Annotated in this window: 101 protein-coding genes and 1 riboswitch (1 of these 102 cut by a window edge); of the genes, 36 read left to right on the forward strand and 65 right to left on the reverse strand. The window is 69.6% G+C overall.

Annotated elements, in window-relative coordinates; all coding sequences use genetic code 11:
• Positions 1–49: 49 nt before the first annotated feature.
• Complete coding sequence (locus AUL33_RS07015; protein WP_062205754.1) at positions 50–802, reverse strand: CbtA family protein; 753 nt, start codon at positions 800–802, stop codon at positions 50–52.
• Positions 803–1,023: 221 nt separating this feature from the next.
• Positions 1,024–1,236: a CbtB domain-containing protein gene (locus AUL33_RS07025; RefSeq protein ID WP_062205761.1), complete on the reverse strand. Its 213-nt coding sequence runs from the start codon at positions 1,234–1,236 to the stop codon at positions 1,024–1,026.
• Between the two features lie 30 nt (positions 1,237–1,266).
• Positions 1,267–1,505, reverse strand: a riboswitch (cobalamin riboswitch).
• A gap of 285 nt (positions 1,506–1,790) precedes the next feature.
• Here AUL33_RS07025 and AUL33_RS07030 point away from each other — a divergent pair.
• Entirely contained in the window at positions 1,791–2,657 is an 867-nt protein-coding gene (locus AUL33_RS07030; protein WP_062205765.1) for an SDR family NAD(P)-dependent oxidoreductase, read from the forward strand.
• Between the two features lie 4 nt (positions 2,658–2,661).
• Here AUL33_RS07030 and AUL33_RS07035 read toward each other — a convergent pair whose 3' ends face one another.
• From AUL33_RS07035 to AUL33_RS07045, 3 genes are all read right to left on the reverse strand, one after another.
• Positions 2,662–3,243, reverse strand: coding sequence for a cytochrome b (locus AUL33_RS07035; protein WP_062205768.1), 582 nt, complete (start codon positions 3,241–3,243; stop codon positions 2,662–2,664).
• 112 nt (positions 3,244–3,355) lie between these two features.
• Positions 3,356–4,837: a cobyric acid synthase gene (locus AUL33_RS07040; RefSeq protein WP_062205771.1), complete on the reverse strand. Its 1,482-nt coding sequence runs from the start codon at positions 4,835–4,837 to the stop codon at positions 3,356–3,358.
• Between the two features lie 17 nt (positions 4,838–4,854).
• On the reverse strand, positions 4,855–5,601 hold the full coding sequence (locus tag AUL33_RS07045; protein WP_062205774.1) for a TSUP family transporter: 747 nt from the start codon (positions 5,599–5,601) through the stop codon (positions 4,855–4,857).
• 224 nt (positions 5,602–5,825) lie between these two features.
• On the opposite strand from AUL33_RS07045, the gene AUL33_RS07050 reads away from it, so the two are divergent.
• A complete protein-coding gene (locus tag AUL33_RS07050) occupies positions 5,826–6,908 on the forward strand; it encodes a catalase family protein (protein WP_062206139.1) in 1,083 nt (360 codons plus the stop codon).
• Between the two features lie 53 nt (positions 6,909–6,961).
• Here the strand turns inward: AUL33_RS07050 and mgtE are convergent, their stop codons facing one another.
• Together mgtE and AUL33_RS07060 are read right to left on the reverse strand one after the other, a co-directional pair.
• On the reverse strand, positions 6,962–8,329 hold the full coding sequence (gene mgtE / locus AUL33_RS07055; protein ID WP_062205777.1) for a magnesium transporter: 1,368 nt from the start codon (positions 8,327–8,329) through the stop codon (positions 6,962–6,964).
• Positions 8,330–8,688: 359 nt separating this feature from the next.
• Positions 8,689–9,117, reverse strand: coding sequence for an SRPBCC domain-containing protein (locus tag AUL33_RS07060; RefSeq protein WP_062205779.1), 429 nt, complete (start codon positions 9,115–9,117; stop codon positions 8,689–8,691).
• A 180-nt stretch (positions 9,118–9,297) separates the two neighbouring features.
• Between AUL33_RS07060 and AUL33_RS07065 the strand changes: the two genes are divergently transcribed.
• From AUL33_RS07065 to cobM, 7 genes are all read left to right on the forward strand, one after another.
• Positions 9,298–9,780: a GNAT family N-acetyltransferase gene (locus AUL33_RS07065; RefSeq protein ID WP_062205785.1), complete on the forward strand. Its 483-nt coding sequence runs from the start codon at positions 9,298–9,300 to the stop codon at positions 9,778–9,780.
• A 350-nt stretch (positions 9,781–10,130) separates the two neighbouring features.
• Positions 10,131–11,489 (forward strand): sirohydrochlorin chelatase, encoded by a 1,359-nt coding sequence (locus AUL33_RS07070; protein WP_062205790.1) that lies wholly within the window; start codon positions 10,131–10,133, stop codon positions 11,487–11,489.
• Positions 11,490–11,499: 10 nt separating this feature from the next.
• A complete protein-coding gene (locus AUL33_RS07075) occupies positions 11,500–12,147 on the forward strand; it encodes a precorrin-8X methylmutase (protein WP_062205793.1) in 648 nt (215 codons plus the stop codon).
• Positions 12,144–13,361, forward strand: coding sequence for a bifunctional cobalt-precorrin-7 (C(5))-methyltransferase/cobalt-precorrin-6B (C(15))-methyltransferase (locus AUL33_RS07080; RefSeq protein WP_062205797.1), 1,218 nt, complete (start codon positions 12,144–12,146; stop codon positions 13,359–13,361). The genes AUL33_RS07075 and AUL33_RS07080 overlap by 4 nt, the downstream gene beginning before the upstream one ends.
• The gene (cobI, locus tag AUL33_RS07085; protein WP_062205800.1) at positions 13,358–14,110 is read left to right on the forward strand and encodes a precorrin-2 C(20)-methyltransferase; all 753 of its coding nucleotides are present in this window, start codon (positions 13,358–13,360) and stop codon (positions 14,108–14,110) included. Before AUL33_RS07080 ends, cobI begins: the two co-directional genes overlap by 4 nt.
• On the forward strand, positions 14,107–15,942 hold the full coding sequence (gene cobJ, locus AUL33_RS07090) for a precorrin-3B C(17)-methyltransferase (protein WP_062205803.1): 1,836 nt from the start codon (positions 14,107–14,109) through the stop codon (positions 15,940–15,942). The genes cobI and cobJ overlap by 4 nt, the downstream gene beginning before the upstream one ends.
• Positions 15,939–16,736: a precorrin-4 C(11)-methyltransferase gene (cobM, locus tag AUL33_RS07095; RefSeq protein ID WP_062205807.1), complete on the forward strand. Its 798-nt coding sequence runs from the start codon at positions 15,939–15,941 to the stop codon at positions 16,734–16,736. Before cobJ ends, cobM begins: the two co-directional genes overlap by 4 nt.
• A gap of 159 nt (positions 16,737–16,895) precedes the next feature.
• Here cobM and AUL33_RS07100 read toward each other — a convergent pair whose 3' ends face one another.
• Entirely contained in the window at positions 16,896–17,633 is a 738-nt protein-coding gene (locus AUL33_RS07100; RefSeq protein ID WP_082652388.1) for a cobalt-precorrin-6A reductase, read from the reverse strand.
• Positions 17,623–18,753: a cobalt-precorrin-5B (C(1))-methyltransferase gene (locus AUL33_RS07105; protein WP_062205810.1), complete on the reverse strand. Its 1,131-nt coding sequence runs from the start codon at positions 18,751–18,753 to the stop codon at positions 17,623–17,625. The genes AUL33_RS07100 and AUL33_RS07105 overlap by 11 nt, the downstream gene beginning before the upstream one ends.
• Before the next feature lie 45 nt (positions 18,754–18,798).
• Between AUL33_RS07105 and AUL33_RS07110 the strand changes: the two genes are divergently transcribed.
• Genes AUL33_RS07110 through cbiB form a run of 3 tightly spaced genes read left to right on the forward strand, consistent with a single transcriptional unit; the run spans position 18,799 to position 22,123 of the window.
• Positions 18,799–20,136 (forward strand): cobyrinate a,c-diamide synthase, encoded by a 1,338-nt coding sequence (locus tag AUL33_RS07110; RefSeq protein WP_062205813.1) that lies wholly within the window; start codon positions 18,799–18,801, stop codon positions 20,134–20,136.
• The gene (gene cobD / locus AUL33_RS07115) at positions 20,133–21,155 is read left to right on the forward strand and encodes a threonine-phosphate decarboxylase CobD (protein WP_062205817.1); all 1,023 of its coding nucleotides are present in this window, start codon (positions 20,133–20,135) and stop codon (positions 21,153–21,155) included. Before AUL33_RS07110 ends, cobD begins: the two co-directional genes overlap by 4 nt.
• Positions 21,152–22,123 carry an adenosylcobinamide-phosphate synthase CbiB gene (cbiB, locus tag AUL33_RS07120; protein ID WP_062205820.1) on the forward strand — a complete coding sequence of 324 codons (972 nt, stop codon included), beginning with the start codon at positions 21,152–21,154 and terminating at the stop codon, positions 22,121–22,123. Before cobD ends, cbiB begins: the two co-directional genes overlap by 4 nt.
• Before the next feature lie 23 nt (positions 22,124–22,146).
• Here cbiB and AUL33_RS07125 read toward each other — a convergent pair whose 3' ends face one another.
• From AUL33_RS07125 to AUL33_RS07140, 4 genes are all read right to left on the reverse strand, one after another.
• Positions 22,147–22,464: a hypothetical protein gene (locus AUL33_RS07125; protein ID WP_062205823.1), complete on the reverse strand. Its 318-nt coding sequence runs from the start codon at positions 22,462–22,464 to the stop codon at positions 22,147–22,149.
• A gap of 193 nt (positions 22,465–22,657) precedes the next feature.
• The gene (locus tag AUL33_RS07130) at positions 22,658–24,241 is read right to left on the reverse strand and encodes a hypothetical protein (RefSeq protein ID WP_062205825.1); all 1,584 of its coding nucleotides are present in this window, start codon (positions 24,239–24,241) and stop codon (positions 22,658–22,660) included.
• Between the two features lies 1 nt (position 24,242).
• Positions 24,243–24,575 (reverse strand): hypothetical protein, encoded by a 333-nt coding sequence (locus AUL33_RS07135; RefSeq protein ID WP_062205830.1) that lies wholly within the window; start codon positions 24,573–24,575, stop codon positions 24,243–24,245.
• Positions 24,576–24,683: 108 nt separating this feature from the next.
• Positions 24,684–25,481 (reverse strand): metallophosphoesterase, encoded by a 798-nt coding sequence (locus tag AUL33_RS07140; protein WP_192843153.1) that lies wholly within the window; start codon positions 25,479–25,481, stop codon positions 24,684–24,686.
• Between the two features lie 318 nt (positions 25,482–25,799).
• On the opposite strand from AUL33_RS07140, the gene AUL33_RS07145 reads away from it, so the two are divergent.
• Positions 25,800–26,996, forward strand: a complete 1,197-nt coding sequence (locus AUL33_RS07145; RefSeq protein WP_062205846.1) for a polysaccharide biosynthesis/export family protein — start codon at positions 25,800–25,802, stop codon at positions 26,994–26,996.
• Positions 26,997–27,297: 301 nt separating this feature from the next.
• Here the strand turns inward: AUL33_RS07145 and AUL33_RS07150 are convergent, their stop codons facing one another.
• Both AUL33_RS07150 and cobT read right to left on the reverse strand, forming a co-directional pair.
• Positions 27,298–29,595 (reverse strand): AAA family ATPase, encoded by a 2,298-nt coding sequence (locus AUL33_RS07150; RefSeq protein WP_062205850.1) that lies wholly within the window; start codon positions 29,593–29,595, stop codon positions 27,298–27,300.
• 558 nt (positions 29,596–30,153) lie between these two features.
• Complete coding sequence (cobT, locus tag AUL33_RS07155) at positions 30,154–31,179, reverse strand: nicotinate-nucleotide--dimethylbenzimidazole phosphoribosyltransferase (RefSeq protein ID WP_062205853.1); 1,026 nt, start codon at positions 31,177–31,179, stop codon at positions 30,154–30,156.
• Positions 31,180–31,442: 263 nt separating this feature from the next.
• On the opposite strand from cobT, the gene AUL33_RS07160 reads away from it, so the two are divergent.
• Entirely contained in the window at positions 31,443–32,231 is a 789-nt protein-coding gene (locus AUL33_RS07160; protein ID WP_062205856.1) for an adenosylcobinamide-GDP ribazoletransferase, read from the forward strand.
• 103 nt (positions 32,232–32,334) lie between these two features.
• Here AUL33_RS07160 and AUL33_RS07165 read toward each other — a convergent pair whose 3' ends face one another.
• Complete coding sequence (locus AUL33_RS07165; protein WP_062205860.1) at positions 32,335–33,684, reverse strand: UDP-glucose/GDP-mannose dehydrogenase family protein; 1,350 nt, start codon at positions 33,682–33,684, stop codon at positions 32,335–32,337.
• Positions 33,685–34,203: 519 nt separating this feature from the next.
• Here AUL33_RS07165 and AUL33_RS07170 point away from each other — a divergent pair.
• Entirely contained in the window at positions 34,204–35,190 is a 987-nt protein-coding gene (locus tag AUL33_RS07170) for an endonuclease/exonuclease/phosphatase family protein (RefSeq protein WP_062205863.1), read from the forward strand.
• A 16-nt stretch (positions 35,191–35,206) separates the two neighbouring features.
• Here AUL33_RS07170 and AUL33_RS07175 read toward each other — a convergent pair whose 3' ends face one another.
• Positions 35,207–36,196 (reverse strand): NAD(P)-dependent oxidoreductase, encoded by a 990-nt coding sequence (locus tag AUL33_RS07175; protein WP_062205866.1) that lies wholly within the window; start codon positions 36,194–36,196, stop codon positions 35,207–35,209.
• Between the two features lie 525 nt (positions 36,197–36,721).
• On the opposite strand from AUL33_RS07175, the gene AUL33_RS22065 reads away from it, so the two are divergent.
• A complete protein-coding gene (locus AUL33_RS22065; RefSeq protein ID WP_156419317.1) occupies positions 36,722–36,889 on the forward strand; it encodes a hypothetical protein in 168 nt (55 codons plus the stop codon).
• 125 nt (positions 36,890–37,014) lie between these two features.
• On the opposite strand, the gene cysC is transcribed toward AUL33_RS22065, so the two are convergent.
• A complete protein-coding gene (gene cysC, locus AUL33_RS07180) occupies positions 37,015–38,229 on the reverse strand; it encodes an adenylyl-sulfate kinase (RefSeq protein ID WP_062205869.1) in 1,215 nt (404 codons plus the stop codon).
• Between the two features lie 160 nt (positions 38,230–38,389).
• The gene (cysQ, locus tag AUL33_RS07185; protein ID WP_062205872.1) at positions 38,390–39,244 is read right to left on the reverse strand and encodes a 3'(2'),5'-bisphosphate nucleotidase CysQ; all 855 of its coding nucleotides are present in this window, start codon (positions 39,242–39,244) and stop codon (positions 38,390–38,392) included.
• 290 nt (positions 39,245–39,534) lie between these two features.
• Between cysQ and AUL33_RS07190 the strand changes: the two genes are divergently transcribed.
• Positions 39,535–39,786 (forward strand): hypothetical protein, encoded by a 252-nt coding sequence (locus AUL33_RS07190; RefSeq protein WP_062205875.1) that lies wholly within the window; start codon positions 39,535–39,537, stop codon positions 39,784–39,786.
• A 20-nt stretch (positions 39,787–39,806) separates the two neighbouring features.
• On the opposite strand, the gene AUL33_RS07195 is transcribed toward AUL33_RS07190, so the two are convergent.
• The 11 genes from AUL33_RS07195 to AUL33_RS07245 form a co-directional block, all read right to left on the reverse strand.
• The gene (locus tag AUL33_RS07195) at positions 39,807–40,478 is read right to left on the reverse strand and encodes a sugar transferase (protein WP_062206145.1); all 672 of its coding nucleotides are present in this window, start codon (positions 40,476–40,478) and stop codon (positions 39,807–39,809) included.
• Between the two features lie 819 nt (positions 40,479–41,297).
• Positions 41,298–41,648: a hypothetical protein gene (locus AUL33_RS07200; RefSeq protein WP_062205879.1), complete on the reverse strand. Its 351-nt coding sequence runs from the start codon at positions 41,646–41,648 to the stop codon at positions 41,298–41,300.
• Positions 41,649–41,692: 44 nt separating this feature from the next.
• Positions 41,693–42,220 carry a chemotaxis protein CheD gene (locus AUL33_RS07205; protein WP_374754412.1) on the reverse strand — a complete coding sequence of 176 codons (528 nt, stop codon included), beginning with the start codon at positions 42,218–42,220 and terminating at the stop codon, positions 41,693–41,695.
• Positions 42,217–42,609, reverse strand: coding sequence for a response regulator (locus tag AUL33_RS07210; protein ID WP_062205885.1), 393 nt, complete (start codon positions 42,607–42,609; stop codon positions 42,217–42,219). Before AUL33_RS07210 ends, AUL33_RS07205 begins: the two co-directional genes overlap by 4 nt.
• Positions 42,610–42,626: 17 nt before the next feature.
• On the reverse strand, positions 42,627–43,682 hold the full coding sequence (locus tag AUL33_RS07215) for a chemotaxis response regulator protein-glutamate methylesterase (protein WP_062205887.1): 1,056 nt from the start codon (positions 43,680–43,682) through the stop codon (positions 42,627–42,629).
• Positions 43,679–44,569: a protein-glutamate O-methyltransferase CheR gene (locus AUL33_RS07220; RefSeq protein WP_082652392.1), complete on the reverse strand. Its 891-nt coding sequence runs from the start codon at positions 44,567–44,569 to the stop codon at positions 43,679–43,681. The genes AUL33_RS07215 and AUL33_RS07220 overlap by 4 nt, the downstream gene beginning before the upstream one ends.
• Positions 44,569–45,033, reverse strand: coding sequence for a chemotaxis protein CheW (locus AUL33_RS07225; protein ID WP_062205889.1), 465 nt, complete (start codon positions 45,031–45,033; stop codon positions 44,569–44,571). Before AUL33_RS07225 ends, AUL33_RS07220 begins: the two co-directional genes overlap by 1 nt.
• 6 nt (positions 45,034–45,039) lie before the next feature.
• Complete coding sequence (locus AUL33_RS07230) at positions 45,040–47,277, reverse strand: chemotaxis protein CheA (RefSeq protein WP_062205890.1); 2,238 nt, start codon at positions 47,275–47,277, stop codon at positions 45,040–45,042.
• A 14-nt stretch (positions 47,278–47,291) separates the two neighbouring features.
• Entirely contained in the window at positions 47,292–47,657 is a 366-nt protein-coding gene (locus tag AUL33_RS07235) for a response regulator (protein WP_062205892.1), read from the reverse strand.
• Positions 47,657–48,232 (reverse strand): STAS domain-containing protein, encoded by a 576-nt coding sequence (locus tag AUL33_RS22740; protein WP_244492042.1) that lies wholly within the window; start codon positions 48,230–48,232, stop codon positions 47,657–47,659. Before AUL33_RS22740 ends, AUL33_RS07235 begins: the two co-directional genes overlap by 1 nt.
• The gene (locus AUL33_RS07245; protein ID WP_062205895.1) at positions 48,232–50,190 is read right to left on the reverse strand and encodes a methyl-accepting chemotaxis protein; all 1,959 of its coding nucleotides are present in this window, start codon (positions 50,188–50,190) and stop codon (positions 48,232–48,234) included. The genes AUL33_RS22740 and AUL33_RS07245 overlap by 1 nt, the downstream gene beginning before the upstream one ends.
• A 504-nt stretch (positions 50,191–50,694) precedes the next feature.
• Here AUL33_RS07245 and AUL33_RS07250 point away from each other — a divergent pair.
• From AUL33_RS07250 to AUL33_RS07285, 8 genes are all read left to right on the forward strand, one after another.
• Positions 50,695–50,979, forward strand: a complete 285-nt coding sequence (locus AUL33_RS07250) for an STAS domain-containing protein (RefSeq protein WP_062205898.1) — start codon at positions 50,695–50,697, stop codon at positions 50,977–50,979.
• Positions 50,980–51,042: 63 nt separating this feature from the next.
• Positions 51,043–51,411, forward strand: coding sequence for a response regulator (locus AUL33_RS07255; RefSeq protein ID WP_062206154.1), 369 nt, complete (start codon positions 51,043–51,045; stop codon positions 51,409–51,411).
• A 2-nt stretch (positions 51,412–51,413) separates the two neighbouring features.
• Entirely contained in the window at positions 51,414–53,462 is a 2,049-nt protein-coding gene (locus tag AUL33_RS07260) for a chemotaxis protein CheA (RefSeq protein ID WP_062205901.1), read from the forward strand.
• Between the two features lie 13 nt (positions 53,463–53,475).
• Positions 53,476–53,943 carry a chemotaxis protein CheW gene (locus AUL33_RS07265; RefSeq protein WP_062205904.1) on the forward strand — a complete coding sequence of 156 codons (468 nt, stop codon included), beginning with the start codon at positions 53,476–53,478 and terminating at the stop codon, positions 53,941–53,943.
• A gap of 82 nt (positions 53,944–54,025) precedes the next feature.
• On the forward strand, positions 54,026–54,541 hold the full coding sequence (locus AUL33_RS07270; RefSeq protein ID WP_062205907.1) for a chemotaxis protein CheW: 516 nt from the start codon (positions 54,026–54,028) through the stop codon (positions 54,539–54,541).
• A gap of 4 nt (positions 54,542–54,545) precedes the next feature.
• Complete coding sequence (locus tag AUL33_RS07275; RefSeq protein WP_062205911.1) at positions 54,546–55,445, forward strand: protein-glutamate O-methyltransferase CheR; 900 nt, start codon at positions 54,546–54,548, stop codon at positions 55,443–55,445.
• A gap of 5 nt (positions 55,446–55,450) precedes the next feature.
• Complete coding sequence (locus AUL33_RS07280; protein ID WP_062205914.1) at positions 55,451–56,572, forward strand: chemotaxis response regulator protein-glutamate methylesterase; 1,122 nt, start codon at positions 55,451–55,453, stop codon at positions 56,570–56,572.
• 6 nt (positions 56,573–56,578) lie between these two features.
• A complete protein-coding gene (locus AUL33_RS07285; RefSeq protein ID WP_156419318.1) occupies positions 56,579–58,378 on the forward strand; it encodes a hypothetical protein in 1,800 nt (599 codons plus the stop codon).
• A 94-nt stretch (positions 58,379–58,472) separates the two neighbouring features.
• Here AUL33_RS07285 and AUL33_RS07290 read toward each other — a convergent pair whose 3' ends face one another.
• Entirely contained in the window at positions 58,473–59,354 is an 882-nt protein-coding gene (locus AUL33_RS07290) for a LysR family transcriptional regulator (RefSeq protein ID WP_062205920.1), read from the reverse strand.
• 108 nt (positions 59,355–59,462) lie between these two features.
• Between AUL33_RS07290 and AUL33_RS07295 the strand changes: the two genes are divergently transcribed.
• Positions 59,463–60,959, forward strand: a complete 1,497-nt coding sequence (locus tag AUL33_RS07295; protein ID WP_062205922.1) for a CoA-acylating methylmalonate-semialdehyde dehydrogenase — start codon at positions 59,463–59,465, stop codon at positions 60,957–60,959.
• Between the two features lie 230 nt (positions 60,960–61,189).
• On the opposite strand, the gene AUL33_RS07300 is transcribed toward AUL33_RS07295, so the two are convergent.
• Positions 61,190–61,714, reverse strand: a complete 525-nt coding sequence (locus AUL33_RS07300; protein WP_062205925.1) for a GNAT family N-acetyltransferase — start codon at positions 61,712–61,714, stop codon at positions 61,190–61,192.
• A gap of 102 nt (positions 61,715–61,816) precedes the next feature.
• On the opposite strand from AUL33_RS07300, the gene AUL33_RS07305 reads away from it, so the two are divergent.
• Positions 61,817–62,323 (forward strand): hypothetical protein, encoded by a 507-nt coding sequence (locus AUL33_RS07305; RefSeq protein WP_156419319.1) that lies wholly within the window; start codon positions 61,817–61,819, stop codon positions 62,321–62,323.
• A 256-nt stretch (positions 62,324–62,579) separates the two neighbouring features.
• On the opposite strand, the gene AUL33_RS07310 is transcribed toward AUL33_RS07305, so the two are convergent.
• From AUL33_RS07310 to AUL33_RS07365, 12 genes are all read right to left on the reverse strand, one after another.
• On the reverse strand, positions 62,580–63,224 hold the full coding sequence (locus AUL33_RS07310) for a nucleoside triphosphate hydrolase (protein WP_062205931.1): 645 nt from the start codon (positions 63,222–63,224) through the stop codon (positions 62,580–62,582).
• A 41-nt stretch (positions 63,225–63,265) separates the two neighbouring features.
• Positions 63,266–64,732, reverse strand: a complete 1,467-nt coding sequence (gene cysG / locus AUL33_RS07315) for a siroheme synthase CysG (RefSeq protein WP_082652394.1) — start codon at positions 64,730–64,732, stop codon at positions 63,266–63,268.
• A 34-nt stretch (positions 64,733–64,766) separates the two neighbouring features.
• The gene (locus AUL33_RS07320) at positions 64,767–67,436 is read right to left on the reverse strand and encodes a nitrate reductase (RefSeq protein WP_062205937.1); all 2,670 of its coding nucleotides are present in this window, start codon (positions 67,434–67,436) and stop codon (positions 64,767–64,769) included.
• Between the two features lie 3 nt (positions 67,437–67,439).
• Entirely contained in the window at positions 67,440–67,790 is a 351-nt protein-coding gene (gene nirD, locus AUL33_RS07325; protein WP_062205940.1) for a nitrite reductase small subunit NirD, read from the reverse strand.
• Positions 67,787–70,243 (reverse strand): nitrite reductase large subunit NirB, encoded by a 2,457-nt coding sequence (nirB, locus tag AUL33_RS07330; protein WP_062205943.1) that lies wholly within the window; start codon positions 70,241–70,243, stop codon positions 67,787–67,789. Before nirB ends, nirD begins: the two co-directional genes overlap by 4 nt.
• A 184-nt stretch (positions 70,244–70,427) precedes the next feature.
• Positions 70,428–71,225 carry an ABC transporter ATP-binding protein gene (locus AUL33_RS07335; protein ID WP_156419322.1) on the reverse strand — a complete coding sequence of 266 codons (798 nt, stop codon included), beginning with the start codon at positions 71,223–71,225 and terminating at the stop codon, positions 70,428–70,430.
• A 60-nt stretch (positions 71,226–71,285) separates the two neighbouring features.
• The gene (gene ntrB / locus AUL33_RS07340) at positions 71,286–72,182 is read right to left on the reverse strand and encodes a nitrate ABC transporter permease (RefSeq protein WP_062205949.1); all 897 of its coding nucleotides are present in this window, start codon (positions 72,180–72,182) and stop codon (positions 71,286–71,288) included.
• Positions 72,183–72,220: 38 nt separating this feature from the next.
• Complete coding sequence (locus tag AUL33_RS07345; protein WP_062205952.1) at positions 72,221–73,519, reverse strand: CmpA/NrtA family ABC transporter substrate-binding protein; 1,299 nt, start codon at positions 73,517–73,519, stop codon at positions 72,221–72,223.
• Between the two features lie 362 nt (positions 73,520–73,881).
• Positions 73,882–75,108, reverse strand: a complete 1,227-nt coding sequence (locus tag AUL33_RS07350; RefSeq protein WP_082652395.1) for a CmpA/NrtA family ABC transporter substrate-binding protein — start codon at positions 75,106–75,108, stop codon at positions 73,882–73,884.
• Positions 75,105–75,710 (reverse strand): ANTAR domain-containing response regulator, encoded by a 606-nt coding sequence (locus AUL33_RS07355; protein WP_062205954.1) that lies wholly within the window; start codon positions 75,708–75,710, stop codon positions 75,105–75,107. Before AUL33_RS07355 ends, AUL33_RS07350 begins: the two co-directional genes overlap by 4 nt.
• 74 nt (positions 75,711–75,784) lie before the next feature.
• The gene (locus tag AUL33_RS07360; protein WP_062205957.1) at positions 75,785–76,213 is read right to left on the reverse strand and encodes a heme-binding protein; all 429 of its coding nucleotides are present in this window, start codon (positions 76,211–76,213) and stop codon (positions 75,785–75,787) included.
• A 191-nt stretch (positions 76,214–76,404) separates the two neighbouring features.
• Complete coding sequence (locus tag AUL33_RS07365) at positions 76,405–77,682, reverse strand: Hsp70 family protein (protein ID WP_062205959.1); 1,278 nt, start codon at positions 77,680–77,682, stop codon at positions 76,405–76,407.
• 1,019 nt (positions 77,683–78,701) lie between these two features.
• Between AUL33_RS07365 and AUL33_RS07370 the strand changes: the two genes are divergently transcribed.
• Both AUL33_RS07370 and AUL33_RS07375 read left to right on the forward strand, forming a co-directional pair.
• Positions 78,702–79,085, forward strand: coding sequence for a pilus assembly protein (locus AUL33_RS07370; protein WP_280137799.1), 384 nt, complete (start codon positions 78,702–78,704; stop codon positions 79,083–79,085).
• The gene (locus tag AUL33_RS07375) at positions 79,082–80,335 is read left to right on the forward strand and encodes a TadE/TadG family type IV pilus assembly protein (RefSeq protein WP_062205966.1); all 1,254 of its coding nucleotides are present in this window, start codon (positions 79,082–79,084) and stop codon (positions 80,333–80,335) included. Before AUL33_RS07370 ends, AUL33_RS07375 begins: the two co-directional genes overlap by 4 nt.
• 138 nt (positions 80,336–80,473) lie before the next feature.
• Here the strand turns inward: AUL33_RS07375 and AUL33_RS07380 are convergent, their stop codons facing one another.
• From AUL33_RS07380 to AUL33_RS07400, 5 genes are all read right to left on the reverse strand, one after another.
• Positions 80,474–80,734, reverse strand: a complete 261-nt coding sequence (locus AUL33_RS07380; RefSeq protein WP_082652398.1) for a DUF2283 domain-containing protein — start codon at positions 80,732–80,734, stop codon at positions 80,474–80,476.
• Between the two features lie 190 nt (positions 80,735–80,924).
• Positions 80,925–82,733 carry a translation elongation factor 4 gene (gene lepA / locus AUL33_RS07385; protein WP_062206156.1) on the reverse strand — a complete coding sequence of 603 codons (1,809 nt, stop codon included), beginning with the start codon at positions 82,731–82,733 and terminating at the stop codon, positions 80,925–80,927.
• Positions 82,734–82,821: 88 nt separating this feature from the next.
• Positions 82,822–83,622: a pseudouridine synthase gene (locus tag AUL33_RS07390; protein ID WP_062205972.1), complete on the reverse strand. Its 801-nt coding sequence runs from the start codon at positions 83,620–83,622 to the stop codon at positions 82,822–82,824.
• Between the two features lie 70 nt (positions 83,623–83,692).
• The gene (locus tag AUL33_RS22930; RefSeq protein WP_062205975.1) at positions 83,693–84,718 is read right to left on the reverse strand and encodes a matrixin family metalloprotease; all 1,026 of its coding nucleotides are present in this window, start codon (positions 84,716–84,718) and stop codon (positions 83,693–83,695) included.
• Positions 84,719–84,901: 183 nt separating this feature from the next.
• Complete coding sequence (locus AUL33_RS07400) at positions 84,902–85,837, reverse strand: CHAD domain-containing protein (RefSeq protein WP_062205978.1); 936 nt, start codon at positions 85,835–85,837, stop codon at positions 84,902–84,904.
• A gap of 249 nt (positions 85,838–86,086) precedes the next feature.
• Between AUL33_RS07400 and AUL33_RS07405 the strand changes: the two genes are divergently transcribed.
• On the forward strand, positions 86,087–87,460 hold the full coding sequence (locus tag AUL33_RS07405) for a pentapeptide repeat-containing protein (protein WP_062205981.1): 1,374 nt from the start codon (positions 86,087–86,089) through the stop codon (positions 87,458–87,460).
• Here AUL33_RS07405 and AUL33_RS07410 read toward each other — a convergent pair.
• Positions 87,457–87,930 (reverse strand): CYTH domain-containing protein, encoded by a 474-nt coding sequence (locus AUL33_RS07410; protein ID WP_062205984.1) that lies wholly within the window; start codon positions 87,928–87,930, stop codon positions 87,457–87,459. The genes AUL33_RS07405 and AUL33_RS07410 overlap by 4 nt on opposite strands.
• Before the next feature lie 175 nt (positions 87,931–88,105).
• Here AUL33_RS07410 and AUL33_RS07415 point away from each other — a divergent pair, with 175 nt between their 5' ends.
• Positions 88,106–89,155, forward strand: a complete 1,050-nt coding sequence (locus tag AUL33_RS07415) for an acyltransferase (RefSeq protein ID WP_062205987.1) — start codon at positions 88,106–88,108, stop codon at positions 89,153–89,155.
• 3 nt (positions 89,156–89,158) lie between these two features.
• Here the strand turns inward: AUL33_RS07415 and AUL33_RS07420 are convergent, their stop codons facing one another.
• From AUL33_RS07420 to maiA, 6 genes are all read right to left on the reverse strand, one after another.
• Positions 89,159–90,664, reverse strand: coding sequence for a tripartite tricarboxylate transporter permease (locus tag AUL33_RS07420; RefSeq protein WP_062205990.1), 1,506 nt, complete (start codon positions 90,662–90,664; stop codon positions 89,159–89,161).
• 12 nt (positions 90,665–90,676) lie between these two features.
• Positions 90,677–91,180: a tripartite tricarboxylate transporter TctB family protein gene (locus AUL33_RS07425; protein WP_062205993.1), complete on the reverse strand. Its 504-nt coding sequence runs from the start codon at positions 91,178–91,180 to the stop codon at positions 90,677–90,679.
• Between the two features lie 136 nt (positions 91,181–91,316).
• Positions 91,317–92,300, reverse strand: coding sequence for a tripartite tricarboxylate transporter substrate-binding protein (locus tag AUL33_RS07430; protein WP_062205996.1), 984 nt, complete (start codon positions 92,298–92,300; stop codon positions 91,317–91,319).
• A gap of 347 nt (positions 92,301–92,647) precedes the next feature.
• On the reverse strand, positions 92,648–93,700 hold the full coding sequence (locus AUL33_RS07435) for a bifunctional transcriptional activator/DNA repair enzyme AdaA (protein ID WP_062205999.1): 1,053 nt from the start codon (positions 93,698–93,700) through the stop codon (positions 92,648–92,650).
• A 1,112-nt stretch (positions 93,701–94,812) separates the two neighbouring features.
• On the reverse strand, positions 94,813–95,022 hold the full coding sequence (locus AUL33_RS07440; RefSeq protein ID WP_062206002.1) for a cold-shock protein: 210 nt from the start codon (positions 95,020–95,022) through the stop codon (positions 94,813–94,815).
• A gap of 255 nt (positions 95,023–95,277) precedes the next feature.
• A complete protein-coding gene (maiA, locus tag AUL33_RS07445; RefSeq protein ID WP_062206005.1) occupies positions 95,278–95,943 on the reverse strand; it encodes a maleylacetoacetate isomerase in 666 nt (221 codons plus the stop codon).
• A 199-nt stretch (positions 95,944–96,142) separates the two neighbouring features.
• Here maiA and AUL33_RS07450 point away from each other — a divergent pair, with 199 nt between their 5' ends.
• On the forward strand, positions 96,143–97,276 hold the full coding sequence (locus AUL33_RS07450; RefSeq protein WP_062206008.1) for an iron-containing alcohol dehydrogenase: 1,134 nt from the start codon (positions 96,143–96,145) through the stop codon (positions 97,274–97,276).
• Between the two features lie 25 nt (positions 97,277–97,301).
• Here AUL33_RS07450 and AUL33_RS07455 read toward each other — a convergent pair whose 3' ends face one another.
• Together AUL33_RS07455 and oiaX are read right to left on the reverse strand one after the other, a co-directional pair.
• The gene (locus AUL33_RS07455) at positions 97,302–98,633 is read right to left on the reverse strand and encodes a four-carbon acid sugar kinase family protein (RefSeq protein WP_062206011.1); all 1,332 of its coding nucleotides are present in this window, start codon (positions 98,631–98,633) and stop codon (positions 97,302–97,304) included.
• Between the two features lie 11 nt (positions 98,634–98,644).
• Entirely contained in the window at positions 98,645–99,934 is a 1,290-nt protein-coding gene (gene oiaX, locus AUL33_RS07460) for a 3-oxo-isoapionate-4-phosphate decarboxylase OiaX (RefSeq protein ID WP_062206014.1), read from the reverse strand.
• A 130-nt stretch (positions 99,935–100,064) separates the two neighbouring features.
• On the opposite strand from oiaX, the gene AUL33_RS07465 reads away from it, so the two are divergent.
• Complete coding sequence (locus AUL33_RS07465; RefSeq protein ID WP_062206017.1) at positions 100,065–100,775, forward strand: transcriptional regulator NanR; 711 nt, start codon at positions 100,065–100,067, stop codon at positions 100,773–100,775.
• 53 nt (positions 100,776–100,828) lie between these two features.
• Here AUL33_RS07465 and AUL33_RS07470 read toward each other — a convergent pair whose 3' ends face one another.
• The 7 genes from AUL33_RS07470 to AUL33_RS07500 form a co-directional block, all read right to left on the reverse strand.
• Entirely contained in the window at positions 100,829–102,823 is a 1,995-nt protein-coding gene (locus AUL33_RS07470; protein ID WP_062206019.1) for a hypothetical protein, read from the reverse strand.
• Positions 102,824–102,828: 5 nt separating this feature from the next.
• On the reverse strand, positions 102,829–103,860 hold the full coding sequence (locus AUL33_RS07475; protein WP_062206020.1) for a Gfo/Idh/MocA family protein: 1,032 nt from the start codon (positions 103,858–103,860) through the stop codon (positions 102,829–102,831).
• Positions 103,861–103,933: 73 nt separating this feature from the next.
• A complete protein-coding gene (locus AUL33_RS07480) occupies positions 103,934–104,761 on the reverse strand; it encodes a phosphogluconate dehydrogenase C-terminal domain-containing protein (RefSeq protein WP_062206021.1) in 828 nt (275 codons plus the stop codon).
• 130 nt (positions 104,762–104,891) lie between these two features.
• Positions 104,892–105,959, reverse strand: coding sequence for an ABC transporter permease (locus AUL33_RS07485; protein WP_062206022.1), 1,068 nt, complete (start codon positions 105,957–105,959; stop codon positions 104,892–104,894).
• Entirely contained in the window at positions 105,956–107,539 is a 1,584-nt protein-coding gene (locus AUL33_RS07490) for a sugar ABC transporter ATP-binding protein (RefSeq protein ID WP_062206023.1), read from the reverse strand. Before AUL33_RS07490 ends, AUL33_RS07485 begins: the two co-directional genes overlap by 4 nt.
• Positions 107,536–108,198 carry a DUF2291 family protein gene (locus AUL33_RS07495; RefSeq protein WP_062206024.1) on the reverse strand — a complete coding sequence of 221 codons (663 nt, stop codon included), beginning with the start codon at positions 108,196–108,198 and terminating at the stop codon, positions 107,536–107,538. The genes AUL33_RS07490 and AUL33_RS07495 overlap by 4 nt, the downstream gene beginning before the upstream one ends.
• A gap of 297 nt (positions 108,199–108,495) precedes the next feature.
• On the reverse strand, positions 108,496–109,434 hold the full coding sequence (locus AUL33_RS07500; RefSeq protein WP_062206026.1) for a D-ribose ABC transporter substrate-binding protein: 939 nt from the start codon (positions 109,432–109,434) through the stop codon (positions 108,496–108,498).
• A 579-nt stretch (positions 109,435–110,013) separates the two neighbouring features.
• On the opposite strand from AUL33_RS07500, the gene AUL33_RS07505 reads away from it, so the two are divergent.
• The 3 genes from AUL33_RS07505 to AUL33_RS07515 all read left to right on the forward strand — a co-directional run.
• The gene (locus AUL33_RS07505; RefSeq protein WP_082652407.1) at positions 110,014–111,801 is read left to right on the forward strand and encodes a DUF3369 domain-containing protein; all 1,788 of its coding nucleotides are present in this window, start codon (positions 110,014–110,016) and stop codon (positions 111,799–111,801) included.
• Complete coding sequence (locus AUL33_RS07510; protein WP_062206028.1) at positions 111,798–112,526, forward strand: response regulator; 729 nt, start codon at positions 111,798–111,800, stop codon at positions 112,524–112,526. Before AUL33_RS07505 ends, AUL33_RS07510 begins: the two co-directional genes overlap by 4 nt.
• 121 nt (positions 112,527–112,647) lie before the next feature.
• Positions 112,648–113,797: the 5' portion of a HAMP domain-containing sensor histidine kinase gene (locus AUL33_RS07515; protein WP_062206031.1), read on the forward strand. The gene runs 1,424 nt beyond the window's last position; 1,150 of the gene's 2,574 nt are visible here — the first part of the coding sequence; it begins with the start codon at positions 112,648–112,650; the stop codon falls past the right edge of the window.

A 113,797-nucleotide genomic window follows, 5' to 3' on the forward strand; every position in this document is an offset into this window, starting at 1 on the left:
CTCTTGCCCGAGCGCGCCCCGCCGAGGACGAAATGCCGGCGGCCCGCCGTCACGCCCGCGCGAGCGCGGCGGGACGGCGCGTCCGGTCGAGCGCGAAGCCGAGCGCCACGCCGATCGCCACCCAGAGAAGGGCGGAGACGGCGAGCGAGGCCACCGCGAACTCGGCCGCCAGCGTCGGCGGAATGGGGCTGGCGAGATCGGCCGGATGCGGCGCGCTGGAGAGAAGCGGCAGCAGCATCAGGACGCCGCCGCCGAGCTTGGCCGCCGGGCGCGCGGCGAAGACCGCGAGGCCGAGGCCGATCGCCGTGGCGCCGACCGTCAGCACCCACCAGAGCTGGCGCGCCGCCAGATCCCCTGCGGGCATCGCCGGCAGCTCCGGCGGCAGGCCGAGCGCGGGCGCCAGCGACACCACCGCGAACCCCGCCAGACCCCACACCGCGCCGTTTCGAACCGTGACCGGCCGGCCGACGGCAAGGCTCGCCGCCGCCAGCACCAGCGCGAAGCCGGCGCCGAGCACGATATTGGCCATCGCGGTGCCGAGAAGTCGGCTCGCCACCAGCGTCGTGCCGGCGTCCTCCTCGTTGGCGCCATGCGTTTGTGAACGGGGCGCCGCCGAATGGGCCGCCGCCGGCGAGACCAGCGCGGGCAGGCCCGCCGCATGGTCGTGTTCGGCGCTGCCGCCGTCCTCGTAGACCTCCGCCGCCACGATCAGCGGCGTCGTTTTCCAATGTTGAAAAGGCGTCACCGCGAGCCCGGCGAGCATGCCGGCCACGAGGGCGGCCAAAAGCGTTCTGACGATCATCGTATCCCTGTCCTGTCGAAAAGCCGGCGCATCGCCTCGACGGGTATCTCGCGCGCGAGATCGCTCCGCCGGGCGGCCCCGGTTCGGTTCATCGATGCCATGTCCATGTCGACCCGCACCCGCGCGATGGCGGCGGGGTCGCACGGGCCGTCGTGCCAGCGGTGTATCAGGTCTCGAGCGCCGAGCGGCCCTCGCATGACGCTACCGCAGGGCGCGCGGCCTCAGTGGCAGGGCAGGCCCATCGCGTGGCGGGCATCGTGCGCGGTGTCGTGCAGCGTCTGCGCCCCGGCAAAGCCGGCGCCCCAGACGAAGAACACGCCAAGCGCCAGCGCCGACGCCGCGCCGAGAAGGCGCGTGGACAGGGTTGTCTCGGACGAGACGGATGGGGACGATCGGACGTCCGGCGAAACGGCCGTGCGGCGCGTCGCATTCATGGGCTCAACCTCCGTGGCGGCGGCCGGGCTGGCCGCCTGTCATGGGATGGCAGGTCTCCTGGCTCGCGGGTCGTCGGTCGTCTCCTGCCTTCCCGGGCGAACCCAGTGGCGTTTCCCGGTGGCTCGTCGCCGCCGGGTGGAGGAACCTCGCCGCTCTACAGTCGCGGGGTCGGCTGCGATCCGGGCCCTCTATTTGAGTCGGCCCTTCGCATTCCCTCTTAGCCCGCGCACGCAACTTGCGACGCGGGACCATCCACCGCGCAGGATAGCCACCGCCCGGGTCAAGTCAATCCGAGGGCGGCGGGTCGGGAAGACAGGGGCTCTGCCCCAGACCCCGCCAAGGGCCTGAGGCCCTTGGATCCCCATCCGTTGTTTCGGTCACAGGGGAGGGCCGCTGGCCCTTCCCTGTGACCGACAAAAGAAGGCGGGGGTCCGGGGGTGTCAGCCCCCCGGGCGGGACCGGGGCGGCAGCCCCGCCATTCCACCCACCGGCCGCCGCTCGAAATGGCGTGGTGGATTGCTATGTGGTGGCGGACGATTGGAGGAGATTTGTCATGCATCATCCCGCACTTGCCCCGCTGCACACGGCCGTCGTGATGGGAGGCGCGTCGGGCATCGGTCTGGCGGCGGCCAAGCGATTCGTGCGGGCGGGACTGAAGGTCGCGATCGTGGATCGTCGGATCGAGGATCTGGAAAGTGCGCTGGCCGAGCTCGAGGCGCTGGCGAACGGGCCGGACGAGGTGCTGGCGGCGGCGTGCGACGTCAGCGACCGGGTGGGGCTGCAGAAGACGGCGGACCACATCGCGGACAAGTTCGGCAAGGTGCATGTGCTGATGAACAATGCCGGCATTCAGCCGGGTTCGTCGATCTTCGGGGATCAGGCGAACTGGGACGCGGTCCTGTCGATCAATCTCGGCGGCATCGTCAACGGGACGCGGATCTTCGGGTCCGCGATGCTGGCGCATGGCGAGCCCGGCCTGATCATCAACACGGGATCGAAGCAGGGGATCACGACGCCGCCGGGCGACCCCGCCTACAACGTCTCCAAGGCTGGCGTGAAGGTGTTCACCGAGGCGCTGCAGCACGAGCTGCGCAACACCGAAGGGTCACAGGTGGAGGCGGCGCTGCTCATTCCCGGCTTCGTCTGGACCGGGCTGACCAAGGGGGGCCACACGGAGAAGCCGGCGGGGGCCTGGACGGCGGAGGAGACGGTGGACTTCATGATGGAGCGGCTGGAGGCAGGCGACTTCTACATTCTGTGCCCCGACAACGACACGCCGCGCCGGCTGGACGAGAAGCGCATGCGTTGGGCGGCGGGCGACATCATCGAGAACCGTCCGCCCCTGTCGCGCTGGCACAAGGATTTCGCCGACCATTTCGCGGCCTATGCGGCGGGCGAGGACGAGGCGGATGCCGGCTGAGGCGTCACGCCGCCGGCAGCGGCCGGGCGTCGGAACCGCGTGTCATGCGGGTGAGCGTCCCGTCGCGGCGCACGAGGCCGTGATGGAGCGCCATCGCGACATGCCCGGCGATCAGCACGAGCAGGGTCCAGCCGAGAAAGCCGTGGGCGAGGTTGGCGGGAGCGGTGAGGGCCGGGTTCGGCTCGCCGCCCGGCGCCACGAGCTGGAGCCCGTAGACCGTGAGGCCGCGCCCGTTGCCGGCAGCGCGTAGGATGGCGAGGGTCGGCACCACGATCATCAGGGCGTAGAGCGCGAGATGGCCGGCGGCCGCGGCGCGCGCCTGCAGCGGCGGCCCCTCATGCGCCGGGCGGCGGCGAAGATTGGCGAGACCCCAGGCGCCGCGCAGCAGCACGAGCACCCAGAGCGTGAAGCCGACCGAATAATGCGTGCCCCAGAAGAAGCCCTCGATCGCCGTGTCCTCGGCGAAGACGCTGAGGATGGCGCTGGTGAACTGCCAGACGAAGAGCAGCGCCATGCCCCAGTGCAGCGCGCGGCTGACGAGACCGTAGCCACGGGGCGTATCGGCGAGGGGGCGGGTCTGGTCCATGCGGCTCTCCGTGTGCTCGGCGGAAAGTCTAGCGGCCGGACGGATGGCGACCAATGAAACTTTCGTAAGCCTCGGGGTCGAGGGCGTGCAGACGCGCCGAACGATAAGGCTCTCAGCGGCCGCGTGCGATCCGCAGCAGCGCCCGCGTGTCGAGCGCGCGGGCGAGGTCCGCCGCGATTGCGTCGAGCGCGGCCTCCACCCCGGCGCCGTATCGACTGCCCGCGTCGGCGACGCCGAGATCGGCGAGGAACTGCGTGCGCCAGCGGTCGGCTGCAAAGAGCCCGTGGAGATAGGTGCCGGCGACGCGCCCATCGGCACTGGTGGCGCCCTCCGGGCGGCCCTCGACGAGGGCGAGCGGCCGGGTGCGGTCGGGGCCGTCGGTCGTGCCCATGTGGATCTCGTAGGCCTCGATCGGCAGGCCAGCGGGCGAGCGGGCCGCGACCGGGCGCACGGTCTTCTCGCGCGCCATCACCGTCTCGACGTCGAGAAGGCCCAGCCCCTCGGCCTCGGTTTCCTCGCCCTCGATCCCCTCGGGGTCGCGGATGCGCCGTCCCAGCATCTGGTAGCCACCGCAAAGGCCGAGCGTGCGCCCGCCGCGGGCATGATGGGCGGCGAGGTCCGCGTCCCAGCCGTTGCGGCGGAAGGCGGCGAGATCGGCGATCGTCGATTTCGAGCCGGGAATGAGCACCAGCCCGGCGCGCTCGGGCAGACGCTCGCCGGGCGCGACGAAGGCGACGGCGACGCCGGGATGATGGAGCAGCGGGTCGAGATCGTCGAAATTGGCGATGCGCTCCAGCCGCGGCACGGCGACGAGGAGATCGCCCGCCGCCGCGCCGGCCGGCTGGCGCGCCATCCGCTCCAGAGCGACGGAATCCTCGGCCGGCAGGCGCGAGGCGCCGGCGAGCCAGGGCACCACGCCGAAGGCGGGCCAGCCGGTGAAGCGGGTGACGGCGGCCAGCCCCTCGTCGAAGAGGCTGACGTCGCCGCGGAACTTGTTGACGAGGAAGCCGGCGATGGCGGCGCGGTCCTCGGCGGGCAGGATCGCATGGGTGCCGACGAGCGAGGCGATGACGCCGCCCCGGTCGATGTCGCCGACGAGAACCACGGGGACGTCGGCTGCAACAGCGAAGCCCATGTTGGCGATGTCGCCGGCGCGCAGGTTGATCTCGGCCGGCGAGCCCGCCCCCTCGACGATCACGAGATCGGCCTCGGCCGAGACGATGGCGAAGCTTTCGAGCACGCGGGCGAGCAGCGCCGGCTTCAGGCGTTGGTAGTCGCGCCCCCGCGCGGCCCCGGCGACCCGCCCTTGCACGACGATCTGCGAGCCCGTTTCCGACTGCGGCTTGAGAAGCACCGGGTTCATGTGGACGGTCGGCGGCGTGCGGCAGGCCAGCGCCTGCAGCCACTGCGCACGGCCGATCTCGCCCCATTCGTCTTCGGCGGGATCGGCGCCGGGAATGGCGGCGACGGCGGCGTTGTTCGACATGTTCTGCGGCTTGAACGGGCGCACCCGCAGGCCTTCGTTGGCGAAGAGCCGGCAGAGCCCGGCGACGAGGACGCTTTTTCCCACGTCCGATCCCGTGCCCTGCAACATGAGGGCGGGCGTGCGCCTCACGACCACAGGAGCTTGACCGCGAGCGCGATGCAGACGGTGACGAGGAGCGGGCGGATCAGCCGCGCCCCGAAGCGCATGGCCGAGGCCGCGCCGAGCCGCGCGCCGAGGAACTGCGCCACCCCCATGGCGAGGCCGAGCTTCCAGTGGATCGAACCGACGGCCGCGAAGACCGCGAAGCCGCCGACATTGGAGGCGAAGTTCAGGAGCTTGGTGTGCGCGGTCGCCTTCAGGACGCCGTAGCCGGCCAGACCCACGAAGGCCAGCATGAAGAAGGAGCCGGTGCCCGGCCCGAACAGTCCGTCATAGGCGCCCACTAGCGGCACCACGAAGAGCGCGAAGCTTCGGGGCGAGATGCGGCGCTCGCGGTCGATGTCGGAGAGGCCGGGCTTCACCGCGAAATAGACGGCGATGGCGATGAGCAGGAAGGGCAGGAGCGTGCGCAGGAGGTCGAGCGGCAGATTGGCCGCCAGCAGCGCACCGGCCGCCGCGCCCGCGAAGGCGAGCGCCGCGGCCGGCAGGAGGCTCGCCAGATCGACGTGCCCGTTGCGGGCGTAGGAGATCGTCGCCGAGCCCGAGCCGAAGAGCGACTGGAGCTTGTTGGTGCCGAGCGCGGTGAGGGGATCGAAGCCGCCGATGAGGAGGGCGGGCACGGTGATCATGCCGCCGCCCCCGGCGATCGCGTCGACGAAGCCGGCGAGGAACGCGGCGGCGACGAGAAGGAGAAAGATCGTTTCGGGCGACATGAGAAATCCCGGCAGGCGGCGTGATCGCCGGGCATAGGCCGCAAGCGCCGCCGCGCGCAAGTTCGGGAGCGCGTGCGAGACCGGAGCTTGTCATGGGCAAGATGGATGGCGCGCCAAACATTCGCCGGGGAACGAAGGATGGCGAGAGCGGTTCGACAGGTATGAACGACATGCAACATGCGACGCCGGATAGGCGAGCGCTTTTTGCCCGGAAGGCGAACGCCATGACCCCGCTCCGCTACACGCCCGAGATCGAGACGCCCGAGCCGGACGAGCAGGCGACGATCCGCGGCATCATTGAGGGCATGACCCAGTCGAGCCGGACGGTCGAGAAGCGCGAGCATCACGCGGTTCGCGCCAGCCATGCCAAGAGCAGCGCCTGCACTGTGGGCCGGTTGTCGGTGGAGCCGAACCTGCCGCCGGAACTGGCGCAGGGCCTGTTCGCGTCGGGCGGCGAGTTCGATGTGGCGGTGCGCTTCGCGCAAGGGCCGGGCGAGACGCTCGGCGACCGCGTCTCCACCCATCGCGGCGTGTCGGTCAAGGTCTTCGGCGTCGCGGGCGAGAAGCTGCCGGGTCACGAGGCGCAGACGCAGGACTTCGTGCTCGCCACCGGCACCACCTTTCCCTCGGGCACCGCCAGCGGCTTCCTGCGCGACGGCAAGATGATCGGCACGGCGACGCCGCTGCCCGAAGGGTTCAAGAGCGCCGTCTCCGCCGCCATGCGCGGCGTCAACACGGTGCTGAATGCCTTCGGCACCGAGAGCGCGAAGGCCGACTTCTTCGGCCATCCCTTCTCGCACCCGCTCGCCGAACCCTATTTCAGCCAGGCGCCGCTGCGCTACGGCGACTATGTCGCCAAGCTCGGCCTGTTTCCGGTGGCGCCGGCGCAACTGGCGCTGAAGGACTGGACGCTCGATCCCCATCGCGACGAGGACGGCTTCCGCCACGCCGCCGTCGACTTTTTCCGGGGATCGGAGGCCGTGTTCGAATTGCGCGTGCAGCTTTGGACGAACGCGGCGACGCAACCGATCGAGGATGCCTCGGTCGACTGGCCGACCGAGGACAGCCCCTATCGCACCGTCGCGACGCTCCGCCTGCCCGCGCAGGAGGCCGACAGCGCGGCGCGCCGGCGCTACTTCGACGACGTGATGACCTTCCGACCCGCTCACGCGCTGGCCCTGCACCGTCCGCTCGGCTCGGTGATGCGGGCACGCCTCCAGGTTTACGAGGCGCTGTCGAACTTCCGCCACGCCGAGAACGGCATTGCGGCCGAGAACACGGCGAGCATCGACCGCATCCCCGCCTGAGGCGGGACGCGATCCCCGGAAGGCCGGCCGTTCGGCCTTCCGGGAATGCCGGTTCAGAGCAGCGTGCCGCTCAGCACCAGCGTCGCCACCGAGAAGTAGATGACGAGGCCGGACACGTCGACGAGCGTCGCCACGAAAGGCGCCGAGGCGCTTGCCGGATCGAAGCCGAGGCGCTTCAGTGCGAAGGGCAGCATCGAGCCCGCCAGCGAGCCGAAGGTGACGATGGCCACCAGCGCCAGCCCCACCGTCGCGGCGACCAGCGGCCAGTGCGGGCCGTAGTCGAAGATCCCCGCCTGCTGCCACACCGCGATGCGCACCACGCCGATGAGGCCGAGAAAGCCGCCGAGCGCCATGCCGGTCGGCGCCTCGCGCAGCGCCACGCGCCACCAGTCCTTCAACTGCAACTCACCGAGCGCCAGCGAGCGGATGATGAGGGAGGTGGCCTGCGACCCCGAATTGCCGCCCGAACTCATGATCAGCGGAATGAACAGCGTCAGCACGACCGCCTTTTCCAGCTCGTCCTGGAAGTGCTGCATGGCGCTCGCCGTCAGCATTTCCGAGAGGAAGAGCACCGCCAGCCAGCCGGCCCGCTTCTTCAGCATCGCCAGGAAGCCGATCTGCGGGTAGGGCTCGTCCAGCGCCTCCATGCCGCCGAACTTGTGGACGTCCTCCGTCGTCTCCTCGCTCATCGCGTCGATGATGTCGTCCACCGTGACGATGCCGAGCACGTGGTTCTTCTCGTCCACCACGGGGATGGCGAGAAGATCGTATTTCGAGATGAGGCGCGCCACCTCCTCGCGGTCGACCTGCGGCAGCACCGTGATCGGCCGCTCGAAGCGCGCCACCGAGCCGACCGGCGCCTCCGGGTCGCCCGAGATCAGCCGGCGCAGCGAGACCGAGCGCTGGAGCCGGTGGCTGACGGGATCGAGCACGTAGATGGCGTAGATCGTCTCGCGCTCGCTTTCGACCTCGCGGATATGGCGCAGCGTCTCGGCCACGGTCCAGGTGGCGGGAACGCTGACGAACTCGGTGGTCATCAGCGATCCCGCGCTGTGCGGCGGGTGGGCGAGCAGCGCGGCGACGACCGCGCGCGTCTCTGCGGTCAGCAGCGCCAGAAGGCGCTCGCGCGGCGGCTCCTCCATGTCGCGGAAGAGGTCGGCGAGACGGTCGGCGGCCATGGCGTCGAGGATTGCGGCGGCGGCGGCCGGATCGATCGCGGCGAGGATGGCGGTGGGCTCGGCCAGCGAGGCGTGGTCGAGCACCGCGGCAGCCTGCTCCAGCGGCAGGTCGGCGAGCGTCGCCACCGCCTCGGAGAGCTCGAGCGCGTTGAGATGGACGGCGATGTCGGCGACGTGAAGCGTGCCGAGATCGAAGGTCTGGACAGGGCTGGAGAGCCGATCGCGATCGATGGTGTCTTGCATGGGTCGTCTCCGTTCGCGCGCCGCGTGCGGCGTCCGACGGAGACAGGCCCTCGGTGCCTCAGGCGAAGCGCGGAAGGGGGCGTCCGGCGAGACACGCGCGCGGCAACGTCAATCGACTGTGACTGTCGCTGGGCATGGGTCCGATAAGGTCCGTTGTGGGATGGCCCGCGCGGCGAAACGCCGACGGGACAAGATGGGAATTGGCACTTTCCACCGTCGTGATCAAGAGGCCCGTGAGCGCGGATTCGCGATGGCGGCGGCTGGATCCCGGCGATGCCGATCGAGGCCGGATCGGCCGGCGTGAAACCGGTGGACGAGGAGCGGCCGGCGCATGAGACGGCGTCCCGGACGGCCGACCTTCATCGTCCGGATTCACCGGCGGCGACGTAGCGCGCGAAGGTGTCGAGAACCCCCTGCCAGTCGCGTCGCTGCTCGTCCGGCGACGGTGTAGGCTCTCCATCGAACGTCTGCGTCATCACGATGCCGGTCGGCTCGGCGCGGAATTCGACGCGCACGTGACGGTTCTCGTCCCCGTCCTCGTCCATGCGCCATTCGATCAACGTCATCGGTTCGATCCGCGTATAGGTGACGCCATAGTCGAACGGTGGCTGACCATCACGAGGCTCGATGCGGAGCCGAAGTTGTCCGCCGACCCGCAGGTCGTTCGATGCCCGAACGGTGCGCCACGCCGGCGAGGCATCCCAGCGCAGGATGTCGTGCGGGTCGTTGAACGCCCGCCAGACGACCTCGATCGGAGCCGGGATCCGCACCCGCACTGTCAGCTTCATGATCTTGAACCTCTTCGCCAGTCCATTGTGCAAACGGAAAACGGCAGCGTCCGGAACCCGGTTGCAAAGCGTCAAGCCGCTGTGACCGGCCGATCTCCTCCATCTCGGGGCGGCGTTTCCTTGCCCGTTGCGAGCCCCCACGCCTTTCGAAACGCGCCGCGAACGGCTATCGCCTCGCGCATGCTGATCCGCCCTGCCGCCGACCGCGACCGCACCGCCATCCTCTCGATCATCGCGCCCGTGATCCGACGCGGCGAGACCTATCCGCTGGATCGCGACATGAGCGAGGCCGACGCGCTCGCCTACTGGTTCGGGCCGGACAAGACCGTTTTCGTTGCCGAAGAGGACGGCGTCGTGCTCGGCACCTACACCATCCGCCCCAACCAGGCCGGCGGTGGGCGCCACGTCTGCAATTGCGGCTATATCACCGCGGGCGAGGCCGCCGGCCGGGGCATCGCCCGTGCCATGTGCCTGCATTCCCTCGATCAGGCGCGGTCGCACGGCTACCGGGCGATGCAGTTCAACTTCGTCGTCAGCACCAACGATCGCGCCGTCGCCCTCTGGCAGGCGATGGGCTTCGAGATCGTCGGCACGCTGCCTCGGGCCTTCGAGCACCCCTCGCATGGGCCCGTCGATGCGTTCGTGATGTTCCAGACGCTCTAGCGTCCCTCCCGCCGGATCGAACGCTCCGATCCGCGACGCGGGTCTGCGATCCCTCGGCCCGAAATCGTCGGCGGGGTCCGAACGTCGCTCGCCTTGCCCGTCCGATGCCTCCAGCGTGTCGGACCGCCGAGGGGAGCGGCCCGAACCTTCCCTTCCCGTCTCCCGTGATTTGACCTTGCCGCGCTTTCCCGTCATGGAGGCGCCTCATCGACGGTGCCCCTTCGCGGGGCTCGAAACGGATTTCGCGATGCGCCGACCCAATCCGGGGGTGGCACGCGAGAACTGTCGGATCGTGACGCCGCGGGTCTTTCGCGCGGCGCCTCCTCCGGCGAACTTGAGGAGACGATCCGATGAAGGCCTTGATGCTCTGCGGCCATGGCAGCCGCGACCAGGGCGCGGTGGACGAGTTCCGCGGGCTCTCGGTCAAGATTGCCGCGCGCTTGCCGGACTGGCGCGTCGAATACGGTTATCTCGAATTCGCCAAGCCGATCATCCGCGAGGGGCTCGACAAGCTGAAGGGCGAGGGCGCGCGCGAGGTGATGGCGCTGCCCGGCATGCTGTTTGCCGCCGGCCATGCCAAGAACGACATTCCCTCCGTCCTCAACACCTATTCCGCCGCCAACGGCCTGCCCATCACCTACGGGCGCGAACTCGGCATCGACCCCAAGATGATCCGCGCTGCCGGCGAGCGCATCCGCGAGTGCCTGCGGGCCGACGGCTGGCGCGACGGCGAGGCGCTGCACGACACGATGCTCGTCGTCGTCGGGCGCGGGGCGTCGGATCCCGACGCCAATTCCAACGTCGCCAAGGTGATGCGCATGCTCTGGGAGGGCCTCGGCTTCGGCTGGGGCGAGACGGCCTATTCCGGCGTCACCTTCCCGCTCGTCGATCCCGGCCTCGAACACGCCTCGCGCCTCGGCTACCGGCGGATCGTGGTATTCCCCTATTTCCTCTTCACCGGCATCCTGGTGCGGCGGATCTACGATGCTACCGACACTGTGGCCGCTCGCCATCCCGACATCCGCTTCCTGAAAGCCGGCTATCTCGGGGCCCACGACCTCGTGGTAGAGACCTTCGTCGAACGCCTTCGCGAGACGATCGAGGGCACGAACAACATGAACTGCCAGATGTGCAAGTACCGCGAGCAGGTGCTGGGCTTCGAGGCGGAGGTCGGCCTGCCGCAGGAGAGCCACCACCATCATGTCGAGGGCATCGGCACCACCGCCGACTGCCGGTTCTGCGAGGGAACGTGCATCGGCGCCTGCAAGGCGGCGGCGATGGAGGGGCACGACCACGCGGCCGATGGTGCGTCTCGTGTGGCATCGCAGGGTCCTTCGCGTGAAGCCGGCCACGGTCACGGGCATCACGAGCATCACGGTCACGCGGCCGGGCATGACCACGCGCACGATCACGACCATGCCGATCATGGTCCCGCGGCACACACGCATGATCATGCCGACCATGCGCACGAGCACGGCCATCACCACCCCCATGCTCACGATCACGATCATCCGCACGCCCCCCTGCCCACGGCGGTGCATGGGCATGGCGAGGCCGCGGGTCATGACCATGCCCCTGGCGCGGGCCATTCGCATGCGCACGAGGCAGGGAACGCTCATGGACACGCGCATGGCGACCACGGCCATACGCACCATCCCTATCCCCATGCCGACCATCCGCTCGGACCGCGTTCGATGAAGCGGCGTTGAGGGGCGCGCCGTGTCGCCCGCCTACCTGCGCGACCCGCAGGCCATCTACGATGCCAGCTTCGAGGCGATCCGCCATGAGGGCGCCGGCCCGCTGGCGCGTCTGAGCGAACCCGAGCAGGCGCTCGCCATCCGCCTCGTCCACGCCTGCGGCATGGTCGACATTCTCGACGATCTCGTGATCTCGCCCGGTGCCGTCGCGGCCGGCACCGCCGCGATCGCGGCGGGTGCGCCGATCCTCGTCGATGCCGAGATGGTGCGCCACGGCATCATCGCCCGGCACCTGCCAGCGGACAACGCCGTGATCTGCCGCCTGAACGATGCCGGCGTCGCCGAGCGCGCCCATGCTGAGGGCACCACGCGATCGGCCGCCCAGGTCGATCTCTGGACCAGCGATCTCGACGGGGCGGTGGTGGCGATCGGCAACGCGCCGACCGCCCTGTTCCGCCTTCTGGAGCGGCTGGGCGAGGGCGCCCCGCGCCCGGCCCTGATCCTCGGCCTGCCCGTCGGGTTCGTCGGGGCCGCCGAATCCAAGGCGGCGCTGGAACTCGATCCACGCGGCGTGCCCTTCGTCACGCTCCACGGCCGGCGCGGTGGCAGCGCCATGGCCTCGGCCGCCGTCAACGCCCTCGCCGCCGGCCTTCGCGGCGGTGTGGCATGAGCGCGCCGTGGCTGCACGTGATCGGCATCGGCGACAACGGGCTGGGGTCGCTGACGCCGGAGCAGGCGGCGGTGCTGGCCCGCGCCGCGATCGTCTTCGGCGGCGCCCGCCATCTCGCCATGCTTTCCGCCGATCATCCGGCCATCCGCACCCCATGGCGTTCGCCCTTCGCCGAGTCCGCCGCCGACATCCTCGCCGCGCGCGGGCAAGCTGCCGTGGTGCTCGCCACCGGCGATCCCTGCTGGTTCGGCCCGGCGCGCTGGTTGCGTGAGGTGCTGGACCCCGGCGAAATGGCGATCCTGCCCGCGCCGTCCGCCTTCGCGCTCGCTGCCGCCCGGCTCGGATGGTCGCTCGAGGACGTGCGCTGCCTCACCGTCCACGGCCGACCCGTCGCCGCGCTCAACCCGGACATCGCGGAGGGCGCGCGCTGGCTCGTCCTTTCGGAAGGCGGCGCGTCGCCGGCGGCGATCGCGAAGCTTCTGGCGGATCGCGGCTACGGACAAAGCCGGCTGACCATTCTGGAGCATCTCGGCGGCCCGGCCGAGCGGGTCCGCAGCACGGACGCCGCGTCCTTCGATCTCGGCGAGATCGCCGAGCTGAACGTCGTCGCCGCCGAATGCCGGGCCGACCCGGAAACGCGTGAGTTCGCCCGCACCGCCGGGCTGCCGGACGATGCCTTCCGCCACGACGGCAAGATGACGAAGCGGGTGCTGCGGGCGCTGGCCATCGCGGCACTGGAGCCCGCGCCCGGTCATCTCCTCTGGGACGTCGGCGCCGGCTCGGGTTCGATCTCCGTCGAATGGCTGCGCGCCGCGCCCGGCACGCGTGCCATTGCGATCGAGCCGGTGGCCGAGCGCCGCGCGGCCATCGCCGAGAACGCCTTCCGGCTCGGCACCCATGGCATCGACCTTCGCGAGGGCCGCGCGCCTGCCGCGTTCGCCGGTCTGGAGGCGCCCGACGCGGTGTTCCTCGGCGGCGGCCTTACCGATGGCATCTTCGTCGCCGCCTTCAATGCATTGAAGCCCGGCGGGCGGCTCGTCGCCCACGCGGTGACGCTGGAATCGGAAGCCATCCTTCTCGCCCTGCACGAGGTGCATGGCGGCGAACTCCTGCGGGTTGGCGTCGACCGCGCCGAGCCGGTCGGCCCCTATCGCGGCTGGCGTCCGGCCATGCCCGTCACGCACTGGCACCTGACAAAGGCGCGCCTGCCGTGAGCGGGCGTCTCTTCGGGCTGGGTCTCGGCCCCGGCGACCCCGAACTTCTCACCCTGAAGGCGCTCCGGCTGCTGCGCGCGGCCGACGTGATCGTCTATCCGTTGGCGAAGGGCGGGCCGCTGGCACGGGGGGCTGTGAGCTTCGCGCGCGCCATCGCCGCGCCGCATCTGCCGGGCGGCCAGCGCGAGATCGCCATCGCCATCGAGATGTCCACCGACCGCGCGCCGGGACAGGGCGCCTACGACGAGGCAGCCATCGAGATCGCGGCCGAACTCGATGCCGGCCGCGACGTCGCGGTGCTCTGCGAGGGCGATCCGTTCTTCTACGGCTCCTTCCTCTATCTCTTCGCGCGTCTCGCCGACCGCTACGAGACGGCGATCGTGCCCGGCATCTCCTCGGTCATGGCGGGCGCCGCCGCGATCCGCCGCCCCTTGAGCGCGCGGCACGACACGGTCGCGATCCTGCCGGCGACCCTGCCGGACGAGGCCCTTCGCGCCCGCATCGAAGCCCATGAGAGCGTCGCGATCCTCAAGCTCGGACGCCATTTCGGCCGGGTGAAGGCGCTGATCGCCGCGATGGGCCTGACGACCCAAGCCGTCTATGCCGAGCGCGTCTCGCTGCCGGGCGAGCGCATTCTGCCGCTGGCCGAGACCGGCGACGCCGCGCCCTATTTCGCCCTCGTCCTTCTCTATCGCGGCACGGAGCCGGCCATTCTCGGGGCCCTCCCAGCCGCGGAGCCCGGCCCATGACCCGCCCCGCCCTCATCCTCCTCGCGCCCGCCGCGCTGCCGCTCGCCCGCCGCGTTGCAGGAGCTCTCGACGCCGAGATCCATGGGGCGCGGGCCCGCGTGCCCGAGGCCAAGATCCTGTTCGACGGCGCCGCCGAGCACATCCGCGCGCTCTTTCTGGCGGGGCGTCCGATCGTCGGGATCATGGCGGCGGGCGCGCTCATCCGCATCCTCGCGCCGGTCCTCGCCGACAAGCAGGCCGAGCCGCCCGTGGTGGCGCTGGCCGAGGACGGCTCCGTCGCCGTGCCGCTGCTCGGCGGCCATCACGGCGCCAACGATCTCGCCCGCCGCTGCGCCGCGCTCACCGGGGGCGTCGCGGCCGTCACCACGGCGGGGGACCTGCGCTTCGGCGTCGCCCTCGACGAGCCGCCCACGGGCTGGCATCTGGAGAACCCCGGCGACGCCAAGGGCGTGATGGCCGAACTGGTGGCCGGCGAGTTCGCCTGGATCGAGGGCGAGGCGGACTGGCTGGCGGGCGCGCGCATTCCCGTCTCCGACGACGGCCGCGTCAGCCTGACGGTGTCGACGCAGGCGCGAGACGCCCGGCCGCTCGAACTCCTCTACCGCCCGAAGACGCTGGTGCTGGGTCTCGGCACCGAACGCGGCACCGATCCGGCGGAGGCGATCGCGCTGGGCGAGGCCGTGCTGCGCGAGGCCGGCGTCAGCTCTTCCAGCCTCGCGGCGGTCGCCTCGATCGATCTCAAGGCCGACGAGGCGGCGGTCCATGCCGTCGCGGCGCATTTCGGCGTGCCCGCCCGCTTCTTCGACGCTCCGACGCTGGAGCGCGAGGCGCCGCGCCTTGCCACCCCTTCGGAGGTCGTCTTCCGCGAAACGGGATGCCACGGCGTTTCGGAGGGCGCGGCGCTCGCCGCCGTCGGCGCGCAGGGCGACCTCCTGATCCCCAAGCGCAAGTCGGCGCGCGCCACCGCGGCGCTGGCCGAGGCGCGCCGCCCGCTCGACGCGGCTGAAATCGGTCGGGCTCGCGGGACTCTCTTCGTCGTCGGCATCGGGCCGGGGAGCGCGGCGTGGCGCTCGCCGGAGGTCTCGGCGATGGTGGCGGAGGCCACCGACCTCGTCGGCTACTCGCTCTATCTCGATCTTCTTGGGCCCCTCGCCAACGGCAAGGCGCGGCATGATTTCGACCTCGGCGCCGAGGAGCGGCGGGTGCGCCATGCGATGGAACTGGCGGGGCAGGGGCGCACCGTCGCGCTGGTCTGCTCCGGCGATGCCGGCATCTACGCCATGGCGACGCTCGTCTTCGAACTTCTCGATCGCGGCGATCTGCCGGACGTCGCGCGGCGCATCGAGATCCGCGTCTCGCCCGGCATCTCCGCCCTACAGGGCGCCGCGGCGCGCGCCGGCGCGCCGCTCGGGCACGACTTCTGCACGATCTCGCTGTCCGATCTCCTCACCCCGTGGGAGGACATCGTGCGCCGCGTCGAGGCGGCCGCAGTGGGCGATTTCGTCATCGCCTTCTACAATCCGGTGTCGATGAAGCGGCGCACGCAGCTGGCGTTTGCCCGCGACGTGCTGCTGCGCCACCGCCCGGCGGAGACGCCCGTCATCCTCGCCACCAATCTCGGCCGCGACGGCGAGCGGGTGCGGATCGTCGAGCTCGCCGCGCTGGACGTCGACGAGGTCGACATGCTCACCACCGTCGTCGTCGGCTCCACCAACACGCGGGTCGTCGTCACCGGCGAGGGCCGCCGCTTCGCCTATACGCCGCGCGGCTACTCGGCCAAGCCGGGCACGCGCCTCGTCGGCGACGCCGCCCTTTCGGAAGACGCATCATGACCGTCCATTTCATCGGCGCCGGCCCCGGCGCGGCCGACCTCATTACGCTGCGCGGCCTGCGCCTGATCGAGCGCTGCCCGGTCTGCCTCTATGCCGGCTCTCTCGTGCCCGAGGAGATCGTCAGGGCCGCGCCGGAGGGCGCCCGCGTCCTCGACACCGCGCCGATGCATCTCGACGAGATCATCGCGGAAATGGCGGCCGCGCACGCGGCGGGTCTCGATGTCGCGCGCGTTCATTCCGGCGACCCCTCGATCTACGGCGCCACCGCCGAGCAGATGCGCCGGCTCGATGCGCTCGCCATTCCCTACGACGTGACGCCTGGTGTGCCGGCCTTCGCCGCCGCCGCCGCCGCGCTGAAGCTGGAACTGACGGTACCCGAGGTCTGCCAGACCGTCGTGGTCACCCGCACCTCGATGAAATCCTCCGGCATGCCGGAGGGCGAGGATCTCGCGACGCTGGGGAAAAGCGGGGCGACGCTGGCGATCCACCTCTCGATCCGCAACCTTGCCCATATCGAGCGGGAGCTCAGCCCGATCCCCGCCTACGGGCCGGACTGCCCGGTGGTGGTCGCCTACCGCGTCGGCTGGCCGGACGAGAGCTTCATCCGCGGCACGCTCTCGACGATCGCCCGCCTGGTGCGCGAAGCCAAGTTGACGCGCACCGCGCTCGTCCTCGTCGGCCGCGGCCTCGCGGCGGAAGGCTTCGTCGATTCCAAGCTCTACGATGCCAGCCATCCGCACATCCTGCGCCCGAACGCCCGCAAGGCGGCTAAGGGTGCGGCGGTGACGGACTGAGGCGGCGGTGGGGTCGAGAGCGAGCCTGCGGCTAGGGTGAGGCCACAGTTGGGTTGAGGCGACGACCGCAGCAGGGCTGATCCAGCCTCACCCTCGATGTGCCGGACCGCTCCGCTCGCCATCCGCCCTGGCCACCCCATCGCCCCCATCCAAGCCGCATCAGCCGCCAAGCCATGCCATCACCTCGTCGATGCCCCGCGCCAGCGGCCCGTCCGGCTCCGGTGGGCGGGCGATCATCACGACGGGGAGCCCGAGCCTCCGGGCGGCCGCGATCTTGGCGTGGGAGCGCGTGCCCCCCGAGTTGCGCGAGACGAGATGGGTGACGGCGTGATCGCGCAGAAGCGCCGCCTCCGCCTCGACGCTCGCGCCGGGTTTGCCGAGAATGAGCGTCGCCGTGAAGGGCAGGGGCTCGGCCGGTGGGTCCACCATGCGCAGCACCGGCGCCAAGTCCGGCCGGTGGCGGAAGGGCGCGATATGCTGGCGCCCCAGCGCCAGGAACGGACGGGCGCCGAGCGGCAGGGCATCGCGTGCCGCTCCAAGGCAGGCAACCTCGATCCAGTGCTCGCCGGCCGCGCGCATCCAGGGCGGGCGCAGGAGCGCGATGCGGGGAATGCCGGCCTCGGTGGCCGCCGCAGCCGCGTTGCGCGAGATGCCGGCGGCGAAAGGGTGCGTGGCATCGACGAGCCGGGTGATGCGCTCTTCCCGCAGGAACGCCGCCAATCCTGCCGCGCCGCCGAAGCCGCCCGTCCGCGTCTCGCCCTCGCCGCGATCGGGCGCAAGCGTGCGGCCGGCGAGCGAGGTCACGAGCCGGTCGCCCGGCCGCTCCCCGGCGATCCGCCGGGCGAGGATCACGGCTTCAGTGGTGCCGCCGAGAAGCAGGATGGCCTCACCCCGCACGGGCGATCACCGTGCCGGCGCGGTCGGTGACGACGATCTCGGCGGCGACCTTCGCACCGCGCAGCGTCTCTTGCACCACACCGAGCGCGCGCGCGGCGACGCGCCCCGGCAGATCCAGCCCTTCATCGGTGCAGAGGTCGAGCACCGCCTTCGCCGTGTTGGCACGCAGGATCGCCGGCCCCAGCCGCCGCGCCGCATCCGCGTCGATCTCGGCGACGAGGGCGAGGAGGAAGGCGAGATCCACCTGGCTGCGGCCGGAATGGAGATCGAGCGAGCCCGCCGCGAGCTTCGTCAACTTGGCGAATCCCCCGGCGATGGTGAGCGCAGGCACCGGGTGGCGGCGCAGGTACTTCAACAGCCCGCCGGCAAAGTCGCCCATGTCGAGATAGGCGACGGTGGGAAGATCCGGGTAGAGCCGGCGCGCGGCATCCTCGCTGGTCGAGCCGGTGGCGCCGACGACGCGGGGCAGTCCGGCCGCCCGCGCCACGTCGATGCCGCGGTGAATCGAATGGATCCAGGCCGCACACGAGAACGGATGGACGATCCCCGTCGTGCCGAGGATCGACAGGCCGCCGACGATGCCGAGCCGGCCGTTCCAGGTCTTTTCCGCCAGCGCCGCGCCCCCGGCGACACTGACCGTGATCTCGATATTGGCGGGCACGCCGTGAAGCCGGCAAAGCTCCGCGACCACCGCCCGCATCATCGCGCGCGGCACCGGGTTGATCGCCGGTTCGCCCGGCGGGATCGGCAGGCCCTCCAGCGTCACGGTGCCGACGCCCTCGCCGGCGCGAAACGCGATGCCGCTTCCCGGTTCGCCCCGGCGCAGCGTCACGCCGATCTCGGCGAGATGGGTCACGTCCGGGTCGTCGCCGGCATCCTTGACGATCGCGGCGAAGGCCTGCGTCGGCGTCAGCATCGTCCGGGCGAGGGCGAAGGCGGGGCGCTCGCCCTTCGGCAGCGTGATCTCGACGGGATCGGGGAATTCGCCGGTGAGGAGCGCCGCGAGCGCCGCCTTCGTCGCGGCGGTGGCGCAGGCGCCCGTGGTCCAGCCGCGGCGAAGGGTCTGCCCCTCGCGCCGCGTCTCGCCGCCCTGCCGCCGCTTGCCGAGATTGAAGCCCATGGGGGCTTATAGGCCGGGACGCTTCGTGCGAAAAGCACCGCGACCATGCCAGACCCCGCCGCCGCCCAGCCCCCGCATCGCCGTCCCGGCCTCCTCCTCGCCGCGCCCCATTCGGGCAGCGGCAAGACGCTGGCGACCCTCGCGCTTCTGGCGCTACTGCGCCGGCGCGGGGTGGCGGTGGCCCCCGCCAAGGCCGGGCCGGACTATATCGATCCCGCCTTCCACACAGCCGCCAGCGGGCGGGCGAGCGTCAATCTCGACGCCTTCGCGATGCGGCCCGCCTTGATCGAGGCGCTCGCCGGCGCGACCGGCCTGCCGCTGGTGGTGGAGGGGGCGATGGGCCTCTTCGACGGCGCCGCCGACGGCACGGGATCGGCCGCCGATCTCGCCGCGCTTCTCGGCCTGCCGGTGGTGCTCGTGATCGATTGCGCCCGCCAGTCGCAGTCGGTGGCGGCGCTCGTGCGCGGCTTTCGCGACCACCGGGTGGACGTCGAGCTCGCCGGCCTTATCCTCAACCGCATCGCCAGCGCACGGCACGAGGGGATGCTGCGTGCGGCGCTGGCCCCGTTCGGCGTGCCGGTGGTCGCCGCGCTGGAAGCCCGCGCCGATCTCGCGCTGCCCGAGCGCCATCTCGGTCTCGTCCAGGCCGGCGAGATGCTCGATCTCGACGCCTTTCTGGCGCGCGCGGCCGACTGGATGGCCGCAGGGCTCGACGAGCCGGCGCTGGCCGCGTTGCTGGCACCGGACCATGGCACGCCCATGCGCTCGAAGGCTACCGACGCCGCCCCGCTCCCGCCGCTCGGCCAGCACATCGCGATAGCGCGCGACGTCGCCTTCGCCTTCGCCTATCCCCATCTCCTCGACGGCTGGCAAAGGGCCGGCGCGACGCTCTCCGTCTTCTCGCCGCTCGCCGATGAAGCCCCGGCACCGGGCGCCGATGCGGTGTTTCTGCCCGGCGGCTATCCCGAGCTGCATGCGGGGCTGCTCGCCGCCGCCGGGGCGTTCCGGGCGGGGATGCAGGCGGCAGAGGCGCGGGGCGCGCGAATCTACGGCGAGTGCGGGGGCTTCATGGCGCTCGGCGAGACGCTGGAGGATGCGAGCGGCACGCAGCACGCGATGCTCGGCTTCCTGCCGCTCGCCACCTCGTTCCGCCATCGCCGCCGCCATCTCGGCTATCGCCGGCTCCAGCCGCTGGCCGGCTCGCCCTGGCCGTTCGCGCTGACCGGCCACGAGTTCCACTATGCGACGATCGCCCATGAGGGACCGGCCGACCGGCTGTTTGCGGCGAGCGACGCCCTCGGTGCCGATCTCGGGGCGGTGGGTCTGGCGCGCGGCCGGGTCGCCGGCTCGTTCCTGCATGTGATCGACGGGGGCGCGGCATGAGGGAGGCGTTCCGGCATGGCGGTGCGCTCGGGGCGGCGATGCGCCGCTTCGGCGGCGCGCGGGCGGACTGGCTGGATCTCTCCACCGGCATCCACCCATCCCCCCCGCCGCTGCCTCCTATTCCGCCCGTGCTCTGGCATCGCCTGCCCGAGGCCGAGGAGGAAGAGGCGTTGATCGACGCGGCCCGGCGCTTCTACGGCGTGCCGGCCGGCGGGGCGATCGTCGCCGCGCCCGGCAGCCAGTCGCTCATCTCGCTCCTGCCGCACCTCGCTCCGTCCGGCCCGGCCGCGGTTCTGTCGCCGACCTATGGCGAGCATGCGCGCGCGCTCCAGGCCGCCGGGCACGCGATCGTGGAAGCGGCGGACCTCGCCGACATCCCCGCCGAAACACGGCTCGTGGTCCTCGCCCATCCGAACAATCCCGATGGGCGGCGTCATGACCGCGCCGATCTGCTCTCGCTTGCCGCCCGTCTCGCCGCCCTCGGCGGCCTCCTCGTGGTGGACGAGGCCTTCATGGACGCCGATCCCCGCCAGTCGCTGGCGGGCGATGCCGGCATGCCGGGTCTCGTGGTGCTGCGCTCCTTCGGCAAGTTCTTCGGCCTCGCGGGCCTTCGCCTCGGCTTTGCCCTGTGCGAACCGACCTTCGCGGTCCGCATCCGCGAGCGGCTCGGCCCCTGGGCGGTGTCCGGCCCGGCGCTTCATCTCGGCGCGGCGCTGATGAGGGACGCGGCCGGCGTCGGGCAGCTGCGCGCCGCCATCGCCCGAAACGCCGGCTGGACGCGTGATGCCATCCGCGCGGCCGGGTTGGAGCCGAAGGGAGACGCCGCGCTGTTTGCGCTGGTCGAGACGCCGCAGGCCCCCGGCCTGTTCGAGGGTCTGGCGCGCCGCCACATTCTCGTGCGGCCCTTCGCCTACCGGGCGGACTGGCTGCGCATCGGCTCGGCGGCGAGCGAGGCGGAGGCCCACCGCCTCGCTCTCGCGTTGCGGGCCGCGCTCGACGACAAGGGGATCGACCCATGAACGCCGTGGTTCTCGCCATCGCCGTGCTGATCGACCGGTTCGTCGGCGATCCGCCCTGGATCTGGCGCCGTGTGCCCCATCCCGTGGTCGGGTTCGGCCACGCGATCTCGCGCGCCGAGTGGTGGCTGAACCGCCCGGCCTGGCCGGAGCGGCAGCGGCGAATGGCGGGCATCGCCGCGATCCTCGTCCTGATGGCGCTCGCGGCCGCGGTCGGTTGGGCGATCACCACGGCGCTCGCCGGCTTCGGCTTTCTCGGCCTCCTCCTCACCGCGCTCGTCGCCTCGGTGTTCCTGGCACAGAAGAGCCTTGCCGATCATGTCGAGCGCGTCGGAACGGCGCTCGATCAGGACGGGCTGGAGGCCGGGCGGCTGGAGGTCTCGATGATCGTCGGGCGCGACCCCGCCGATCTCGACGAACCCGCGGTCCGGCGCGCCGCGATCGAGAGCCTTGCCGAGAACGCTTCGGACGGCGTCGTCGCGCCCTGGCTGGCCCTCGCACTCTTCGGCCTGCCCGGTCTACTTGCCTACAAGATGCTGAACACCGCCGACTCGATGATCGGCCACATGGACGAGCGCCATCGCGCCTTCGGCTACGGCGCGGCACGGCTCGACGATCTCGCCAACTGGCCGGCGGCGCGGCTGACGGCGCTGCTCTTCGCGGTGGCCGCGCTCCTGCGCCGGGGCCGGGCTTCGGCGCAGCGAGCGCTCTCCGTCGCCTCGCGAGATGCGCGAACCCACCGCTCGCCCAATGCCGGCTGGCCGGAAAGCGCGATGGCGGGCGCGCTCGATCTCGCCCTCGGCGGGCCGCGCCGCTACGGCACGGTGGCGGTGGATGCGCCGATGCTGAATGCCGGCGGCCGGCGCGAGGCCGACGGGCAGCATCTGCGCCGTGCCCTGCAGATCTTCGCCACGCTCTGCGACCTCGTGCTCGGCGTGAGCTTCCTCCTGGCGATCGCGGCCGTGCTCTAGATCCCCGTCGTGTCCGCTCGCGTCTAGCCGGCGGCGCGGCGCCCAGCGAAGAGCGTGCGCACGTCCGGTCCGGCGGCCTGCACGCTCGCGCCGAGACCCTCCTCCAGCCGCGCGTGCAGGCGCTGCAGCGGAAGCGAAGCGAGTGCTGCGGCACCGAGGCGTGCGGCCACGAGCTGATCGAGATAGGCCGCGCCGGCCTCCGGCGTCAGCTTGACCCGCGTCTCCCCGTCATGGCTGCGGCGCCGGTCCCAGCCCTCGGTGGTCACATGGGCCCGCGCCGTCTCGCGGCTCGAGCCGAGGAGCGCGCCGACTTCCTCATAGGTCATCCAGATCTGCGGCATCGGTTTTCACGCTCCCGGCTGGTTCTGTGAGCGAGAATGGCACGAAGATCGCGACCAAGAATGGATCCTATCGCGACAATTCGAACGATCCTGCCGGAAGGGCGCGCGCGGCTCGGCGCTTCTGCGGCCGGCGGCGCGATGGGCGACGCGGGGCGGGGGGGGGCCCCATCGCGCATCGCCCATTGCGCGCATCTCACGTGATCGCGACGGGGCTCGACGTCAGCGACAGCGTGCCCATCGCGTTGTCGAAGCGCAGCACGCAGTCGTAGCTCCCGATCGCGCCGCCGCTCTCGAAGAAGCGGTTCGTCGCGCCGGAGATCGGCTGGCCGTCGCGGCGCCATTGATAGGCGATCGCGATCGCGCCGCCCGAGACGTTGCCGGGCGAGACGTTCAGCATCGTGCCGCTACGGGAGGCGGCCGGCGTGGAGTAGATCAGCGCGCTCGCACCGCCCGAGGGCTGGACGTAGGTTTGGCCCTGGTGGAACGGGGCGGCATAGGCCTGCGTCTCGCATTGCCGGAAGACGACGGGCCCGAGGATCTCCAGCGCGGCGTCCTGCTCGACGCCGACCGCCCCGCGCATGGCGAATTCGCCGTTCACGGTGCTCACCGCACTCTGGCCGGACGAGACGGCGATGGGCGGGGAGGCGATGCGCACGGTGCCGCGATGGCGCGGCAGCACGCCCGCCGCCGGCTGCACTGCCTCGCCGAACTGGGTGCCCGTCGCGGCCTTGCCCCCGATGCCCGAAAGGCCGGCGGGGTCACCGGTTCCCGCAGCGTTGGCGAGGTCGTAGTCGAGGATCATCTCCCACGAGGTGCCCGCCGGGGCGCCGCCCGGCGCGGTGAAGGTGCGATAGATCCGGTCGTTGCCGGTTCCCGTCGCCGCGCCCGTGAAGGCGAAGCGCAGCGCCGGCCGTCCGGCCCGCGAGGTCAGCGTGGTGCTCATCGTCGCGCCGCTGGCGCCCTGCACGATGTAGCCGTCGGGGATGCCGTTGGCCGGCGCGACGTCGGCGAGGGTGGCATTGTCGTTGATGTTGGGGCCGAAGCCCGGAGATGCCGGCGTCACCCCGTTGGCGGGCACGGCGGGATCCCCGACGATCCAGTCCGCCAGCACCCCGCCGACGATCTGCGCGGCGGCGAATGCGCCGCGGGCCGTATAGTGCGTGCCGTCGCGCGAGAGGGCGGCATTGGCGAGGTCGAGAACGGTGAGGTCGGCAAGCGCCATGCGCCCGGTGAACGCCGCCTCGCGCGCCATCGCCGCGAGCCCTGCGTTCACCGCCTGCCGGTCGAGATCGGACGCGCTGCCGGCCGTCATGCCGGCGAGGCGCGCCGTCAGCTCGACGAGGAGCCGCCGCCCCCCGGCCTGGAACCAGCGCTCGGCGATGGTGCGATAGTCGGCGAGGATCAGCGCCGGACTGCGGGCGGTCTGCGTGCCCGACGGCCATTTCTTGCCGATGTCGTTGGTGGCGTCGCCGACCCACAGCACGCCGCCGGGCGCCGCCGCGATGCAGGCGGGCAGACGCTGGACGTAGTCCATCACCCAGTCGCCGCCTTTGGCCTGCCGGGCCCAAGGGCCGGTATAGTAGCGCCCGCCGGTGACGCCGACGACGTAGCCCATCATCGAATAGGCGAAGAGATCGGCATTCTTCGAATTGCCGAGCAGAACGAGCGGCGTGTCGAGCGGCAGGCGCGCGGCGGTGCTGGCCACCGGCGGCAGAACGGAGGAGAGCGCCGTGCGGGACGTGAGCCCCAGCCCGGCGGAAAGACGCAGCGCGGCCATCTCAGGCCGCGTCCACGATCGCGATGCGCTCGCCGGCGGCGAGCGCCAGATCGACGGGCACGCCCGCCTTGACGCGAAGGCCCGGCCGCGTCTCGCCGGCGGCGGGGACGACGGCCACCGGCGCCGCGCCGCTCGCCACCCAGACGTCGCCGACCGCAAGAATCCGGGCAAAGCCGGTACCGTCGCTCTCCGATCCCGCCAGGGTGGCGAGGCTCGAGGCGGCCGAACTCGCCAAGACCTCGGTGACCATGCCGGGCAGGCGCGGCACCGGCATCGAGCCGCCCTCGCGCGACCGGTTGCCGGTGGTGAAATAGGTGATCTCGACGCGCGCCATGGGACTGGTCTCCGGAAGTTGATGTCCGGCGAAGTCTAGGAGCGTGCGGCGCGGCCGCGGAGAGATCGGGGATAGATCGGCTCGATGGGCCGGGCGGGATCAACTGCCTCAGCGGGCCTGCAGCACCGCATAGGGCCCGCCGCGCAGGATGCGCAGCGCCGTCAGCGGCCCGCCGCGGGCGGCATTGGTGTCGATGTCGATGCGACCTTCGACCATTTCCACCGACTGCACCGGCGTATGGCCGTGGACGACGGTCCGGTCGGCCGGGTTCGGAACCTTGAGGAAGTCCTCGCGGATCCACATCAGGTCGTGGTCGACCTGGTCGGCCGCGCTGACGCCCGGCCGCACGCCCGCATGGACGAAGAGGTGGAGCGGCGTCTCGATGAGGACCGGCAGATCGCGCAGCCATTCGATGTGCGCGGCCGGCATGCAGGCCTGCAGGATCTCGGCGAGATCGGCGGGCGCCGCGTCCCGGTCCGGCTGCGAGCGCCGGTCCATGCCGTAGGATTGCAGCGTCTCGCGAAGCCCGAAGGACGACCAGTTGCGGATCGGGCTGCGGCCCTGGCTCAACTGCAGCAGCACGTCGTCGTGGTTGCCGGCCAGGCAGATGCGATGGAGCGGGCCGGGCGTCGGCCCGATCAGGTGATCGAGGACGCCGCGGCTGTCGGGGCCGCGATCGACGTAGTCGCCGAGATAGACGGCGACCGCGGGCAGGCGCAGCGCCGCGGCATCGCGCAGGATCTGCGCTTCCAGCGCGCGCAGCGGCTCGAGGCAGCCGTGGATGTCGCCGATCGCATAGAGAAGCGCGGGCTCCTCGTTCATCCGCAGCCGGCGTCGCGGCTGGGACGACGCGGGCCGGGTCCAGGCAGGACGCTGCAGCATGCGCTGGAAACGGGACGGGAGCATCGAGCCTCGGGGTCGGAGCGGGGGAGAACGGTCGGGACGGCCCGTCTCGCTCGCAGACAGCATGGCGCGAAAGTGTGACGGCCCGGTTAGCCTCCGATCACGCTTGCGCGCTCGAAGTCGGGATCGGAGCGCCGCCGGGATGCGACTCGCGGTCTCGGGCCTCGCCCGGCCACCAGCGGGCCGACGCAGGCCGAGCGTTGCAGAAAGGCATCATCAGCTTCGGGTAAGGCAAGCATGCCGATGCGAGCGCTGGCTTTGATGTTTTATAAAAGGCATCGAAGTAAGGTTCGATGACCTGAAACGCGAGTTCCCCGCGCAATGCTGAAATCCGCCCGTACGGTCCTGCTGCTGACGGCTGTCGCACCGGTGTTCTCCGCCTGCCAGACCCTGCCGCGCAGTGGTCCCGACGACCAGGCCATCGTCCAGAAGGCTGCCGTGCGCGTGCAGGCCGATCCCGGCAAGCCGCTGCTCGACTATGCCGTGGTGGATCTCACCCCGCAGATCCTGTCGTACTTCCCGCTCGCCAAGGAAGACAGCCTCAGCGGCTTCGGCGTCTCGCGCGGCGCCGCGCCCACGCTGCCGATCGGCGTCGGCGACGTCGTCACGGTGACGCTCTTCGAATCGGCCTCGGGCGGTCTGTTCATCCCCGCCGAAGCCGGGAGCCGGCCGGGCAACTACATCACGTTGCCGCCGCAGACGGTCGATCGCAACGGCAATATCAGCATTCCCTACGGCGGCAGCATCAAGGCCTCGGGGCGCAGCACCACCGAACTGCAGCGCCGCATCGAGGGCTCGCTCGCCAACCGCGCGATCGAGCCGCAGGCCGTGGTGCAGCTCGTCTCCAGCCGGTCGAACCAGGTGTCGATCCTCGGCGACGTGAATTTGCCCGCGCAGCTCGAGATCAACCCGGCGGGCGAGCGCATCCTCGACGTCGTGGCGCGTGCCAACGGCCTGTCGACGCCCGGCGTCGAGACGCTCGTGACGCTGCAGCGCGGCGGGCGCACGATCACCGTGCCCTTCGACAAGGTGGTGCGCGAGCCCAGCGAGAACATCTTCGTGTATCCCGGCGACACGATCTATGTCAGCCGCGAGCGCCGGACCTATCTGGCTTTCGGCGCCACCGGGCTGAACGGGCGGATCGACTTCCAGGAATCGAACCTGTCGCTCGCCGAGGCGGTGGCGCAGGCCGGCGGCCTTCTCGATTCGCGCGCCGATCCCGGTCAGGTCTTCGTCTATCGGCTGGTCGATGCCGCGACGCTCGCCCGCATGGGTCTGCCTGCCGACGTGAAGGACGGCCGTGCCTTCCCGGTGATCTTCCGCGCCAACCTGCGCGATCCCTCGTCCTTCTTCCTCGCGCAGACCTTCCCGATGCGCGACCGCGACATCCTCTACATCTCGAACGCCGACTCGGTGGAGCTTCTCAAGGTCCTCAACATCGTCAACTCGGCGACGGCCTCGGTGGGCGACGCGGCGGCCGACTACTCGGTGGCCCGCGCGGTCTCGCGCGGCGACTGAGGCGACAGGCGCCGCGCGGGTCTCGCGCGGCGAGCGACGCGAAGCCTTCCGCATTCCGCAATGAGCGGTCTCGACAATAAGCCCCGGACGCAACGTCCGGGGTTTCGTCGTTCCGGCGGTCCGCCAGAGGGGGCAAGGCATCTGCGAGGCGCCGTGCCGTCCAGCGGCCAGCCCGCGTCGGCACCAGTCCGAACACTGCTTGAAACGACGAAGGCCGGCAGCGAGGCGATCGCTGCCGGCCTTCGTCAGGCTCGAAGAGAAAGACGGCGAGCCCGGCCGGCGAACCGCGTCCGGGGAGGCGTCAGGCACGACGGGGCTTCACCACCTCGTCGTGGTAGTAATAGGAGTCGTCGTAGGCCTCGAAGGTCTTGTAGGCCGAGAGTTCCACCTTTGTCAGCACCGCGCCCACCAGCTTGTCCTGGATGTAGTCGGCAGCGGCCACCCGCTCGGCCGATTCGCGCGGGGTCGAGCCCCAGGCCGAGACCAGCACGAAGCTGTCGACGAGATGCGAGAAGGCGCGCACGTCCACCACCGGCAGGACCGGCGAGCAGTCGATGATGATGTAGTCGAAGGCTTTTGCGCCGATGAGTTCGCCGAGAAGCTTGCCCATCGCGGGCGAGGCCAGCAGTTCGGCGCTGCTCTTCAGCGGACGGTTGATCACCGCCGGCATGAAGTAGGCGCCGGTGGTCGCCTCGCGCCAGATCGCCTCGTCGATCGAGGAATGGCCATTGAGGAGATCGATGAGGCCGAGCTTGGCCTGCGGCAGGATCGAGCGCGTGAGCTGCGTCTTGCGCAGATCGCCGTCGATCACGAGCACCCGTCCGCCGTCGCGGGCGATGCCGGTGCCGAGATTGATCGCGGCGGTGGTCTTCCCCTCGCCGGCCGAGGCCGAGACGACGCCAAGCGTGTGGATCGGCGAGGCCGAGCGCGCCACGTCGATCGAGACCTTGATGTTGCGCAGCGCCTCGGAGGTCGGCGAAAACGGATGGCGGATCGCCGTCCACAGCTCCAGCCTGTCGGCCGGCAGGGTGAACACCCGGTTGACGTCCGAGGGTTTCAGTGGCGCGTTCGCGATGAGCTGCTTCAGCGAGGTCGCCGACCCCCGGCGGATGTCGTCGATCGGCAGGATGCCGAGGAACTCGGCTCCGGTCGCACGTTCGAGATCGGCGCCCGAGCGGATCGAGTGATCGAAGAACTCGCGGGCCAGCGCGAAGGCCGCGCCGATGCCGGCGCCGAGCATCAGGCCGCCGGCGAGGACGAGCGCGGTCTTGGGCGAGCTCGCCTGACGTGGTGCGGAAGCCTGCGTGATGACGCTGGTCTTGCCGACCGGCGCCGACTGCTTCTCGATCGACATCAGGTAGCTCTGGCGGAAGCTGTCCTGCAGGGTGCGCAGGGCCGCGGCGCGGCTGTCGAGCTCCTGCAGGCGGACCTGCGCCTGCTGGCTGTTGCCAAGACTCGCCAGGATCGCGTCGACGCGCTGCTGCGCGCCCTGCTGGCGGGCGACCGCGGCGTTGTAGTCGGCCTGGTAGCTCGACTGCAGGCGGCGCAGCTCGCTGTTCAGATTGTCCTGCAGGGCCTGCAGGTTCTGCGCCGAGCGGCGGGTCGCCTGATGGTTGGCGCCGACCGTTCGCACCAGTTCGTCCTGACGGCTGCGCTCGTCGAGATAGCGTTGGCGCAGTTCCACGATGATCTGGCTGTTGAGCGCGTCCGAGAGCGTGGCATCCTGCGCGCCCGACTGGATCGCGGCTTCCGCCTGCTGAAGGCGGGCGCCAGCGGCCTCCGATTCCTGCTTGGCGGAGGCGAGCTGCGTGTTGATCTGCGTCAGCTGCTGCTCGAGCACCAGCCGGCCGTCGGAATCCGTCAGCTGGTTCTCGGTGCGGTAGTTGCGGGCGGCGAGGCCCGCATCGCTCGCCTGCGTGTCGAGCTCGCTCATGCGCGTGCGCATCCAGTCGATCGAGCGCTGCAGGGCGTTGAAGCTGGAGGAGACCTCGTCGTCGATATAGGCGTCGGCCACCGCGTTGGCGAGAAGCGCAGCCTTCTCGGGCGAGAGCGAGGTGACGCTGACGTCGATCGCGTAGGACAGGCCGGAGCGGCGCACGTCGAGAGCGCCGTCGAGGGCCTGGATCGCGCTGAGCCGAAGGTCCGCGGGGGTGGCGGCGGCGTCGTCACCCGAGCTGAAGATCGAGCGGATGCCGGCAATGGCGCGGGCCAGTGCCGACGGCGGATCGCCGACGAATTCGGGATCCTGCGTCAGGTTGAGCTTATCGACCACGGCGCCCACGACCCGCTCCGACTTGATGGTCTCGAGCTGGCTTTCGATCGCGGCCGGGTCGGCGGCCGGCACGGCGATGTCGACGTCCGGGCGCAGCATCTGGGTCTGCGCGGGATTGGTGATGAGGGTCGCCGAGGCGGAATAGCGCTTGGGCGTCGTCGCGATATAGGCGACCGCGAGCGCCAGGCACACGAGCGTCGATCCAAGGATCATCCACTTGCGGCGCAGGATCACGCGAACCATGTCGGCGATGGTGAAACGATAGGGTTCGGCCTGGTCGCCGGCCTCTCGGGCATGGGCGTGGGACGCGCGGTCGACGTTCAGCATCTCGTGACAAATTGCTCCAAAGCGAAACCAGACTGGGCATTGGCGGGTCGGAATCGCCGGGAAACACCCGTCCTGCGACCCGGCACCAAGGCCCGAACGGCATGTCCACCCCGTAGGGCAAGCGACCCGTCGATCAACCCCACCCTCAATCGGTAGGGCATAACGTCCATAGGGTCCAGACATCCTATGATAGAGGAGTAAGGCGGATACGCGGCGTGGACTTGCCGCTTCGGGCCGGCGCCCCGATTTGCCGGACCACGCGCAGGGGCTGCGTCGATTGTCCGGGCGACCGGGTGGCCGGGAAGGCAGGGCGTTGGCATGCCGGGTCTCCTGCACGGCGTCTATCGCGCTGCACACTTCTCCATAGTGCATCGCACAAATTTGATCGAATTGCGACTGCCGCGGGGAACGAAGCGCGCAGACGCTTCGACGGTTGGTCGTCGCCTGCCGCTCATGGCCTGTCCGGGAGGTGCTGGCCTTTGGGCTCTGACCCATCGGACGCGATCGGAATCAGGCTGCCGGCAGCGATCGGATCACCCCTGAATGGGGCGATCGGGATCACTCCGTGCCGGAGCGATCGGGTACGCCAGCCTGCGCAAACGTCGCCATGCCCGTGTGGCAGGCCACCGCCGCCTTGACGATGGCGGCGGCGAGCGCCGCGCCCGTTCCCTCGCCGAGCCGCATTCCGAGCGCGAGCACCGGCACCTTTCCCATCGCCTGGAGCGCCCGCTGGTGGCCGGTCTCGGCCGAGACATGGCTGAAGAGGCAGTGGTCGAGCGTGCTCCGGTCGAGCGCGAAGAGCACGGCGGCCGCGGCGGTGGCGACGAACCCGTCGACGATCACCGGAACGCGCTGCATGCGCGCGGCGAGGATGGCGCCCGCCATCGCCGCGATCTCGCGCCCGCCGAGCCGGCGCAGCACTTCGAGCGGATCGGACAGATGTGCGGCATGGAGATCGAGCGCCTCCTGCACGATGACGGCCTTGCGCGCGATGCCGGCGGCGTCGTGCCCGGTGCCCGCGCCCGTCCAGTCGGTCGCGGTCCCGCCGAAGAGGGCGGCGAAGATGGCCGAGGCCACGGCCGTGTTGCCGATGCCCATCTCGCCGATACACAGGAGATCGGGCTCGCCGGCCAGGCACTCCATGCCGAAGGCCATCGTCGCCGCGCAGTCCTTTTCCGACAGCGCCGCCTCGCGGCTGATGTCGCCGGTGGGATAGTCGAGCGCGAGGTCGAAGACCTTTAGGCCGAGGTCGAAGGTTGCGCAGATCTGGTTGATCGCCGCGCCGCCGGCGGCGAAGTTCTCGACCATCGCCTGCGTCACCGAGGTCGGATAGGCCGAGACGCCGCGTGCCGCGACGCCGTGATTGCCGGCGAAGACCGCCACCACCGGCCGGTTGACGGTGGGCGCGCGGCCCTGCCACGCCGCCATCCACTCGGCGATCTCCTCCAGCCGCCCCAGGCTCCCCGACGGCTTCGTCAGCTCTTCCTGCCGATGGCGCGCATCGTGGCGGGCCGCCGCATCGGGGCCGGGCATCGAGGCGATGAGCGCGCGGATATCGTCGAAGGGCAGGCCGGTGGCGGACATGGGACGGTCTCTCGAAGGCAGCGATCGCGGGCGGCAAGCGCGGGATGACGTGCGTCATAGGAAGAAAGCCGCGCCATCGCAAACCCCGCACGAGGACGCATGGTCCGGCTCCGGCGCCGCGTCCCAAGCCGGGAATCGTCGATGGTCGTCCTCGCCTCGCTTCGCGATGTCAGAGTGGCGGTAAAGGCCGGCGAGCGAACGCCCGCAATGAAGCCCCGGCCACCCTCACGACGAATCGCCGGACTTCGGGCAAGGTCGCCGACATGACCGCCACCCTCTTCGCCTTCTTGCGCGCCTGCGCCTTTCTCACCCGGCTGCCACCGGTCTCGCGCGCCTTCGCCAGCGGGCCGCATCCGCTCGGGCGCGATGCCGCCGTCTTCCCGCTCGTCGGGCTCGCCGCCGCCGCAGGCCCGGCCGCCCTGCTCGCGATCCTGCCGATGCTGGGGCTCGGCGTGCTGCCGGCCGCCGCGATCGCGGTGCTGGCGCTCGTTGCCTTGACCGGGGCCCTGCACGAGGACGGGCTCGGCGACGCCGCCGACGGGCTTTTCGGCCATCGCGACGCGCCAAGCGCGCTGGCGATCATGAAGGACAGCCGCATCGGCACCTATGGCGCACTGGCGCTGACCGGCAGCGTGCTCCTGCGCACGGCGTTCCTCGCCGATCTCGGGGCGGGTTCGCCCCATGCGGCGGCGCTCGCGCTTCTGGCGGCGGCCGCGCTCAGCCGCGGCGCTATGGCCTGGCTCTGGTCGGCGCTGCCCACGGCCGATCGCGGCGGCCTGGCGGACCGCGTCGGCCGCCCCGCCGCCGCGACGGGCCTCAAGGCCGCAGGTGGCGGCGCGTTCCTATCCATCGCGCTGGGGCTCGTTGCCGGCGGTGCCTCCCTGTCCGGGTTCGCCGCGGCCCTCCTGCCGCTCGCCTTCGCGGCGGGCTCGCTCGCGTGGCTGCGCGCGGTGCTCAAGCGCCGTCTCGGCGGCCAGACCGGCGACACGCTCGGCGCCGCCCAGCAGATCACCGAGATCGCCGCGCTGCTGGGCTTTGCCCTCGCCTTGTGATCCCAACGGAAAACGGCACCGCGCGAGATGCGCGGTGCCGTTGATATCGTGTGAGGTCAGCCCTCGCGAACCCGGCCGGGCCGGGTCGCGAGGCGATGCGGCGTCAGTTGGCGGGCGTCTCGGCGGCCGGGGTGCCGAGATCGTCCTCGAGCGGGCGACCGATGCTGAGGTACCGGAAGCCGTACTGGCGCACCTCGTCGCGGCGGTAGACGTTGCGAAGATCGACCAGCAGCGGCGTCTTCATCGTGGCGGCGAGGCGCTTGAAGTCGAGCGCGCGGAAGGCGTTCCACTCCGTCACGATGACGAGCGCATCGGCATTCTCGGAGATGTCGTAGGGGCTGGTGCCGTAGGACACGCCCTCGAGCATCGTCTTGGCGTTCTCGATGCCTTCGGGATCGTAGGCGGTCACGTTGGCACCGGCGTCGCGCAGCGCCTGGATGATCGAAATCGAGGGGGCATCGCGCATGTCGTCGGTGTTCGGCTTGAAGGTCAGGCCGAGGATCGCCACCGTCTTGCCGCGCACGTCGCCGCCGCAGGCGGTGATCACCTTGCGGGCCATGGCGCGCTTGCGCGTGTCGTTGATCGCGACCGTGGTCTCGATCAGGCGCATCGGCGAGCCGTGGTCCTGTGCGGTCTTGACCAGCGCCAGCGTGTCCTTCGGGAAGCACGAGCCGCCGTAGCCGGGGCCGGCATGCAGGAACTTCGCACCGATGCGGTTGTCGAGGCCAATGCCGCGCGCGACCTCCTGAACGTCGGCGCCGACGTTCTCGCAGAGGTCGGCGATTTCGTTGATGAAGGTGATCTTCATCGCCAGGAACGCGTTGCCGGCATACTTGATCAGTTCGGACGTGCGACGGGTCGTGAACTGCAGCGGCGACTTGTTGAGGTAGAGCGGGCGGTAGACCTCGGTCATCACTTCGCGGGCGCGCTCGTCAGAGAGGCCCACCACGATGCGGTCGGGATGGCGGAAGTCCTCGATCGCCGCGCCTTCGCGCAGGAATTCCGGGTTCGACACCACTGCGATATCGGCCGAAGGATTGGCCTCGCGCATGATGCGCTCGATCTCGTCGCCGGTGCCGACCGGCACGGTCGACTTCGTCACCACGACGGTGAAGCCCTTGACGCCCATCGCGATCTCGCGGGCGGCGGCATAGACGTAGGAGAGATCGGCGTGGCCGTCGCCGCGGCGCGACGGCGTGCCGACGGCGATGAAGACGACGTCGGCGTCGGCCAGGCTCTCGTTCAGCTCGGTCGTGAAGGTGAGGCGGCCGGTCTTGCGGTTCTCGGCGACGATCGCGTCGAGGCCGGGTTCGAAGATCGGGATCTCGCCGCGCTCGAGCGCGTCGATCTTCCGCTGGTCCTTGTCGACGCAGACGACCTGATGGCCGAAATCGGCAAAGCAGGTTCCCGAGACGAGGCCGACATAGCCACTGCCAATCATCGTTATGCGCATAGGGTCACCTCGAAACTCGTTCGTCGTCGTGCGGGAGAGTTTGCTCGAAGCGCGAAGACGATCGTCTTCGCGCGCTGGCCGGACACGCTCGCCTGTCTCTGCCGGCGCCCTCGGCCCTTCGAAGGGGCGTCGGACCCGCGACGGTTCGTCGGACCGGTCGATCCGACGTCGATCAATAAGCCGCCCCGTCGGGGCAGCGCAACAGGATATATTCGGTCCGTTGCAGGTCAGCGGACGCAAGATACTTGGGCGCGGCGCGGCAGCGAGGGATCGCGCCGGGACCCTCGGGTCCGGCGACAAATGTTGCAGTGCGGTATCAACGGCTTAGCCGAGCCGTGGCCAGCGGTCTTTCGGGGTGCGGCCTTGGCGCAACAGACGGTTCATCACAATTCGCGATCCCCCGCGATTCATCATTCGGCCCAGTTCGTCACGGCTTCGTGGCGCCGGTTATCTTGCATCGCAGCACGAGAGACGCCTATTTCAGCCTCCTCCTGTGGCCTATCGTCGAGAGTTCCCCGCTTGCGCCTTCGCCTCCAGCTCCTCGGCGGTCTCACCGCCGCCGCCCTCGGGCTGATCGGCCTCGTGGCGATCTACTTCACGCTCGCCGACCGCCTGATCTTCCCTGCCTTCGCGCAGCTGGCACCCCTGTTCGCCGCGCTTCTCGTGATCCTGGCTCTGATCTTTGCGGCAACGCGCCATGTCGTGCGCGCCGGGCTCTGCCTCGTGGTGGCGGGGGCGGCCTTCGTTTCGGTGATTGCTCGCACCGAACGCCTGATGAGCGACGAGACGGTCCCGGCCGGGGCCACCGAGATGACCCTCGTCAGCTACAACGTCATGTTCCGCAACGCCGAGATCGGCGCCGCCGTGCCGGAGATCACGGGATCGGGCGCCGACGTGGTGCTGCTGCTCGAGGCGCGGGCGCTGTTCTCCGCCATGCCCGAACTGGCGAAGGCCTTTCCGTATCGGCTCGGCTGCGACAGCGAGGCGGCCTGCGACAGCGCCCTCCTGTCGAAATGGCCGCTCGAGGCGACGCGGATCGGACCGCTCGGAGCGTTCGCATCCGAGCGCTTCCTGCAGGCGCGCATCGCGATCGGCGGGACGCCGGTCACGGTGATCGGCGCGCATCTCTCGAAGCCCTATTTCGACGCGTTCGCGATGAGCGAGCTGAACACGCTGCGTCATCGCATCGAGGGGATCGGCGGGCCGATGGTGGTGGCCGGCGACTTCAACGCCCCGCCCTGGTACTGGCCGCTGGTGCGGTTTGCCGAGCGCACGGGCTTTCGCACGGCGCGCGCCTTCGTGCCGACCTGGCCGACCTGGAGCGGACCGCTGGGTCTACCGATCGATCACGTCTTCGCCCGTTCGGCGCGCGTGATCGATCTGAAGCCGCTGTCCAGCCCCTATGGCTCCAACCACAAGGGCCTGATCGCCCGGATCGCGCTCCTGCCGGGGCCGGGCCCCGCCGCAGCGCCCGCGCCCGCAGAACCGGCGCCGGCGGGCGGATAGGCGGCGCGCGGCCGCGTCAGACCAGCGCGTCGCCCACGTTGTCGGCCTTCCAGCGCCGGATCGCCTCGTCGAGATCGGTGCCGAAGCGGTAGCCGGACGCGTTGAGATAGCCCGGCTCGACGCGCGTCGAGAGCACCAGCTTGGCGATGCGCTCGCGGTTGATCGAATTGCGCAGGCCCACCTTGTCGAGCACCTCGAAGGGCAGGGCGGCACCGTTCATCAACCCCTGGGGGATGAGGCCGCGGGGCTTGGGCAACTGCGCCACGCGCTCGAAGGACTGACAGATCTCCTCGATCGTGTAGGCATGCGGATAGCAGAAATTGTAGAGGATCGAGGGCTCGTCTCGCCCCATCGTGAAGGCCATCGTGTCGACGAGCTCGCCGACATAGCCGCAGCTCTTGATCGTGTCCTTGCGGCCGGGATAGACGAAGACGCCCTTGCGCAGGGCCCCGGCCAGGCGCGTGAAGTTGCCGTTCTCGCCTTTGCCGAAGATCACCGCCGGGCGCGCCACCACGAGCCGCCGTGCGGCATCGCTCGCCTGCCATTCGCGGTGGACCCTCTCGGCGAGAAGCTTGGAGCGCCCGTAGTCGGAGGTCGGCGTCGGCGGGGTGGTCTCGCTCTTCAGGTCCTCGCCGGGTCCGTAGACCGCGATCGAGGAGGTGAAGAGGATGGCGGGAATGCCGGTGCGCCGGGCAAAATCGCAGACCTCGATCGCCCCGCCGACATTCGTCTCGTAATATTCGTGCGGCTCGTGGCCGGGCGTGCGGTGCACCGCCGCCAGATTGTAGGCTTCCGCGAAATCGCCACCGGTGCTGTCCGGGCCACCAATGCTGTCCGGGATCGGCTTGCGGATGTCGTGCGAGCGGTAGTCGACGCCCTCGACCGGATCGGCCGGCGGCGCCATGTCGACGCTGACGAGGCGGCCATAGGCGCCGGATGCCGCGAGGCTGCGCAGGAGATGCGTGCCGATGAAGCCGGCCCCTCCGAAGACGATGGCGTTTTTCATGAGAGCTGCGCGTCCTTCATCTCGGTGCCGGAGCGCCGCGCGCCCCTGCGAGAGGAACGGAGAGCGGCACAGCCGCCGGCGCGTGGGGATCGCCCGGCTTCGAGCGGGCGTTGCGTCCGGATGTTGCAGCGCAACGAATAGGCAAGATGCCCGGCGCTGGCAAGCGATGCCATCGGCGAAGCCGCGGCGCCTGCGGCCGGCCCGAACACGCAGTCTTCACGCCGGGGTCGCCGCCGGCCGGTACGCGGCTGGGTTCGGCCCTCGCCGCCATCCCTTACCGCTTTCTCACCGCCTCTGGTGAAGCTTCATATAAATTGAAGCAAACGGAACAGTCGATCGTTCACCATCGGGGCAAGTAACGGGTCGCGGGGCGCAATGGATCGCAGATCGACGGCCATTTGAACTGTTTGGAAACCGGGGCATCCTACAGATATGTTCACGAGCCGCAGTCGATGACTGTCACACGTCGTTAGGCATCGCGAGTTTCACCGCCCCGTTGCCCCGAAGAGATGGACAAAAGATCCCATGAGCCGCAACGCCTCGCCCGCCATCCTCGCCGTGATCGCCCCCAGCGCCACGTTCCGCCAGACGCCCCGCCGCGACGAGCGCACCGCGCCCGCCCGTGGCATCCTCCTCGGCCTCGGCATCTGCTCGGTCTTCTGGGCGGCTCTCGCCAGCGTCGTCCTGTTCTAGAACCTGCCCGGCGTTCATCGGCGGCCAGGCCGCCAACGATCTTCGTCGCGTCTGTATCGTCCGAAGGCAACGTCCGCCCGTCAGCCGGCCAAGCTCCCGCTCTCTCGCCTCGTCCCGCGCCTCGTTCAGCGGGCGTCGAGAAAGGCCAGTACGGCGTCGGCCAGCGCTTCGGGCGTGGAGCCGCCGGCCTCCAGCCGCAGATCCGGCGCGTCCGGTGCCTCGTAGGGGCTGTCGATGCCGGTGAAGTTGCGGATCTGCCCGGCGCGCGCCCGCCGGTACAAGCCCTTGGGATCGCGTGCCTCGGCAATCTCGAGCGGCGTGTCCACGAAGATCTCCACGAACTCACCCTCGCCCATCAGGCCGCGCGCCATCGCGCGGTCGGCCCGGAAGGGCGAGATGAACGAGGCCAGCACGATCAGCCCGGCGTCGAGCATCAGCCGCGCCGTCTCGGCCACGCGCCGGATGTTCTCCACCCGGTCCGCCTCGGTGAAGCCGAGATTGCGGTTGAGCCCGTGGCGCAGGTTGTCGCCGTCGAGGAGATAGGTGTGGCGCCCCAGCGCGAAGAGCCGGCGCTCCACCGCATTGGCGATGGCCGACTTGCCCGCCCCCGAGAGCCCCGTGAACCACAGGAGCACCGGCGTCTGGCCCTTGGCCGTCGCGCGCGCCGCCTTATCGATGTCGACGGGCTGCCAATGGACGTTGGTGGCCCGTCGCAGCCCGAAGGCGATGCGCCCGGTGCCGAGCAGGCCGTCGTCGGTGCGGCCGTGGATCGTCAGGCTGCCGGTCGCCGCGTTGGTCTCGAAGGCGTCGAAGGCGATGGGCCGCTCGAAGGAGAGGTTCACGAGCGCGCTTTCACCTTGGCCCACCGTGCGCGCCGCGAGCGCCGCGCCGGTCTCGGGGTCGATCCGGTGCTTGATCGCGCCGATACTGCCCTCGACGCTCTGGCCGCCCACCCGGAAGCGCAGCGTTCGGCCGGGAATCAGCGGCTCGGGCCCCGTCCAAGACAGTTCGGCCGCCACCTGATCGGCGACCTCGGGTCGCGCATGCGCGGGACAGAGGAGATCGCCGACACCCGCGCCGAGATCCTGCGCGACGACCAGCGTCGCGCGGTCGCCCGCTTGGGCGCGCTCGGTCGTCGCGCCGTCCGCATGCCGGATCGAGCGGACGAGACCCGTGCGTCCCGATGGTGCCGCGGCGACGGTTTCGCCCGTCGCTACGCTGCCTGAGACGACGTGTCCGGAGATTTCATAAGCGTCCGCGGCGAGGTTCGCGGTCGCCTCGACGACCATCCGGAAGGCCAGTGCGTGCGCGCCCGCCGGCAGGCTGTCCGACGCCGTCATGCCGGGATCGCCGGATGGCGGCCGGGTGCGCAGGACGGCGCTGCCGCGGTCGTCGCGGCTGAGGTTTCGACGCGGGACGCTGCCCTTGCGGCTGGGTCTGGACGGATCAAGATGGGACGGGCCGGTCTGCTCGTGTCGCCGCGGCGACGGGAGCGTCAGTCTATCCGGCGATCCCCTCGGCGGGCAACCGCCCGGCGGGTTCGCCCGCGCTCGCGCGCCCGGCCCGCTCGGCCAGGGCGGGGTCGCCATAGGCGATGAAATGCGGATTGGCGAAATCCTCGTCGTGCCCCTGGTCGCGCTTGTCGTAGGAGAGCGGCGCGCCGTCGAGCGTCGTCACCAGCCCGCCGGCGGCGCGCAGAACCGCGTCGCCCGCCGCCGTGTCCCATTCCATCGTGCGGCCGAGGCGGGGATAGATGTCGGCCTCGCCCGCCGCCAGAAGACAGAACTTCAGCGACGAGCCGCGACAGACGCTGTCGCCGACCTCGAAATGCGCCAGCCAGTCCCAGGTCGCCTGCGTCCCGTGCGAACGCGAACAGACGGCCGTGACGGCTTCGGGCGAGCGGCGAACCCGCAAAGGGGTCAGCGTGCCGATCTCGCCCGCCCGCACCCTCGTCTCGAAGGCATTCGTTCCCTCGCCCGCAAAGAGCCGCCCCTCGCTCGGCGCAAACACGACGCCGGCCACCGGCACGCCGTCCTCGATGAGGGCGATGTTGACGGTGAAGTCGCCGTTGCGGCTGACGAACTCTCGGGTGCCATCGAGCGGATCGACGAGAAAGAAGCGCGGGGCGCCCTGCGGCACGATGCCGGCGGCGGCCTGCTCTTCGGCCACCACGGGAATATCGGGCGCGAACCGGGCGAGCGCTGCGAGGATCACGCCCTCGGCCTGCGTGTCGGCCGCAGTGACGGGCGAGCCGTCGCCCTTGTGCGACACGTCCGTTCCCGCCTCGTAATGGCGCATGACGACGGCGCCGGCATCGATGGCGGCGCGCAGCATCGCGTCGAGAAGAGGGGACATGAACGGTTCCGGGCGCGGGAGGAAAGGTCGCCGCGATCTTAAAGGGGCGGGCCGGGCAAGGCCAGATGCTCGATCGAGGTCGCCTCCGGGCACCGTGGCTACGTCTTTCGTGCAGGCGAGCCGCAGGCCTCGAGGGGGACACAAGCCCATGACGCAGTCGTGAGCCTCCCATTGTCCCAATGGCGGCAACGGATCCTTCATGCTGATTGTTGAACCCGCTCGGATGCGACGACGATCCGGGCTAGCGTTGCCCTCGTCCGTCACGCCAACCTTCGAGGGGAGACCACCCGATGTTCGCCATCTGCGTCGCCGCGATTGGTTGGGTCTGCGGACAGGGATCCGGGAGTGCCGGCTCGATCCTGGCGGCCTCGCTGCTCGTCGTCGGGGTGGAGAGCGTGGCGCTGGCGCAGGCCGGCGCGGGTCTCGGCGCGACGCTGGCGATCCTCGCCCTGTCGCTCATTGCGCTTCAGGGCGCGTTTCTCGCAGCCCTTCTCCTACGCAAAACGCCGCAGGGCGGAGCCGTGCGGCGTTCGGAAGGCTAGAAGCGGGATCGCTTCGGGTCTCAGTGGCTGCCTTCGCGCTTCAGAACCACGGACACCGTCTTGAACAGGATGCCGATATCCAGCGGCACCGACCAGTTGCGCACGTAGAACGTGTCGAACTTGACCCGCGAGGCATAGCTCGTGTCCGAACGCCCGTTGACCTGCCACATGCCGGTCACGCCGGGGCGAACGCGCTTGTAGGCTTCGAACCGGTGCGAGTAGCGGTAGATTTCTTCGTCGACGATCGGACGCGGACCCACCAGGCTCATGTCACCCTTGAGAACGTTGATGAGCTGGGGCAGCTCGTCGAGGCTCGTCTCGCGCAGGATGCGGCCGAGCTTGGTGACGCGAGGATCGTTGCGCAGCTTCTGGCTCGTCTCCCACTCGGCGCGCGCCACCGGGTCGGACTGCAGCAGACGCTGCAGCAACTCGGCGGAGTTGGTCGCCATCGAGCGGAACTTGTAGCAATGGAAGTGCTTGCCCTCGAAGCCGACGCGCTTGTGGCCGAAGACGATCGGGCCGGGATCGGTGAGCTTCATGACCAGCATGATCATCAGCATCAGCGGGCTGAGAACGATGAGCGCGCTGGCCGCGATCACGATGTCGAGGGCGCGCTTGGCAGCGCCGCCGACGGGTACGTCGGTCGCGGCAACCGCTTCGTCGGCGCGGGGAAGCGTCGAGATTTTCGCCATGAGGAACACACCGGGGATAAGGAACGGGACGACGTTTCCCTGGCCTAGACGATGCCCCGGCGAGGAGCAATCGGGCGCCGACGGCGCGAGCGTCCTCGCGTTACACCTCGTCCGCGACCCCGTGTGCAGGGCGTCACAGACGTTTCCATGATCGCGTCAAGCAAGGGAGACTGCGCGATGACCGCGGCCGTCGCCGGTCCCGCCGTTCGGCAAGACGGCCTTAAGTCCTTTGGTTGATGAATGATGAATTATATTCGTCGGAGTGGATCGAAAGACCGGGCGTCGCTTGCGTCCGATCATCTCCATCGCTGGGCCGATGCCCAACCCGAAGGGCTGGTGTGGTGCCCGCGGTCGGTCGCTGCGCCTGCGCGGTCAAACACTTGACGGACATCGGTTGCAACGCCCGCCGCATTGGAAGGGTACTTGAGGTTATGTCGCTGCTAAAAGCGATCCGATAGAAAATCCAGCGCATCCAGCGTGCATACAGAGGAATACTGCGAACTATATTGAATTGGAAGGTCATCAAGCGGATTGACGCAGCGCGAGAAAATTCCGGGGCGATGATGCTGCAGCGCAAAAAAAGTGATCATTGAAATCTAAAGTGATCGAAAATTGGGTCTCTTCGATCATGGAACGGGTTCAAACGGCCGATTATCCGTCAAATTTTACCGGTCTCGGTTCAGAGCGTTCTACGACTGTTTCTTCGCAACCGCGAGATGCGCCGCGCACCAACAACTGTCGAACGTTCCGATGTCGGACTGGTGCAAAGCCTGACGCTGCGGCAGATCGTGCCGTCGCGCCGATCAAGCTGCCGACAGGTCAGAACATGTCGAGTTCGCCCGCATCGGATGCCCCGGCGTCGTCGCCCCCGAACAGGCGCTCGCGCAGGGCCGACAGCTGGATCCCCGACGCCAGCATCCCGCCGGGAAGGCCTGCGTTGGGGAGGCCAGCGTCGGGAAGGATGGACGAAAGACGGGCGAGGAGCGCCGCGATCTCGTCGAGATGCTGGGGCGTCGTGTCGATCGTCTGCGCCAGCCGGACCGTGGCGGGACTGCCGTCGCCGCCCTTCACCAGCGCATGGAGGCCGCGCACCGCCTCGGCCTCGCGGGCGAGCTCCCGGGCGATGCGATCGATCAGGACGGCCAGCGTCGGCGCGGGGTTGGGGCTCATCGGCGGGATCCCGGAAGGCTCGAGAGGAAGGACGGAGCGGCCCGTCAGAAGAATTCGACGTCGCCGAGATCGGCGAGCACGGGCGCCGGCGGCAGCGGCGGCTCCAGGCGGTCCATCAGGTAGATCTGCCGGGCGCGGCCTGAATGAGGCCAGAACTCGATGCGGCGCGCCGCATCACCGCCGAGGCTGCCGCCGATGAGCGGGATGTTCTCCATCGCGAGGAAGCGTTTGGCGAATTCGGCATTGCCGGCGCCGATCTCGGCCCGGCCCGCGCCGATCCGCGCGCCGCCGAAGAGCTTGGCCCGCAGCGCCTCGCGCCGCGCGCCGCGCGCCAGCACGCCGTTGACGAGCACCTCCATCAGGTAGGCGCCGTAGCGCTCCGCCGCGCCGGCCCGGTGGCCGCCTTCGCCAGCGAGCAGGAAGTGGTTCATGCCGCCGGTGCCGGAGTTGGGGTCGAAGATGCAGGCGGCGACGCAGGATCCCAGGATCGTGGTCAGGACGACCCGCGCATCGGCTTCGATGTGCGTCTCGCCTTCCGCGACGTGGATCCTTGCGCCCGCCTGCTCCATCACTGGATGTTGCCGGTGACCGCCTGGATCGCCTTCTGGAGCGCGGCGGGCTGGACGGGCTTGGGCAGGTAGTTGTTGACGCCGAGCTTCACCGCCTGCTGCAGCACCGAGCGGTCGCCCGAGCCGGTCAGGAGGATGAAGGGCGTGATGCGGGTCGCGGGGAAAGTGCGGATCGCCTGCAGGAGCTGCAGCCCGTTGAGCTTGGGCATGTTGTAGTCGGAGATGACGATATGGGCCGGGCTCGACATCATCATCTTCAGAGCCTCCTCGCCGTCCTTGGCGAAGGGAATGTTGGCAAAGCCGATCTGCTGGAGGGCATCCCGCATGAGCAGCCGGCTCGTGGTCTGGTCGTCGACGATCAGGATCTTGATCGTTTGCTTGGTGAGAGCCATGGCGAGTGCTTTCCGGTTCAGGCGCCGAAGACGGCGTGTGAGATGCTTTCCAAAGCAAGTTGTTCTTCGATCGCGCCCAAGTGGAAGGCGACCTTCGGCATGCCGTATACGAGGGAGGAGGTCTCGTTCTGCCCTATTGTCCTTCCACCACCCTTACGAATCTCCAAAGCTCCCTGCGCTCCGTCGCTGCCCATCCCCGTTAAAATGATACCGAGGGAGGCTTTTCCGAAACGTCTCGCTAGGGAATGCAGGAGGACGTCGACCGACGGGCGATGTCCGCTGACGGGCGCGGCCTCGACGAGCGAGCACATCGGCGAGGCGCCGACGACGAGGAGGTGGCGCACCCCGCCGGGCGCGAGATAGACCGTGCCGTTTTCGATCGGCATGCCGTCCTCGGCCTCGACGACGCGCACCGGCGAGGATTTGGCGAGGCGCTGGGCGAAGCCGCGCGTGAAGCCGGCCGGCAGGTGCTGGACGACGAGCGTCGGCGGACAGCCCTCCGGCCAGTCGGCGAGGAGCGCCGTCAGCGCCTCGATGCCGCCGGTCGAAGCCCCGATGCCGATCGCCGCCGGCCGGGTGCGCGGTGCGCGGGCGGCCCGGGCCGCCGTGGGCAACCCGTCCTGCGTTGCGCGGGGGAGGGCGGCGGCGCCGTTGCGACGGGCCGATACGGCGGCGAGACCCTTGCGCGAGGCCGCAGCGAGCTTGACCGTCTCGGCCAGCGTCCCGAACGCGTCGTCGGCAGCGCGCCGGGGCTTGGCGAGGCAATCGAAGGCGCCGATCGCCAGCGCCTCAATGGCGGCCGAGGTGCCCGGCCCGGTCTGGCTGGAGACCATCACCACCGGCATCGGCCGCAGGCGCATGATCTTCTCGAGGAAGTCGAGCCCCTTCATGCCGGGCATCTCGACGTCGAGCGTCACGACGTCGGGGTCGAGCGCCTTGATCTGCTCGCGTGCCTCGAAGGCATCGCCGGCCTCGCCGACGATCTCGATGCTGCCGTCCTCGCGCAGCGCCTTGCCGATGAGAAGACGCATCGTCGGGGAATCGTCGATGATGAGGACGCGGGTCGGCGTCATGCCTCGTTCCTGCGGTAGGTCGTGGTGGCTTCGTGCGAGAAGAGGGCGGCCGGCCGCCCGGTGATGCGCTCGGAATGGCCGGCATAAAGCCAGGCGCCCGGCTGCATGCGCCCCGCCATGCGGGTCCAGACGCTTTCGCGCACGTCCTGGTCGAAGTAGATCGCGACGTTGCGGAAGAAGACGATGTCGAACGTGCCGCGCATCGGCCAGTCCGCCAGGAGGTTGAGCTCGTGGAAGGCGACGAGCTCGCGCAGTTCGGGGCGTGCCTCGAAGGTCTCGCCGCCGTCGATCGTGTGGAAGCCCCGCGCCAGATCGTCCGGCGTCACGTCCTTCAGCGTCGCGGCGTCGAAGCGCGCGGCCCGCGCCGTCGCCAGCACGTTGCGGTCGATGTCGGTGGCGAGGATGCGGATGTCGTGGCGCCGCGCATCCGGCATCAGGTCGAGAAGGCGCAGCGCGATCGAATAGGTCTCGTGGCCCATTGAGCAGCCTGCGCTCCAGATCCGCACCCGGCCGCCGGCCCGCGCCCGCTCGATCAGCGGCGGCAGGCTGGCGGCGGCCAGATGCTCGAAATGGTGGGGCTCGCGAAAGAAGAACGTGTAGTTGGTGGTCAGCGCCTCCACCATCAGCGGCCGCTCAGCCACGCCCGCCGCCGACTGCACGAGGTCGCAGTAGCTGTCGAAGGTGCGAAGCTTCAGCGCCTGCAGGCGTTTCACCAGCCGCGAATAGACGAGCGAGGCCTTGGCATCGGCGAGATGGATGCCCGCCTCCGCCCGGATGATCGCCGCGATGCGGGTGAACTCGCCCGGCGTCAGCACGGGATCGTCGTGGCTGCCCGCCCGCGCGGATCCGGCGCCGGGCAGCTCGAGGACCGGCGCAGCGGCGCCCATCAGACCAGCCGCAGGCGTTCGGGCAGCATGCGCTCGGGCATGATGCGGGCGATCATCCGGTCCTCGATCGCGACCACGGCCGAGACGAAGGCCTTGGCCGAGTCCTGCGCCAGGTCCGGCGCGCCCTGCATCAGCTCGGGGCTGACCGAGAGGATGTCGGACACGGCGTCGACGAGGAGGCCGAAGACCTGGTCCTCGGCCGCCACCACGACGATGACATGGCGCGGCGTCGGCGGATCGACGGGCAGGCCGAGCCGGGCGGCGAGATTGACCACCGGCAGCACGGTGCCGCGCAGGTTGATGACGCCGAGAATGTAGTGGGGCGCATGGGGGAGGGTGGTGGCCGGGGTCCAGCCGCGGATCTCCCGCACCGCCTTGATGTCGACGCAGAACTCCTGCGGGCCGACGCGGAAGGCGACCATTTCCATGCCCTGGCCTGTGGACTTGCGAACCGTCTGGGACATGGGTCTCTACTCCGCCGCCGCTTGTTCGATACCGAAGATGAAGCCGTCGAGGGTCTTGTCGCCGGCCATCGCGTCGACGTCGACGATGAGCGCCACGCGCCCCTCGCCCGAGATCGTCGCGGCCGAGATGCCCGGGACCGGCCGGTAGTTCTTTTCCAGGCTCTTGATGACGACCTGGCGCTGGCCGCGGATCTCGTCGACGAGAAGCGCGATGCGCCGGTTGTTGTCGCAATCGACGAGGATCGCGACGCTCGTCAGCGGATCGGCGGGCTCGGGCCGGAAGCCGAGTTCGACCCCGACATCGACGAGCGGCACGATGGCGTCGCGCACGTTCACCGTGCGTCCGTGGCCGAGCGACTGCAACTCCTCGGCCTGCGGGCGGAAGGTGAAGACGATGGCCGAGAGCGGCACCACGAGCGTCTCCTCGCCGACCTTGACGATCATCCCGTCGAGGACGGCGAGCGTCAGCGGCAGGCTCATCGTGAAGGAGGAGCCGAGCCCCGGCCGCGAGGCGATGGCGAGCCGGCCGCCGAGCGCCTCGATCGACTGCTTGACGACGTCCATGCCGACGCCCCGGCCCGAGATCGCCGAGACCGTGGTGGCGGTGGAGAAGCCCGGCAGCATGACAAGCTGGTCGGTCTCCTCGTCGGAGAGAATGGCGTCGGCGGCGATCAGGCCCTTGTCGATGGCGATCTGCTTGACCTTCGGCCGGTTGATGCCGGCCCCGTCGTCGGAGATCTCGATGATGATGCGGCCCGAGCGGTGGGCGGCCGAGAGCGTCACGGTGCCCTCCGCCGGCTTGCCCTTGGCGACCCGGTCCTCGGGCTTTTCCAGTCCGTGGTCGATGGCGTTGCGAATCATATGCGTGAGCGGGTCGGAGAGGCGCTCCACCACGGTCTTGTCGACCTCGGTGTTCTCGCCCTTCGAGACGAAGGCGACCTTCTTGCCGGTGGCGGCGGCGACCTCGCGAACGAGGCGCGGCATGCGCTGGAACACCGACTTCACCGGCTGGGCGCGCACCGCCATGACGCTGTCCTGCAGCGTACGGGTCAGGCGGTCGAGCTCTTCGATCGAGGAGACGACCTCGGAGCCCGTCGGCAGGCCGGCCTCCTCGACCTTCTGGGCGAGCATGGTCTGCGTCGTCACGAGTTCGCCGACGAGGTCGATCAGCTTGTCGACGCGGTGCAGCTCGACGCGGATCACGGCGGCGGGCGCCTCGGCCTTCGCCGCGCTCTCGCCCTCGGCCCTCTCAGCGGGCTTGGCTTCCGGCTCCGCCTTCTCGGCCGGAACCGGTGCCGCAGCGGCCGGGGGCAGTTCGGGTGCCTCGCCGTCGGTGACGATCTCGGTCTGCAGGCGGGCGAGAAGGTCGGCGACCGAGAAGCCGCCGGCATCACCGAGCGCATCGAGGTCGATCGCCGGCATCGCGCCGGCGCTGGCGGTGAGCGTGAGGTCGCAGTCCCACTCGGCGAATTCAAAGATCTCGCGGACCTTGGCTTCGCTCACCTCGTCGCCGTCGAGATCCACGGCGAAGCTGAGATAGGCGCCCTCCGGATCGATCGCGTCGAGAAGCGGCACCTCGGACGTGTCGCAGGTGATGGTGGCTTCGCCCAAGCCCGAAACCTCGCGCAGGAGCACGGTCGCCTCGTTGGCCTTGGCGTAGAGATCCCTGTGCGGCTTGAAGGCGATGCGCACGGCCGGGGCGTCGGCGTCGAAGGTCGGCGCATCCATTCCGGCCTCCAGGCCGGTATCGAGGCCCATGGCCGACCAGTCGACGGCGACGGGCGTGAATTCGAAATCGGCGAGCGCCATGCCGCCGTCCTCGTCCGCGCCCTCCTCGTCGCCGTGGCCGCCGCCCTTCGGGCCGCCGATCAGCGCTTCCAGCTCGTCGATCAGCTCCTTCGAGCGCGCAAGGTCGCCCTCGGCGCCGTCGCGGCCCGCCGCCACCATGTCGCGCAGGTGATCGGCTGAGCGCAGCATCACCGGCATGACGGTGTCGCCGGCTTCGAGGCGGTGCGAGCGCACCTCGTCGAGCACGGTCTCGAAGACGTGGGCGAACTTGACGAGCTTCGTCAGGTCGAAGGCGCCCGCGCCCCCTTTGATCGAATGCACCGCGCGAAAGACGCGGTTCACGGTGTCGTCGTCGGTCTGCCCGTCGCTCATCGCGGTCAGGCCGTCCTCCAGCTCCTGCAGCTGCTCGTCGCATTCCTGGAAGAAGACGACACGGATTTCGTCCAAAGCGCTCATGATCGGCAGATCCTTCAGGCGACGACGCGGTTGATGGCGGAGACGAGCTTGGCGGGATCGAAGGGCTTGACGATCCATCCGGTGGCGCCGGCCTTGCGGGCGCGGTCCTTCTTGGCCGCGTCGCTCTCGGTGGTTAGCACGATGATCGGGATCGCCCGGCGGGCCTGGTCGACGCGCACCGCCTCGATGAACTCGAGACCGTTCATGCGCGGCATGTTGATGTCGGTGATGATGACGTCGGGGTCGCAGGCGCTCAGCACTTCGAGCCCGTGCAGCCCGTCCTCGGCCTGGATCACCGTGAAGCCGGCGGCGTCGAGCGCGGCGCGCAGCAGTTCGCGCATCGTGCGCGAATCGTCGATCGTCAGGATGGTCTTCGACATCACGCGGCCTCGTTCTGGAAGAGGTCTGAAGGCTTCATTCCGAGAAGCGCCAGATCGCGCTCGAAGGCGTCGGACGTCGCCCCGAGCCCGATCGGCACCCCGTCGGCGTCCCAGGTCTTGGCGGCGGAAACGAGAAGCTGGAGGCACTGGCCGCCGAGGCGGCGGACCGACCCCGCGTCGAGGCTGAGCGCGGAGCCGCGCCGGGCGAGAAGCGCGGCATGGAGGGCGCTGGCGGCGGTGAGGTCGAGGACGGCGGTCAGCACCATCGTCTCGGCCACCTCGTCGCCGGTCTCGGCGCCCGCGGCGGCGGGACCGGCGAGAGGCGAGATCGCGGCCTCGTCGACGAGAGCCTCGGTCGCCCCGTCCTCGTCCGGCAGGTCGGGCAGCGTCAGGGGCGCAGCGAAGACGACCTCCTCGCCGGCCTCGGCGATGTCGGGCTCGGCGGCCATGGCGGACGCGGTCTCGTCGTCAGCTTCGGCGTCGGGGGCGGCCTCATAGGCGGCCATCATCGCCAGGATTTCGGGGGGCAGGGGAACCACGAGGTCGGTGTCGCTGGCTTCGTTCGGACCGGACATCAGAATTCCTCCCAGCCGAGATCCTCGGCGACGGCGGTTGCGGGGGCCGCAGCGGCCGCAGCGCGCGGGGCGGCGACGGGCGTTGCGATGCGGGCCGGGCTGGCTGCTGGCGCGGTGGCGGCGATGCGGGCCGGGGTCTTCATCACGGCGGCGACGTTGCGCAGCTGCGAGACCGCGATGTCGGTGCCGTCGACCCGGAAGGTCGCGATAAGGCGGCCGAGTTCCTCGGTCTCGGTGCGCAGCGAGAGCGTCGCGGCGGTGGTCTCCTCCACCATCGCGGCGTTCTGTTGGGTGACGCGATCCATCTTGTTGACGGCGTCGTTGACGTCGGCGATGCCGATCGACTGCTCGCGCGCCGAGCCGGCGATCTCCTGCACGAGGGCGTCGATCTGGGTGACCTGCGCGGCGATGCGGGTCAGCACCTCACCGGAGCGGTTGACGAGATCGACGCCGTTGCCGACCTGCGTCGAGGAGGCGCTGATCAGCGTCTTGATCTCCTTGGCCGCTTCCGACGAACGCTGGGCGAGCGCGCGCACTTCGAGCGCCACCACCGCGAAGCCGCGGCCCGCATCGCCCGCCCGCGCCGCCTCGACGCCGGCATTCAGGGCGAGGAGGTTGGTCTGGAAGGCGATCTCGTCGATCACGCCGATGATGCGGGCGATCTGCTGCGAGGACTTCTGGATCGCGGTCATCGCCTCGACGGCCTCGCGCATCACCTCGCCCGATCGTTCCGTGTCCTGGCGGGCGACGGCGACGGAGGAGGCGACGGAGGCGGCGTTCTCGGCCGAGTGCTTGACGGTCGCGGTGATCTCGTCGAGCGCCGAGGCGGTCTTGTCGAGGCTGGCGGCCTGCTGCTCGGTGCGGCGCGACAGGTCGTCGGAGGCGTGGCCGATCTCGCTCGTGCCGTTGCCGATCGAGGAGACGGAGGAGGCGACGCGGCCCACCATGTCGTGGAGGTGGAGCGCGGCCTTGTTGAACTCCTCGCCGAGGCGGGCGTAGCGGCCGGGGAACGCGGTCTCGATGCGGCAGGTGAGATCGCCCGCCGAGAGGCGCGTCAGGGCGACTTCGAGCGTCTCCACCACGTGATCCTGCTGGGCGAGGGCGTCGCGGCGCTCGTCGTCGGTGCGCTGCGTCTCCTCGCGGCTCGCCTCTCGGGCGGCCGCCGCTTCGGTCTCGAGGCTGCGGGTGCGCAGAAGATTCTGGCGGAAAACTTCGAGCGCGCCGGCCATCCGGCCGATCTCGTCGCGGCGGGCCGAGAGCGCAGGGGCCGCGTCCGCATCACCCGCCGCGAGCTTCGTCAGCGTGGTCGCCAGCTGGCGTGTGGGGGCGGCGATGGTGCGCATCAGGAGAAGGCAGAGCAGCCCGGCCAGCGCCAGCGAGGCGGCGATGCAGGCGACGATCGTCATGCGCAGCGTGGCGAGCGCGCCGTCGATGGCCGCCGTGGCGCTGACGCGTTCCTCGCGGGCGGCGTCCGCCAGCGTTCCGATGAGCGAGCGCATCGGCGCCTGGCCCTCGAAGGCGGCGAAGGTCTTCTCGGCTTCGACCTTCGTCTGCGGCACGCCCGCCCGCGCCGCAAGATCGGCGATCTGGCCGCGATAGTCGGCGTCGAGATTGGCGATGCGGGCGATGCGGGTGGTTTCAAGGGGATCGGCGACCGCGCTCCGCAGCGCCGCGATGTCGGCGGCGATGGGCGTGCCGGCCGTCTCGAAGCGGGCGAGAGCGTCCGCGTCGGTGCCGCGCACCGCGGCGGTTGCGATCGCGTCGCGCTCATAGAGACGGAGCGAGAGCTGGTCGAGCGTCTCGCTGCGGGTCAGCGCCGCCTGTCCGCTGTCGCGCAATGCATCCACCGCGCCGAGCTGGTGGGCGACGAGGCCACCCATCCCGGCCGTGGCGCCGACCATGACGGTGAAGGCGAGGGCGAGCTTTCGCGAGATGGCGAGGTTCTGGATCGCGAACATGACGTCTCCGAAAGAGGGCGGCGCGGGCCGCGGGGCGTGGCGCCAGGACAAGCGCGACTTTGAGAAGGGGAGGGGGCACGTCAGGGCTTGCCGGGGACACCGACGGGCCTTGGGCGCCGACCTCGCTCTTCTAATCCTCCAACGTATAAAATTTAGTTAGACTGTCCGAACAGAAACCGGCTGCAGGCCCCGTCTCTACTGTGGGTGGCACCCGCGTTTCTTTACGCGGCGTTCACGATGATCGAGTGCTCAAGTTGTCGGGCAACTGTCGCAATTGGGTCACAAATTGCGCCGTTGCCGGTCATCGTGCGTCAACCACCTGACTTCCGGCGCTTCCCCGCAGATGGCCAAAGGCCGGCACCACAAGGGGCGAGGCGTCATGGGCGGGGACGAAGACTTCGCGAGGCGGCCGACATCCTTAAGAGACGTCATTCTGACCTTTAACCGCAACGCAATCTGTTTGCGTCAACTTCCGCAATGATCGAAAGCGAGAGACCGAGCTTGATGTCCTTCCCCAGCGCCCCCACCCTCGTCCTCGCCGGATCCTACGATCTGGCCGCCTGCACCGCGTTGCGGATGGAGCTGATGCAGGCGGGCGAGGCGGCCGTCGGCGGCCCCGTCCATCTCGACATGTCCGGCGTGGACAGCGGCGACATCGGCTTCGTGCAGCTTCTCCTCTCCTTCGAGGTCTCGCTCAAGGCCGCCGGCCGCGAGCTGACCGCCACCGCATCGCAGGCCGTCCGCACGCTCTTCGAGCGCTCCGGCGCCTCGCTCCCCGGTCTCGCCTGACGGCGTCGCTCCGACCCCTCCCCATCCTCCCCGAATTTTCGACTTTCCTGAAAGGTGAAGACCGTGAGCAAGTCCGTTCTTTGCGTCGATGACTCCGCCAGCGTGAGACAGATGGTCTCCTTCACCCTGGAGAGCGCCGGCTACACGCCTGACACCGCCGTCGACGGCGCCGATGCCATCACCAAGCTCGATCAGAACAAGTACCAGCTGATCATCACCGACCTGAACATGCCCAATCTCGACGGCATCGGCATGATCCGCAAGGTTCGCGAGATGCCCCAGCACGCCGGCATCCCGATCGTCATGCTGACCACCGAGTCGGACGAGACGAAGAAGATGGAAGGCAAGGCCGCCGGCGCCACCGGCTGGATCGTCAAGCCCTTCGATCAGGCCAAGCTCGTGGCCGTCGTCAACAAGCTGATCGGAGCCTGATCATGATGGGCGGGGACATCATTGAGACCTTCCTCAACGAGGCGCGCGACCTTCTGGAGCAACTCGAGGCGGCCCTCCTTGACCTGGAGAAGCGCCCGACCGATCGCGAGCTCGTCAACACCACCTTCCGCGCGCTTCACACGCTGAAGGGTTCGGGCGGCATGTTCGGCCCGCCGGCGATGGCGGCCTTCGCGCACGAGCTGGAAAACGCCTTCGAGAAGGTCCGCCAGGACCACGCCCCTGTGACCCCCGCCCTCGTCTCGCTTCTCCTCCAGTCCGCCGACCAGATCCGCAAGCTTCTCTTCGAGGCCGACGGCGATCATTCTGCCGAAAGCGAGCGGCTGGCCAAGGCGCTCGTGGCGGAAGTCGACGGCGCCCCCGTCGCCGCTGCCGCCTCGGCTCCCGTGGCCGCCGCCCCGGCCGTGCCGGTCTCGCCGCTGTCGCGCCGCTGGCGCATCGCGCTGCGCCTGGAGCGCTCGGCGCTCGCCTTCGGCACCAATCCGCTCGCCCTCATCGACGAGCTGCGCGATCTCGGCACGGTCACGCTGACCGCCGACACCTCGCTCCTGCCCCCCATTGAGGACCTCGTCCCGACCGAGCTGCACCTGGGCTGGACCATCCTTCTCGACACCGCCGCGCCGCGCTCGGCGATCGACGACGTCTTCATCTTCGTGGATGGCCCCGAGGCCGTCCGCATCGAGGAACTGGAAGACGAGGTCCCGGCCGCTGCACCCGTCGCCGCCGTTGCGCCGGCCCCGGTCGCCGCGCCCGTTGCCGCTCCTGTCGCAGCCGCCCCGGTCGCCGTGGCCAAGCCCGTTGCCGCCCCCGCCAAGCCCGCCACCGCGCCCGCCAAGGCCGAGGTGCCCGAGGCCAAGGAAGCGCGCGCCGAAGCCCATGTGCGGGTCTCCGCCTCGCGCCTCGACATGCTGCTCGACCAGGTCGGCGAACTGGTGATCGCGCAGGCCCGCCTCTCGGCGCTCGCCCGCAACCGCCACGATCCCGTGCTCACCACGGTGGCCGAGGAGATCGAGCGCCTGTCGGCCGACCTTCGCGACTCCGCCATGGGCATGCGCATGGTGCCGATCGAGCAGCTCTTCGGCCGCTATCGCCGCGTCGTGCGCGATCTCTCCTCCGACCTCGGCAAGGAGATCGATCTCTCCTTCACCGGCGAGGAGACCGAGCTCGACAAGACCGTTCTCGACCGCCTCGGCGATCCGCTCGTCCACATCATCCGCAACTCGATCGACCACGGCATCGAGTCGGCCGAGCGCCGCGAGGCCGCCGGCAAGTCCAAGCGCGGTTCGCTGCGCCTCGGCGCCCGCCAGGCCGGAACCGAGGTGGTGATCACCATCGACGACGACGGCGCCGGCTTGAACCGCGCCCGCATCCTCGAAAAGGCGATCGCCTCCGGCATCGTCGCCGAGGGCACGGTGCCGGCCGATCGCGAGATCGACGAGCTGATCTTCCATCCCGGCCTCTCGACCGCCGCGGCGGTGTCGAACCTTTCGGGGCGCGGCGTCGGCATGGACGTCGTCAAGCGCACGATCAACGAGCTGCACGGCTCGATCGACATCGACAGCCGGCCCGGCGAGGGCACCCGCTTCACGCTGCGCCTGCCGCTGACGCTGGCGATCATCGACGGGCTGCAGGTCGCCGTCGGCGACACCCAGTGCATCCTGCCGCTGACGAGCGTCGAGGAATGCGTCGAGCTCGCCGCCGTCGAGACGCGGGCCTCGGCCGGGCGCAACTTCGTCGACATCCGCGGCACGCTGGTGCCGCTCCTGTGGATGGACAGCGTCTTCGGCACGCCGAACCGCGGCACGATCGTGGTGGTCACCGAAAGCGAGACGGGCAAGCTCGGCGTCGTGGTCGACCAGGTGGTCGGCCAGCACCAGACGGTGATCAAGCCGCTCTCGCCGCTGCACGCGCGCACCCCCGGTCTCGTCGGCTCCACCATCCTCGGTGACGGCTCGGTCGCCCTCATCCTCGACGTCAATCCGCTCGCACGGCACGCGGCCCAGCCGCGCCACGACACGCGCGTCGCAGCCTAAAGGTCCGAACCCCATGTCGCTTGCCATCGAAGTCGCCGACACCTCGCTCCAGGACTACCTCACCGTCGCGCTCGGCGACGACCTCTTCGGTCTGAAGGTGGCGCTCGTCCACGAGGTGCTCGATCCCCCGGCGATGACGCGCATTCCCAACGCGCCGTCCTTCGCGCCGGGTCTCATCAACGTGCGCGGCAACGTCCTGCCGCTCGTCGATCTGCGGGCCCGCTTCGGCATGGAGGGCGCCGCCGACACGCAGTCGACGCGGGTGATCGTCTCGGAGGTCTCGACCGCCGCCGGCGAGACGTTCCAGATCGCGATCAAGACCGACGCCGTCTACGAGGTCATCCACGTGCGGGCCAGCGACGTCTCGGCGGTGCCCGAATACGGCTCGCGCTGGCCGAGCCGCTACCTCGACGGCGTGGTGCGTCAGGACGACCGCTTCGTCGTCCTCCTCGACGTCGAGCGCCTGCTCGACGACGCCTGAACCTGACGATCGCTTCCAGCCGGCCGCCGCGCCGCCCGCGATCCCTCGACACGCCGCTGCCCGCATCCCCAGAGGACGAGACATGAGCAATCACTTCCAACCCTCCGCCGCCGTCGATGCGGACGAGGGCAACGAGATGCTGACCTTCCAGCTGGGATCGGGCGCCTTCGCGGTGAACGTCCAGCAGGTGCGCGAGGTCCTCGACTACAAGCCGATCCAGCCGATGGCCAACGCCCCGGCCAGCCTCATCGGCATGATCGACGTGCGCGGCGTCGGCGTCCCCGTGGTCGATCTCAAGCGCAAGCTCGCCATGCCGGCGGGCGAGGGGCGCGAGATCGGGCCGGACACCCGCATCGTGGTGCTCGAGTTCGAGGCCGCCGGCCGGCTGCACACGGTGGCGGTGATCGCCGACGCTGTGCACGAGGTGGCCGATCTCTCCGACCAGACCCTCGAGGCCGCGCCGCATGTGGGCGAGGCCTGGAACAGCGACTTCATGCAGGGGCTCGGCCGTCGCAAGGAGGCCTTCCTGACGCTCCTGCGCATCGACAGCCTCTTCCACGGCACTGAGAGCGTCCTCTCCGGCGCACGGGCGGCCTGACCCCATGTCCTCGGCATCCGCATCCCTCAAGGTTCCCCTCGATCCTGCCGCGGACGCCATTCCCCAGTGGACCCGTGTCGAGCTGTCCGACAAGACCTTCGAGGTCCTCGTCAAGCTCGTCTACGACAATTGCGGCGTGTCGCTCTCGCGCGTGAAGAAGACCATGCTGGAGACGCGCCTGCGCCGCCGGCTCCAGGCCACCGGCCTCGGCGACTTCGAGAGCTACGTGCGCCTCCTGCAGACGCCGGCGGGCAAGACGAGCGAGTTGCAGTCCTTCGTCGACACCGTGGTGACGAACGAGACCTCGTTCTTTCGCGAACGCGCCCATTTCGACTATCTGACCCCCGCCGAGGTGCAGCGCCTCGTCGAGAACGGCGACGGGCGCTCGCTGCGCGCCTGGAGCGCGGCCTGCTCGTCGGGCCAGGAAGTCTACACGCTCGCCATGGTGCTGGAGGCCGCCATCTCGCAGCCCCGGCTGTGGGACTGGCAGATCCTCGCCACCGACATTTCCGTCAAGATCCTGACCGCCGCGCGCGAGGCGATCTACCGCGCCGAGGACGTCGTGCCCGTGCCGCAGGCGCTTCAGGAGCGCTTCATACTGCGCTCGCGCGACCGGGCCAGCGAAGCCGTGCGCATCGCGCCGGAACTGCGCCAGCGCGTCACGTTCGGCCAGATCAACCTGATGCATTCCGAGTACCGCGTGAAGTCGAAGATGGACATCATCTTCCTGCGCAACGTGCTCATCTACTTCGAGCCGCAGGTGCAGCACGACGTGGTGGCCAAGCTCTGCCGCCACCTCAGGCCCGGCGGTCTCCTCATCCTCGGACATTCCGACACGACCCGCTCGGGGCGGCTGCCGCTGCGCCTCATCCGCGGGAACATCTACGAACGGCTGGAGGATTGACCGCCATGAAGCCCATTCGCGTGCTGATCGTGGACGATAGCGCCAGCGTCCGTCAGGTCCTGTCGGAGATCGTCAATGCCGAGGCGGACATGGAGGTCTTCGCCACCGCCTCCAACCCCTATTTCGCCGCCGAGCGCCTGCGCGAGGAGATCCCCGACGTCATCATCTGCGACATCGAGATGCCCCGCATGGACGGCATCACCTTCGTCCAGAAGCTGATGAGCCAGCGGCCGATCCCGGTGGTGATCTGCTCCTCGCTCGCCGAGGCCGGCTCGAAGATGGCGCTGCAGGCGCTGGAAGCGGGCGCCGTCGAGATCATCGCCAAGCCCAAGGTCGGAACGCCCCAGTTCCTCATGGAGGCGCGCACCCGCATCTGCGACGCCGTGCGCGCGGCCTCGCAGGCCAGCGTTCGCGTTCGCCGGCCCCGCGCCGGGGGCGAGGGCGCCAACTCGCCGCAGGAGAAGCTCACCGCAGACGCGGTTCTCCCGCCCTCGAACGGGCGCCCGATCGACCGCACCACCGACAAGGTCGTGGTGATCGGCGCCTCCACCGGCGGCACCGAGGCGCTGCGCCGCATCCTCGAACCGCTGCCCGTCGATTGCCCGGGCATCGCCATCGTCCAGCACATGCCCGCCGGCTTCACCACCGCCTTCGCCAAGCGTCTCGACGGCCTCTGCCGCATCGAGGTGCGCGAGGCCGTGACCGGCGACCGCCTGATGCCGGGCCTCGCCCTCATCGCGCCGGGCAACCATCACCTCCTGCTGCAGCGCTCGGGCGCGCAGTATCACGTCGAGGTGCGCGACGGGCCGCTCGTCACCCGCCATCGCCCGTCGGTCGACGTCCTGTTCCGCTCCGCCGCCCGATCGGCCGGCGCCAACGCGCTCGGCATCATCATGACCGGGATGGGCGACGACGGCGCCAAGGGCATGCTGGAACTGCGCCAGACCGGTGCTCACACGATCGGCCAGGACGAGGCGACCTGCATCGTCTACGGCATGCCGAAGGAAGCGATGAAGGCCGGCGCCGTGGAATACGAGATGGCGCTCGACCGCATCCCCGCCGAGATCGTCCGCTTCGCCCACGATCAGTTCCCCAAGACGGCGCCGCGCGCCGCGCAAGCCCGGTAATCTCCGATGATGCTCGCTCCCAACAAGCCGCACGCCCCATCCGGCAACCAGGCCACCGCTTTCGACGCGCTGCGCGCGACGCTCGAACGCATCCACCAGTGGAACGTCTCGTCCGAGGCGGTGTACCTGGGCGCCGGCGAGGATCTGCAGCTCCTGCACCGGCGCATCGGCACCGTGCGCGACTGCATCCGCCAGTCCACCGAGGCGGTGAGTTCGCCCGAGGCCGACCGCGTCGAGACGCTGCTCGGCACCGCCGCGACCTCGGCCGCCGCGCTGGAGACGCTGGCGATCGAGCGCTCGAACGTCCTGCGCACGCTCGCTGACGGCGTCGCGACCGCGGCCACCGGCTCCACCGCCGTGGCGCTCGTCTTCCGCCTTCTCGACTATGTCGTGCTCGTCGCGCGCACCCATGTCGAGGGCATGACGCAGGCGCGCGACGTGCTCGTGCCCTTCACCCAGCATGTCCATGAACTCGTCGGTTCCGGCCAGGGCGTGGCGCGCGCTCTCGACGAGCGGGTGCGGCTTCTGGCCGGCCATATCGGCGAGAGCCGGGCGATCGACGCGCGCGTCGGCGCCAAGGCGATGCTCGGCGAGCCGAGCCTGGCCTTCCAGTTCCGCACGCTGATCCGGCGGCTGGCGCAGGAGCGCGACGGCGTCGCGATGACCCGCGCCGAGGCGCATCGCTCCTTCTCCACCATCCGCGAGGCCGTCGGCGGCCTCGTCATGGGCCTGCAGTTCCACGACATCGCCCGCCAGCGCCTCGAACACACGCTCGGCAACCTGGAGCGCCTGTTCCTTCTCGCCGAGACCGGCCGGCTCGCCCATGACGGCGCGCCGCTGGAGGGCACCGCGCGCAATCTGGCGCTGCGCCGCATCGTGGAACTGGAGATCGCGCAGATCGAGAGCCTGACCGAGCTCTACGAGACGAAGATGGGCGATCTCCACGGCAATCTCGAGATCCTCGCCGGCGAGATCGCGGCGAGCGATCGGATCCTCGGCACGCTCTTCTCCGAGGACGGCGACGGCGCCGGCAAGAGCGCCATCGCGGTGCTCGAATCAGAAGCGGTGCGGGTGCGCGCCCGCTTTGCCCGCGGCGAGGCCGACCGCCGCCATCTCGACGCCTCGCTGCACGAATGCGTCGAGGCCGCCGGCCCGCTCATCGCCATGACCGACGAGCTCGCCGCGCTCGAGCACACGCTGCGCCTCGCCGGCTTCAACGCCGCCGTGCGCGCCGCCCATGTCGACTCGGGCGACGAGACGATCGGCTACATCGCCCGCGAAATCCGCGAGCAGGCCTCCGTCGCCAAGGCGCAGGCCGATCTCGTTCGCGAGGGCATCGAGGTCTCGGTCGCCGCGACGCGCGATCTCGAAACCGCCATCCTGCCGCAGATCGCCTCGGCCGAGGGCGAGATCTCCGCCCAGTTCGCCGAAGCCACCGCGATCCTCGGGCGCATCGACGCCGAATGCCTCGACAAGCTGCGCGAGGCCTCGACCAACGCAAGGGGCCTCGGCGCCAAGATCGAGATGATCTCGGGCCTGATGACCCCGCATGTCGAGGGCTGCGCGCTGATGCGCCAGACCGTCCACATCCTGCGCCATCTCCTCGCCGACCTGCCGGACGAGGTGGTCTCGGCCGAGGAGGGGCTGAAGCTCTACAGCCTGCTCGCCGCGCAATACACGATGGCCGAGGAGCGGGCGATCTTCGAGGCCTCGTTCCGCGCCATGGGTCTCGTCGCCCTGCCGTCCGCCGTCGCCAACGTCGCGGCCCCGCCGCCGGTCGACGACGTCGACGACTTCCTGTTCTGACAGAGTTCTGCACCCGAGCGGGTGTCCGGCGGACGGGGCGGCTTCGGCCGCCCCGTTTTCGCGTCCGGCGTCAGAGCATGTCCGGACGAAGCGGTCAGCCGAAGAGGCCGCGCTCGGCCTCCACGGTCTCGGCGATGAAGTCGGCCGCCGCGCGGATCGGGGCGAGCCCGCGCGCGCTCTCGTGGATCACCAGCCAGTATTCGCGCCGGATCTCGTGGGCCGGCAACACCCGTACCAGCTCGCCCCGCCGGTCGGCGATGAACGCGTGGAGGATGCCGATGCCCGCGCCCGCCGCCACCGCCTCGGTCTGCCCGAGCGCCGAGGAGATCTCGAACCGGCTCTGCCAGTCGTCTGCGATCTCGGCGGTGTAGTGCAGCGAGGGGCTGTAGAGGAGATCCTCGACCGCGCCCACCAGCCGATGGCGGGCGAGATCGCCGACGCCTGAGGGCGTTCCGTGCTCGGCGAGGTAGCCGCGCGCGGCATACAGGCCGAGCGCGTAGGTCACGAGCTTGCGCGCCACCAGCCGCCCCTCGGCCGGTCGCTCCACCGTGATCGCGATGTCGGCCTCGCGCCGCGAGATCGAAAAGGCGCGGGGCACCGGCACGAGTTGCACGCGGATGCCGGGATGGCGGTCGGTGAGCCCGGCGAGGCGCGGCGCGAGAAAGGCCGTGCCGAACCCGTCGGGTGCCCCGATGCGCACCGTCCCCGCGATCGCCGCGTCGGCCCCGGCCGCCAGCCCTGCGGCCGCCGCCATCTCCGCCTCGATCCGCTCGGCCGGCGCCAGGAAGGCCGCGCCCTCGCGCGTCAGCTCGCAGCCGCTCGGGCGCCGCGCGAAGAGCGGCGTGCCCAGCGCGCCCTCCAGCGCATCCAGCCGCCGCCCGACCGTCGCGTGGTTCAGACCCAGTCGGCGCGAGGCCGCAAGGATCTGCCCGGCCCGCGCCACCGCGAGGAAGATACGCACGTCGTCCCAGTTCATCGCTGCCGCCTCATGCATCAAACCACGCACAATGGATGCGCGCGGATGCCGCTTGATTTCAAGTCTGCTCCCGGCGCATCTCGTGTTCATTCAACGGGAGAGACGGCCATGAACGAGATCGGTCACTTCATCGACGGCACGCGCGTCGCCGGCACCAGCGGTCGCACCGCAGACATCTTCAACCCCGCCACCGGCCAGGTGACGGCCAGGCTCGCGCTCGCTTCGCAGGACGAGCTGCAGCGCGCCGTGGACGCAGCCAAGGCCGCCCAGCCCGGCTGGGCCGCCACCAACCCGCAGCGCCGTGCTCGCGTCTTCATCAAGTTCGTCGAGCTCCTCAACGCCCACATGCAGGAGCTCGCCGAGCTTCTGTCGTCCGAGCACGGCAAGACGGTCGAGGATTCCAAGGGCGACATCGTGCGCGGCCTCGAGGTCTGCGAGTTCGTGATCGGCATCCCGCACCTGATGAAGGGCGAGTTCACCGAGGGCGCCGGACCCGGCATCGACATGTACTCGATCCGCCAGCCGGTGGGCATCGGCGCCGGCATCACGCCGTTCAACTTCCCGGCGATGATCCCAATGTGGATGTTCGCGCCCGCCATCGCCTGCGGCAACGCGTTCATCCTCAAGCCCTCCGAGCGCGACCCGTCCGTGCCGATGCGCCTGGCCGAATTGATGATCGAGGCGGGCCTGCCCAAGGGCGTGCTGCAGGTCGTCAACGGCGACAAGTCGAGCGTCGACGGCATTCTCCAGCATCCCGACATCGGCGCCGTGTCCTTCGTCGGTTCGACCCCGATCGCGTCCTACGTCTACGGCGAGGCCACCGCGCGGGGCAAGCGCGCCCAGTGCTTCGGCGGCGCCAAGAACCACATGATCATCATGCCCGACGCCGACCTCGACCAGGCCGCCGACGCGCTGATCGGCGCCGGCTACGGCTCGGCCGGCGAGCGCTGCATGGCGATCTCTGTGGCGGTGCCCGTGGGCGAGGCGACGGCCGACGCGCTGATGGCCAAGCTCATCCCGAAGGTCGAGGCCCTGAAGATCGGCCCGGCCACGGATGCGAGCGCCGACTACGGCCCGGTGGTGACCAAGGCCGCGCAGCAGAAGATCCTCGGCCTCGTCGAGAAGGGCATCGCGGAGGGCGCGACGCTCGCCGTCGACGGCCGGTCCTTCAGGATGCAGGGCTACGAGGACGGCTTCTTCGTCGGCTCCTGCCTCTTCGACCACGTCACGCCCGACATGGACATCTACAAGGAAGAGATCTTCGGCCCGGTGCTCTCGGTGGTGCGCGCCGCCAATTACGAGGACGCCATCGCCCTGCCGATGAAGCACGAATACGGCAACGGCGTCGCGATCTACACGCGGGACGGCGACGCCGCCCGCGACTTCGCCAGCCGCATCAACATCGGCATGATCGGCATCAACGTGCCGATCCCCACGCCGCTCGCCTACCACTCCTTCGGCGGCTGGAAGAAGTCCTCCTTCGGCGACCTCAACCAGCACGGCCCCGACTCCATCAAGTTCTGGACCCGCACCAAGACGGTGACGAGCCGCTGGCCCTCGGGCATCAAGTCCGGCGCCGAATTCTCGATGCCGGTCATGCGCTGAGGCGAGGGCAACGCTCGGTTCGGTCGGGAACCGGCACTCCTGCGATGGTAACGACAGCGGCCGCCTCGAAAGGGGCGGCCGCTGTCGTTCGGCGAGGGCGTGGGGGTGATCGCGAACGTCGGCCGGCGATCCCCGCGTCATGATCACCGACGCCGAGATCGGCAGCGTGCCGGTGCGGCTGCCTTTCGAACGAGAAGAAAGGCGGCGATCTCGGTCGCAGACTGCAAGGATCAGACGTTGGCGCCAGCCCCTGACCGTTCGAACATCAGGGGTCTCGCCCCGCGATAGTCGGCTTCGCCGAACCGGACGTATCCGAGTTTGGCCGCCACATGCCGGGACGCGGCGTTCTCCGGGTGGATGATGCACACCGAACGCTTCATGGCATGGTGTCTCGCCATCCAGTCGTGAGCGCGGCCGACGGCCTCGGTGGCATATCCCCGACCATGCCCTTCGGGTGCCAGAACCCATGCCGCCTCCGGAAACGGATCGAACTGCGAACCTAAGTCCCGGGCGAAGTGAGCCAATCCGACCTCGCCGACAAAGCGCGCTCCATCTCGCGTTCGGACGGTAAAGAGACCGTAGCCGAAGGCGCTCCAATGGCCGATCTTCTGAAGCAGCTTCTTCCACGCATCCTCGCGTGTGGTGGGCGTTCCGCCGATATATCGCGCGACCCCTTCGTCTTGCCCCATGACGAAACTCTCTTCGAAATCATCGAGGTTGGGCATTGAGAGGACAAGTCGGGTCGTTGTGATCATGGAGCCAGTATGCCGTTGTAAGCCGCTGCGGGGAATGACGACTATCGGGACCGTGGCCGGACGGGTAGAACGCGACCGGCTTTCGCTTCACCAGGATCTTCCGTGCCTCTGCGCCATCCGCTCATTGCTGCTCTTCTCGCTTCGTCGACACTCTTGGCCGGCTGCGTGAAGAATCTCGACCACTCGACGATCGCCGTTGCCGCACTCGGAGCCGGTTCACCTCCGACCATCTCCGGCGCGACGCTTCAGGAGTGCGTCTCGGATGCCCGTCTCCAGGCGAAGGCATCCGATGTCGCAACCTTCGATCCGGCGTTCAGCGGACACTTCGCCAAATCGGTTTTCTATCAGGGAGGCGGCCTTGATGTTTCGTCGCTGCGGACCTACGCGCTCCCGTATGACGTCACGAACCTGTTCGGCGTGAAGGGTCGCGCGTCTCTCGCCTGTCTTTATGACTTCCGCGGCGGCGATCTCGTATACCTGACGTACCTGCGAGTGGATAAGGACGGGAACGTTGACCTGGATGATATCCAACGGGAGGGGAAGGCGTCGTTCCACAAGCTCCGGAAAGCCGGGCGTGTCGTGCCGGTCCGAAATCCACGCGAGCCCTGATGCTGTCCGGCATACCTGCTGCTAGGCCCGACAGCAGGTATGCCGGATGTTATAAATCGCCAATGTCGTAACGGCCTGACGAGGGACGTGGTCGCGGAAGCGATGGAGTGCCAACTCGATAGCGCTGCGTCCGACGTAGGCTCTGCCGTGTGTGGTCGGGAACGCCGTTCAAGGCGCCAGACGGGCCGCTCACGCAAGTCCAGACGAAGCCTGTCCGCCTCGGCTGGAAAGGTTTAAGCGCGACGCCCCGTAGCCTTCATCCCTCGCGGTCGCTGCGCACCGTCACGTCGGCGGGGCGGCTGCTCGTCAGCACCAGCCGCATGTTGGGCAGGTCGTTGCCTTCCATCTGACGGATCATCGCCTCGGGGTCGAGCTGGAAGCCGAGCCAGCGCTGGGTCAGGCGGTCGATCAGCACCTCCTCGCGCGCCTCGATCATCACCGTGAGGTCGAAGAGCGGGGCGAGGTCGCGCCAGCCGGGCTGGTCGAGGAGGAGGTAGTTGCCCTCCGCCAGGATGATGCGCGTACCGGCCTCGACGATGCGCCCGCCGGCCCGCGCGATCTCGATCGAGCGGTCGAAGACGGGCACCGCCACGTCGCAGCCTGTGTCGGCGCGCAGCCGCTCCAGCATGACGCGAAAGCCGTCGATGTCGAACGTGTGCGGCGCGCCCTTGCGGGACCGGTCTCCGCGCGCGTTCAGGACGGCGTCGTCGAAATGATAGCCGTCCATCGGCAGGATGTCGGCGACGCCGGGGCGGCGCGCGTTCAGCCGCTCCTTGAGGGATTCGGCTGCGGTCGACTTGCCCGAGCCCGGCGATCCCGCGATCGCGACGATGCGGCGCGCACTGCCATCTTCGGTCAGGAGCGCGTCGGCCAGTGCCGCCAGGGTCAGGGTCTCGGTCATAGGCGTCTCCTCCCGCGCGCCGGCGGTCGGGCCGCCGGTTCTCAGGACGCCTTTGCCCGAAGCCGCGAGGTTTCGCCAGTGGGGGCGCTCAAACCGGGCTCGAAACCTTCGAGCGCCTGCGCCTCGCAGTCGGCGAAGACCCGGCCGACGCCGATAAGGATCGGGCGATCGACGCCGATCCGCGCGACGATGGCGCCGAGATCGGCGAGCCGGCCGATGGCGCGGGTCTCGTCGTCGCGCGAGATGTTGGCGGCCACCGCCACCGGCGTCTCCGCGGGCAGCCCGTGCTCGATCAGCATGGCCGAGATGCGCGGCGCCATGCGCCCGCCCATGTAGAAGATCGTGGTGGCATGGTCGTCGGCGAGCGCGCGCCAGTCCATCCCGTCGGGCAGGTCGCCCTTCTGCGAGTGGCCGGTGACGAAGCGCACTTGCTGGGCGCGGTCGCGGTGGGTCAGTGACACGCCGAAGCCGGCGGCCAGCGCCGAGGCCGCGGTGATGCCGGGCACGATCCGTACGGGAATGCCCTCGCGCCGCAATTCGGCGATCTCCTCGCCCGAGCGTCCGAACACCGAGACGTCGCCCGATTTCAGCCGCACCACGTGTTTGCCGGCCTTGGCGAACTGCACCATCGTCCGATTGATGTCCTCCTGCCGGCAGCTATCGCGCGAGGCGCGCTTGCCCACCAGCATGCGCTTGGCCTCGCGGCGGGCGAGCTCCAGAATGTCGTCGGAAACGAGGTCGTCGAAGAGGATGACGTCGGCGGCCTGCAGCGCGCGCACCGCCTTCAGTGTGAGGAGTTCGGCCTCGCCCGGCCCGGCGCCCACCAGCGTGACGCGGCCGCCGGCCTGCGGGGTGGCGACGAGATCGGAGACGAAGCGGCGGGCATCGGCCTCCGCCACGTCGTCGGGGGCGCGGCGGGTGAAGGCCTCGTCGGAGAAGCGCTCCCAGAAGGCGCGGCGCAACGGCCCGGCTTCGAGCCGGTCCATCACTTCGGCGCGCACCTTGGCGGCGAGTTTCGCCCAGCCGGTGAGGGTCGCGGGGAGCAGCGTCTCGATGCGGCGGCGGATGGCCTGGCCGAGGATCGGCGCGGCGCCGTCGGTGGAGATGCCGACCACCACGGGCGAGCGGTTGACGATCGTGCCGAAGCGGAACTGGCAGAAGGCCGGCTTGTCGATGACGTTGACGGGCACGCCAGCGTCGCGCGCGGCGCAGAAGAAGGCCTGCGCTCCCGCCATCGTCTCGCAGTCGGCCACCGCCAGCGCAGCGCCAGCGAAGATGTCGAACGCCCAGGGGCGGTCGTGGTGGACGATGCGCCCCTCCGCGAAGGCGAGCGACAGGACGGTGCGCATCTCCTCGCCAAGATCGTCCATCGGCTCGTAGAGATCGACACGCGCGCCGGCCGCGGCCATCAGCTCGGCCTTCCAGGCGGCGCCGTCGCTGCCGCCGGCCATGGCGACGCGCTTGCCGCGAAGGTCGAAGAAGACGGGCAGCGTCGCCAACTCGCCCATGCGCTGCGGGCGCTGGCGGGCGGCGGCGTCGGTCTCACCTGATGTCTGGGACACGGGCTTCATCGATCAATCCCTGGATTTCACTCCGGCAGGAGCCACAATTCGACCCCGCCTTCAAGACCTCGCCCACCGCCGTCACGCTGCGGCAGGCGGGATCGGCGATCGCACGCTTGATGTCGTCGGCCCCGACGCCGAAACAAGAGCAGACGAGCGCGCCGGGATCGGGCCGGTCCGCCCCGGCGCGGCCGGCGAGAATGCGAAAGCGCGTCGCCGATTCCGCCACCGCGCCGTCGAGGCAGGAGACCGCATAGGCACGCGACACCGCGACCGGCCCCGGCGCCATCCAGAGCGCGCCGAGAAAGCGCGGGCCGGCAAAGGCCGCGAGACGCCGATGGCCGGCGCCGTCGCCATAGGACAGGATTTCGGCCTCGGCGGGAAGGCGCAACACCGCGCGGGCGAAGGCTTGCGGGTCGCCGGGCCGGGCGAGACCGGCCAGTTCCAGCCGCCAGCCACCGGACGCTCGAGCGCTCGCCCAGTAGTCGGCGCCGCTGGGGTCGGGCTCTTGCGTCGACACCGCGAAGCCGTGCCACGCCGCGTTCAGCCGAGCGACCGACACCGCGCAGGCTTTCGAGGCCGGCTGGCCGGAGACGGGATCGGCACGCGGCGGCACCAGCGCGTTGACGCGGGCTTTCGACGCGAACTGCCCGGTCCAGTGCATCGGAGCAAACAGCGTCCCGCGGGCGACGCGCGGGGTGACGAGCGCACGTAGGATCGCCGCGCCGTGATCGCTGGCAAGTTCCACGAGATCGGCCTCGGTGATGCCATGCGCGGCCGCGTCGTCCGGGTGGATCTCGCAGAAGGGCTCGGCGAGATGGGCGGAGAGGCGCGGCGAACGGCCGGTGCGCGTCATCGTGTGCCACTGGTCGCGGATGCGGCCGGTGTTGAGAAGGAAGGGGCGCTCGCCCGTCGTCACCCGCACCGACCGGTCGATCACGGGCACGAGCCGCGCGCGGCGGTCGGGCGTGAAGAAGCGCCCTTCCGCAAAGAAGCGCTCAGGTCCCGTGCCGTCGCGCCGGATCGGCCAGCGCACCGGCGCCAGCCGCTCGTAGGCGAGGTCACTGACATCGGCCAAACCGCCGATGTCGAAGTCGCGGCGGCCTTCGTTCTCGTGCGCGGAAAGCGCGGCGTGCTCGCGGAAGATCGCGGCGGCGTTCGGATAGCGGAAGCCGGCAAAGCCCATTCGCCGCGCCACCTCGGCGAGCGCCCACCAGTCCGGCCGCGCCTCGCCGGGGGCGGGCAGGAAGGCGCGCTGGCGCGAGATGCGGCGCTCCGAATTCGTCACCGTGCCGTCCTTCTCGCCCCAGCCGCAGGCCGGCAGCGCGACATCGGCGAAGGCCATCGTGTCGGTGTCATCGACGATATCGGAGACCACCACGAAGGGGCAGGCCGCCAGCGCCTCGCGCACCCGGTCGGCGTCGGGCAGCGAGTCCACCGGGTTGGTGCCGATGATCCAGAGCGCGCGGATCCGCCCGTCATGGACGGCCTCGACGAGATCCACCGCCTTGAGGCCGGGCGTCTCGGCTATTCGCGGCGCGTTCCAGAAGCCTTGCACGAGATCGCGATGCGCGGGCTCGCCGAGGTCCATATGCGCGGCGAGCTGGTTGGCGAGGCCGCCGACCTCGCGCCCGCCCATGGCATTGGGCTGGCCGGTGACGGAAAAGGGCCCCGCGCCCGGCCGCCCAATCCGACCCGTGGCGAGATGGCAGTTGAGGATGGCATTGACCTTGTCGGTGCCGACCGAGGACTGGTTGACCCCCTGGCTGTAGACGGTGACGACCTTGTCCGTCGCCGCGAACAGCTTGAGGAAGTCCGCCAGCCGCGCCGGCTCGACGCCGGTGGCCTCCGCCAGAAGCGCCATATCAAGGTACGGCCGCGCGGCTTCGAGCGCCGCGTCCAGCCCGCTCAGATGCGCCCCGGCATAGGCGTGGTCGAGGGCACCGGCGGCCTCAATATGGGCGAGCGCTCCGAGGAATAGCGCTACGTCGCCATCGGCGCGCACGGGCAGATGCAGGTCGGCGCCGGCCGTGGTCGCGGTCTCGCGTGGATCCGCCACGACGATGCGTAGACCCGGCCGCACGGCTTTGGCCGCCATCACCCGCTGCCAGAGCACCGGGTGGCACCAGGCGAGATTGGTGCCGACGAGCACGAGAAGATCGGCCTCTTCGAAATCCTCGTAGGTGCCGGGCACCGTATCGGAGCCGAAGGCGCGTTTGTGGCCCGCCACCGACGAGGCCATGCAGAGGCGTGAGTTGGTGTCGATGTTGGCGGTGCCGAGGAACCCCTTCATCCACTTGTTGGCGACGTAATAGTCTTCCGTCAGCATCTGGCCAGAGACGTAGAGCGCCACAGAATCCGGCCCGTGCTCGCGCACCGCCGCGCCGAAGCGTTTCGCCACGAGATCGAGCGCCGCGTCCCACGACACCCGTGCGCCGTCGATGCTGGGATGAAGCAGCCGCCGGTCGGGGATCAGCGTCTCGGCGAGCGCCGAGCCCTTCGAGCAGAGGCGCCCGAAATTGGCCGGGTGAGCGCCGTCCCCTTCGATCCCCACCGAGCCGTCGGCCCGCGGCGTCGCCAGCACCCCGCAGCCGACGCCGCAATAGGGGCAGGTGGTGCGGGTCGTCGTCGTGGGGGCGGCCGCTTCCATCGCCTATTCCGCCGCGAGCGCGAAGGCGGGCTGGCGCTCGACGAGGATCTCCAGCGCCTTCGTCACGGGATCGACGCGCACCGGAAAGGTGCGCACGCGGCCCTCGTCCGGTCCCTCGACGAGGCCGGTGCGGAGCGCGATCACCTGCGCATGCAGCGGGCAGGTGACGAAGCCGCCGTGGACGATCCCCTGGGAGAGCGGCCCGCCCTTGTGCGGGCAGCGGTCCTCGGTGGCGAAGACCTCGTCCTCCATGGTGCGGAACACCGCAATGCGCCCGAGCGGGGAGGTGACGCAGCGCGCGCCGCGCCGGGGAATGTCGGCGAGGTTGCCGATCGGGGTCCAGGTCTCGGTCATTCGGCGGCCTCCCGGAAGGGTTCGATCGCGGCCATCGGCCGGAACTCGTGGGCGGCGACCTCGCCGCTGGCGCGCGCGGCCCAGGGGTCGCTCTGCGAGAAGCGCTGCGAATGGACGAAGCGCTCGAAGTAAGCCCGGCGCCGCTCGAGATCGGCGACCACCGCGGCCTGGATCGAGGCCATGCCGACGCGCTTCAGCCACTTGTACATGCGCTCGAGATAGTGGCCCTGCTCGCGGTAGAGCTGCGTCAGAGCGACGATGACCTCCAGCGCCTCGTCCTCGGTGTCGACATGGCAGAGAACCTCGGTGCCCTTGATGTCGAGGCCGGCGGCGCCCGCGAAATGGATGTCGTAGCCCGAATCGACGCAGATCACGCCGACATCCTTGCAGGTCGCCTCGGCGCAGTTTCGCGGGCAGCCGGACACCGCCATCTTGACCTTGGCGGGCGTCCACGAGCCCCACATGAACTTCTCGATGCGGATGCCGAGCCCGGTGGAATCCTGCGTCCCGAAGCGGCACCAGTCGGTGCCGACGCACGTTTTCACCGTGCGCAGTCCCTTGGCGTAGGCCGCGCCCGAGACCATGCCGGCGGCGTTGAGATCGGCCCAGACGGCGGGCAGGTCTTCCTTTTTCACGCCGAGCATGTCGATGCGCTGCCCGCCGGTGCATTTGACGGCGGGAATGGCGAACTTGTCGACGACGTCGGCGATGGCGCGCAGCTCCTGCGAGGTGGTCATGCCGCCCCACATGCGCGGCACCACCGAATAGGTGCCGTCCTTCTGGATATTGGCGTGGACGCGCTCGTTGATGAAGCGCGACTGCTTGTCGTCGACATATTCGCCGGGCCAGTCGGCGAGGAGATAGTAGTTCAGCGCCGGGCGGCACTTGGCGCAGCCGCAGGAGGTCGTCCACTCCAGTTCCTGCATCACCGCCGGGATCGACTTCAGCCCCTTGGCGACGATGAGCCGGCGCACGTCGCCGTGCCCGAGCGTCGTGCAGGGGCACATCGGCTTGACCGCGTTCGGGTTGAACGCCTCGCCGATCGTCAGGCTCATCAGCTGCTCGACGAGACCCGTGCAGGTGCCGCAGGAGGAGGAGGCCTTGGTGTGGGCGCGCACCTCGTCGAGGCTGGTCAGGCCCTTGGCGATGATGGTTCCGGTGATCTTGCCCTTGCAGACGCCGTTGCAGCCACAGATCTCGGCGTCATCGGCCAAGGCTGCAACGGCCGCCATAGGGTCCAGCGGGAACCCTCCCTGGTAGCTCTGGCCGAAGATGAGCGTGTCGCGCATCTCGGCAATGTCGGACCCTTTCTTCATCAGGTCGCCGAACCAGCCGCCGTCGGCGGTCTCGCCGTAGAGGACGGCGCCGAGGATCTTGTTGTCCTGAAGGACGAGGCGTTTGTAGACGCCGGCCGAGGCGTCGCGCAGCACGATCTCCTCGCGGCCCGGCGCCTCCGCGAAGTCGCCCACCGAGTAGAGGTCGATGCCGGTCACCTTCAGCTTCGTCGGCGTGTCGGAATGGCGGAAGCCCGGGCCCGCTTCGCCGGCGAGTTGGCGCGCGGCGATCTCGGCCATCTGGTAGAGCGGAGCGACGAGACCGTAGACCCGCCCGTCGATCTCGACGCATTCGCCGAGCGCCGAAATCGCGGGGTCGGAGGTCACCATGTGCTCGTCGACATGGATGCCGCGCCCGACTGCGAGACCGGCTTGGCTTCCCAGCCCCGAGGCGGGGCGGATGCCCACCGCCATGACGACGAGCGAGGCGGGGATGACCCGGCCGTCGGCCAGTTCCACGCCCTCGACGCGGGTCTCGCCGAGGATCGCCTTGGTGTTGGCCCCGGTGACGACCTCGATGCCGCGCTTTTCCAGCGCGCGCTGGAGGAGGAAACCGGCGGCCGGGTCGAGCTGGCGCTCCATCAGCGTCGGCATCAGGTGAAGGACGGTGACCTCCAGCCCCTGCGCCCGAAGGCCGGCGGCCGCCTCGAGGCCGAGCAGGCCGCCGCCGATCACCACCGCCTTGGCGCGCGACTGCGCCGCGAGGATCATCGCCTCGACGTCGTCGAGATCGCGATAGGCGAGGACGCCGGCCAGATCCCGCCCCGGCACCGGCGGGATGAAGGGCGTCGAGCCGGTGGCGATGACGAGACGGTCGTAGCTTTCCGTGACGCCGTGGTCGGAGGTGACGGTCTTCGCTTCGCGGTCGATCGCGGTGATCCGGTGGCCCTTGTAGAGCGTCACGCCGTGGCGTTCGTACCAGCCGTCGCCGTGAATCACGATGTCCTCGAAGGACTTCTCGCCCGAGAGCACCGGCGAGAGCATGATGCGGTCGTAGTTGACCCGCGGCTCGGCGTTGAAGATCGTCACTTCGTAGCGGCCGGGGGCCTTCTCGAAGAGATGCTCCAGCATCCGGCCGGGCGCCATGCCGTTGCCGACGACGACGAGTTTTTCGGGCATGTTCGGGTCCTTCTCGCCAAAGTCGGTTCAGCGGGTACGTCGAGAGGAAGGGCGCCATTCTTCTCCCCTCAGGGGAGAAGGTGGACGCGAAGCGGCCGGATGAGGGGTCTGCAACGGCGGCGGAAGGCCCCCTCATCCCCCTGCCGGGACCTTCTCCCCGCAGGGGAGAAGGTGGCTCGTCCGGTCAGGCCGCTTCGACGAAGCGGTTGCGTTCGTAGAGAAACTTCAGCACCGCCTGACGGCACTTCAGGTAGGTCGGGTCGGCCGCCAGCTTGATGCGGTCGCGCGGGCGGGCAAGCGGTACGTCGAGGATCTCGCCGATGCCGGCCGAGGGGCCGTTCGTCAGCATCACGATGCGGTCCGAGAGCAGGACGGCCTCGTCGACGTCGTGGGTGATCATCATCACGGTGGTGCCGAGATTGGCCTGGATCTGCATGACCTGATCCTGCAGATGGGCGCGGGTGAGGGCGTCAAGCGCGCCGAAGGGCTCGTCGAGGAGCAGGATCTTGGGCTCCATCGCCAGCGCCCGGGCGATGCCGACGCGCTGCTTCATGCCGCCCGAGATCTCGGAGGGGCGCTTGTCCTTGGCATGGCCCATGTGGACCAGTTCGAGGTTCTTCATCACCCATTCGCGCCGCTCAGGCGCCGACTTGGTTCTGCCGAACACCTTGTCGACGGCGAGCGAGACGTTCTCGTAGACGGTGAGCCAGGGCAACAACGAGTGGTTCTGGAAGACGACGCCGCGGTCGGGGCCGGGTGCGTCCACCACCTTGTCCTCGAGCAGCACGACGCCTTGGGTCGCCTGCGTCAGCCCCGCGACGATGTTGAGGAGCGTGGACTTCCCGCAGCCGGAATGGCCGATGATCGAGACGTATTCGCCTTTCGTGAGCGTCAGGTCGACGTCCCGCAGGACCTCGGTGGTGGCGCCGCCGCGCGAGAAGCGCATGGTGATGCCTTCGATGGAAAGGAACGGCTTGGCAATCATGTCGCGTCTCCTGAAGTCGGCGGGGTGGGTGTCCGGCAGGATGCGGGGCGCAAGGGGTCAGGCGGACGTGCCGCGGGTGACGGCCTGGCCGATGGCGGCAACGCAGCGGTCGAGCACGAAGCCGACGATGCCGACATAGACGAGGGCGAGGATGATGTCGGAGATCAGCGAGGAGTTCCAGGCGTCCCAGATGAAGAAGCCGATGCCGACGCCGCCGATGAGCATCTCGGCCGCTACGATCGCCAGCCACGAGAGCCCGACGCCGATGCGCAGCCCGGTGAAGATGTAGGGGGCGGCGGCGGGGATCATCACCTTGGTGAAGAACTCGAAGCCGTTGAGGCGCAGCACCTTGGCGACGTTGCGGTAGTCCTGCGGGATGTTGCGCACGCCGACCGCCGTGTTGATGATGATCGGCCAGACGGCGGTGATGAAGATCACGAAGATCGCGCTCGGCTGGCCGTCGCGGAAGGCGGCGAGCGAGAGCGGCAGCCAGGCGAGCGGCGGCACGGTGCGCAGCACCTGGAAGATCGGGTCGAGGCCGCGCATCGCGAGATTCGACTGGCCGACGAGGACGCCCAGCGCGATGCCGACCACCACGGCGATCGCATAGCCCATGGCGACGCGCTGGAGGCTCGCCCAAATCTGCCAGCCGAGGCCGACATCGTTGCCGCCGTTGACGTAGAACGGATGCGCGATCAGCTCCCAGGTGTCGGTGACCACCTGGCTCGGCGGCGGCAGCGCCGAGCCTGCGCCCGAGCACAGCACCTCCCAGAGGCCGAGCAGCACGGCGAGCGCGATGAGCGGCGGCACGAGATTGTCGGCGAGCGATCGAAGGACGCGGGCGGCTTGCGCCCGGCGGTCGGGCGTGGAGGGCCGCAGCGGCACCACGGCGCCCGCACCCGCCCTCGGCAGGGCGACGACGGAGGCCGAGGTCTTGGTCACGGTCTGGGACATGGAAGGGGCTCCGGTCTCGGTGCGCGGCGGCGCGGGCGTCAGGCGATGCGGGTGATCGCGAGGCTCGCGAGATAGGCGGCGGGGTCGGCGGGATCGAAGACCTTGCCGTCGAAGAAGGTCTCCGGGCCGCGCGAGGTGGACGCGGGGATCGCCGACAGCCCAAGCGCCTTGGCGGCCTCGCGCCACAGGTCCTCGCGGTTGACCTTGTCGACCATCGCCTTGACGTCGGTGGTCGCCTCCAGCTTGCCCCAGCGCATGTCCTCGGTGAGGAACCAGGCGTCGTGCGACTTGAACGGGTAGGAGGCATCGTCCCGCCAGAACTTCATGAAATGCGGCGAGGCCTCGACCACGCGCCCGTCGCCGTAGTCGATGATGCCCTTCATGCGCGGGCCGATATCGGCGGGCTTGACGTTGAACCAGGCGCGCTTGCCGAGCAGTTCGGCGAGTTCGTCCTTGTTGGCCATGTCGTCGGCCCACTGCGCCGCTTCCTGGATCGCCATCAGCAGCGCCACCGTCGCCTTGGGGTTCTTCTCCACCCAGTCGGCGCGCATGGCGAAGGACTTCTCGGGGTGCTTGGCCCACAGCTCGCCCGTGGTGAGGGCGGTGGTGCCGATGCCCTGCTCGACGAGCTGCGCGTTCCACGGTTCGCCGACGCAGAACGCGTCCATCGTGCCGACCTTCATGTTGGCCACCATCTGGGGCGGCGGCACCACGATGGTCTCGACGTCGGTGTCGGGGTCGATGCCGCCGGCGGCGAGCCAGTAGCGGATCCAGAGATCGTGCGTGCCGCCCGGGAAGGTCATCGCGATCTTGGCCGGCGTTCCCGCCGCCTTCTTCTGCGCGAAGCTGTCCTTCAGCACCGAGGCGTCGAGCCCGACCTTGAGGTCGCCGTAGGCCTTGCCGATCGAGATGCCCTGTCCGTCGAGATTGAGGCGGGCGAGGATCGCCATCGGCAGCGGCTGGCTGTTCTGCGTGATCTTGCCGGCGCTCATCAGGTAGGGCATCGGCGTCAGGATGTGGGCGCCGTCGATGCCCGATCCGTCCGAGCCGAGCACGAGATTGTCGCGCGTCGTGCCCCAGGACGACTGCTTGACCACCTCGACGTCGGGCATGCCGTGCTTCTCGAAATAGCCCTTCTCCTTGGCGACGATCAGCGGCGCGGCGTCGGTGAGCGCGATGAAGCCGAGCACCGCCTTCGTCGTCTCGGGGCCGGCGCCCTGAGCGAAGACGCCGCCGGGAAAGCTCGCCGATACCGCCGAGAACAGGGCGGCCGTTCCTGCGGTCGCGGCGGTGTTCTGGAGGAAGCGGCGGCGGCTGAGGCGGACGATGTCGGACATGGAGAACCTCGGGGCGACGGTCAAAGGGGGTTCGAAAACGAAAAAACGCCGCGGTCCCAACGAAGCGATCCCGAGTTTGGGATCGTCATGAAGGTCACGCGACGTCGATGTCTGGTGAGAGCGGCCGTCTCGAAGAGGCGCTCGGATCGGCCCGGTCGTCCTTGACGGGCTTGGCCTCTATACAGCCCCACGCGCCCTCATTTGGAAAGTCCAAATGTGCGGCAATGCAGCATGCCGAAATTTGATGCAGAGGGGTGGAAGATCGTTAGTTTACAACGATTCCGAACTGCTTCGGTCGCTGTCGCCGAAAGCGCCAGCCTGCACGAATATCTCGCATCGCCGCGATGGCTCGCGCGCCGGCGCTAATCGGCGTCGTCGGACGGGCCGGAGCCGCCTGGACGCACGCGCACCGCAAACCCCTCGACATAGGCCGGGATCGATGCGGGATCGAAGCGCCGCCCGTCACTGAGGCCCTCGTCGGCCCCCACGCCCTCGATGCGCGCGTCGGCGCCGGGCAAGCCAAGCCCGCGCGGCTCGAAGACCGCCCGGTAGAGGTCGGGCCGGAATGCGGCGGCTGCCCGCTCGGCCAAGGCAGGGTCGAGCGGAACCTGGCCCCAGCGCGCCATCTGCGCGTAGACCCAGAGCGCCTGGGCCCGCCACGGGACATTGGCCTCGCCCGCGTGGAAGGTAAGGTAGTCGGGGATCTCGCGCCGCGTGCCGTCGGGATCGACGGGCAGGTGTCCGGCGAGGATCTCCTCGATCACGTCCGCATCGCCGCCGACATGTTCGGGTGCGGCGAGGATCGCGGCGAGTTCCCCCCGGTTGGCGGGCTCGTCGCACCAGCGGGCGCTCGCATCCAGTGCCACGAGCAGCCGCTCGCCGGTCTCGCGGTGGGCCTCCCACCAGTCCGGCCGCAGCCCCAGCACCTTTTCCGGCGATCCCGGCCAGATGTCGGCCTTGACCGCGACGATGCGGCCGATCCCCTGCGACACCGCCAGGACGTTCCACGGCGCGTTGACGCAGAACCCGTCGATGGCGCCGGCCTTCAGCGCATCCGCCGTCATCGGCGGCGGCACCACGCACATCGTGACGTCCCGGTCCGGATCGATGCCGGCCTCGGCCATCCAGAAGCGGAACTCGTAATTGTGCGAGGAGAAGGGATAGGTCATCGCGAAGACGAGCGGCGGCAGGCCGGCGCTGCGGCGCGCGGCAACGACCTTCGCCAGTGCCCGGGCATGCGCGGCGGCCTCGTCGCGGTATTCGTCGCCCGCCGCCTCGCGCATCGCCGCGAAGAGGGCGGTGGAGAGGGTGATGGCGTTGCCGCCGCGCCCGAGCGCGAAGGGGGCGATCACGGGATGGGGGTTGGAGCCGAGATTCAGCTGCGAGGCGACCGCCATCGGCCCCAGCATGTGCGCCACGTCGAACTGGCGGAAGGCGAGGCGGTCGCGGATGTTCGACCAGGAGACCTCGCGCACCAGCTCCAGCCGCACGCCCTCGCGCGCGTCGAAGCCGCAGGCCGAGGCGGCGATCAGGACGGCGGCGTCGAGCAGCGGGATGAAGCCCGCGCGGATGGTGGGCGGCCCGCTCATCGGGCGTCTCCCGGCCCACCGAGGAGGGCTGCGGCGGTGACCACCGAGCGGGCGATCTCGACGAGCTTCTTCTTCTCGTTCATCGCAGTCTGGCGCATGAGGCGGTAGGCCTCCTCTTCCGAAAGGCCGCGCATGCGCATCATCAGGCCCTTGGCCTTCTCGATCACCTTGCGGTCGGCCAGTTCCGTGCGGGCCTCGTCGAGCTCGCGGGTGAGGCGCGAATAGGCGCCGAAGCGCAGGATGGCCATGTCGAGGATCGACTTGACCCGCTCCTTCTTCAGCCCGTCCACCACATAGGCCGAGACCCCAGCGTCGATGGCGGCCTCCATCGAGGCGGCATCCGAGCGGTCGACGAACATGGCGATGGGCCGGCGCACCGAACGCGAGACCTGGAAGAACGCCTCCAGCCGGTCGCGGTTGGGGTTTTCGAGATCCACCACGATGACGTCGGGGGCGAAGGCCTCGATCTCGCGCACCAGCCCCTGCATGCCGGTGACGACGTGGACGCGATCATGGCCGGCCTCGCGCAGGCCATCCTCGATGATGGTGGCCCGCGCGCGATTTTCGTCGACGATCAGAATGGCAAGCGCGCTGGGCTCCATGGGCGCAAACTTTACGCATGGCGCCAAACGAGGCAAGGGCCGCACCGCGACATTCCTGTGCGGTGCGGCAGGAATCAGCCGGCGTCGGCGGTGAGCCCGACGCTCTCGATGCCGGCGATCGCGGCGGTCTCGTCATTGTCGGACGTGTCGCCGGTGATGCCGACGGCGCCGAGGATCGCGCCTTCGGAGCGGATCAGCACGCCGCCGGGCACCGGCACCAGCGAACCGCCGCACAGCGCATTCATCGACTGGATGAAATAGGCCTGTTGCTCGGCGCGGTTTCCGAGCGCCCGCGAGCCCATGCCCATCTTCACCGCGCCGTTGGCCTTGCCGACCGCGATGTCGGGGCGCAGCGGCGCGGCGCCGTCCTGGCGCTCCAGCGCGATCAGCGCGCCGCCGGCGTCGAGCACGGCGACGGTGAGGGGCTTCAGCTTCAGCTCCGCGCCCTTGGCGAGCGAGGCGGCGACGATGCGCCGGGCGGTGTCGAGGGTGAGGGCGGTCATGGCGGGTCTCCCGGATCGTCTCATGAAGGAACCCGGAGCCGATCCGGCGAATCTGGGTTCACCGGATCGGCTCCAGGTTCCTGTTTGTCGCATTGTCCAGACGTGAAAGCCGAGTCGGCTTTCACTGGACATGCTCCGGGCGGGGATAGACCCGATCCGCCCGCCCGCCAAGGGTTCGATGCCGCGTGCGCTCAGCCGAAGCGGCGGGCGGCGTCGAGGCCGAGGCCGAGGCCGACCGAGCCGAAGGCGTCCGAGAGGGCGATGCGGGCCTCGGGGAAGCGCCGGGTGGTGGCGGCCTTGACGGCCGGCACCTGCGCGCCGCCGCCGGTGAGGATCACCGTCTCGATCGCCGAGGCCTCGATGCCGGCGAGCCGCAGCGCCGCCTCGATCGAGCCCTCGATGCGGGCGACGAGATCGCGGGTCGCGGCCTCGAACTCCTCGCGCGTCGCGGTGGCGTCGAGCTTCAATCCGGGCTCGTGCAGCGCGATCGGCACTTGTGGCGTGTCGGAGAGGGCGATCTTGGCGCGCTCCACGGCGCCGGCGAGGCGGTGGCCCGAGCGGTGCGCCAGCATGTGCTCCATCGCGCCGAGCTTGCCCGGCTCGGCGGCTTCCTTCTTCAGGGCCTTGATGTCGTTGAGGATCTTGGGCGTATAGAGCGTGTTGATGCGGTGCCAGGTCGCCATGTCGTTGAAGTACCAGACGGGCATCAGGCGCTTGCCGTCGGCGGTCGAGCTGTTCAGCCCGAGCAGCGGCTGCATCTTGGTCAGATTGAGCAGCCGGTCGAAATCGGTGCCGCCGACATGGACGCCGGTGGTGCCGAGAATGTCGCCGGCGCGTTCGCTCCGCCGGGCGCGCTCGGGCGAGAGGCGCAGGATCGAGAAGTCCGAGGTGCCGCCGCCGACATCGACCACGAGGGCGAGCTGCTCGGAATTGACGGTCGATTCGAAGTAGAGCGCGGCGGCCACCGGCTCGTACTGGAACTCGATGTTGCGAAACCCCTGCGCGCGGGCGGCCGATTCCAGCTGGTTCTGCGCGGCGGCATCGGCCTCGTCGCTCTCGTCGACGAAGCGCACGGGGCGCCCGAGCACGATCGAATCGATGTCGGCAAGGCCCGGCGCGTGGGCCTCGGCCTCGCGTTCGAGGCGACGGCGCAGGTTCGAGAGGAAGCGGCCGATGAGGTCCTCGAAGGTCATACGCTCGCGGCCGACCTGCGTCGTCTCCTTCATCAGCGAGGTGCCGAGAATGCTCTTGAGCGCGCGCATGAAGCGCCCTTCGGCGCCGTCGACATATTCGAAGACGGCCTTGCGGCCGAAATAGGTGTGGCCGTCCTCTAGGCTGAAGAAGAGCGCGGAGGGGATGGTGCAGTGCTCGTCCTCCACCGCCAGCAGCGCCGGGGCGCCGCCGGGGGCGCAGAGCGAGAGGGTGGAATTGGTGGTGCCGAAATCGAGACCGGGAAAGAGGCGGGACATGGGGCTCGACTTTTCAGGTGGGCGCAGACGGGGCGGAGGGCGAAAACGGGACGGCCCGCCCGCTCCCGGTGACCCGGCTTCGCCGCTCGGCGCCTGGAAAGCGGGCGCCACGCGGCGAGGCCGAGGGATCGGGCCGGCGACAGGGGCGGCCCGTATAGCCGACGCCGGGGAAACTGCCAAGGCGCGGCGGTTGCAGTGCAGCGATGCAGGAGAGGCGGGGCGGCTGTCGGGGTGCGGTGGCCGGGGCGTTTGCTCGAAGCCATGACCGGGCACGCGAAAGCGGCCCCGCGGCGCGGCGGGGCTGGTCATCTTGCCAGGGCGCGAAGCCTCGAGCGTTTTGCGCGATACGCTCCGCGTTTCGCGGGCGTTCGACCAGCGTCGCGGCAGCGCAAAACGCTGCGCGTTTCACGGGGGAGTGGCAGCGCGAAAGCTGACGCTTTCACGGGTCGCGAAAGCTGTCGCATTCGCTGGCGCGAAACGCTGCGCGTTTCACGGGCCGCACTGGCCTACCTCTCGGTCCGATCTCGCGGTCCGGGTTCACACCCCGGCGGGTTGGGCTGTCACGAAGACTGAGGTGTCCGCGATCCTTCGGACCCCTTCGTCGTGAGGGGACGCCCGGCTTGCGAAGAGCCGTCCGAGCCGCCTCGTCTCCGGAAGACGACGCATCGCGGACACCGCCCGCCAACCCCCGAACGATCCCGGTGATCATTCGCGCCATCCGTGGGCCAGCGGTGAGGCGAGTATGGGAGATGGTTTTGTGGCGGGGTCAATCGGAGATAAAAACAGTGCGCAACATGACGGCTTCCGCGATTGTCAATCAAGCTGACGATTTCGGTAAAATGAAAGCCCATTAGAATTTCTGAAGGAAATATACATTCAAGTATTTTAGGAAGTCAGGTAGCATTACAGTCTTATTGAATAACTGAAATTTAAGGCAAGCTATGCGATAACTTCCATAGTGCACCGAAGGGTTGTGTGGGGATTTGGTACTACAATCAATTCCGTTTGTTGCCCAGTGGTTGTCGAGGGACAAGCGCGGGTCCAGTGCTGTCGAGTTTGCGCTTGTTGCTCCGGTATTTTTGTTGATGCTCGCTTTCATGGCCAATGGCGGTCTGCATCTCTACGTGCACTCGACCCTCGTCTCTCTTACGCGTGAAACCGCACGCGGCCTGTCGCTCGGTTACATGACAGAAGACGAAGCGAAGACATTCGTTCGTGACAGTTCATCAAGGGACTTGGGCGTCGACGTCGCGCTTTCGATCGTCTTGCCGGACAAGCCGCACAGTTCCGACGTCCGTGTCACGCTCTTGGTGACCAAGGAGCAGATGGCAAGGTTTGCTCCATTCACGTCTCTTTTGCCTTTCGCCCTGTCGTACGCCGTCACGATGCGCAGTCTTCAATGACATTCCGCCTGAGCCGCTTTGGGTCCGATCGATCAGGCAACATCGCGATCCTGTTCGCTCTCATGATGCCACTCAGTCTCGGCATGCTGGGGCTCGTGATTGATGTCGGCATCGCCCGCGGACAGAAGAACCACATGCTTTCGATCGCCGAAGCTTCGGCGCTCGCAGCGTCGATGGATTATCGAGACGACGACAGGGGCGCCGCACGCGAGCGTGCGAAGACATACGCCACTTTCAACAGCAACAATGTGTCCAATGTCGTCACAGATTCCGAGGTCGAGTTCGGCGAGTGGGTCAACCGGACCTTCACGCCGAACGGACGCATCAACGCGATCCGTGTGACCGCGTCGAGAACCACCGACAAAAGCAACGCCATCCGACCGATCTTCTCCTCGTTCTTCGGAATGTCCGTCTGGGACGTGTCAAGCAGCGCCGTGGTTCTCCTCGAACCCGACCCCGTCTGCATCCTTGTTCTCAACCCGAGGCGCGGCGATGCGTTCGACATTGATCCCCAGGCGCAGATCATCTCCCCTGATTGCATCGTTCACGTCAATTCGACGGATCGCGGCGCTCTCGAAATTGGATACAGAGCCATCGTGCACGTGAAAAGCCTTTCGGTCGTCGGCGGCATCGACCAGAGAGGCTCTGCCTCCGTGCAGCCGCATCCGGTCACCGGGGCCCAACCGATGGCCGACCCTTACGCAGCACTTGCGCCGCCCGTGAACAACCGCTGTGGCGGGACAAAGCGCATCAAGCGGACCAATACGGTCCTGTCGCCCGATCTCGCATTCTGCGGTGGCCTGGAGATCGACGCGTCTCAAGTCACGCTCCAGCCCGGCGTCTACGTCATCAAGGATCGCTTCACCTTAAAAAATGGTGCCTCGATCAGCGGGGACGGGGTTCTGATCTACCTGGAGGGCAAGGGAACCGATTTTTTCTTCCATAGCCGGACCTCCTTCAACCTGAAGGCGGCGACGACAGGGCCCTACGCTGGCGTCGTCCTCTGGTCAGACCGACGCAACACACGCGACCACGACATCTATTCGAAGTTCGGTGCCCATGCGGAAGGCACGATCTACACGCCGTCCAGTCAGGTCGAATTCGAGAACGACGTCGTCTGGGAGGCGGACTGTATTCGTCTGGTGGTCGACCGTCTCGAACTCGACAATCGCTCGAAATACGCTTCGACCAACACGAAGAAGAATTGTCGAAACAATATTTTCAGCACGTCTTCGCGTCTGGTGCGCTGAGGGACAAAGGTGGCGGTGATGCCAGCGCTCAGCACCCACCTTGGCTCCGCGATCTGACCGGAGGCCGTAAAGACTGCTGACCGTGCAAGCCTCTGGCGTGCGCCTGCGGTAGAGGAGCCGACGTCACGATCGAGATCGTCAGGTGGCGTCCTGCAGGGCAGTTGGTAAGAGGTGCGTGCTGGCGTTCAGCGCTTCCATGGCGACGATCTTGCCGTCCGCGCCGAAGTCGAGGCCGCCGCCGGCTGCGACCTCCTCGCTTTCCAGAATTGTGTCCGCAGAGAAGCGGATACAGGCGGCACCGCTCTCCAGGTCGTCATGGACGGTCGGGCTCATGGTCGGCGCGCTTTCCGGTCGCAGGCCATCCGTGACGATACGGATTTCTTCACCGGTTTCCACCATCGCCACACGCTAACGCGGGTGGCGTTATGCGGGATGTCCGGGAAGCGCCGTTCCAGATCGGGTCACTTCGGGGCAATCGCCACCCCGTCGGGTCGGCGCACCGTGGCTTCGATCCATGCGGGATGGAGATCAAGCCCGCCGATGGCGCGCCTCGCATGCGTCGTGAAGACGAAGAGCTTCACGCCCCCGGTCAGCTGTCCATCTTCAGCGCCGCGATGAACGCTTCCTGCGGGATGTCCACCTTGCCGAACTGGCGCATGCGCTTCTTGCCCTCCTTCTGCTTGTCGAGAAGCTTGCGCTTGCGCGAGGCGTCGCCGCCGTAGCATTTGGCGGTCACGTCCTTGCGCAGCGCCGAGATCGTCTCGCGCGCCACGACCTTGCCGCCGATCGCCGCCTGGATCGGGATCTTGAAGAGGTGGTTGGGGATCAGCTCCTTGAGCTTCTCGCACATGGCGCGCCCACGCCGCTCGGCCTGCGCCCGGTGGACCAGCATCGACAGCGCGTCCACCGCCTCGCCGTTGACGAGGACGGAGAGCTTGACGAGATCGCCCTCGCGGTAGTCGGCGAGCGAATAGTCGAAGGAGGCGTAGCCCTTCGAGATCGACTTCAAGCGGTCGTAGAAGTCGAAGACCACCTCGTTCAGCGGCAGCTCGTAGGTCACCATCGCGCGCTTGCCGACATAGGAGAGGTCGACCTGCACGCCGCGCCGCTCCTGGCAGAGGGTCAGGATGTTGCCGAGATAGTCGTCGGGGGTCAGGATCGTCGCCTTGATCCACGGCTCCCAGATCGCCTCGATCTTCATGACGTCGGGCATGTCGGCGGGATTGTGCAGCGGGATCGTGGTGCCGTCGGTGAGCTTGATGTCGTAGACGACCGATGGCGCGGTGGCGATGAGATCGAGATCGAACTCGCGGCTGAGGCGCTCCTGGATGATCTCCAGATGCAGAAGGCCGAGGAAGCCGCAGCGGAAGCCGAAGCCGAGCGCGGCCGAGCTTTCCATCTCGAAGGAGAAGCTGGCATCGTTGAGGCGAAGGCGCCCCATCGCGGCGCGCAGGTCGTCGAAGCTCGCCGCATCCACCGGGAAGAGGCCGCAGAAGACCACGGGCTGCGCCGGCTTGAAGCCCGGCAGCATGGTGGCGGTCTGGCGCTTGTCTTCGGTGATCGTGTCGCCGACGCGGGTGTCCGCCACCTCCTTGATGCCGGCGGTGATGAAGCCGAGTTCGCCGGGGCCGAGCTCGTCCATCGTCACCATCTTCGGCGTGAAGACGCCGACGCGGTCGACCGGGTACTTGGCGTCGGTGCCCATCATGCGGATGGTCTGGCCGCGCTTCAATTCGCCGTCGATGACGCGCACGAGCACGACGACGCCGAGATAGGCGTCGTACCAGCTGTCGACCAGCATCGCCTTGAGGGGGGCCGAACGGTCGCCGGTCTTGGGCGGCGGCAGGCGGGTGACGATGGCCTCCAGCACCTCGCCGATGCCGATGCCGGATTTGGCGGAGATCATCACGGCTTCGGATGCATCGATGCCGATCACCTCCTCGATCTGCGCCTTCACCTTGTCGGGCTCGGCGGCGGGCAGGTCGATCTTGTTGAGGACGGGCACGATCTCGAGATTGTTGTCGAGCGCCAGATAGACGTTGGCGAGCGTCTGCGCCTCCACGCCCTGCGCGGCGTCCACCACGAGGAGCGCGCCCTCGCAAGCCGAGAGCGAGCGCGACACCTCGTAGGCGAAGTCGACATGGCCGGGCGTGTCGATAAGGTTGAGGACGTAGGTCTCGCCATCCTTGGCCACATAGTGCAGGCGCACCGTCTGCGCCTTAATGGTGATGCCGCGCTCTCGCTCGATATCCATGGAGTCGAGCACCTGCTCCTTCATCTCGCGCACCTCCAGCCCGCCCGTGGACTGGATCAGGCGGTCGGCGAGGGTGGACTTCCCGTGGTCGATATGGGCGACGATGGAGAAGTTGCGGATGTGGTCGAGGGGCGTCTGGCTCATGCACCGCATATAAGCAATTGCGAGAAAAACGGGAACCGGTTTTGCGAAGGGTTCCAGCGGGAAACGCAGCGGCTTCGCGCGGCGGCGCTCAAGGGGCGCGCAGCATCACGATCTCGGCCGGCGTCAGCGGGCGCACGGTTCCCTTTGCGAGATCGCCGAGGGCGAGCGGCCCGACGGCGACGCGCACGAGGCGCAGCGTTTCGATGTCGAGGGCGGCGAGCACCCGTCGGATCTGCCGGTTGCGGCCCTCGTCGAGGACGACCTCCAGCCAGGAGGTGCGCCCGCCCTCGCGAAGGAGGCGCGCGCGCTTGAGCGCCAGATGCTCGCCGCGATCCTCGATGCCCGCCTCCATGCGCGCCAGCAGCGCGGCGTCCACCCGGCGGTCGACCTGCACGTGGTAGGTCTTGCCAAGATGGCGGGCGGGGTCGGTCAGCGCGTCGGCGAAGGCGGTGTCGTTGGTGAAGAGGAGGAGGCCCTCGCTCGCCTTGTCGAGGCGCCCGACCGGCGCGATGTGGGGAAGGTCCAGCCCGGCGAGACATGAAAAGACGGTGGGGCGCCCCTGCGGATCGTGCCGCGTGGTGACGAGACCGCGCGGCTTGTTCAGCATGAGATGGATCGCCGCGCGGGCTTTGAGCGGCGCGCCGTCGACGGCGAGCCGCATGCGGGCGGGGTCGGTGCGGTGCTCGGGATCGAGGATCACGCGCCCGTCCACCGTGACGCGGCCCGCGCGCACCAGCGCTTCGCCTTGCATGCGCGAACAATAGCCGAGCTTGGACAGGACGCGCGCCAGCCCGTGGCCCGCAGGCGGCTCGCGGCCGGTGGCGGCGGAGCGGGAGGGCGCGGCTTTGAACGGCTTGCCGGACGGGGGCGGGCGACGCTCGCGTGTCATCGCCGCTCGTCGCGCAGAAGCCGGGGCGTCGTCAAGCGCCCCGGCTTTGCAGCTTTGAAGGTGCGAAACCTCAGGCGGCGTCGACGTAATAGGCGATGCCTTCGTACTGGAAGGTCGGGTTGTTGCCGAAGACCGAGGCGAGTTCGCTCTGGTTGGCGGTGTAGAAATGGACGCCGGAGGCCGAATTGTAGAAGCGGTAGAGCGCCTCGTGCGTGCCGCCGCCATCGGTGGCGGAGGCCTCATAGGCCTCGCCCTCGTAGCGGTAGTTGCGCAGCGTCGCGATCACCTGATCGCGCTCGGCGACGCTGGCGGTGTAAAAATGCGTGCCGGTGTCGGTGTTGTAGAAGCGGAAGACGTCGACCGAGGTCGCGCTGTCGTCGGCCGTGGTGTCGTAGGAATTGCCCTCGTAGCGATACTGCGGCAGCGTCGCGCCGACGAAGTCGCGCTCGGCCACCGAGCTCGTGTAGAAATGCGTGCCGCTGGCCGTGTTGTAGAAGCGGAACACGTCGCTCGAGCCCGATCCCACGACCTCCGTGTCGGCGGTCGTGTCGCGCGGATTGGCGCCGTAGATCTCCTGGATCGAGGCGATGTCGGTGCTCGTGGGGCCGCGCTGGTCGTTGAGATAGGGGTACATCAGCGAGGACGGGTCGTCGCTGTGGCCGAGGCCGAGCAGGTGGCCGATCTCATGGACCGCGACGGCGAACAGGTTGTAGCCGTAGGAGGCCGGGTTCTGCGAGAAGTCCCAGGTCTCGGCCGTGTCGAAGGTGACCTGGCCGTCGACCATCTCCTGGCCGGTGCTGCGATTGTAATAGTACCAGTTGGCCTGTCCGAGCGTCCCGTTCGCACCGTCGAACCCGCCGAGGCTCATCACGATGTCGGTGTCGCTGCGGTCGGCGAGCTGCGTGAAGTCGATCCGGGCCAGACTCTCCCACAAGCCGAAGGCCTTTTGGATCGCACCCTCGAACAGCCCCGTCGGCAACGAGTTGGCGCCGGTGACCGCCGCGTCGAAGGACGAGTCGAAACTCCACGTTACGGAACCGGCTGCCGTTCCGAACGTCGCGTTGCCCCACTTCGAGCCGTTGTAATTGATCGCCATTCGCTTCCGCCAAACCACTTTTGATGGCGGCTCTTAACACGGCATGGTTGCCGAGGGGTTACGGACCGGCCATCACAATTTGTTGGAAAGGGACCCTGACGGTTTACCAAAGGCTCGATGAGACCACTGCGACACGAGCGCAGGTTGCGACGCGCGGTCCCTGTGAAGTGCCGGGATCGGACTTCAGGGCGTCCCAGTCGGACCGCCGTCGCGCGTCTCCGCCAGCGCCATCAGCCGCTCCATCCGGGCGGCGAACGCCTTGGGTTTTTCGGCGAGGAGGCGCGACACGGCATCGACGGCGCTGGCGCGTAGCTCGCCCTGGTGCCGCTCGAGGCGCGCCCGAACGGTGGCGAGGTCGGCTGGGGCGCCGAAGGAAGCGGGGTCGGCATCCATCTCGGCGCGCAGCACCGCATAGTCGTGGTCGCGGCCGAGATCCTCGGCGATGCCGTCGGCGGCCTTTTCGAGCGGCGCGAGGGCCTCGGGCCAGAGCTCGGTGAGGAGCTTCAGGTGCATCGCCAGATACTTGATGCGCTTGCGCAGGTCGTGGAACGCCTCGCTGTCGCCCGACCGCAGCGCGGCGCGCAGATCGCGGCGGGCGCGCGCGTAATTGGCTTGAAGGCCCGCGGTAACGATCGCCCGGCGCCGCTTGGCGCCGCGCTTGACGACGAAGCCGTCGAGCCGGACGCGGCCCTCCTGCAGGGCGTCGATCGTGGCGGCCACGGGCGCATCGGGGTCGCCGAGCGCCTCGGCAGCGGCCTCGCGCTTCAGTTCTAGCGCGGTGCGCACCACGGCGAACGCATCGGTCTCGGCCTCGCCGGCAAAACGCCGCTCCAGCCCGTCGAGCGCCTCGATCAGGGCGGTGCGGTCGCGCGTGCCCGACAGGGCGTGGGCGATGTCGCGGTAGCGCGCGGTCTCGGTGGCAGCAAAGCCGGCATGGCCGGGGCGCGCGAGGATCAGCAGCCCGCGCAGCTTCTTGAAGCGCTTGCGCGCGTCGTGGATCGCTTCGTGCCGGTCGCCATCGCGATCCGACAGCTCCGCAATGGCCTTGTCGATCTGCTCGCGGGCGATGCGCCGGATGTCGGCGTCGAGGGCGGTGCGGGACTGGATGCGATAGGCCATGGATCTCGTTGGTCGTGTCAAGCATGCACGGGGTGCGCCCGCCCGCTGCGTCATCGTGTTCCATCTATCGCCCGATCGCGCAATGTCACGGTGCGGCCGCATCGAGAGAAGCGCGGCGGCCGTACGCGGATCGGCAAGGCGTTGCCGGCAGCGGCGAAGCGTCGCCGATCTCGCGCCCCATGCGCCATCGAAAATGCGGGCGGGCGGACCAGATAGTGCCGATCGACGATCACGGACGGTTGATGACGCATGGACGACCTTTCTGCTGCATCGGCGGACCTCGAGGCCCGGACGCCGCAAGGCCGGCTCGACGCCTTTCGCGAGGCGACCGGCGCGGGTCTGGCCGGCACGCGTCTCGACCTCAGCCGCCTCGATCTGCGCGCCGAGACACTGCAGGCGCTGGCCGGTGACGGGGCGCAGGCCGCCAGCTGGTGGAATGCCGGCCGCGAGGGGATCGACCTGTCGAACCTGGCGCTGGGGGCAGCCATCATCGGCAGGGCGGACCTGACACGCGCGGACCTGTCGCGCAGCACCCTCGCCGAGGCGAAGGGGCGCTCGGTGCGGCTCGACGCCTCGCTCATCGAAGAGACGGATTTCTCGCGCGCCGATCTCTCGGGTGCCTCCTTCGCCAAGGCGCAGGGCGGGCAGGCGGCGTTTCGCGAGGCGATGCTGGAGGATGCCTCCTTTGCCGGTGCGACCCTGCGCTTCGCCGATTTCGGCAAGGCGCTGCTCGACGGCGCCAGCTTCGAGGGCGCCGACCTCTGGGGGGCCAGCTTCGAGGGGGCCGATGCCGACCAGACGCTGTTTCGCGGCGCCCGCCTCGACGAGGCTCGCCTCGTCGACGTCAACCTGACCCATGCCGACTTCAGCGGCGCGAGCCTGAAGCTCGCGCGCCTCACCGGTTCGCGCCTTCGCGGCGCGACCTTCGCCGGGGCTCGGCTCGACGGGGCCGATCTCTCGGGCGCCGACCTTTCGGGCACCACGCTGACGCGGCTGAATCTCGCCTCCTGCCAGTTGCGCCATGCGCGCTTCGCCGGCGCCTGGATCGAGGGCACGCGGATGCGCATGGAGCAGATCGGCGGGGCCGTGGGCGAAGAGGTCGCCGGCGAGTTCGAGGCGGCGCAGGCCAGCTATCTGGCGCTGGAAGCCAACTTCACCAGCATCGGCGCCAAGGACGAGGCGAGCTGGGCCTACAAAAGCGGCCGACGCATGGGCCGCTCGGCGGCCGGCGCCAAGGCAAGAACCGCGCTGCGCGCCCGCCAGCCCCGCGCCTTCGTCGGCGCCTTCTACCGCTGGAGCGCCGACCGGTTCGTGGAATGGCTCTGCGACTACGGCGAGAGCCTGTCGCGGATCCTGCGCGCCTTCGCCATCCTCATGGCGGTCTTCGCCGTGCTCTACGGGATCAGCGCCGGCCTTGTGCCGGAGGGCGCCAGCGAGGGCAGCCGCAACGCGCTGGATCTCGCCAGCTACAGCGCGCTCAACATGATGACTGCCAACCCGCCGGAGATCGGTCTCGCGCCGGTGGGCCGCTTCACCAACTTCCTCGTCGGGTTGCAGGGCGCCGTCGGCATCGTTCTGATGGGCCTCTTCGGCTACGTGCTCGGCAACCGCATCCGCCGCTAGGCGTCGTCGTCCGGCACGAGGCCGGACAGGGCCATGGCGGCGTTGGTGAAGCGCGGGTCGTGCGTGACCTCCGGGCCGATCCAGGACGGAAGCAACACCGCGTGGTCGGCGGTGGGCAGCTCGATCTCGGCCAGCACCAGAGGGGCGAGGGCCCCGGCGAAGACGTCCACCTCGATCGTCAGCTCACCGAGCGGCACGAGATGCCGCCGCTTCTCGACCACGGTGCCCAGATGCGAAGCTTCGAGGGCGTCGGCATCGGTGTCGGGAATGTCGTACTCGAACTCGCCGCGCGACAGGCCGGCACCGGTCTTCACCGTCAGCACCGCCGGGCGGCCCTCGCGGCGGCGGACCCGGATGCTGACGCCCTCGCGCACCGCCAGATAGAACTGCCGGATTGCGGTACCGTCATCCGCGTCCTCGCGCCAGGATGGGTTCGTCACGAGAAACTTGCGTTCGATCTCTTCGGCCATGGCGCAACTGTGGGTCGGCGTCGGGCCTTGCGTCAAGGCAGCGTGCCACCGCCGCTCGGAGCCGTTTGCCGGGCCTTAACCCTTGTCGGGCAGGATTGCCGGCGGGCCGGTGCGGCTTTGGCGGCCGGCGTCCCGATCGCCGGACCCCGAGCCCTGGGCGTGTGGAGACCCGGCGATGATCGCGAACCTGCAGACCCTGCGCGGGATCGCGGCATTTCTGGTGGTGCTGTTCCACGTGACCGACAGCGCCGGGCGCCTCGGGGCCGATGCGGTGCTGCCGGCCTTTCCGGCGGGCGCGGGCGGCGTCGATCTCTTCTTCGTCATCTCCGGCTTCATCATCTGGACCACGACGCGTGGGATCCGGGCGCCGACGCCGGGCGGCTTTCTCCTGCGCCGTCTCGTGCGGGTGGTGCCGCTCTACTGGCTGCTGACGCTTCTCCTCGCCAATGTCGCGATCCTGCGCCCCGACCTTCTCGGCGCCACCGTGATCGAGCTTCGCCACTTCCTCGCCTCGCTCGTCTTCCTGCCCTGGCCGCACCCGACCTTCGGCCTCTACAACCCGTTTCTCGTGGTGGGCTGGACGTTGAACTACGAGATGGCCTTCTACGGCCTCTTCGCGCTCGTTCTCCTCCTGCCGGAGCGGCGGCATCTCGGGGCGGCGATCGTCGCGCTCGTCGCGCTGGTCGTGACCGGCCGTCTGGTGCGCCCGGAGGGCATCGCCGGCTTCTACAGCGATCCGATCGTGCTCGAATTCGCGCTGGGTCTGGCGGTCGGCGGGTTCTACACGGCCGGTGCCCGGATCGGCGCGGGGGCCAGCGCGGCGGCGGCGCTCTGCGGGGCGGCGCTCCTGCTTCTCGGGCCGCTTCTCGGCCCGCCGGAGGCGCGGGTGCTGACGGCCGGGCTGCCGGCGGCGATGCTCGTGGCGGGCGCGGTGTTCTTCGAGCGGGCGCGCGGACCGCTGCGGATACCCGGCCTCGCCCGGCTCGGCGACGCCTCCTATTCGCTGTATCTCACGCATCTGTTGACGCTGCCGCTGGTGCAGATCGTCTGGCGCAAGACCATGCCGGCGGCTGCGGGCGCGTCTGCGTTCGGGTTCGTCGCGGCGGCGGTGATCGCCTGCATCGGCGTCGCCATCCTCTGCCACAGGCTAGCGGAACGCCCGCTCGCCGCGTTGCTGCGCCCGCGCCGGGCGCGCGTGTCACAGAGGGCGGGCGTCGCGGCCTGAGGCTCAGTCCTCCTCGACGAAGACGGCCTTGCGCTTGCGCCGTATGCTCGGAAGCGCGGCGGCGATGACGGCGGCCAGACCCAGCGCCAGCAGCGTCGCCGAGATCGGACGCGTGACGAAGATCGACGGATCGCCGCGCGAGATGATCATGGCGCGGCGCAGGTGCTCTTCCAGCAGCGGCCCGAGCACGAAGCCGAGCAGCAGCGGCGCCGGCTCGCAGCCGAGACGGATGAGCACGTAGCCGAGCACGCCGAAGACGCCGATCGCGTAGACGTCGAACGGATTGTTGTTGATCGAGTAGCAGCCGATCGCGGCGAAGAGCACGATGGCGGGAAACAGCACCCGGTAGGGGATGGTCAGCATCTTCACCCAGAGCCCGATGAGCGGCAGGTTGAGGATGACGAGGAGGACGTTGCCGATCCACATCGAGGCGATGATGCCCCAGAAGAGGGCGGGCTGCGTGTTGATGACGTTCGGCCCCGGCGTGATGCCCTGCAGGATGAAGGCGCCGACGATGAGCGCCATCACCGGATGGGCGGGGATGCCGAGGGTGAGCAGCGGGATGAAGGAGGTCTGCGCCGCCGCGTTGTTGGCGCTTTCCGGCCCCGCGACGCCCTCGATGGCCCCATGGCCGAACTCTTGCGGGTTCTTCGAGAGGTTCTTCTCCAGCGAGTAGGAGGCGAAGGACGAGAGGACGTGGCCGCCGCCCGGCAGGACGCCGAGGATCGAGCCGAGGATCGTGCCGCGCACCACGGGCGCGGCGATGCGCTTGAAGTCTTCCTTCGTGAGCCAGAGGTTGGTGACCTTCTTCACCATGACCTCGCGGTCGTTCTCGTTCTCGAGATTGCGGAAGATCTCGGCGACGCCGAAGACGCCCACCGCGATCGAGACGAAGTTGATGCCCTGGTAGAGCTCCAGCCGGTCGAAGGTGAAGCGCGGCGTGCCGGTGTAGATGTCCTGGCCGACCGTGCCGAGCAGCAGGCCGAGGCAGATCATCGCCAGAGCCTTCGCCACCGAGCCGTGGGCGAGCGAGATCGAGACGAGGAGGCCGAGCACGATGAGGGCGAAATATTCGGGCGCGCCGAACTGCAGCGCGACGCGGGCAAGCGGGGGCGCGGCGACCGCGAGCAGCATCGTCGCCACCGACCCGGCGAAGAAGGAGCCGAGCGCGGCGGTGGCGAGCGCCGGTCCGGCGCGGCCCTTGCGCGCCATCTGGTAGCCGTCGATCGCGGTGACGGCGGAGGAGGATTCGCCGGGCAGGTTGATCAGGATGGCGGTGGTGGAGCCGCCGTACTGCGCGCCGTAATAGATGCCCGAGAGCATGATGAGAGAGGTGACGGGCGCGAAGGTGAAGGTGATCGGCAGCAGCATGGCGATCGTCGCGGTCGGGCCGATACCGGGCAGGACGCCGACGAGCGTGCCGAGCAGCACGCCGACGAAGCACCAGAAGAGGTTCGTCACCGTGAAGGCAGTCTCGAAGCCGAGGGCGAGATTGGAGAGGAGATCCATCGGAGCCGCCCGTCAGAAGGAGAAGAGGGAGCCGAAGGTCGGCAGCGAGACGTTCAGCCCGACCTTGAAGATCAGCCAGCAGAGCGCCGCCAGACACAGCGCGATGGCGAGCGCGGCCAGCGGCGAGTTCTTCGCCGAGGCGAGCGCCACCATGAAGGTGCAGACGACGACCACGGGCACGAGGCCGAGCGCGGTGCCGAACTCGCCGAAGACGGCGAGCGCGGCGCAGACCAGCACGAGGCCCTTCCAGGCGATTGGCGAGGGGGTGATCGTCTCGTGGCGCTTGAGGCTGGTGACGAGCACGACCGCGCCGAAGACCGCGAGCAGCACCGCGAGGAAGAGCGGCATGAAGCCCGGTCCCATCCGCAGCGCCGAGCCGAGCGGATAGGTGGACGCCTCCAGCCCGAAGGCGATCGCGATGGCGATGAAGATCGCCCCCGCGATCACGTCGCGCCGCGAGCGCACGTCGCCGGGCTTGTCCCCGGTGCCGCCGATGGTCTCTCCGGTTCCCTGCATCCCCTGACCCCTCCCAAAGCTCATTCACGCTGCGGATGGCCGACGCCGAGCCGCGGCCCCGCCGGCGGGCGGGGTCGCGGATACGTCGGTTCGCGAGAGCCGCGACGGCGCGAAAAGCCGCGCGGCGTCTGGTTCTTCAGTCGGCGTAGGTGCCGGCGGCCTGGATGATCGGGCGCCAGAGCTCGATCTGCGAGGTCAGTTCCGCGGTGAGTGCGGCCGGCGTCGCCTGATCCATCGGCACCGGCGCGGTGCCGAGTTCGGCGAAGCGCGAGACGACGGTGGCGTTCGCCAGCGCCTTCTGGAGCGCGGCCTCGAGCTTGGCGGTGATCGCCGGGTCGGTGCCGGCCGGGGCATAGAGGCCGTGCCATACGCCGATCTGCAGCTTGTCGAGGCCGACTTCCGTCGTGGTCGGCAGATCCGGCAGCGAGGCGACGCGGGTCGGCGTCGTCACCGCATAGGCCTTCACTTCGCCGGCCTTGATCTGGTTGGTGGTGTTGGTCGTCTGGTCGCAGAGGAGATCGACCTGGCCGCCGATGATGTCGGTCATCGCCGGAGCGGCGCCCTGGTACGGCACGGTGATCATCTGGACGCCGGCCGCTTCCTGCAGCAGCATGCCGCAGAGATGCGAGGCCGAGCCGATGCCGGCATGGGCGTAGGTCGTGTCGGCGCCCTTCTCCTTCAGATAGGCGAGGAGCGCGGCGGCGTCGGCCGGCTCGAAGTCCTTGCGCGCGACGATCGTCATCGGCACGGAGGTGACGAGGCCGATCGGGGCGAAGGCCTTCAGCGGATCGAAGGCGAGGTTGCGGTAGAGGGTCGGCGCGGTGGACATGCCGATATGGTGGAGGAGCAGCGTGTAGCCATCGGGCTTGGCGTTCGCCACCTGGCCCGCGCCGAGCGTGCCGCCGGCACCGCCGACATTCTGCACGAGCACCTGCTGGCCCAGTTCGGTGGACATGACCTGCGCCACGAGGCGCGCCACCGTGTCGGTCGGGCCGCCCGCGGAGAAGGGCACCACCATCGTGATCGGCTGCGTCGGGTAGTCGGCCTGTGCGAGGGCGGGCGAGGCGAGCGCCGCGAGGGCGCCCAGCGAGGCCAGGAGCCCCTTCAGGATGTTCGACATGGTTCCTCCCAGAAATGTCGGCGCCCACAAGACACGGGCCGTGCGGCTTTTGCATAGCATCGCGAGAGGCTTGTCCAGCCTGTGGCAGCAGATGGGCCGATCTAAATTTTTAAGGCGAGGTAACTCGCTCCTTGTCTGACTTTTGATCGGCGGATGCGCGAAAACTGTTCTGACGCGATATTGTACACGGCGGGGACCGGCTGACCGGAACATCGGCACAGGTCAGATCTTCGAGCAGAAGCTTATTGCATCGCGATATCACGAAGACGTGTATACATGGTCGCCGATGGGACGCAGCGCGAAGGGCCTTGGGCGGTGGCCGAAAAAGGCGCGGCGGTGGTACCGGCTCAGCCCGCGATGCGTCGCTCGTGTTCGATCAGCCAGCGCTTTCGCCAGAGACCGCCGCCATAGCCGGTCAGCGCGCCATCGACCCCGATCACCCGGTGGCAGGGCACGAGGATGGCGATCGGGTTGGCGCCGTTGGCGCGGGCGACGGCCCGCACCGCCTCGGGTCGGCCGATGGCAATGGCGACCTCGCGGTAGGAGCGCGTTCGCCCTGCCGGGATGGCGCGCAGCGCCTGCCAGACCTCGCGCGTGAAGGGGGTGCCCTCGGCGGCCAGCGCGACGCGGAACGGATCGGCCTCGCCGGCGAAGTAGAGGGCGAGTTCCGCCTCCACCGCGTCGATCGGGGCGGCGCGGCCGAAGCCGATGGCCGACCGCGTTCCACGGCGAAGGCGCAGCAGCTCGCCCGGCAGCGCCTTGCGATCGAGAAATTCGAGGAGATGCAGGGCGTGGCGGTCGGCGACCGCGAGCATGGCGCCGAGCGGGGTCTCGATCCAGTCGGCCTTCAGGAGATCGCGTCCGCGAAGCTTCGCCGGATTGTCCTCGACGAGCCGCGCGACGGCCTCGCGAAAGCCGCTGCCCGAATCGTATCCCGCCTCCATCTGCGCCTCGATGACGCTGGCGCCCTCCGTCAGCCGGTCGATCCCGAGCCCGGTGCGGCGCAGGCGCGCAAGGTCCAGAAAGGTCATCCCGACATGGCGCTTGAAGGCGCGGCGCACGGTGGAGGGGTCGAGGCCCATCACGGCAAGATCCGCCTCGCGCCAGAGCCGGTCCGGCGCTTCGTCGAGCCGCGTCATCAGCGCGTCGACGAGGGGCTCGCGCGCCCGCATCCGGTCGAGCGGGCGGCAGCGCCGGCAGGGGCGGAAGCCCGCTTCGAGGCATGCACTCGCGGTGTCGAAGAAGCGCGTGTTCCGGCGCAGCGGCTTGCGAGCGGGACAGGTGAGGCGGCAGAAGATGCCGGTGGTGACGACGCCGACGAAGGCATGGCCGTCGAAGGCGGGATCGCGCGCCAGGAGCGCGGCGTAGAGGGTGTCGGGATCGGGCAGGACGCTCAGCATGGCTCGCAGTCTAGCGCGGGATCGCGCGGTGCGCCGCCAGGAACCGGGCGTTGATTTTTTGGGCGGCGTTTGCTGCGGCACGGATGCGCTGGCCTTGCGCACGAGCCCCGGTCTCGAACCCCGGCATGGTCTTTGCCTTCGGGCCGGGGCGCTCGTTCGCGCCCTTCCCGACACGCTCTGTCGAGGAGACTCCATGCGGAACCGCGCGATCTCGGCGCAACGGTTTTCATGGCCAGTGAGCCGCAAGGCGGCGTCAGAGTTCATCTGCCGCCGGGCATCACGTGGCAGGGCGCTGAGATCGAGGTGGTGCGGTGTGATGGTCTTGCCGAGTCGCCAAGCGGGTGTCGAAGCCCCTGGCGCCGAGCGGTTCCAGGCATTCTCCCCGCCAGAAGATGGGCTGGCCGCAGGTTGGGCTGCAAGGGTTCGTCCGTGACGCGGGAGCGATGCTCGGTAGATGCGGCAAGGCGCGTCGCCTCCGATGCCGATGCCTTCACAGATGCCGGGCAAGGCGCGCGGTCTTGATCGGCTGCATCGAAGAATGATGCGTCCACTCCGGCGCACGCCCCGACGATCCCCGCGATTCACGCCTTCGGATCGGGTGCGGTCAAGCTCGTGAGGGCTGGCCCTTCGAGCGCCGGAAGAGGGATCCAACGGCAAGTTCCTGCGATCACGCGGGCACCCATTCTTGCTGCGATCGGATCGGATCGGATCGGATCGGATCGGATCCGATGCGCCAGCAGCCGAAGGTCCTGCGTGCCAGCGTTTGGGGGTGAGGCGTGATCGACAACTTCGGGCCGTCTCCAGCGCAGCGGAAGGTCAAAGCCGAAGCAGGGCAACGCGAACCCAAGGCCCGACCGAACTCGAACCCTCGGTGATGAGAAATCCAACGCGGGACGATCCCCGATGATCGAAAGCCTGAAACGCAAAAACCCTGCGGCTCGCAAGAGCGCAGGGTCCAGGCGATGACGGGGCCTTATTCAGGCCGGACCGTCAAACGTCGCATCAAAGCTTTGCTGCCAGTACATCCGTGGTCAGCATCGCTCGAGCGAATTTCTTGTATCAAGCCAGACTTGCGGGAGGCTTGCGGGAGGGCCCGAAGGCCCTCGCGGGGCTCAGAGAGCCTTGAGGTTGTCGGCCGACATCTTGCCGGTCTTGCGGTCGGAGACGAGCTCGTAAGAGACCTTCTGGCCGTCCTGCAGGTTGCTCATACCAGCGCGCTCGACGGCGCTAATGTGAACGAAGGCGTCCTGGCCGCCATTGTCCGGAGCGATGAAGCCGAAGCCCTTGTCCGCATTAAACCACTTAACGGTTCCCGTAGCCATGGGATACCTTTCTACATATAATGTTCTATCAGGCTGCAGACTTGCGGCCCGTTGTCATCGAAGTGTCAGGAAGAAACGAGAAGAGCAGGCGCTGGCAATGAAGCAGCGCAGGGCCAAACTGTCCGGCCGTCTATCGACTGTCTCCATATGCTCCCTTCCCGCCGCGGATGCAAGGCGACGCCCGCATTTTTTTGGCCCGCGGCTTCGACCGCCTCCCGCGGATCTGGCGATCGTCCGGGCCGGCGCTTGGACGGATCAGGGTTTGGGAGCGCCCGCCTGCCGGTAGGGATCGGCGGCGGCGAAGGCCTCGATCGCCTCGCAGCGCGCCATGATGCGATCGACCGTCGGAATGCCCTCGACCTTGATGTCGAAGATCTTCGCCACGACGGGAATGCTGGCGAGGCAGATGTCGGCGATCCCGACGCTGTCGCCATGGCAGAAGGCGCCGGTCTCGGCCTCCGAGGCGAGGCGCTGCTCGACGGCCTGGAGGCCCGTGGTGAACCACTGGATCTGCCAGCGCTTCCAGGCGGCATCGTCGAAGCCCGCCTCCTTCGTCAGGTAGCCGCGCACGCGCGGCGTGATCAGCGGGTGGGTGTCGCCGGCCAGCATCGCCGCGATCGAGCGCACCCGCGCCCGGCCGCGCGGATCGGCGGGCAGGAGCGGCGGGGAGGGGGCGATCTCGTCGAGATATTCGAGGATCGCGGTCGACTGCGTCATCGGCGGATGACCGGGCTCGATGAGCGCCGGGATGGCGCCCATCGGGTTGATCTTGAGGAACTCGGGGTCGCGCTGCTCGCCCTTGATGAGGTCGACCGTGTGCTCGGTGGCGGTGAGGCCCTTCAGCGCCAGCGCGACGCGCACCCGGTAGGTCGCGGAGGTCCGCCAGAAGGAATAGAGTTCGAACGTCGGGGTCTCGGTCATGCCAGCGGTCTCCGGTCGTGTCCTGAGACGCCAACTAGCCGGGCCGCGCCCGCCGTCCAGAGGGCGAGGCACCGCGAGAGGGCCGGCCGTCGACCGTTGCGGGATGGCGCGGGGTCTGCGAGCCTCGGGCGCACTCGCTCAAAGCCGGCCGCAACGCCGGACCGCCCCCCGCCTTTGACTTCCAGCCGCCGGTCCGCCCATGCTCGACTTCACCTTCCAGACCGCCCGCTCGCTTCTCTGTGCGCCCGGCGCCTCCGCGCGCATCGGCGAACTCACGGCAAACCTTCACTGCCGGCACGTCCTTCTCGTCTGCGATCCCGGCGTTCTGGGGGCCGGCCTGCCGGATCGAGCGCTGGCGGGGCTGGCGGCGGCCGGCATCGCGGTGACGGGTTTCACCGACGTGCGCGCCGACCCGCCGGAAGAGATCGTCGAGGCCGGCGTCGCGGCGGCCCGCGCGGCGGGGGTCGACGGGATCGTCGGGCTCGGCGGCGGCTCCTCGCTCGACGTCGCCAAGCTCGTCGCGCTGCTGGCGCCGGGGACCGAGCGGCTGGACGACATCTACGGCGTCGGGCTCGCCAAGGGGCCGCGCCTGCCGCTGATCCTGGCGCCCACCACCGCCGGCACGGGATCGGAGGTGACGCCGATCGCCATCGTCACCACGCGCTCGGGAGAGAAGCGCGGCGTCGTCTCGCCCCCGCTGCTGCCGGACTGGGCGGTCCTCGACGCCGACCTGACGCTGAAGCTGCCGCCGCACGTCAGCGCCGCGACGGGCATCGACGCGATGGTGCACGCGGTCGAGGCGATCACCTCGAAGCGGCTGCGCAACCCGGTCTCGGATGCGCTGGCGCGCGAGGCGCTGCGGCTGATCGGCGCCAACATCCGCACGGTCTGCCGCGACGGAGCGAACCGCTGGGCGCGCGAGGCGATGCTGCTCGGCTCGGCGCTGGCGGGCATGGCCTTCGCCAACGCGCCGGTCGCGGCCGTCCATGCGCTGGCCTACCCCGTCGGTGCGCGCTTCCACGTGCCGCACGGCCTGTCGAACGCCATGGTGCTGCCGGGCGTCCTCGCCTTCAACGCGCCCGCCGCCGCCGCCGACTATGCGGACATCGCGCAGATCCTCTTTCCCGAACATCCCGGCCGGTCGCTCGGTGAGAGCTTCGCGGCGCTCGCCGCCGAGATCGGGCTCGACATTCGCCTTCGCAGCGCCGGGATCACGGAGGCCGACCTGCCGGCCCTCGCCGAGGACGCCATGCGCCAGACGCGGCTCCTCGTGAACAATCCGCGAGAGATGAGCGAGGCCGACGCGCTCGCCATCTACCGCGCGGCGCTCTGAACCTAGTGACGATCCCGCTGCCGGCTCAGGCGATACCGTCGCGAAGGCGCACGAAATAGTCGTCGTTGCCGACCTGGCCGCCCTTCAGGGCGATTTCCAGCCCGTCGAAGGCGGGGGTGTCGCTGTGGGCGAGCGAGACGGGCGAGCCGGGCGTCTCGGCCAGCGGAAAGCGCGGCGTCAGGGCGTGGACGTCGAGCTGGCGCAGGGCGTGGCTCGACGTGTCGCCGCCGGCGATCACCGCGCGGGTGAGCCCGGCTTCGGCGACCAGCCGCGCCTGGAGGCGGCCGAGGCCGCGCCCGATCGCGTGGCGGGCGCCGTCCTGGCCCGCGATCTCCTCGCCCAGATCGCTCGCCGGACCCATCGCGGTGTGGACGACGAGCGAGCGCCCGGCGGCGAGGCGCGCCAGGGCGTCCGTCGTCAGCGCGGCGATCGCGGCCTCGTCGCCGGCAACGAAGGCGCGGGGGTCGAACGGAACGGCGTCGAAGCCGGCGCTCGCGGCATGGTGGATCTGGCGCTCGGTGGTCGGCGAGCAGCTGCCCGAGACCACCGCGAGCCGCGCCACCGGCGGCAGGGGCGCGAACTCCGCGGTGCCCGAGATCAGCCCGTCCGCCGTCCAGGTCTCGGCCAGCGCGTATTCGACGCCCGACGAGCCGACCGCGAAGCGGCAGCCGGCCTCGATCAGGCGTTGCAGCTGGCGCCCGGCGGCGCGCTGCGTGCGCGCGTCGAGGACGTCGAGAAGGATCGCGCCGGGGTTTTGCGCCAGCGCGGCGTCGACCGCCCCGTCGGCGGCGCCTTCGCCGAGCGCCAGATGATCGACGAGCGCGACCGGGAGGTCGCTCTGGCGGGCGAGGTGACGGCGCAGATCCGCTTCGTCCATCGGCGTCACCGGATGCCGGCTCATCACCGGGTGCCTATCGATGCGGAAGACCTCGCCCCGGAAGGCGGCGAAGAGTTCGCCGAAGGCGGTGTAGCGCTTCAACTGCGGTGCGCCGACGACGATCGGCACGGGGCGACCACCGAAGGCGGTGCGGCCGAGCTCGATGGCGCGCCCGATATTGCCGAAGGTGGGCGAGGAATCGAAGGTCGAGCAGACCTTGTAATGGCTGATCCCGGCGCCCTGTGCCGCCAGCCATGCGAAGGCGGGGGCCAGATGCCGGTCCATCCAGTCCGGCGTCTCGGAGCGGCTAGTGCCGGCGATGCCCAGCGCCCGCACGTCGGGAAAGCGCGCGCGCTGCGCGTCGGTCGGTCGGTCGAGGAAGAGCACGGTCTCGACGCCGCGCAGCGCCAGCGCCTCCATCACGTCGGTCGAGCCGGTGAGATCGTCGCCATAGAAGGTGAGGAGGAGGGGGGTGGACATGGCGGGTTCCATCAGGTGGCCGGCGAGCCGGGCGTGACCGGCGTGCCGCCGAACTTCTTGAGCGAGGCGGCGAGTTCGGGATGCTCGCGGGCGTAGACGGCGAGATCGATGCCGGCGCGCGCGGCCTCCCAGGCCTGTGTGACCGCGCGCACCCCGTCCGCCGGGCCGCCGGGATGGCTGACGACGCCGCCGCCGCACAAATACAGGAGATCGGTCGAGCCGCCGGTGACACGGAAGGTCTCCGGCGCCTGCCCGCCCCACTGGCCCGAGCAGACCACGGGCAGCGGACGATCCTCCGGCTTGAAGAGCGGTTTCCGCAGCGCCTCGAAGGAGCGCACGAAGGAGGCGTCGGGCTCCCAGTATTTCGCGGCGATGCCGTTGATCTGGAACTGGTCGACGCCGAGCAGCCGCCAGATCGTCTCGTAGACCGGGAAGTCGAGGCCGAGGGCGGGATGGCGGGTGAGGATGTCCCAGCCGTTGCGGTGGGCGTGCAGCGCCAGCCCCGAGCGCTTGCGCAGGAAGAGCATGGCGCCCATGCCGATCGAGTTGATGTTGACCACGGCCGCGTTGCCGCCGGCCGCCAGCACCGCGTCGTGGTTGCGCATCATCTCGTCGGGATCGGTGGCCGAGATGCCGAAGGCCATCATCACCTTCTTGCCGGTGCGCTGCTCGTGGTCGAGGATCACGGGCATCACCGCCTTCACGCGGGCCTCGAGGCTCGAATAGGCCGGGCTCATCAGCTTCTCGTCGTCCTTGACGAAATCGACGCCGGCCTCGGCCAGGTCGCGAATCATCGCGGCCGACTGCTCGGGCAGGAGGCCGAGCGCCGGCTTGACGATGGTGCCGATGATCGGCCGGTCGCGCGGCACGCCGCTGAGCGCGAAGGAGCCCTCGATGCCGAATTGCGGGCCGGGATAGCGGGTCGCGAAGGCCGGCGGCAGCTTGAGCCCGACGACGCGGATGCCGGTGAAGCCCTTGATGGCATAGACGCCGTTGATCGCGATCGTCATCAGCGCGGCGAGATCGGTGCCGACGGCGTCGAGGGGATAGGCGATGTCGGCCTCGCCGCGGCGGTAGGGGCCGGGGCGGCCCGCCGCCTCGCGGCCGAAGCCGGGCTCGTCGGTGGTGCCGAGATCGCGCAGGCTCAGAACCCGCGCGGCGACGCGGGCCTTCAGCTCCGGCGTCTCGCCCGGCAGCGCCACGAAGGTGCCGGTGGACTGGTCGCTGGCGATCTTGGTGGCGAGCGCCTCAATCGATCCGGCGGTCTCGATCCGGTAGGTGACGACGATCTCGTCCCGCATCCTATCTGTCCCTTCCCGGCCTGCACGGCCCTATCGAACTGTCCGGCTTGTCTGGTATCGTCATCATACCAAACCGACGCAGAGCGCTTGCGGTCCGCGTCGGGCGGCCCCCTTCGGAGACCCCGACCTCATGAGCGTTCCCGTCGAGCCGATCGTGCGCCGCAAGCTCTCGGCCGAGGTCTTCGTGCGGCTGAAGGCGATGATCACAGGCGGCGACCTGCAGCCGGGCGATGCCATGCCCTCCGAGCGCGAGCTGATGGAGCGCTTCGGCGTCGGCCGGCCGGCGATCCGCGAGGCCATGCAGGCCCTCGCCGGGATCGGGCTTCTGGCGATCTCGCACGGCGAGCGGGCGCGGGTGCTGGCGATGACGCCGCGTTCGCTCTTCGGGCAGGTGGACGCGGCCGCCGAGATCATGCTGCAGACCTCGCCGGCGGCGCTCGGTCATCTGAAGGAGGCCCGCATCTTCTTCGAGCGCGGGCTCGTGGTGCAGGCGGCGGCCAAGGCCGGGCCGGAGGACGTGGCGGCGCTGGAGGAGCTTCTTCTCGTGCAGCGCGCGGCGCTCGGCCAGGCCGAGACCTTCATCGCCGCCGACATGCGCTTCCACCAGCGCATCGCCGCCATTCCCGGCAACCCGATCTTCGAGGCGGTGGCCGAGTCCATGCTCGGCTGGCTCAAGCAGTATCACACGGAGATGCTGATCTGGACCGGCAAGGAGAACCTGACGCTCGTCGAGCACGAGGAGATCGTGGCCGCCATCCGCGCCCGCGACCCGCAGGCGGCGGAGGCCGCGATGGTGCGCCATCTCGAACGCTCGCGGGCGCTCTACGTGCACGCGGGGTAGGACGGTCGAGCCACCGGACGGTCGGATCGGGTCCCGATGAGACGGTGCCGGCATCAGCGGACCAGCCGGGCGACGGCGTAGGGGCCGAGCGCGAGCGTGCCGGAGGCCGGCTGCGACGGCGGCATGGCGCCGGCTGCGGCGATGTCGAAGCGCGCGACGTCGAGCACGCGCAACTCGGCATCCGCCCACGCGTCGCCGAGTTGCGCCGTCTGATCCTCGCCGGTGAGGTTGGCAAGCCAGAGTTCCGTCGTGCCGTCGCCCCGCAGGGCCGCGAACCCGTCGATGCGGCCGGGCTCGCCCGACGTGACGCTGCGGCGCGGGCAACCGGCGAGCGCGGCGAGCGCCTGCGCCACGTGGAACTGCGGCACCACGCCCGTCTCCGAAAGCAGCCCGCGCGGGCCGGCGAAGGCCGCGCCTGTCCAGACCGCGACGTCGCTGGATCCCAACCGCGCGGCGATGCCGACGAGCCAGGCCGCGGCGAAGAGGCCGCGCTGGCGCGGGTCGTCGCCGGCCATGGCGATGCGGCGGCGCCCGGGGTTCGCCATGGTGCGCGAGCCATAGGGGTTCTGGCGCATGCCGATCGTGGTGGGGCCGAGATGGTAGGGTCTGGCGCCCATCAGGGCGCGCGCCGTGCGGGTGATGAAGGGCAGGGCCTCCAGCGTCTGCATCACCGAGAGATCGTCGGCGGCGTGGACGATGGGGCAGGTGGCGTGGGTGACGAAGTCGAGGGCCTCCACCGGCACGCGCTTGCGGTTGAGCTCGGTGAAATAGCTGAACATGCCGCCGCCGAGCGTCACATCGGGAAAGGCGGCGCGGGCGGCATGGTAGACCTCGGCGAGCGGCGGGCAGGCCGGCCAGGCGCTGCCGGGCGGCGTCGACTGGCGGTCCACCGACGGGCCGACGATGACGGCGTCGAGGCGCAGGCCGCTGGCGCGAACGAGCGCGGCGAGGTCGGGCAGCTCGGCGGCGGGGTCACGCAGGCCGGGCACCACGCATTCGAGATGGATCGCGGCTTGCGGCAGCGCCTCGGCGAGGCGCGCGAGGGCGGCGAGTTCGCCCGCGCCGTGGCCGGCCACGGGATCGAAATGGAGGAGGAGGTGCCGGGGCGCGAGGGCGCGCAGATGCGGAAGCGCGGCCAGCGCGGCCTCGACCTCGGCCGGCGCGGTCGCGATGCCGAAGCTTGGCATCGGAGGGGCGGCAGTTTCATCGAGCGAGATTTCGACGGCGGTGCGCCCGCCGGCGTGCGTTGGGGGCTTCGCGCCGGTGGTGGCGGTGGCGCTGGCATGCCCGGTCCCTGTCGCCTTGCTCACCCCCGACACGCCCTCGGTCGGCGCCGTTCCCGCGATCTCCAGCACGATCCGCTGGCGCATCAACTCGCCGGCCGGCAGCGTATAAGGCCAAGGCAGGGCGAGCGGGCGGACATAGGTCTTGTAGGAGGCGTCGGACCAGGCGCGCTGGTCCTCCATCTCGAACGTGTCGCCCTCCATCGTGCAGGTGGCCGTCACGCCCGCCGTCACCTCGTGGGCGATGGCGCGCATGTCCTGGAAGGGCTGCCAGGGTTCGATGAGATCGGGAAAGCGCGCAGGCTCCAGGCTGCCGTCGACATGGGTGACGCTCGCGGGCCGGCCGGCCAGCGCCTCTACGGGATGGAGGATGCAGAAGCCACAGCGGTTGGTCTCGAAGGCGGCGTCGGGCACCGCCTCCACCGCGAAGACGAGGCGAACGGCATCGCCCGACACCTCGGCCATGATTTCGGCGGCAAAGCGCAGCGTCGCGCCGGCCTCAGTGCGGCAGGCCGCGCGGTAGCGCACCGTGAAGCCGGCTTCGGTCTCCTCCACCGCGAGGTCTTCGACATCAGGCGCATGGGTGCCCCAGTCGCGGTCGCGTACGACATAGGCCACCGCGCGCAGCACCTCGATGCCGCGCCAGCGAAGGGTGCGAAGGCCCCCCGCAACGAGGTCCGCGGTGAGTTCGCCCGCTGCGAGACGCCGGCTTTCTGGCGGCGGCTCGGTGGTGCCGGTGAGCTTGAGGCGGGTGGCAGCGTCCATCGGGGTCAGACCTCCGTGGCGGGATCGACGGTGCGCCCGGTGGCGGCGGAGAGATAGGCGGCCTCGACCAGCGCCAGCGTCTTCAGGTTGTCGGCGCCGGACGTATCGGGCGCGGACCCCGCGCGCAGGCACTCGACGAAGTGCCGCTGGATGAGGAGGACGCTTTCCTGGATGTTGTGCCAGGGGCGCGAGGCCCAGGGCAGGAGTTCGGGCGAGACGTCCTCGTGGCGCGTGCCGACGCTCGTGGTGACGCTCAAGCGATAGCCGGGTCCGAGCTTCAGCGAGCCCGCCGCGCCGTCGATCTCGACCAGCGTCTGGGGGAACAGCTCCTCCTCGGCGCGCGTCGCGTAGGAACAGTCGACGACGCTCGTCATCGCGCCCGCATGCGCGAGCAGCATGGTCGCCACGTCCTCGCCGCGGATCGCCGGATTGACGCGGGCCGTGCGCGCGGTGATCGCCGCCGCATCGCCGAAGAGGAAGCGGGCGACGTCGAGCGAGTGGATGCCGAGATCCTCGATGATGAAGCGCTCGCCCTCCGCCAGATAGGGCTGGCCGGAAAAGACGTCGTAGGCCGAGCGGAACGAGACGCGGCCGAAGAAGGGCGCGCCGATATCGCCGGCTTCCAGCACCCGCTTCACCGCGAGGATGGCGCTCTGCCAACGGAAGTTCTCGTGCACCATCAGCGGCACGCCCGCCGCCTCGCAGGCCGCGACCATGGCGCGCGCGTCGGCCATCGTCGGGGCGAAGGGCTTCTGGCAGATCACCGGGATCCCGAGCGAGGCCGCGAGTTCCACGAGCGCCCGGTGGCTCGGCGCGGTGGTGGCGATGTCGACGAAGTCCGGCCGGACCTCGCGCAGCATGGTCTCGGCGTCTGCGTAGCGCGCCGCGATGCCGAACTGTTGGCCCACCGCTGCCAGCCGCGCGGGATCGCGGTCGCAGATCGCCGTGATCGAAGCGCCGGGCAGCTGGGCCCAGGCATGCATCTGGTTCACCGCGAAGAAACCGCAGCCGATGAGGGCGCCGCGAAGGGTCGTCATGCCGTCACTCCGTCGAAAATCGATGTCGCCCGCCGCCTCGGAACCGACCGGGGCGGCGGAAGGGGCGCAGGCCTCAGGTGATGCGCTGGATGGAATCGGCGAGTTCCTTGGGCTCGAAGACGCGCTTCCAGTCGTCCTTCATCAGCGCCGGCTTGCCGAACTCGATCGCCTTGTTGCAGGCGTCGGAGAAGACGCCGGGCGTCTCCTCGAAGATCACGGCGCCGAGCACGTTCATGTGGCCGAGCAGGAAGTCGCGGGCCGCCTCCTTCGGCACGCCGCGCCGGACCACCTCGTCCATCGCCTCGCGCATGACGTCGAGCAGCGAGGCGCAGACCGTTTCCGACAGGCCGGGCTCGAGCAGCGCCATCTGCTCGACGGTGATGCGATGCGAGCGCATCACCGGCGCCCAGATCACCTTTGCGACCTCCTCGCCCAGCGCATAGTGCGCCTCCGGCCCCTGCATCAGCGAGGAGACGATGTGCTGCTTGGCGGCCACGCCGCCGAAGAAGTCGCGCTTGGCGGCCGGGTCGGTCTCGTCGTTGAAGATCGGCGGATGGCAGGGATGGGTGACGAAATAGGTGAGGTCGGGGCGCACCGGTAGGTGGCCGGCGAAGGGCGCGGCGGCGTCGAGCACCACGACGATCGTGCCGGGCTTGAGGTCCTTCTCGATGCCGGCGGCGACCTTGCCGATGAGCGTGTCGGGCACCGCCAGCACCACGACCTCGGCGCCGTCGAGGGCTTGCCCCGCGGGCACGCAGTCGAAGCCGAGACCGGTCTTCAGGCGCTCCTGGCCGGCGGGGCTGAGCTCGACATGCGCCACGTCGAAGCGCGAGCCCTTGAGGTTGGAGGAGAGCCGGTAGCCCATCTTGCCGCCGGCACCGAACAGGGCGATCTTGGTCATGGCTGCTTCTTTCTCTGGAATGCGAAGGCAGGGGTGGAGGACGGAGCGCGACGATCCCCGTCGCGATCGCGCGGGCGACCATTCCGATCGCAATTGCGCAGGCGCCAATTCCGACCGGAATGGCGCGGGTTCAACGACCCAGCGCCGCCTGGCGCTGGAGGGCGATGCGCTGCTGGAGGCGCTGCTGGAACTGGTCGACCACCACGGCCGCGATGATCACGAGGCCCTTGATCACGGTCTGCCAGAAGGACGAGACGCCCATCATCACGAGGCCGTCCGAGAGGATGCCGATGACGAAGGCGCCGATGATGGTGCCCCCGATCCGGCCGCGCCCGCCCGACATCGACGTCCCGCCCAGCACCGCCGCCGCGATGGCGTTGAGCTCGAAGGTCTCGCCGGTGGCGGGATGGGAGGCGACGAGCTGCGAGGCGACGATGAGGCCGACGATCGCGGCGCAGAAGCCAGAGAACATGTAGACGAACATCTTCGTCCGGTTGACCCGGATGCCCGAGAGCGCCGCGGCGCGCTCGTTGCCGCCGACCGCGTAGATGTGGCGCCCGAGCGGGGTGCGGGCGGCGAGATAGGCCGCACCGAGCCCGACCACGATCAGCGCGCAGATCGACACGGGCACGCCGAGAATGGTGCCGGCGCCGATGAGCGGGAAGCTCTGCGTGCCCCATTCGGCCGAGCCGCGAAGGTTCGGGAAGGTGGCGCCGTCCGAAGAGAGGAGGGCGAGGCCCCGCGCGACGTAGAGCGTGCCGAGCGTGGCGATGAAGGGCGCGACGTTGAGCCGGGTGATGAGGAGCCCGTTGACGACCCCGACCAGCACCCCGACGAGCAGCGTGATCGCGACGATCTCGGCGGTGTTGAAGAAGACGGTCTGGCCGATGAAGCCGATCTCGACGCCGTTCAGCACCAGCCAGCCCGCCACCATGCCGCAGAGGCCGACGATGGAGCCGACCGACAGGTCGATGCCGCCAGTGACGATGACGAAGGTCATGCCGATGGCCAGGAAGGCGTTGAGCGCCACGTGCTCGGCCATGATGACGAGATTGGCGGTCGACAGGAAGTTCGGCGCCGCGAAGGAGAAGAAGGCGACCACCGCGATGAGCGCGATGAAGGTGCGCGCCTTCAGGAGGATGAGGGCGGGCGAGACCTCGGGACGGGTGGCGGGGGACGCTGCGGGAGCGAGGGTCATGGGCGGGTCTCCGCGCGGACGGGAAGGGTGGTGCGGGGGGCGTGGCCGGCCGCCGAGAGGGCGACGACATGCTCCTCGGTGGCGTCGGCCCGCGGCAGGTCGCCGGTGACGCAGCCGTTGGACATGACGATGATGCGGTCGGACAGCTCCATCACCTCCTCGAGGTCGGAGGTGACGAAGAGGATGCCGAGGCCCTCGGCGGCCAGCGTGCGCATGACGCGGAAGACCTCGGCCTTGGCGCCGATGTCGATGCCGCGGCTCGGCTCGTCCATCAGGAGCACCTTCGGCCCGGTCATCAGCGCCTTGCCGATGACGATCTTCTGCTGGTTGCCGCCCGAGAGCGAGGAAACGGGGCTCTCCAGCCCCGCGACCTTCACCGCGAGGCGCTTGACGAAGTCGGCGACGGATCGGCGCTCGCGGCCGACGTCGAGATGGAAGAGCGTCGTGAAGCTCTTGAGCGACGACAGGCTCATGTTCTCGGTGACGGAGAGGATCTGCACCAGACCTTCGGCCTTGCGGTCCTCCGGGATCAGCGCGATGCCCTTGGATATGCGCCCATGCACCGTGCGGTCCTTCAGCGCCTGCCCATCCAGCACGACACGGCCGGTGGCGGCGTCCTCGCGGCCCATGATGCAGGAGAGAAGCTCGGTGCGCCCGGCGCCCATCAGCCCGTAGATGCCGACGATCTCGCCGCGCCGAAGCGACAGGGACACGTGGTCCACCGCGAAGCCGCCGGCCTTGCGCGGCAGGGTCATGTCCTCGACGCGCAGCACCTCGGCGCCGAATTCGTGATGGACGGTCTTGGCGAAGTCCTTCGAGGAGGCGCCGATCATGGCGCGCACGATCCAGGGCACGTCGACGTCGGTCATCGCGCGCGAGCCGGTGATGCGCCCGTCGCGAAGGACGGTGATGAAGTCGCCGATGCGCACCAGCTCCTCCAGCCGGTGCGAGATGTAGACGATGGCGACGCCCTGCGCCTTCAACTCGCCGATGACGCGGAAGAGAATGTCGACTTCCGCCGCCGAAAGCGCCGAGGTCGGCTCGTCCATGATGAGGATGCGCGTGTCCTGCGCCAGCGCCTTGGCGATCTCGACGATCTGCTGCTCGCCGATGCGCAGGTCCCCGACGAGCGTATCGGGCGAGTTGACGTGTTCGAGGCGCTTGAGGAGGTCGCGCGCGACGCGGCGCTGGGCCTCCATGTCGATGTCGATCCCGGCGCGCGTCGTCTCGCGGCCGATGAAGATGTTCTCGGCGATCGTCATGTTCGGAAAGAGGTTGAGCTCCTGGAACACGATGCCGATGCCGGCGGCGCGGGCGGCGGCCGTGGAGAGCAGGGCGATCGGCCGGCCGTCGAGGATGACTTCGCCGGTGGTCGGCTGCTCGACGCCGGCGATGATCTTCATCAGCGTCGACTTGCCGGCGCCGTTCTCGCCGACGAGCACGTTGACCGCGCCGCGGCGCACGTCGAAGTCGACGCCCTTCAGCGCCTGCGTGCCCGGATAGACCTTCGTCGCACCGCGCACGGAGAGGACGATGTCGCCGGCGGCCGCCGCGACGTCGGGATGGACGGCCTCGCTCACGCGCCGGCTCCGAGCTTCACCGAGACCGGCGTCAGCAGCACCTTGTCGCCGGCGCCCTTGAGGGTGAAGGCGCCGACCGCCTCGATGGTCTGGCCGGGAAGCGCGTCGCGCGGCAGGTCCTTCAGCGCGGTCTCGAAGGCCTGCGTGTTGAAGGCCTTGGCGACGTCGGCGAACTCGATCTGGTTGGCGTAGCTCGTAAAGGTGACGAAGGGCAGGGCGTCGCGCAGCGACGTGCCCTTGATCACGGGGCCGAGCTGGATCGTCACGTCGCCGGTGCCGTCGCCGTCGGTATCAATGAGCGCGGTCGCGGCGCGCGACTTGGTGTCGGCCGAGACGATCGTGCCGGTGACGCGGGCGAGGAAGTTGAAGGGCGCGCCCTCCTTCACCTCGCGGTAGCCGAACGTCTCGCCCGCGGCCGCGAAGTCGGCCTTAACGGCGTCGCGGATCGCGGCGTAGGGCGCGGCCTTTTCGACGATGTAGGGCACGACCTTGGCGCCGTAGAGCGCGGTGCCCGAGGCCGAGGCGGTGGGAAGGGCCGCGGCCTGCCGGCGGGCCGCGAGCTCAGCCGTGTCGACGAACTTGCAGGCGGGCAGCGCCAGAACGAGCAGCGCGAGCGCCGGGGCGAGGGCGAAGGCGGGGAATCGAAGAGGCTGGGGCATGGCCGGGTCGCTCGATGGGTTGGGTGGGTCGCGCGGGGCATGGGGCGAGCCGGGCGGGGCTGTCGGCCGAGGGGCGGGCAGGGGCCAAAGGTCGGCCCGTCCTTTTCCGCTTCGTCATCCCGGCCCCCGAGCCGGGATCCATGCCCCGGCGCGGGTCGTCCGGGAGCCGACCGGTCGGCACGGATGCCCGTCCTCGACCGGCTTGGACCATGGCGGTGTCCGGGCATGGATCCTGGGTCAAGCCCGGGATGACGACTGGACAGGACGGGGACCAGAACGCTCCCGATCCCGCCTCGCTCAATCCTTCAGCGCGAAGGTCTCGAGCTTGCCGGCGTTGTCGGCGTTGATCAGGATGCAGTCCATCAGCTGCTTCTCCTCGGCGCCGGTCTTGCCGGTGTCGAGATAGGCCTTGGCCTGTTCCACCGCGAGCTGCGCCTGACGGTAGGCGGGCTGCAGGACGGTGGCCTTGATGCCGCCCGCCTTGATGCTGTCGCGCACGTCGTTCGAGCCGTCGAAGCCGACCACGATCACGTCCTTGCGGCCGGCGGCTTCCAGCGCCGCCCAGGCGCCCATCGCCATCGTGTCGTTGCCCGAGATCACGCCCTTGATCTCCGGATTGGCCTGCAGGATCGTCTGCATCTTCTCGAAGGCTTCGGTCTGGCTCCAGTTGGCCGACTGCTTGGCCACGAGCTTCAGGTCCGGATACTGGTCGATCACGTCGTGATAGCCGCCCGAGCGGATGCCGGCATTGGTGTCGGCCTCTCGGCCCACGAGTTCGGCATAGGGGCCGGTCTCGCCCATCAGCTTGACGAACTCCTCGGCGCCGAGCTGGGCGCCCTGGTAGTTGTTCGAGACGATCTGCGACACGGCGATGCCGGTCTCGTTGATCTCGCGGTCGATGAGGAAGGTCGGGATGCCCGCGTCCTTGGCCTTCTGCACGGCGGCGGTGGTGGCGGCCGCGCCCGCATTGTCGAGGACGATCGCCTTGGCGCCGCGCGCGATGGCGGTGTCGAACATCTGGCTCTGCTTGTTGGCGTCGTCGTCGTGGACGAGGATCAGCGTCTCGAAGCCGAGTTCCTTGGCCTTCGCGGCCGCGCCTTCCGACTCCGCCTTGAAGAACGGATTGTCGTGGCTCGGCGTCATGATCGCCATCAGGTCGGCGGCCGAGGCCCCGAGCGGAGCGGCGCAGGCGAGAATGGCGGCGCTGGCCGCCGAGAGCAGGAAAGTCTTGAGCACGGAGGTCCTCCCGGATCGCTTCGGCCGGGGACGCCAGATCGGCCGGTTCTCGGCGCGAACGGACGGCCTCCCGGCCCTGATGACGCGGGCCGCCTCCCAGCGATGCCCCGCCCCATCTCTATTCCTCAAGCTCGTGAACTCGTCAACTGGTATCATGAGTTTGCTTCGGTGCGATCGTGAGGGATGATGACGCATACCCGCGACCTTCGGGTGCCGACGGGATCGTGGCGCCGTGTTGCTTGCGATCGGCTCCACCACCGGCGGATGCCGGGTGGCGCCGACCACAACTGCGGGTTCGACTGCGACGACGCGGTCGGGCTCGCCGCGTGTACGGGGGATCAGCGGCGAGCGCTGACGTCCCGTGATCTCGAGCCGGGAGCCTCACGGACCGATGCCGAGGCTCTCACCCGGGGCGCGCGGGGCGAGAGATGGAAAGGGCGGAAGGGGAGACCGCCGGCAGTTTCGGGAACGACAGAGTGTCATTTTTGGCGGGAGGCGTTGAGGGGCGCGCGGGGACGTGGTTGAATGATGACGGCAAGCAGCAACCTGGAGACGAGGCCGCGGCCGGGATCGTTCACGATGCGGGACGAATGGATCAGTTTTGCGCCTGCCAGCGTCGCTCCGGCGCCCGCTCCCGGCGTGGCCGGATGGAAGCTTCTCATCGTCGACGACGACCAGGCGGTGCATGACGGCACGCGCTTCGCGCTGCAGAATTTCGCGCTAAACGGACGCCGGCTGCAGCTCATCGGCGCCCATTCGGCGGCCGAGGGCTTCGACCAGCTGGCCCGCCATCCCGACACGGCGGTGATCCTGCTCGACGTGGTGATGGAGAGCGACGATGCCGGGCTGCAACTCGCGCGGCGCATCCGGTCGGAACTTGGCAACGAGCTCGTGCGCATCATCCTGCGCACCGGTCAGCCGGGGCAGGCGCCCGAGCACAAGATCGTCGTCGACTACGACATCAACGACTACAAGGCCAAGACCGAGCTGACGGCCGAGCGCCTCTTCACCACGCTGACGGCGGCGCTGCGCTCCTACGACCAGCTGCGCCGCCTCGACGACACGCGGCGCGGGCTCGAGCACATCGTCTCGGCCTCGGCCGGTCTCTTCAGCGAGCCCTCGCTCGAAGGGTTGGCCTTAGGCGTCCTGCACCAGCTGGGCGCGCTGCTGCGCCGGGAGACGGCCGGGATCGTGGCGATCCGCCGGGTGGGCGAGCGCGAGCCCCGCGTCCTGGCGCGCTCGGGCGACTTTTCGCCGGGCGACGGAGCCGAGCCCGACCTCGCGCCCCTCTTCGGCCGGCTCGATGCGGCGGGCGCCGGGGTCTATCCGGGGCGGCACACGCATCTCCTGCTGCGCACCGGCGACGGCTCGGACATCCTCGTGGTGCTGGAGGCCGGCGCGGCGCTGAGCCCGGCCGAGGTCTCGCTGCTCTCGGTGTTCCGCGCCAAGCTCGCCATCGCCTTCGACAATGCGCGGCTGCACGACGCGCTCCTGACCGCCAACGAGGCGCTGGAGGAGAGGGTGCGCCGGCGCACCGCGGAACTCGCCGCCTCGAACGAGCGGCTGGAGGCGCGCGAGACGCAGCTCAAGCGCGTCAACGCCTTCAAGAACGAGATCCTCGGCACCATCGCCCACGACCTGAAGAACCCGCTCGCGGTGATTCTCGGGCGGGCCGAGATGCTGCAGGCGCTCGCCGACCGCCTCGGGGAAGGGGTGGGCGAGGATGTGGCCGAGCCGTTCCGCGTCGAGATCCGCCACGTGCGCGGCGCCGCCGAGCGGCTGACGCGCGCCGTGGACCGCTCGATGGCCGACGCGATGGCCGATGCGATGGACATCGCCGTCGAGGCGCGCGTCGTCGATCTCGGGCCCCTCGTTGCCGAGATCGTCGAGCGCAACGCCGGGCTCGCCGCCGCCAAGTCGCAGAACGTTCGCCGGCGCATCGCGGCGCCGCTCTGGGCCTTTTGCGATCCCGACCGGATCGCCGAGGCGATCGACAATCTCGTCGGCAATGCCGTGAAGTACACGCCGGCGGGCGGCACGATCGAGATCACCGCCGAGGTGCGCGAGGGGGGCATCGCCATCGGCGTCTGCGACAGCGGGCCGGGTCTTCGGCCCGACGACCTCCTGCGCCTCTTCGGCCGGTTCCAGCGCCTCTCGGCGCAGCCCACCGGCGGAGAGAGCGCCACGGGCCTCGGCCTCTCGATCGCCCGCAAGATCGCCGAACTGCACGGCGGGCGGATCGAGGCCGCCGAGACCGGACCGCTCGGCGGCGCCCTGTTCACGCTCGTACTGCCGCCACCGCCGCCGTCCGTCTTCGAACCCGCCGCGTCGCGCGGCTCTCCGCCAACCCGGATCGCACCGCCATGAGCGAACCCCTGATCGTCGTGGTCGACGACGAAGAGCCGATCCGCGCCATGATCGGCGACTACATCGGCATGAACGGTTTTTCCGTCGCGCTCTGCGACGGGGGCGCCAGCTTTCGCGCGTTCCTGACGCGCCAGACCCCGGCGCTCGTGGTGCTCGATCTCAACATGCCCGGCGAGGACGGGCTGTCGATCGTGCGCTTCCTCAAGTCCGAGACCACGATTCCCGTGGTGATGCTGACGGCGACCGCCAGCCTCGTCGACCGGGTGGTGGGGCTGGAGCTCGGCGCCGACGACTATCTCGCTAAGCCCTGCGAGCTCCGCGAACTTCTCGCCCGCATCCGCTCGGTGCTGCGGCGTGCCGGCACGGCCGCCGCCGGTGCCGCCCCGGCGGCGGGGAATGGGGCGGCCGAAGCGCGCCGGCGCGTGCGCTTCGGCACCAAGTGGCTCGACCTCGAGGCCCAGCTGCTCCTCGACGACGCGGGCAGCTCGACGCAGCTCGTGCACAGCGAGTTCAGCCTCCTCAAGGCCTTCGCCGAGAACCCCCGCCGTGTGCTCTCGCGCGAGCGGCTGCTCGATCTCGCCAGCGCGCGCGACACCGACGCCTTCGACCGGGCGATCGACGTGCGCATCACCCGCATCCGTCGCAAGGTCGAGCCCGATCCCCAGCATCCGACCGTGATCCGAACCGTGCGCGGCTCCGGCTACATCTTCTCGCCCCATACCTGACCTCGGCGAGGCGATCGGTGTTGGATCGACGGCGACGACGTTCGAGGCCACGCGAAATCTGCCGGAAACATCGCTGCGCCAGAAAGAGCCGCCCGATCCCGCCAGCAGACGGCCTCGCTCCATGTCCTCAACGCCCTCCCGGCTTCCCGTGATCGACCCGCCCGCGAAGGGCCGGGAGCGCGCGAAGGGGCCTATCGCCCTGCCGTTCGCGTCGGGGGGGGAAGCACAGACCGCCGGGGACGGCGACACGAGCGACACGGCCGCCAAGGGCGAAGAGGAGGCAGAGGGTCCGGCGGATACCGCACCCGCGCCGCCCCCGCCGCGTCCGGCCCGGCGGCGCCCGCGCTGGCGCCACCTGCGGCCGCCGCGTCCGACGATCGCCCAGCGCGTCTTCCTCGTCGGGGCCATTCCCATCCTCAGCATCGCCGCGATCGGGGCGCTGGCGATCGTGCTCCTCGATCGGGCCGATCTCGGACGCGCCGGGGCGCTCGACGCCGCCACGATCTACCGGCAGGTGGTGTCCGGCATGAGCGCGCAGGACGGGTTCGTGGGTGCGGAGGCAAGCGGGCGCGAGCGCTACGCCGCCGCCTTCACCGCGTCGGTTTCGAGCGCGGCGGCGGGCCTGTCGCGCCTCGCCGAGCGCACCGGCGACCCCGCGCAGGCCGCCGCCGTCACCGGCACCCTCTCGACGCTCGACCGCTACCGCGCGCTGATGGCCGACCTGACGGTGGCGACGCAGCGCACCGACGCGCTCGCGGCCTCGATGGACCGCCGGTTGCAGACGCTGATCCTCCTCACCGACGAGGCCCGCCAGCGCCAGAAGCGCGCCAATCTCGATCTCGTCGCCTCGCTCGAGGCGCGCGACGGGCAGTTGAAGCGCCTGCGCGACGTGGTCGAAACCGCACAGGCGCTGCGAAGCGCGCTCGCCGACGGGCTGATGGCAGGCGGGGCAGTGCCGGCGCCCGACCCGTTCGAGGCGGCGCGCATCCGCAACGGCCACGACCAGCTCGCCGAGGCGCTGAACCGGTCGCGCAACGCGGGCGCGGCGGCGTCCGATCGACCCGGCCTGCCGGAGCTCGCCGAGGGCGATGGGCCGGGCGGGCGGGCGCTTCTCGGCTGGCTCGACCGCGAGCTGAAGATCGACGCGGCGGCGCAGCGCTCCCTCCAGTCCGAGATCGCGGACCTCCTCGCCTACACGATCTCGGCGCACGAGACCGAGCAGGCGACGCAGACGATCGCCATCGACACGCTGAAGCTCGGCCGCGCCTCCA

Source organism: Aureimonas sp. AU12 (assembly GCF_001463705.1).
Classification (GTDB): Bacteria; Pseudomonadota; Alphaproteobacteria; order Rhizobiales; family Rhizobiaceae; genus Aureimonas.

Coding starts and splice junctions, on each gene's coding strand:
- AUL33_RS07015 (WP_062205754.1), bottom strand. CDS start 802: ATGATCGTCAGAACGCTTTTGGCCGCCCTCGTGGCCGGCATGCTCGCC.
- AUL33_RS07025 (WP_062205761.1), bottom strand. CDS start 1,236: ATGAATGCGACGCGCCGCACGGCCGTTTCGCCGGACGTCCGATCGTCC.
- AUL33_RS07030 (WP_062205765.1), top strand. CDS start 1,791: ATGCATCATCCCGCACTTGCCCCGCTGCACACGGCCGTCGTGATGGGA.
- AUL33_RS07035 (WP_062205768.1), bottom strand. CDS start 3,243: ATGGACCAGACCCGCCCCCTCGCCGATACGCCCCGTGGCTACGGTCTC.
- AUL33_RS07040 (WP_062205771.1), bottom strand. CDS start 4,837: ATGTTGCAGGGCACGGGATCGGACGTGGGAAAAAGCGTCCTCGTCGCC.
- AUL33_RS07045 (WP_062205774.1), bottom strand. CDS start 5,601: ATGTCGCCCGAAACGATCTTTCTCCTTCTCGTCGCCGCCGCGTTCCTC.
- AUL33_RS07050 (WP_062206139.1), top strand. CDS start 5,826: ATGACCCCGCTCCGCTACACGCCCGAGATCGAGACGCCCGAGCCGGAC.
- mgtE (WP_062205777.1), bottom strand. CDS start 8,329: ATGCAAGACACCATCGATCGCGATCGGCTCTCCAGCCCTGTCCAGACC.
- AUL33_RS07060 (WP_062205779.1), bottom strand. CDS start 9,117: ATGAAGCTGACAGTGCGGGTGCGGATCCCGGCTCCGATCGAGGTCGTC.
- AUL33_RS07065 (WP_062205785.1), top strand. CDS start 9,298: ATGCTGATCCGCCCTGCCGCCGACCGCGACCGCACCGCCATCCTCTCG.
- AUL33_RS07070 (WP_062205790.1), top strand. CDS start 10,131: ATGAAGGCCTTGATGCTCTGCGGCCATGGCAGCCGCGACCAGGGCGCG.
- AUL33_RS07080 (WP_062205797.1), top strand. CDS start 12,144: ATGAGCGCGCCGTGGCTGCACGTGATCGGCATCGGCGACAACGGGCTG.
- cobJ (WP_062205803.1), top strand. CDS start 14,107: ATGACCCGCCCCGCCCTCATCCTCCTCGCGCCCGCCGCGCTGCCGCTC.
- cobM (WP_062205807.1), top strand. CDS start 15,939: ATGACCGTCCATTTCATCGGCGCCGGCCCCGGCGCGGCCGACCTCATT.
- AUL33_RS07105 (WP_062205810.1), bottom strand. CDS start 18,753: ATGGGCTTCAATCTCGGCAAGCGGCGGCAGGGCGGCGAGACGCGGCGC.
- AUL33_RS07110 (WP_062205813.1), top strand. CDS start 18,799: ATGCCAGACCCCGCCGCCGCCCAGCCCCCGCATCGCCGTCCCGGCCTC.
- cobD (WP_062205817.1), top strand. CDS start 20,133: ATGAGGGAGGCGTTCCGGCATGGCGGTGCGCTCGGGGCGGCGATGCGC.
- cbiB (WP_062205820.1), top strand. CDS start 21,152: ATGAACGCCGTGGTTCTCGCCATCGCCGTGCTGATCGACCGGTTCGTC.
- AUL33_RS07125 (WP_062205823.1), bottom strand. CDS start 22,464: ATGCCGCAGATCTGGATGACCTATGAGGAAGTCGGCGCGCTCCTCGGC.
- AUL33_RS07130 (WP_062205825.1), bottom strand. CDS start 24,241: ATGGCCGCGCTGCGTCTTTCCGCCGGGCTGGGGCTCACGTCCCGCACG.
- AUL33_RS07135 (WP_062205830.1), bottom strand. CDS start 24,575: ATGGCGCGCGTCGAGATCACCTATTTCACCACCGGCAACCGGTCGCGC.
- AUL33_RS07140 (WP_192843153.1), bottom strand. CDS start 25,481: ATGCTCCCGTCCCGTTTCCAGCGCATGCTGCAGCGTCCTGCCTGGACC.
- AUL33_RS07145 (WP_062205846.1), top strand. CDS start 25,800: ATGCTGAAATCCGCCCGTACGGTCCTGCTGCTGACGGCTGTCGCACCG.
- AUL33_RS07150 (WP_062205850.1), bottom strand. CDS start 29,595: ATGCTGAACGTCGACCGCGCGTCCCACGCCCATGCCCGAGAGGCCGGC.
- cobT (WP_062205853.1), bottom strand. CDS start 31,179: ATGTCCGCCACCGGCCTGCCCTTCGACGATATCCGCGCGCTCATCGCC.
- AUL33_RS07160 (WP_062205856.1), top strand. CDS start 31,443: ATGACCGCCACCCTCTTCGCCTTCTTGCGCGCCTGCGCCTTTCTCACC.
- AUL33_RS07165 (WP_062205860.1), bottom strand. CDS start 33,684: ATGCGCATAACGATGATTGGCAGTGGCTATGTCGGCCTCGTCTCGGGA.
- AUL33_RS07175 (WP_062205866.1), bottom strand. CDS start 36,196: ATGAAAAACGCCATCGTCTTCGGAGGGGCCGGCTTCATCGGCACGCAT.
- AUL33_RS22065 (WP_156419317.1), top strand. CDS start 36,722: ATGAGCCGCAACGCCTCGCCCGCCATCCTCGCCGTGATCGCCCCCAGC.
- cysC (WP_062205869.1), bottom strand. CDS start 38,229: ATGACGGCGTCGGACAGCCTGCCGGCGGGCGCGCACGCACTGGCCTTC.
- cysQ (WP_062205872.1), bottom strand. CDS start 39,244: ATGTCCCCTCTTCTCGACGCGATGCTGCGCGCCGCCATCGATGCCGGC.
- AUL33_RS07190 (WP_062205875.1), top strand. CDS start 39,535: ATGTTCGCCATCTGCGTCGCCGCGATTGGTTGGGTCTGCGGACAGGGA.
- AUL33_RS07195 (WP_062206145.1), bottom strand. CDS start 40,478: ATGGCGAAAATCTCGACGCTTCCCCGCGCCGACGAAGCGGTTGCCGCG.
- AUL33_RS07200 (WP_062205879.1), bottom strand. CDS start 41,648: ATGAGCCCCAACCCCGCGCCGACGCTGGCCGTCCTGATCGATCGCATC.
- AUL33_RS07210 (WP_062205885.1), bottom strand. CDS start 42,609: ATGGCTCTCACCAAGCAAACGATCAAGATCCTGATCGTCGACGACCAG.
- AUL33_RS07215 (WP_062205887.1), bottom strand. CDS start 43,682: ATGACGCCGACCCGCGTCCTCATCATCGACGATTCCCCGACGATGCGT.
- AUL33_RS07220 (WP_082652392.1), bottom strand. CDS start 44,569: ATGGGCGCCGCTGCGCCGGTCCTCGAGCTGCCCGGCGCCGGATCCGCG.
- AUL33_RS07225 (WP_062205889.1), bottom strand. CDS start 45,033: ATGTCCCAGACGGTTCGCAAGTCCACAGGCCAGGGCATGGAAATGGTC.
- AUL33_RS07230 (WP_062205890.1), bottom strand. CDS start 47,277: ATGAGCGCTTTGGACGAAATCCGTGTCGTCTTCTTCCAGGAATGCGAC.
- AUL33_RS07235 (WP_062205892.1), bottom strand. CDS start 47,657: ATGTCGAAGACCATCCTGACGATCGACGATTCGCGCACGATGCGCGAA.
- AUL33_RS22740 (WP_244492042.1), bottom strand. CDS start 48,232: ATGTCCGGTCCGAACGAAGCCAGCGACACCGACCTCGTGGTTCCCCTG.
- AUL33_RS07245 (WP_062205895.1), bottom strand. CDS start 50,190: ATGTTCGCGATCCAGAACCTCGCCATCTCGCGAAAGCTCGCCCTCGCC.
- AUL33_RS07250 (WP_062205898.1), top strand. CDS start 50,695: ATGTCCTTCCCCAGCGCCCCCACCCTCGTCCTCGCCGGATCCTACGAT.
- AUL33_RS07260 (WP_062205901.1), top strand. CDS start 51,414: ATGATGGGCGGGGACATCATTGAGACCTTCCTCAACGAGGCGCGCGAC.
- AUL33_RS07265 (WP_062205904.1), top strand. CDS start 53,476: ATGTCGCTTGCCATCGAAGTCGCCGACACCTCGCTCCAGGACTACCTC.
- AUL33_RS07270 (WP_062205907.1), top strand. CDS start 54,026: ATGAGCAATCACTTCCAACCCTCCGCCGCCGTCGATGCGGACGAGGGC.
- AUL33_RS07275 (WP_062205911.1), top strand. CDS start 54,546: ATGTCCTCGGCATCCGCATCCCTCAAGGTTCCCCTCGATCCTGCCGCG.
- AUL33_RS07280 (WP_062205914.1), top strand. CDS start 55,451: ATGAAGCCCATTCGCGTGCTGATCGTGGACGATAGCGCCAGCGTCCGT.
- AUL33_RS07285 (WP_156419318.1), top strand. CDS start 56,579: ATGATGCTCGCTCCCAACAAGCCGCACGCCCCATCCGGCAACCAGGCC.
- AUL33_RS07290 (WP_062205920.1), bottom strand. CDS start 59,354: ATGAACTGGGACGACGTGCGTATCTTCCTCGCGGTGGCGCGGGCCGGG.
- AUL33_RS07295 (WP_062205922.1), top strand. CDS start 59,463: ATGAACGAGATCGGTCACTTCATCGACGGCACGCGCGTCGCCGGCACC.
- AUL33_RS07300 (WP_062205925.1), bottom strand. CDS start 61,714: ATGATCACAACGACCCGACTTGTCCTCTCAATGCCCAACCTCGATGAT.
- AUL33_RS07310 (WP_062205931.1), bottom strand. CDS start 63,224: ATGACCGAGACCCTGACCCTGGCGGCACTGGCCGACGCGCTCCTGACC.
- cysG (WP_082652394.1), bottom strand. CDS start 64,732: ATGGGCGAGTTGGCGACGCTGCCCGTCTTCTTCGACCTTCGCGGCAAG.
- AUL33_RS07320 (WP_062205937.1), bottom strand. CDS start 67,436: ATGGAAGCGGCCGCCCCCACGACGACGACCCGCACCACCTGCCCCTAT.
- nirD (WP_062205940.1), bottom strand. CDS start 67,790: ATGACCGAGACCTGGACCCCGATCGGCAACCTCGCCGACATTCCCCGG.
- nirB (WP_062205943.1), bottom strand. CDS start 70,243: ATGCCCGAAAAACTCGTCGTCGTCGGCAACGGCATGGCGCCCGGCCGG.
- ntrB (WP_062205949.1), bottom strand. CDS start 72,182: ATGTCCCAGACCGTGACCAAGACCTCGGCCTCCGTCGTCGCCCTGCCG.
- AUL33_RS07345 (WP_062205952.1), bottom strand. CDS start 73,519: ATGTCCGACATCGTCCGCCTCAGCCGCCGCCGCTTCCTCCAGAACACC.
- AUL33_RS07350 (WP_082652395.1), bottom strand. CDS start 75,108: ATGAGCGGGCCGCCCACCATCCGCGCGGGCTTCATCCCGCTGCTCGAC.
- AUL33_RS07355 (WP_062205954.1), bottom strand. CDS start 75,710: ATGGAGCCCAGCGCGCTTGCCATTCTGATCGTCGACGAAAATCGCGCG.
- AUL33_RS07360 (WP_062205957.1), bottom strand. CDS start 76,213: ATGACCGCCCTCACCCTCGACACCGCCCGGCGCATCGTCGCCGCCTCG.
- AUL33_RS07365 (WP_062205959.1), bottom strand. CDS start 77,682: ATGTCCCGCCTCTTTCCCGGTCTCGATTTCGGCACCACCAATTCCACC.
- AUL33_RS07375 (WP_062205966.1), top strand. CDS start 79,082: ATGACATTCCGCCTGAGCCGCTTTGGGTCCGATCGATCAGGCAACATC.
- AUL33_RS07380 (WP_082652398.1), bottom strand. CDS start 80,734: ATGGTGGAAACCGGTGAAGAAATCCGTATCGTCACGGATGGCCTGCGA.
- lepA (WP_062206156.1), bottom strand. CDS start 82,733: ATGAGCCAGACGCCCCTCGACCACATCCGCAACTTCTCCATCGTCGCC.
- AUL33_RS07390 (WP_062205972.1), bottom strand. CDS start 83,622: ATGACACGCGAGCGTCGCCCGCCCCCGTCCGGCAAGCCGTTCAAAGCC.
- AUL33_RS22930 (WP_062205975.1), bottom strand. CDS start 84,718: ATGGCGATCAATTACAACGGCTCGAAGTGGGGCAACGCGACGTTCGGA.
- AUL33_RS07400 (WP_062205978.1), bottom strand. CDS start 85,837: ATGGCCTATCGCATCCAGTCCCGCACCGCCCTCGACGCCGACATCCGG.
- AUL33_RS07405 (WP_062205981.1), top strand. CDS start 86,087: ATGGACGACCTTTCTGCTGCATCGGCGGACCTCGAGGCCCGGACGCCG.
- AUL33_RS07410 (WP_062205984.1), bottom strand. CDS start 87,930: ATGGCCGAAGAGATCGAACGCAAGTTTCTCGTGACGAACCCATCCTGG.
- AUL33_RS07415 (WP_062205987.1), top strand. CDS start 88,106: ATGATCGCGAACCTGCAGACCCTGCGCGGGATCGCGGCATTTCTGGTG.
- AUL33_RS07420 (WP_062205990.1), bottom strand. CDS start 90,664: ATGGATCTCCTCTCCAATCTCGCCCTCGGCTTCGAGACTGCCTTCACG.
- AUL33_RS07425 (WP_062205993.1), bottom strand. CDS start 91,180: ATGCAGGGAACCGGAGAGACCATCGGCGGCACCGGGGACAAGCCCGGC.
- AUL33_RS07430 (WP_062205996.1), bottom strand. CDS start 92,300: ATGTCGAACATCCTGAAGGGGCTCCTGGCCTCGCTGGGCGCCCTCGCG.
- AUL33_RS07435 (WP_062205999.1), bottom strand. CDS start 93,700: ATGCTGAGCGTCCTGCCCGATCCCGACACCCTCTACGCCGCGCTCCTG.
- AUL33_RS07440 (WP_062206002.1), bottom strand. CDS start 95,022: ATGGCTACGGGAACCGTTAAGTGGTTTAATGCGGACAAGGGCTTCGGC.
- maiA (WP_062206005.1), bottom strand. CDS start 95,943: ATGACCGAGACCCCGACGTTCGAACTCTATTCCTTCTGGCGGACCTCC.
- AUL33_RS07450 (WP_062206008.1), top strand. CDS start 96,143: ATGCTCGACTTCACCTTCCAGACCGCCCGCTCGCTTCTCTGTGCGCCC.
- AUL33_RS07455 (WP_062206011.1), bottom strand. CDS start 98,633: ATGTCCACCCCCCTCCTCCTCACCTTCTATGGCGACGATCTCACCGGC.
- oiaX (WP_062206014.1), bottom strand. CDS start 99,934: ATGCGGGACGAGATCGTCGTCACCTACCGGATCGAGACCGCCGGATCG.
- AUL33_RS07465 (WP_062206017.1), top strand. CDS start 100,065: ATGAGCGTTCCCGTCGAGCCGATCGTGCGCCGCAAGCTCTCGGCCGAG.
- AUL33_RS07470 (WP_062206019.1), bottom strand. CDS start 102,823: ATGGACGCTGCCACCCGCCTCAAGCTCACCGGCACCACCGAGCCGCCG.
- AUL33_RS07475 (WP_062206020.1), bottom strand. CDS start 103,860: ATGACGACCCTTCGCGGCGCCCTCATCGGCTGCGGTTTCTTCGCGGTG.
- AUL33_RS07480 (WP_062206021.1), bottom strand. CDS start 104,761: ATGACCAAGATCGCCCTGTTCGGTGCCGGCGGCAAGATGGGCTACCGG.
- AUL33_RS07485 (WP_062206022.1), bottom strand. CDS start 105,959: ATGACCCTCGCTCCCGCAGCGTCCCCCGCCACCCGTCCCGAGGTCTCG.
- AUL33_RS07495 (WP_062206024.1), bottom strand. CDS start 108,198: ATGCCCCAGCCTCTTCGATTCCCCGCCTTCGCCCTCGCCCCGGCGCTC.
- AUL33_RS07505 (WP_082652407.1), top strand. CDS start 110,014: ATGCGGGACGAATGGATCAGTTTTGCGCCTGCCAGCGTCGCTCCGGCG.
- AUL33_RS07510 (WP_062206028.1), top strand. CDS start 111,798: ATGAGCGAACCCCTGATCGTCGTGGTCGACGACGAAGAGCCGATCCGC.